Below are 115,343 nucleotides of genomic sequence, written 5' to 3' on the forward strand. Positions count from 1 at the left end.
GCAGTTACACAGGCTATCGCGGTTCGTTCTGCGTCTGTCGGGGACGCCCCGCCGAGGTCGTCGGCGGTCGGAACCGACGACTGCTCGTCGTTCGCCATACCGGATCCAGTCACCGAGTCGGTCATAATTGCACCGGCGTGGCTCCCGCTCTCTGTGAACCGCTCCACTCGCAGCCCGGATCCTGGCATCGGTGATCGGCCGACCGCCGAAGGCCTGACAACTCCGGTCGCTATCGACTACCGGCGGGCGGTTCGGTTCGCCACGCCCACAGTACCTCCGCCACGACCCAGACGCCCCCCCACAGCCAGATGAACAGGAACACCAACGCGGTCGAGGTCAACAGGTGTACCTGAAGCAGTTCGACCGCAGCCACCAGCTCGGCGTAAAACAGGACGGCGATCGCGACCGTTACGGTCAGACCGACCACCGAGCAGCCGGTATGGACGACTGCCGTCCGCACGTTCGCGCGCGGGAGCTCAGGTACCGGATCCCGCGGCGACCGACTCGACGCCCCGTCTGGTGTGTTCATACATGTCACGCTCCACACCTATTGTTCACGATCGTTCGACATATAGCTATCGACGACGTAGCGTCGAACGGTATAGTGACAACACATTAGCGATAGCGGTGAGTAACAGTGGTCATCGACCATGTACGATGACATCCTCCTCCCGTTCGACGGCAGCGACGGTGCAACTGCCGTCTTAGAACACGTCGCGGCGATCGCCGACCTCGCGGACGCCACCGTCCACGTGCTCTTTGTCGCCGACACGACACGCGATTCGGTGACGGTAATCGAGGGAGAGACCGTGGACACGCTCGTCCGACACGGGAAGCAGATCGTCGAAGACGCCGAAGCGATGCTCAGATCGCTCGGCATCGACTACGAAACGGACGTAGTACAGGGGGATCCGGCGCCGGAGATCGCCGAGTACGCCGAGCGGTACGGGTCAGACCTGATCGTCATGCCCACTCACGCCAGAGCCGGAATCGCTCGGTTTCTGCTCGGCAGCGTGAGCGAGAAGGTCGTTCGGCTCTCAGCGGTCCCCGTTTTGACGGCTCGAATGCAGGAAGACGAGCGCCTTTCATTTCCCTACGAGAACATCCTTCTCCCAACCGACGGCAGCGAGTGCGCGACTGTCGCCGCCGATCACGGGCTGGCGCTCGCCTCGACACTCGACGCGACCGTCCACGCGCTGTCGGTCGTCGACGATCAGTCACTCGGTCTCGACGTCAGATCGGCGGTCTCGGCCGATGCCGGAGAAGCGACCGCGACGAAGGCGCTCGACGACGTCGTCGCGAGGGCGGAGGACCACGGCGTCCCGGAGGTGGTCCGCCACCTTGTACACGGAAACCCGAAAGCCGAACTCCTCGAGTCCATCGACGAGCACGACATCGACGCCGTCGTCATGGGCACGGTCGGTCGCCGCGGGACTGACCGGATCCTGTTGGGAAGCGTCGCGGAGAAGACCGTTCGGTCGGCGCCGGTCCCGGTGATCACCGTCAGAGCTCCCGAGTGACCGCGAGAACGGGGAAGCACGACGGCAACGTTCATACCACTACGACCGAGTGCGTGCTACATGTCAACTGGTCCCATCGACTACGGGCGACTCTCTGCGGGCCGACACTGCAACTACTGGCGGATGGATCCGACGCTGCGCTCTGTCGTCGAACGGGCCTCCACCGACGACGAGTTTGAATGGGCTGAGCCGGTTCTGGAGCGGTTCGGGCACGCGTGCGGCCACGGCATCGCCGACCGTTCAGACCGGATCGATCGCCACCCGCCCAAACTCCACACGTACGACGCCGACGGCGAGGTCACCAACGAGGTGGAGTACCACCCCGACCAGCGTGAGAACGAGCGCGTCGTCTACGAGGAGTTCCGCCTCACGCACGACCCGTTTCACCCGCCGCCCGGGCGCGACGATCCGGCGAGCTTCACGCATGCGTTGGCGATGCAGGCGTTACTGTCGTACTGCGATGTCGGGTTCACCTGCCCGGCTTCGATGACGACCGGCGCCGCGATCGCCCTCGAGGCGGCCGATCACGACTGCGACGAGTTCTTCGATCGACTGACCAGCGCCGATCTGGACGAACACATCGAGGGTGCGATGTTCCTCACCGAAAAGCAGGGCGGCAGCGACGTGGGAGCGAACGAGGTTCGCGCCGACCCCGCAGACGACGGCACGTATCGGCTGTTCGGCGAGAAGTGGTTCTGTTCGAACATCGACGCGCAAGGGGCACTCGCGCTCGCACGGACGCCGGATGCGCCTGAAGGAACGGCCGGCCTGTCGTTGTTTCTCGTCCCGCGGGAGGTCGACGGCGAGCTCAACGACTCGCTGTTTCGCCGCTTGAAAGACAAGCTCGGGACGCTGTCGGTGCCGACCGGTGAGATCGAGTTCCGCGGCGCCACGGGGTATCTGATCGGCGAGGAGGGCGACGGCTTCAGACTGATGGCCGAGATGATGAACTACGAGCGGCTGACGAACGCGACCGGCGCGCTCGGCGTGATGGGGCGCGCGCTCTTGGAGGCGAAGGCCCACGCGGCCAACCGCGAGGCGTTCGGCAAGCGCTTGGACGATCACGCGTTGATGCGGCGAGACCTGGCCGAGTTGACCGTCGAGTACGAGGGTGCGGCGACGTTTTCGTTCGAAGCGGCTCGGTGGTACAACGAGTACAAACGGGCAGGGGACGAAGCGACTGAGAACCCCGCCGCGGACGGTGAGGACACAGACCGCGCGTTCAAACTCATGCGCGTGCTGGTCCCGGTAGCCAAGTACCGTACCGCCCGCGACTCCGTCGGCGTCGCCTCCTACTGCATGGAGGTGCTCGGCGGAAACGGCTACGTTCGCGAACACACCACGCCTCGCCTGCTCAGGGACACACAGGTGCTCCCCATCTGGGAGGGGTCCTCCAACGTCATCTCGCTGGACGTGCTGCGCGTGCTCGAACGGGAGCGCGCCCACGAGGCGTTGATCCCGTACGTCTCCGATCTGCTCGCCGTCGACGACGGTCTGCTCGCCGGACTGGCCGACGAGATCGGGGAGTCCTTCGAGACACTACAGGCGTCTCTCGGGACGCTCGCAGCCGAGGACACGGAGTATGCCCAGTATCACGCCAAGGAGCTTGCGAATCTGATCTACGACGTGACGACTGCGGCGCTGCTGCTGAACCGCGCTGACGACGCGCTCGCCGACGACGGGGCGGCTGGCGGGACCGACGGGGACGGCGTGACCGCCCCGGACGCGCGGCTCGCGCTCGTCACTGAAGCGTTCGTCGACGAGCACCTCCGCGAGGATCGGTCCCGGGGGATAACTTCGGGGTCGACGGGGCTCGACGACCGCTTCGATGCGATCGCTCGCTACGCGCGCGTCGATCCCGATTCGGTACCGGAGGCGGTCCTCGGGGCAGAGGAGTGACCGGCTGACTCCGCCGGCTATGTCGTCGCGTTCGGATCGATTTCCTCGACGACCAGGTCGAAGCCCCACCTCGCAGCGGGACCGGTATCGCTGGCGACGCCATCAGGATGGGTCGCGTAGCTCGCCTCGAACCGGAAGGACCCGGTCGGGAAGCAGCCGCTTCCGCCCCCGGCACTCGCCGCGTCGTGGGTGACGTATAGCCCGACGAACGCTGTGAGCATCCCGCCAGCGGGGATCTCGACGGTGCCGTACTCCATCGTCTGTGCGATTCCCGAGGCCAGTCGCCAGCATCCGTCATCCGCGAGTGTGAGGTCCGGGACCGATCGGTCGGGTTCACCGTCGATCGACCGCTCGGAGTGAGGGTACCAGACGAGCGTGCCGTCAGCGCTTCTCACGTACTGGAACACCACCGGCCGATACTCGCCGACCACGACGGCCTCGTCGGTTTCGTTTACGACGTCGAGGCGGGCAACGATCGGCGAGCCGTCAGTCACGTACGGGTTCGCGAGCCCGACCCGCGGGCGGACGGGAAGCTCCGGCGCGGGGTCCTGTGCCGCGATTCTCGATCGGTGCGTCGCGTCCGGTGGGTACTCGCGATCGGAGGGTCGAGTGTCGTTTCCGCCGTCGGGGAGCGGTCGGTCGGTCGTCCCGTTCGCGAGGCCGGCGCAGCCGGCGAGTCCCGCGAGACCGAGACCGCCAGCCGCACGGAGGAGTGCGCGTCTGTGTTGCATAGTCGGTGATCGGCGGGTGCGACGATAAGCCCGCCGTAGGGTCAACCGGGTCTTTGACTCATCGGCGCGTCGGGCGCGCCCGGGTAATTCTGCCTGTCGATGACCCACACCGACAGGGAAATGGGCCGTCCCCGGAACACACACGTGTGACGGAGACGATCACGATCGAGGTGCTCCACGTAGTTGCACCGGCGGACCTCGACGACGCCGACCTCCAGCCGACGCTTCGGGACCTCGCCGACTCGCGCCACGTCGTCGTCGGCCGACGCGGCGGTCGGCAGTCGTGGCTCGATCGGGTTCGCGCGTTCCTCGCGCGCGATCCGCTCGACGCGGTGACCGTCGTGATCGACGAGCCCGCGGGCGAGGGCGCAGAGCTGACGCTGCGTGTCGATGAGACCAAGATCGCCGGCGTGTACGTCGCGGCCGGGGTCGAAGCGAGCGACTGAACAGACGCGGACGACGAGGACCCGAACGGACGTGAGGGGGCGTCAGAGCCCGGTCAGTACGTCCTCACTCGAGGTCGAAGCGGTCGAGTCGCATGACCTTCTCCCAGGTGTCGACGAAGTCCTCGACGAACGCCTCCTCGCCGTCCTCGGCGGCGTACACTTCCGAGACGGTGCGCAGGCGGGCGTTCGAGCCGAAGATGAGATCGAAGCGGGTGGCTTCCCACTCGACCTCGCCCGTCTGGCGGTCGCGGCCTTCGAAGACCGCGCGCGACTCCGAGACCGGCTCCCACTCCGTGCCCATGTCCAGCAGGTTCACGAAGAAGTCGTTGGTCAGCGTCCCGGGCTCGTCCGTGAGGACGCCGCGGTCTGTGTCTTGATACGTGGCGTTCAACGCGCGCATGCCGCCCAGCAGGGCGGTCATCTCGTCGACCGTCAGGTTCAGCAGTTCCGACTTGTCGACCAACAGATCCTCGGCGCGGCGCTCGGCTTCGTCGCTGAGGTAGTTGCGGAAGCCGTCGGCCATCGGCTTGAGCGCCTCGAACGACTCGACGTCGGTCTGCTCCTGTGAGGCGTCCGTCCGTCCGGGGGTGAACGAGATGTCGACATCGTACCCGGCGTCAGCGGCCGCCTGCTCGACAGCGGCGTTGCCGCCGAGCACGATCAGGTCCGCGAGCGACACCTTCGTCCCGTCGGACTGGGATGCGTTGAACTCGTTTTGCACTCCTTCGAGGGTGTCGAGCACGGTCTCCAGCTCCCCCGGCTCGTTCACTTCCCAACTGCGCTGGGGCTCGAGACGGACGCGGGCGCCGTTGGCGCCGCCGCGCTTGTCGCTGTCGCGGTACGTCGAGGCCGACGCCCAGGCGGTCTTGACAAGCTGGGAGACCGACAGGTCGGTGTCGAGGATCTCCGACTTGAGCTCGGCGGCCTCCGTGTCGTCGATCAGGTCGTAGTCGGCGTCCGGGAGGGGATCCTGCCACAGCATCTCCTCGTCGGGGACCTCCGGGCCGAGGAACCGAGTCGGCGGGCCCATGTCGCGGTGGATGAGCTTGTACCACGCCTTCGCGAAGCTCATTCCGAACTCCATCGGGTTCTCTCGGAACCGTTCGAGAACCTCGCGGTACTCGGGGTCCTCCTTCAGGGCGATGTCCGTCGTCAGCATCATCACGTCTTCCTTGTCCGAGGGGTCCTGCACACCCGGTGCGGCGTCGTCGAGTTCGCCCTCCTTCGTTGTCCACTGCCACGCGCCGCCGGGGCCCTTCTCGGGCACCCACTCGTGGTCGAGCAGGTTGTCGACGTAGCTCGTGTCCCACTGGGTCGGCGTGGTGTTCCACGGCCCTTCGATACCGCTCGTGATGGTGTCGGGGCCCTTCCCCTCGCCGAAGTCGCTCTCCCAGCCGAAGCCCTGATCCTCCATGGGTGCGGCTGCGGGCTCCGGACCGACGTGTTCCTCGGCGTCGTCGGCGCCGTGTACTTTCCCGAACGTGTGCCCACCGGCGATGAGCGCGACCGTCTCCTCGTCGTTCATGGCCATCTGGCCGAACGAGCTGCGGATGTTCTGTGCCGAGCCTTCGAGGTCGGGCTCGCCGTTGGGTCCCTCGGGATTCACGTAAATGAGCCCCATCACGGTGTTTCCGAGCGGCCACTCGAGATTCCCGTCTTCGTCGAAGCGCTCCTCCGAGGAGGCTTCGAACTCGTCCTCGGGACCCCAGTCGACCGCCTCGTCGGGCTTGTACTCGTCTTCACGGCCGCCGGCGAAGCCGAACGTCTTGAACCCCATCGATTCGAGAGCGACGTTGCCGGCAAGGACGATCAGGTCGCCCCAGGACAGCTTGCGACCGTACTTCTGCTTGACGGGCCACAGCAGGCGGCGCGCCTTGTCGAGATTCGCGTTGTCCGGCCAGCTATCGAGCGGCGGGAGGCGCTGTCGTCCGCCGGAGGCGCCGCCGCGGCCGTCGGACGTCCGATACGTCCCGGCGCTGTGCCACGCCATTCGGATGAACAGGGGACCGTAGTGACCGTAGTCTGCCGGCCACCAATCCTGCGAGGTCGTCATCACGTCCTCGATGTCCGCTTTCACCTCGTCGAACTCGAGCGACTGGAACGCCTCCGCGTAGTCGAACTCCGCTTCCATCGGCCCGGCGCTCTGGGCGTTCTGGTCGAGGATCTCTAGATTCAGCTGGTCCGGCCACCAGTCCGTAGTGGATCTATTCATATTCGGAGTGAAGTCTCCCTCGCATGTTAATATTGTCTTCCGCGATAACGAAGTCTTCACTGTGCCCAAGCGTGGTACCGGATCCGCGAACTATTATTGGTGCTACGGGATTACGGAACGGGTAGGCTGCAGGGAACCGAGCAGTTCGGATCGGCCAATTGGAGGGGTCAGCCATCGGAAATCAGTCATGCCGCAGTCGCGAACAGCGGTCGAATAGTGAGTGTGTCGGCAAAAACGCGGCCGCTAGAACGGGGCGTTGGGCGACCCGCGGCTGGCACCGTCGTTCTGCGTGGCCCGCATCGAATCCGACCCACTGACTGTGTCCCCCTCGGGGACAGCGGTCACATCTCCTGTTTCGACGAACGCCGCTTCGAGTTCGGCGAGTCGTTCGTTGATCGCCTCGCTCTGATTGTGCATGGACGCCGCTCGGACTCGGACGAGATCGTACTCGTGGCGGTCGGACAGCCCGTTCCACGCCCTGAATGATCCGATCGTTAGCGTGTGCGTCTGCGGGCAAAACGGCGTCGTCGGCGTGAACTCCGCGCGGAGGACGGAGTCAAACCTGTCTCTCTCCGCGATCGCATCGGCGGCGTCAGCACGCTCCACGGCGTATCGATAGCCGGCGGTCGTATGCCTTGTGTCCAAGTTCAGTCGCGCCAAGTTGTAATCGAACGTCATATCGTAGACCGTCCGTTCCTCGAATAGCTCGCGCGTCAGCCGGTGAAACGCGATGTGGTCGTCGTCGGTGAGTACGTTGTGAGACGTGAGGAATTCGCCCGGGTGCGGGAGCGTTTCGACCGCGAACTCGTCGTAGCTGTCGAAGAGCCCATTGTCGTCCCTGCCGAACATGGTAGAGGGAATGAACGCCACCGACGTACGCGTATCTCCGGACATGTTCGCCTCCGACGAGCGAACGGTTCGGGTCGGGCAGCGAACTCCGCGACCGACTGTACGGACTGTCGTTCTGGAACATGTTCGGACACAGATGCAGGCGTGAGGCCGTCATACGGTTTCGTATGGGCGCCGTTCCCGGAACTATCACGACCGACCAACAGCCGCCGATGACGCTCCCCCTGCGACACTTCGTCGTGGGGATCGGATTCCTGTGTGGCGGCGTGCTCCTCGGAGTTGGCCTCGCCGTTGATGCCGTGCCGGGTCTGGGCTCGCTCGCCCACGTTCACCTGCTGTTGGCCGGCTGGGTCTGTATCACTATCATGGGCGCGATGACGCAGTTCGTTCCCGTCTGGTCGGGGACGACCTTGCACTCGCGTCGGCTCGCAAGCCTCCAACTCACCCTCGTCGGACTCGGACTGATCGGATTTGTCGCGGGGTTCCTACGCAACTCGCTGGCGTGGCTCGTTCCGTTCGGGGGAGTCATGCTCGTCGGATTCTGGACGTTCGTCTACAACATCGGGCGGACGATGGCGCCCCTCGAGTCGTACGACGTGACCGAACGGCACTTTCTGCTGGCGCTCGGGTTCTTCGTGGTACTCACGGCGCTGGGGGTTCTCCTCGCAGTCGACTTCACGAACCCGCTGTTCGATGGGGGCTCGTTCGCTCGCCCCGGCGTCGTCGCGGCTCACGCGACGCTCGCCGTGTTCGGCGCCGTTTTGACGACCGTCTACGGGGCGCTCTACCAGCTCGGGACGATGTTCACGCAGACCGAACTCCACGGGGCCGACGAGTATCTCCGTCCCGTCGAGGAGGTCGGTCACCCGATCGGCGTCGTGCTCCTCGCCGCCGGTCGGCTCGTGGAGAGCGGTCCCGTGGCCAGGGTCGGCGCGGTGCTCGTCGTCGGGGCGGCGGTAGCGTTCAGCGTCGTGCTCGCGAGGAAGCTCAGTGAGATGCAGGTCCCGCGGACGCCGATGCACACGCGATACGCCGTCGTCGCCGCGGCGCTTGCCGGGTGGTCGCTGTTGACGCTCCCGCCATGGGTCCGTGACCCGACGGCGCCGGCGCACCTGTTTGGTTCGCCCGACGCCGTTCACCTGTTGCTTTTGGGGACCATCGGGTTCGTCGTCTTCGGGACGCTGTATCATATCGTCCCGTTCACTATCTGGGTGCACCGCTACAGCGATCGTCTCGGGTTCGAGGACGTGCCGATGATCGACGACCTCTATGACGACAGGATCGCCGCGATCGATGCGACGCTCCTCTGCGGCGGGACGCTCCTGCTCGTAGTCGCGGAATCGATCCGACTCCCGCCGTTCGTGCGTCTCACGGGCGGTGTATTGGTGTCGCTCGGCGTCGTCGCCTTCGGCGTCAACATGGCGCTCGTCGTGCGCACGCACAGTCCGCACTCGCTGGGTCACATCCTCTTGGGAACGCTTCACCCGAACACGGAGCCCGCGTCGGTGGACAGCACCGCGATGAGGAAGTAACGGTCAGATCGCTCGGGCGACGGTTCCGGCTACGATTCGGCTGTGTGTTCGAGATAGTCGAACTGCGCTTCCAGTTCTCTTCGACGTTGTCGTGAAATAATGGTCGAGTCGAGAACCGATCCGACGACCGCGAGGTCCAACGCGAACTTGGTCGTCGCCGTCACCTCGGTCCCGGCGGCGGTCGGCCGGATCGAGTACGCGGTTCGCAGTTCGTCGAAGATCCCCTCCAGCTATTCGTACGCTATCACGGCATCGGGGTCGTCGACAACCTCCAAGACGAGATTGATCTCGGCGATTCCCACCGAGTTTGCGACGCGTATCGTCCGATCGTCAACGCTTACCTCGTCGAATCCGGCCGAGTTCGTGAACGGCTCGGTATCGAGCATCGCCGCCCGAACTGCCTCGGGAGACGCGAGGATCGTTCGCGTTCGCGTGACTGTCTTCATGATCTCTGTTACAGTGGATATCGGTCGGGTTCGTCTGTATACGGCGGCTCAATCGTCCGACTGCTTCGCCAGGACGATCAGCGCCGTGCTGTCCTCGACCGCGCGGGGCGAGATGTCCTGATCGCCGTCGAAACGGGCGACATCACCGGCGGACACCGCGTGCGTTTCCGATCCCACCTGTAACTCGATCGCTCCGTCCACCAGGTGGAAGATGACGTCGCGGTTGGGGTGTGAGTGGACCGGAACTACTGCTCCCTCTGAGAGCGCGAGTCGGACCGTTTTCGGCTCCGAGCCTGGGAAGACGTTCGCGTGTGGCTCTCCCTCCAATTCGTCGAGTCGCTCGATGACTGTCATGTGGTTGTCGTCCCCAGATCGAAGACGTTCTCCTCGAGCCCTGTTCGAACCGGTTCGTGCTCGGCCCCAGTCGGCGGCGGCGCCGTGACGAGCAGCGCTTCGAGCCGAGTTTCCGGATCCGCTTTGACTCCCCGATCTACGTCCGCCTCCACGGTGACGATGTCGCCGGCCTCAACGTGGTGAGTCTCCTCGCCATCGCGGATGACCCCCGTCCCCGTTCGAACGTGGATCGCGACATCGCTGGACGGTGCGTGGACGGGAATGAACTGTCCAGGCTCGAAGTAGCCGCAGACGACTTTCATCCGATCGCTGCGAAAGGCTTCGACGGCGGAGAACCGGTCGTCGTCGTACCGGCGCTCCGCATCGAAATCAGTCGCTGTCACGCGATGCTCCCCGACCCGGCTCTGTTCGGCGGCGATCGATCACCGGCCGCAAGCTCGGTTCTGGGCTTCCGTACAGTCATGCACGCAACTGTTTGCCGAGTACCAGCAAGAGCGTTGGTTCGAACACGTTCGGATAAACTGTCCTCACAGTAGCGAACCAAGAACCGGTATGGAGCACGACATCGAGTACCTCTCGGAGACCGAAGCGCCGGAGGACAGGCCGTATGAAACCCTCGACGTGCGGGAGCTTCCGCCGCCTAAGCCGTTGCAGAACACGCTCGAGCGACTGGCTGAACTGGATACGAATGTCGTATTGGTCCAGTTAAACGATCGTCGCCCGCAACACCTGTATCCAAAACTGATCGATAGGGGATACGAGTACGACACCGCTGCGGTCGGCGACACGGTCGTCACTGCTATCTTCTCGCGAGAGGAAGATTCCGCCACGTAGCGAGGGGTGGATCCGACGGGACAGACGCGAAGTGTCGTCGAAGGTCATTTGGATCGTCACCCGCGACCGGAACGGGGCCGAGTCTGACTCAGCGAAGGCCCGACCTGCAACCCCCGCTAGTCCGACCGATTGCGCTCAGAGGACCACCCCCAACCGCGACTCTCGGAAATCGACGTGGGCAGGACGGGAACTTACTGCTCGCTCGCTCGTTCCCGGCCGATCGCACTGGCGACCGCGAGCAGGTAGCCGAGGCCGTACTGGACCTCGGGGTCTCTGATCCCCCGTGCGAGCCCGAGTGCGCCGACGCGATCCGGCTCTGCGTCCTCGGCTGCACCGACGCCGTCGAGGAGCGTCTTGATCCCCTCGCGGGTGTCTTCATCAGCGGCGGTGTCGGCGACCTCACCGAGTCCCGTCCCCGTCGCAGCCAGCGAGCGCACCATCTCGTCACTGAGCGCCGCGGTCGCGAGCGACCCGACCTCGGCGATCTCAGCCAACTCGTCGAGCGTGCCCGACCGCTGGAGCGTTACCAGCGTGTCGAGCGCTTCGGTTAGCTCCTCGCCGTTGTCGCCGACGGCAGCCGCGAGCGCGACCGTCTCCTCGGTCGCGAGTCCATCAGCCGATTCGGCGAGCGTTCCGGCGGTACTTGACAGCTCCCGGACCATCTCGTCGCTGAGGGCGCTCTCGCCGAGCGAGAGTACGTCCAGCAGTTCGTTGACCGCGTCCAGCCGCTCGACGAACGAGGCGACTGCCTCGGGATTCTCCGCAATCGCTTCCTCGAGCGCGTCTCGGTCCGCCGGCTCTTCCTCGGGATGAGCCGCCTCTGAGTCGCTCATGTTACAGTAACCCCCTGGCTGTGAGCCAGTACGCCTCGTTGTACGCCAGCTTCGACCAGTGGAGCTTCTCCGAGGGCGGCGCGGGCGACGGTGGGTTCTCGTAGTCGAACTCAACGAACGACGCCTCGTCCATACCAGTCTCGATGAAGCACAGGGTCTTGCCGTCGTAGGTCTCGGTTGCGGGGTAGCCGCGGATGTGGCTCGCGAGTCGCTGGCCGACCACGCCGGCCTGGTAGTGTGCGACGCTGCCGGCGTTGGGCACGCCGGTCGAGGCGGTGTCGCCCAGCGCGTACACGTTCTCGGCGTGCTCGGCTTCGAGCGTGTGTTTGTCCACCTCGACCCAGCCCCGATCGCCGAGGCCCGCTTCTTCGATTAGGTCGACGCCGCGGTGCGGGGGAATGTCGACGAGAAGATCGTACTCGAGGTCGGTCCCTTCCATCGACGAAATGACCTGCGCTTCGGGGTCGACCTCCTCGGCGTTGAAGAACGTCTCGACCCCGATGTCGCGCTCGTCCATCTTCGGGCGCGCCCACTCGGCGATGTTCGGGTTGCCGTGGACGCGGTTCACCGGGTACGTGTAGGTAATCTCGACGTCGTCGCGTAGCCCGCGTTCTCGGAACCACGCGTCCGCCATGAAGACGAACTCCAGTGGCGCGGCGGGGCACATGTGAGGCGTCCCGACAACGCTGAGCACGAGATGGCCGTCGGTGAACGACAGTAACTGCTCTCGCAGGGCCTCTGCGCCGTCCTCGCTGTAGAAGTTGTAGCCAGCTTCGGCGAGGCCCGGAACCTCCTCGGGCGCGAGCGTCGACCCCGTCGCGAGCACGAGGTGATCGTACTCCGTCGGACCGGTTCCGTCTCGGTGCTCGATCCGCTTGGCGTCGGTGTCGATATCGGTCACCCGGTCGATCCGCAGGTCAACGCGATCGTCGACGAGTTCCGAGAGCGGACGGCGACCGTCCGCCGACTCGCGCTTGCCGAACGGGACGTACAGCCACACCGGTTTGTACACGTGATCGGGGCCGTCATTGACAAGCGTCACGTGAACGTCGCCGTCGTCGATCTCGGTGGCGAGTCGTTCGGCGAGATCGTTTGCGAGCACGCTCCCACCGGTGCCCGCACCGACGATGACGATCTCTTCGCTCATGCTTTCTCCACGTAGAACTCGTACCCGTCGTCGGTCTCCACGAGTTCGAGGAGATCGTTGCCCGACTCCTCGGCCCACTCGGGGACGTCGGTAGTCGACTGCTCGTTGTCGCTTAACAGCTGAACGATGTCACCTGAGTCCGCGCTTTTGATCGCTCCGATCAAGTCCATCAGCGGTCCGGGACACGCTGCACCTCTCGCGTCTACAGTTTTGTCGGCATCGTACGCTGGTTCACTCATGGCTCTACTTGTGGATAGGCCCGGCAGTATTTTAGTATTGCTGGTCAAGTCCAAGACTCTGGGATCGATCGAAAGGTGATCGCTGGGTCCACCGACCGCACGCAAATCAACCGTGAAAGAACAGCACAAGATCAGAAGACGACTAGTAGGACGCAGGCCACGACGACTCGTGGGCGTGCTTCGTGGGCGTGCTTACTGCTCGACGCTGACCGGCTCAGGCTGCTCGTACTTGGTTTCAAACTCGCCGATGAGCTGGCCCATTTTGGCGTACCAGTCGTTGAGCATTCGCTGCATGTCGTCGGCGATCTGCGACGGGTCCGTCGGACTGTACACGTGGTAGTAGCCGCCTTGGTCGTAGTTGATCTGTTCCTTCTGGATGAATCCCGCTTTCAGCAGCCGCTGAACCGCGCGGTAGGCAGTGGAGCGCTCGCGATCGACGGCCTCGGCGACCTCGTCGATCGTGAGCGAGGAATCGGCGGAGACCAGCGCCTGAAAGCAGTCCTTGTCGAGCTGTTTCAGACCGTGGAAACACTCAAGCAGCCCCTCACACTCCATGTCCCGCTGGAGTTGTTCAGACATCGAATCGGGCATTGGTGATACGATACTATTGGTCGCTGCAGATATAAGGATTCTGTGTACAGCGCACAACCTCGTCTCGACAGGCGACGGTTGACGCGGTGGCGGACGGGTCCCAGTACCGGAGTCGGCCGGCGTATCGGCTCGGCTGCAGGCGAACTCGCCTCCGAGCGCGGCGGGTATGGTCAATTTGTCCTCACCACCGGCACTATCGGACACAACACATAAATCACGCAGTCCAGTATTGGGCAATATGATACATACTGCTAGTGCGCGTCACTCAGATGTGACGGGCCGTTCTCACCGATGCTGCCGTTCGGAGTCGGCGCCGGTGTCACCGCCGCAGCGCGGTGAACGATGACGGCGGAGTCGGACTCTGATCGAGGGTCTGACGGCCCCCCGACGTCAGAGTCGACCGACGGGTCCGCGGCCGGTTCGGGTGCCGAATCGGCCACCGCCGAACCATCTGCGGGGCACCCACAGTCCGGGGAGCGAGCCGTCAAAGAGGCCCCTTCAAAGATCGGCGCGGGACTGCTTGACCAAGACATGGGTCCGAGCTCTGCGATGGCACACCTGTACCGCGGGGAACTCCACCGGATGAAGCTGTGGCGCGAGCGACTCGACCAGACCACTAACTGGGCGGTCGTCGTCATCGCGGCCCTGCTTACGTGGGCGTTCTCCAGCCCCGAAAACCCGCATTACATCATTCTCGTCGGTATCGCGACACTGACGGTGTTTCTGATCATCGAGTCGCGTCGCTACCGGGGGTACGATATCTGGCGGACCCGTGTTCGGACGATCCAAGAGAACGTGTGGGCCTACGGACTCGACCCAGAGGGCGGGCTCACCGACGAGCACTGGCGTGAGCACCTTGGCGACGACTACCGGACGCCGACGGTGAAGATTACCGCCGAAGAGGCGATCGCACACCGGCTCCGCCGGGTGTACCTCCCGCTGTTCGCCGTGCTCCTCGTCGCCTGGCTGATACGGGTCACCGCCTTCTCTGCGGAGCCGTGGCTGACGACAGCTATGATTGGGATGGTTCCTGGACCTGTCGTCGTCGCAGCGGTGGGTCTGTTCTACGCGGCCGCCCTCACCGTCGCGTTCCGACCGCGGACCTGGCACGCGAAAGGCGAGCTTCGGGCGGAAGATCTCCGAAAGAGACGCTGAAAAGCCGCCGGACAAGCGGTCTCACTATCGGACCTCACCCGAGTCGATCAGCGCTTCGTCCGCCGGCATAACGGGTACTACACTCCTGATCTCGACGGACGAGGGTACCCGATCGGGCGGCTCACGCTTCTGGAAGACCGACGTCGCTCGGTGGCCGGCAGTCCCCCGCGGCGATCGGTTACTCGTCGCGGATGCTTATGCGATTGGCACACATAGACACGATCGGATGTCCCAACAGATACAAGAAGCCCTTGACGTGGACACGTTCACGCTCGGACTCGTCGGTCCCGACCAGGAGTGGGCGGGAACCGTTGCGGACGGCGGAACGGTCCGAACGCACACGCCGGCGGCGTGCTGGGGACCGATGATTACCCCCGAATTCAAGGGCGGTCACGAGGTGACCCGACCGATCCGCGTCGAGAACGCAGAACCCGGCGATGCGCTCGTCGTCCGGATTAAGGATGTGGAAGTTACGAGCGCGGCTACCAGTACGGGAAGTATGGCTGAGCGCGAGGGCGCCTTCGGCGACGACCCGTTCGTCGATCACAAGTGCCCCGAGTGCGGCACACCTTGGCCCGAGAGTGTGGTTGAGGGGACCGGCGAGGACGCGATCCGGTGTGCCGAGTGCGGCGCGAACGCCTCCTCGTTCGGGTTCGAGTACGGCTACACCGTCGCCTTCGACGACTCGAAGACCGTCGGGGTCACCGTCGACGAAGACGGCGCTCAACGCCTCGCGGAGAACGCCGACGAGGCGATGGCGCTGCCCGAGAACTCCAGACAGCACCCGATCTTGCTGTACGGTCCCGACGAGATGCCCGGCGCGCTCGGGCGGCTTCGTCCCTTCATCGGCAACATCGGAACCACGCCCGTTCGAGAGTTCCCCGACTCCCACAACGCCGGCGACTTCGGGCAGTTCCTCATCGGCGCGAGCCACGACTGGGGGCTCGAAGACGAGTCAGAACTCGAGGCGCGCACCGACGGCCACATGGACTCCAACGACGTCCGGCCTGGCGCGACGCTGATCTGCCCCGTCCGTGTGGAGGGCGCCGGCCTCTACGTCGGCGATCTGCACGCCAACCAGGGCGACGGCGAGCTCTCCTTACACACGACCGACGTGAGCGGGCGCACAGAGTTGGAAGTCGAGGTGATCAAGGACCTGGACCTCGGCGGGCCGATTCTGCTACCCAACGAGGAGGACCTCCCGCACATCGCGAAACCGTACACGGACGCCGAACGGGAGGCAGGGCAGGCCGTCGCAGACGAGTACGAGGTGGACGAACTCCACGACGCCGCGCCGATACAGATCGTCGGCTCCGGCGCGACGATCAACGACGCGACCGAGAATGCGTTCGACCGCGCCGGCGACCTCCTCGACATGACCGAAGGGGAGGTTCGGGGACGCTGCACGTTCACCGGCGGCGTCGAGATCGCTCGCCTGCCGGGCGTCGTCCAGCTCTCCATGCTCGTCCCCATGGAGAAACTGGACGATGTCGGACTCTCGGAGACCGTGCGCACACAGTACGGCCTCTAGCGTCCGTCTCCGTGAGACAACGCGGTCATGACAGAGTGCCCTGGAGTTTGACTCCGAAGCGGGTCACGATCCCCCACGCATCGCAGGGAACACCCGTACTTCGCTGCCCGACGGGCACGTATCGTCGAGGGACGCCCGATCACCGTCCACGGTCACGCGAACGCTCGGACGCAACGAGCCCGAACCGTCGAGAAGCTGTGACTCCGCACGCGGGTACGCCGCACACAGCGCATCGAGGACTGCGCGGACCGTGTCTCCCGACGGCTCGATATCGATGCGTTTGGACCCCGTCGCAGCGCGCAGCGGTCCGTACACGTGAACCTCCATACGCGAAGTTGGGGCCGGCATGAGCAAAACCGCACGGGCCGGCGATAGGGATCGGCCTTGACGCTTTCGCGGGTGATACTCGGGCATCAACGGTTTTGTGTCGGTACCGCGACCGCCGCATATGGTGTCCCCGAATCGGGAACACGCGCCGATCGCCGCCCGGGAGCGATCGCCGCTTTCGGACGACGACAAGCGCGACATCGCCCGAACGGTCGGCCGTGCAGTCGCGCACGACGCCGACGGATCTGAGACGAGTGAGTGGCCCGTCTCCCCCGGATGTCATGTCGAGTTCTCCGTTCACGTCGATCGGATCGAAATCCGACTCCGCTATGACGCCGGTCAGCTTCCCGGGCCGGTTGTCGTTCCTGGAGCCGACGACTGCGCCCCACCGTTGGTCGAGAGTGGTGAGTCTCCGACCGCGTTCGTCGCGCTCTCTGCGGCACACGACGCCCTCTACGAGGACCTGACAGACGCCGCCGGCCACGCTGTCGATCCGTACGCCGTTGCGGTTCCCGACACGCCAGTGGCACAGTCGGCCACCGATGGGACGGTGACGTTCGCTACGACGCTGTCGGTGTTCACTGGGGAGGGGTCCGCTGACAAACGAACGCACCAGTGGGAACGGAATGGAGAGCCCTGACCGCTGCGTCCGACGGTTTACTGAGAGAATCAACATCCAGTATTGTTACCGAAACTATATATCGTCGTGATCGAATGAGTATCCAGTAGGATGGTCGGTCGGATGCGCGTACTCCATGTCGACGGCGATCCCGACGCCGCTCCGCTGACTACGACGGCTCTCGCGGACGCGAACGTGGCTACTGTCGAGACCGCCACTACCGCGGAGGAGGGTCTCGAACGGCTCGCAACGGAGCCGTTCGACTGTGTGGTCGCCGAGTACGCACTGCCGGACCAATCCGGGATCGAGGTGCTCAAACGGGTTCGCGACGACCACCCGCTGCTTCCGTTCGTCATCTACACCAACGAGGGGGACGACCACGTCGAGAGCGACGCGTACGCCGCGGGCGCGACAGAGTACCTCCCGAAGAGCGCAGGACCGGACCGACACGAGCGTGCCGCTGAGCGGCTCAGGTCCGCGGTCGGCCGCTACCGTGCCGCTGGTCAGTCGTCCACAACACCTCGTCGTCACGCGCTCACGAGCGAGGTGAGCGAGGCGATCGTCCGCGAGTCGACCGTTGACGAGGCGGCCGATCGCGTCTGTGAGACCCTCGTGGACACCGGCCCGTTCACGGCTGCGGGGATGGCGGTAGTGGACGCCGCCGGCGACGGGGGCGATATCGCGTTTCGATCGCTGGAACACAGTACTCACGATTCTTTGACTGCCCGCGAAGACGATCCACGGGACGACCGCGACGGCGACGGCCTCAGATCGATCGCCGCAAGCGTCGCGAGCGACGCACTAGAGGCGGGTCGAGCCGTTGTCGGTTCAACTGTGGATGTCGACGAAGAATCCGCGATTCGGGCGGACTCGTCTGCAGACGACGCCGCGTGGCCCGCTGACATCGCTGAACTTGCGGCGCTTCCGTTCGGCTCTGCGGACGCGAGCGACGACGTCCTCGTGGTGACCGCCGACCGCAGTGGGACGATCGATCGTTCCGAGCTCGATCGCCTCGACCGAGTCGCGGACACCGTCGACCACGCGCTGCGGTCGTTCGAAGCTCGCGATGGAGTGCGCGAGGAGCGGAACCGGCGCCGGGCAATGTTCGCCAACGCTCCGACCCCGGTCATCGAGGGGGAGATCCTGGACGGCGGCGAGACCCACCGGATCCGAGACGTCAACACGGCGTTCGAGGAGGCGTTCGGACACGAGGCAAGCGAAGTTATCGGCGCCGACATCGCCGACGTTGTCGTTCCCGCCGATCGGATGGCCGAACATCGGGCGCTCCGAACGCGGATCGCCGCCGGGGAACCGATCCTCGAGGAGGTCGTTCGAAAGACGGCCGACGGGGAACGGGAGTTCCTCTTGAGTGGAATCCCCTGGGGAACCGACGGTGACCGTGCGTCCGGGTGGTACGTATGGCACGTCGATATCTCCGATCGCAAGCGTCGAGCACGGGCCATCGAAGAACTGCACGCCGCGACCGGGACACTCGTCGAGGCGACGAGTCCAAGCGAAGTCGCAGCGATCACCGGCGACGCCCTCCGAGACGTCCTCGACCTCCCGTACAACGGCGTCCACCTCTACGACGATCGCGAGGGGGGACTCGTCCCGGTCGCGTGGACGGACGAAACCGAAGCGATGGTTGGTGCCCCGCCGACGTTCGACCCGGGCGAGGGAATCGCCGGACAGGCGTACGTGACGGGCGAGCCGAAGGTCTACGACGACATCGCCGACGCCCCCGACCGATACAACTCCGACACGCCGATCCGCAGCGAAATGGCACTCCCCCTGGCGGACCACGGTGTGCTCCTCGTCGGCGCTCCCGAGCGCGACGCGTTCGACGATCTCGACGTGTCCATGGCACGGACGCTCGCCGAGCACGCGACTGCGGTGTTGCACCGAATCGAGCGCGAGACCGTGCTCGAACAACTCCAAAAGCACACCCAGCGACTGATGCACGCGACCACGGCGGAGGAAATCGCCGACATCGCCGTCGGGACCGCAAGCGACGTTCTCGGCGCTCAGCTGAGCGGAGTTCACCTCGTCCGCGACGGCGGTCAGCGGCTCGAGATCGTCGCGTACGCCGACTCCGTGGAGTCGGCCTTCGACCAGCCTCCGATGTACGAACGGGGACTTGACGGCGACATCGCGGGAGAAGTCGTCTGGGCCGCGTTCGACAGCAGAACGCCGCAACACATTGACGACATTCGAACGCACGAACGCCTCGCCGAGGAGACGCCGAGTCGGAGCGTGGTCGTGTACCCGCTCGACGATCACGGCGTGTTCATCGTCTCGTCGACCGAGCCGAACGCATTCGATGAACCGGACAAGATGTTCATCGAGATCCTAGCGACAGCGGTAACGGCGGCGCTCGATCGGGTCGAGCGAGAGCAGGAACTGCGCCGTCGGAACGAGCATCTCGACGAGTTCGCCGGGCTGATCTCACACGACCTCCGCAACCCGCTCAACGTCGCACAAGGCCGACTCGAACTGGCTCGCAGTGAAACGGACTCAGACCACCTCGATCCCGCCGCGAGCGCGGTGGAGCGAGCCCTGTCGCTGCTCGAGGAGTCGCTCGCGGTCGCACGACAGGGACACGACGACGGCGACGTCGAACCCGTCGATCTCGCGGCGACTGTTTCGGCGTGTTGGACCCACACGGAGACCGCGCAGGCGGAACTGCGCATCGAGACCGACCAGACCCTCTGTGCCGACCCGAGCAGGCTCAAACAGCTCCTCGAGAACTTGTTCGGAAACGCGGTGAAACACGGTGGAGACGCCGTCCGTGTCACCGTCGGCGACATCCCTGGAGGGTTCTACGTTGCCGACGACGGCCCGGGGATTCCCGACGACGAGCGCGACACCGCCTTCGAAGTCGGATACACTACTGACGACGAAAGCACGGGATACGGGCTGTACATCGTCCGAGAGATCGCGAACGCACACGGCTGGGAGATCGACGTCGTCGAGAGCGAGGATGGCGGAGCGCGGTTCGAGGTGACCGGCGTCGAAACCGTCGAACGCTAGCGATTCGCGGCCTGAGCGACAAAACGGAATGAGACGGAGGCCGGTGAGACGGAGGTCGGTGAGACGGAGCCATGCGGGATCGACTCGCGCTTACGATCGGATATCGAGCCCGCGGAGCTCGAACCGGGCGCCCCCGGTCTCGTCGTCGGTGACCGAGACAGTCCAGTCGTGCCCCTCGGCGATCTGCCGGACGATCGAAAGACCGTATCCAGTTCCCCGGTCCCGCGTCGAAAATCCGCGATCGAAGATCGTTTCGCGGTCCTCCGCGGGCACCCCCGGGCCGTCGTCGGCGACGTAGATCCCGTCGCCGTCGGAGAGTTGGTCGACCCGAACAGTGACCGACTCGCCGCCGTGGTCGACCGCGTTGCGAAAGAGGTTCTCGAAGAGCCCGCGGAGTCGACTCTCGTCGGCCACGACAGTTTCGTTGCCGATTCCGACGACGAGCGACGCGCCGTCCGCGTGAACGCTTCCCCACGCGTCTCGGGCGCACGACCCGATCTCGACGGGCTCGGTCTCACCGATGTAGCGTCCCTCCTTCGACAGCGCGAGGACGTCCTCGACGAGTTTCTCGATCCGCTCCAGCGAGCCGGCGACGGTTTCGAGTTCGGGCGCGTCGTGTTCCTGTCGTGCCAGATCGGTGTACCCCCGCGCCACCGACAGCGGGTTGCGGATGTCGTGTGCGAGGATGTCGGCGAAGTCGTCGAGCCGGTCCTTCTGGTCCTTGAGTTGCGCCTCCCGTTCGCGCTGCTCGGAGATGTCCCTGATGATACCGGTGAAGTATCGCTCCCCGTCGTGCGTGTGCTCGCGGAGGCTGATCAGCGTCGGCACTTCCGTCCCGTCCTTGTGAAGCGCGGGGAGTTCCATGCCGTCCCAGTCGATGTTCCGCTCGCCAGACTCGACGTACTGAGCGAGCGCCTCCGCGTGGACGGGACGGAGGCGCTCGGGGATGATCGTCATCTTCGAACTGCCGACGAGTTCCTCGGGCGAGTAGCCGAGGAGGTCCTCGATCGCGGGATTCGCGTACCTGATCGTGCTCTCCTCGTCGATCGTCAACATTCCCTCCGCCGTGTTCTCGACGAGGGCGCGGTAGAAGTCGTCCGATGCGACCGGAGGCTCAGGTTCCATTGAAGCGAGTACTCAACGTTGCGTTCGTGGATACAAAAAGCACGCGTCGCGTTCCCGCAGGAGTTCTCAAACCGTCTACAGGCCCGCCGGCGGGGGCGTAGCGGAGGACGGATAGTCGACAACGCACGAATCATTTCGTGAAGGTAATTCATGTATAATCAGACAACTATATATGTCGAATATGTATCTAAATCGGTATGAATCGACAGTTCGGCAGGCGGGCCTTCCTGGGGCTCGGAGCCGCCGCGTCGGTCGCCGTCGGCGGGACGACCGTCGGACGCGCGTCGTTTTCGGGGCTCGACCAAGACTTCGAGTCCGTCTCCGTCGGCGGCTACCCAGGAGGATGGCGGAAGGACGGAGCCACGGAACAGGCGGTTGTCAGCGAGCGGTCACACAGCGGTGGCCGATCGTTACGGCTCAAGGGAGGACACGGCGGCTGCTGGGAGGCGATCGCGAACGCGCCGATCGGCGGCCATCCGGGCGAGACGGCGGTGCGGTTCTCGGGGGCCGTCCTCCCGGGTGCAGCCGGGTCGTTCGGCTGCCACGACAAGCGCTACGCACGGGTCCAGTTGCGGACTGACGCCGGCGGCGGATGGTCTGATGGGTCGAATCGGACCCTCCTCACGATGCACCGCGACGGAACGCTCCGGGCGGCCGGTGGCGGCGAGGTCGGGACGTTCTCACCGGGCGAGTGGATCAGCTACGACATTACCTACCAGTACGACGCCACCGCGGGTGAGGTGACCTTGGAGTATGAGTTCGATGGCGGGTCGAGCGGGGGGACGACGACGGTCGACGCGGCCAGTTGGGAGACTGACCTCTCGTATCTCACGGTTCGCAGTGGCGACTTCACGACGTACTGGGACTCGGTCGTCGCGAAGGCGGTCGGCGGCGGAAATCAGGTGCCGGAGGCGGCGTTCCAGTTTGCACCCTCGTCGCCGACCGTCGCCGACGACGTCGTGTTCGACGCCAGCGACGCGAGTGACGCCGACGGCTCCGTCGTCGGCTATGCGTGGGACCTCGACGGCGACGGCGACTACGATGCGACCGGCGAGACGGTCGTGCGCTCGTACGACAGCGGCGGCGAGTATCCGGTGTCGCTCCGGGTGACGGACGACGACGGCGCCACGGCGGTGACGACGAGGACCGTCGCGGTCGGAAGCGGAAACACCGCGCCGTCGGCCTCGTTTCAGATCGCGCCGCAGTCCCCGACCGTCGGCGACACGCTCACCTTCGACGCCTCGGGCGCTGAGGACCCGGACGGCTCGATCCGACGCTACGAGTGGGACCTCGACGGCGACGGCGACTACGACGAGACCGGACGGATCGTCGAGCGCACGGTCGAGAACTCGGGAACGTTCGACGTCGCCCTCAGAGTCACCGACGACGACGGCGCGACCGACCGGACCAGACGGTCGGTCTCCGTCGGTGAAGCCGAGAACCGGGCGCCGACCGCGGCGTTCGAGGCTACCCCGTCGCCGCCGGTCGCGGGTTCCGCGACCACGTTCGACGCCTCGGCCGCCGAGGACCCGGACGGGTCGATCGCACGCTACGAGTGGGACCTCGACGGAGACGGAAGCGTCGACACCACGGGACAGTCGGTCGAATACACCTTCGAGGAGGCCGGCGACGTGACAGTCACCCTTTGGGTCACAGACGGCGAGGGCACTGTCGGTTCGACTGAACGGACGCTGTCGGTCGCCGAGCCGGAGAACGAGCCTCCCTCGGCGGTGTTCGACAGTTCGACCGCGGAGCCGCAGGCCGGCGAGACGGTCCGCTTCGACGCCTCGGCGAGCAACGACCCGGACGGGGAGATCCAACAGTACCGATGGGACCTGACTGGGGACGGGACCCGCGACGCGACCGGCCAGGCCGTCGAGTACACCTACGAGTCGCCGGGGGAGTACACAGTCCGGCTCACCGTCGTCGACGCGGCCGGCGCGAAGGCCACGAGCAGCGGAACGATCACTGTCACCGAGAACCCGTTGAGCTCGCTCAAGTCGGCACACCTGAAGACTGCCGAGCGTGTCGACGAGATCTCCGTCGCGAACCTCGGCGCCACCGCCAAGGCCCAACAGGCGAACAGGGCGTTCACCGACGCCGTCGAACGCGGCGAAATCGAGCAGGGAACCGCGATAGACGCGATCCGCCGGCTGGACTCGGGGCTGAGCGTCACTGAAGACACCCTCGAACACATCGGCCCTGCCGAGGAGTTGAGCGGGAACCGGGTCGATCTCACGCAGGAGATGGCGCTCCCGACGATCAACACGTCGATGGAACTGCTGTTGACCGTCGTCTCGATCGCGAAGAAGGTATCCAAGGGCGTTGGGCTCGGGACGAAGGCGGTGCTCTCGACAGCGAAGTCGAAGGCCAAGGACGCCGTGAAGACGATCTTGACCGGCATGCTCGGTCGGAAGATCGACGCGATGTCGAAGATCAACTACGAGGCGAACACGATCGTCGGGGAGATCGTCAACGGGGGGCTGGACACGGTCGCGGCCGTCAACGAAGCCGTCGAGGAGGCCGCCCAACGGGTCATCGACTCGGTGGCGACGTCGATCCAGTACTACGCGGAGACGCGGATGGCGACCGGAGTGACCCCGCTGGCCGGGTCGTTCGTCGGTTCGACGCCCGCGTCGCTGGAGGCGGGGTTGAACTTCTTCTACGCGTACCTCACGCCCGAGCGCGTGGCCGAGAACGGCCTCCGGGGCGACACGAACGCGGCCATGTCCGCGGCGACCGACGCCTCACACTCGATCGCGAGCGAGGCCGAGGACACCCAAGGGATCATCGAGGATGCCAAGGAGTTCGGCGACTCGTTCTCGTTGACGGAATCGGTGTATCGGCTCTGGAACGATCCCAGCCTCTGGGAGGTCGCGAAGACGATCGGCTCGGTCGTCCTGTTCGTCGCCGGCGGCGTCGTCGACGCCTTCGCGACCGGCGGGGGGATCGGCGCGCTCGTGAAGATCAACGTGACACACCATCTCGGCTTGTTCAACGCCATCAGGGGGTAACCGATGCAGGACACATCTACAGCCATCCCAGATCTGTTCGAGCGGTACAGGAGCGCGCTTGAGGGCGGCGACCTTCCCGAGGCTATTGAGTACGCCGTTCGAATCGACGACACCGAATCGAGCGTCGACTCCCTACTGACGGACTTCCGGACGGCGGTCGAGAACGACGAGCGAGTCCTCGCCCGAACCATTCTCGGACAGATCGCCGACGCCTACGAGCGCGACGGGCAGGAGTTCCAAGCTCGCACCCAGCGCGCGATGACGGCCATCGAGGAAGGGACGCTTACCGAGTCCGAGCGGGAGGAACTGCTCGCGTTCACCCGGGCCGCCGCCCAGACTGATCTGACGCGGACGGGCTTTCTCGTCGACGCGGTGAACTTCTTCGAGGGAACCCAGGAGGGATCGGCGCTGGTCGAGACGACCGACCAAGTCCGTCGGACCGAGAGTGACATCGACGAAGCCTCGGACACGGTCTCGTCGGTCACCTCGGAGGCGTCGCTCACCGCGTCCCCCAGCATTCTCGGGAGCACGGCGCCCGAGGAGCTGACGCAGGGGACGAGCGTCGAGATGGTCGCGACCGTCGGCAACGTCGGCGACGCCGAGTCAGCCGCCCTCTCGGTGAGCGTCGACGCCGACGATGGAATCAAGCCGAACCGTTCCTCGGTTGACGTGGGACGGCTCGCCGGCGGCGACCGAACGGAGGTGACCGTCGAGTTCACCGGTCAGCGGGCCGGCTCGCACTCCGTGACGGTCGCGCTGGAGGCCGATGGCTCGGTCGTCGAGTCGGTGAGCGAGACATTCGACGTTCGAGAGACGGCCCAATCCGTCCGCGAGGCGATCTCGGGCGGCGGCTCGGGGGAACTCGACGCGACCGACATCAGGACCGCGATCACCCACTGGTCGAACGACACGCAGGTGCCCGGAACGGGCGGGAAAACTGTCGACACCGAGACGATTCAACGGCTCGTCACCGAATGGGTCGCGGCGAACGGAGGCGGCTCGAATGTGTGATCGCTCGGCCGAGAGCGGATACGGTACGCGGTGGCTGTACACGGCGATCGTCGCGCTGACGGTCGTTGCCGCGGCGACGACTGCACCGGTCGCGGCCCAGTCCAACGGGGGGCTCGGGCTCTCGATCGATCCGGTTCGCGATACCGTCGAACCCGGCGAGACGGTGCAGATCGGCGTGACCGTCGAGAACGCCGGCGGTGAAGTCGCGCCCGGAACGGTGTTGGCGTTGGACCCGCTGCCCGACGGGTGGACGGTCGACTCGTGGTCGGGCACCGACGCGGCGTACCGAAACTCGACGAACGAGTGGCTATGGACGGCGGTCGATCCCGGCGAGACGCTGAAGTTCACTGTGGTCGTGGCTGTGTCGGCCGACGCCGCGGGCGAGGGATCGGTGGCGGGCACGCTGAGCGACGGACGGGATCGAGAGGCCTCGGCGAGTGCGACGATCCGCGTGCGCGGGACGGACACGACGGCGGCGTCGAGCGACTCCGGCGCTGCGAACGACGCCGCCGACGCGCAGTCCCGGGTTGGGGAACTTCGCACCGCTGTTGAGACGCCCGGATTCGGCCCGGCCCCGGCGCTGATCGGGATCCTGCTGGCGGCCGCGGGGCTGGCGGTTCGACGACGGGGACGGTAAGATCGCGCTCGACACCGGTCGCCCGAAACACCGGATGGGCGATGGCCGATCGCCCGTCCAGTGGTGGTGTCAACCGGGCCAATCCCGATCGGATCGCGGACGGAACCGGCCCAATTGCGATTGCTCGACATAGTCGGTAAATATTGTCGATTTCGTTCGGGCACTCCCCCTGTCGGCTCGCTCGGAGGCTCCGCCGAGGGCACCGTGGCCCGCGCCGGTCGAGTCCTGATCGCTGGCCGATCCGGTGGCCAGCGCGTTCCGCGGCCGCGGCGTTGAAGCGGTGCGGGTACCGACAGTCGGTATGTCCAGTCAGGACGCGAACTGGGACGAGGCGGCCGTCCGCGATCTCCACGGGGATCTGGTCGAGGTACACGGCGCAGTCGGCGGCAGCGACGCCCACGGCGCAGACAGCGACGCCGAACCGGGCGAAGGCGTCCGGCAACTGCTGACGACGATCCTCTCGCAGAACGTCGCAGACACGAACACCGAGCGGGCCGCCGAGAGCCTCTTCTCGGCGTACGCGGACTTCGACGCCATCGAGTCTGCTCCCACGGACGAACTCGCGGAGACGATCCGCGTCGCCGGTCTCGCACAAACGAAGGCGACGCGTATCCAGCGGGCGCTCGCGGCGATCCGCGGGGAGACCGGCGGCGCGTACTCGCTGGCGTTTCTCGACGCGATGGGCACCGAGGAGGCGAAGGCGTGGCTCACCGAGATCAAAGGCGTCGGACCGAAGACCGCGAGCGTCGTTCTCAACTTCCACTTCGGGAAGCCGACGATGGCCGTCGACACGCACGTCGAGCGCGTGTCCAAGCGGTTCGGGCTCGTCCCGGAGTCGGCGTCGAACGCCCGCGCCCACGACGTGCTCGACAGCGTGATCCCGGACGAACTCACCTACCCGATGCACGTGTTGCTTATCGAGCACGGGCGAGAGTACTGTGCGGCGCGGAACGCGGACTGTACTAACCCGGTGTGTGAACGCCACTGCGAATGCGAGTGGTGTTGAGCGGTCTCGTCGGTCAGACTACTCCTCGGGTCAGGAGCGGTCGGGGTCGCCGGGACCCTCCCGTCGTGAGACCGTGAGCACCGGGACGTGTGAGGAGCGGACGACCTTCTCGGTTACACTCCCCACCAGATACCGGTCGAGTCCGCTGCGACCGTGGGTCGCCATGACGATGGCGTCTACGTCGGCCTCCTCGGCGTAGGCGGTGATCTCCGAGACCGGCGTTCCCTCGCGGATCGTGCGGTCGGCGTCGATGTCGTCGGGGATCGCGGCCGAGACGCGTTTGACCGCCTCCTCGGCGCGCTCGCGCTCGGCGTCGACCCACGCTTCCGCGGCGACACCCGCCGACGGGCTCTCGAATCGGTTTCGGGTATCGACCACCGAAAGCACGTGCACGGTCGCGTCGAACGCCCGCGCGAGGGCGTTGGCGTGCTCGATGGCGGCGTCGGTGCCGTCGCTGCCGTCGGTCGGCACGAGCAGGTCGTCGTACATGGTTACATGTTTCTCCGGCGGACGGAAAAGCGGCGGTGACTCGGGATTCCGACCGGGGGACCGCCCCGGTCGCGGGTGGACCCCCGCCGATCAGGCGACCCCGGTCGCCATGCCGAACAGCGCCACCGAGATCACCGCAAAGAGGATCCCGACGCCCGTCTTGATCGTTTTGGTGTCGACCGCAGTGGAGACGTACGGAGCGATCTGGCCGCCGATCACCGTCGCGGGGACGGTGAACACGACCATGTTCCACGGCACGTTCTGCAGGTCGAGCGCGTGGCCCACGTCGACGAACGCGCCGCCGAAGACGTGAACGAGCGACGCGATGACTGCGGTCACGGCCACGACGATGTGGTTCGTCCCGATGGCGACCCGGACCGGAACGTTCGTGCGCAGCATCGAGATGATCCCCAACTCGCCGATCCCGAAGCCTGCCAGTCCTTGGAATGCGCCGCCGACGCTGTAGTTACCGAACCGTTCGAGGTAGCCGGCGCGGTCGTAGGTGTACTCGTTGCCGTCGTTGTCGACGCGTGTGACGGTCCCGTCGGCGTCCGTCTCGACGCCGGCCGGGCCGGGTTTGTCGTCGTCGTCGGGGAGATCGTGACCGCCGCCGTCGGCGACCGCCTCGGCGTCGGCTCCGGCCTCCATCTCCTCTTGAGCGTCGTCGGCGTGGTCGCCATGTCCGAGGTCGGCCCGGAACAGCAGATACGACGCCGCCGCCAGCGCGATCCCCAGCAGTCCGTAGAAGACCGTCTCGGGGATGACGAACGACGCCAGCGCACCTCCGACGACGAACGGGAGCCCGCCGACCACGAGCGAGACCGCGAGCCGACGGTCCACGAGCCCGTAGCGGACGAACGCCAGCGCCGAACTGGAGAGGCCGAACGACTCGCTGACGAGCCCCACGAGCACGATCTCGGAGGGAGAAAGCGGCTGTGCGACCAGTGGGAACAGGAAGATGAGGAACGGCACAAACAGCGCGGAGCCGCTGATCCCGACCGTGTTCACGATCGTCGCCCCGAGCATGAACACCGGGAGGAGCCACCAGTACTCAAACCAGTAGTTCGCGCCGGCGTCCGCGGGCGTCGGCGCCCCGGTGTACACTCCGAGGACGAACAGCACGGGCGCGGTCAGTACGAACAGGTGTTGGTACCTGAGAAACGTCTCGACGAGTTCGTCGGTCGTGGACGAAGTCATTGTGAGAGGTGAGGAAAGCGACGGCGTCACCTGCGCTGGTGGGCCGCGTGAATGGTGTTCGTCGTACCAACGCTCGGGGGGCAGCCACTAATAAACGCTAAGATTTCGACCCGCTCCGAACCATGTGACCACTGCACGCGGTCGGCCGTAGTCCCACGATTTCGCGCCGGTCACAAACGATCGAGCGTGACGATCGTGTCGCCGCGGGGCAGTACGCACCGGTCGGTGCCTCCGCTCGCTGTGAACGGCCGAGGGGTTCCGGTTCGGCGGGGGGCGGCGAGGACCCGTCTGAGGCGCGGTCGTGCACACTCTGCCGCGAGCGTGTGACAGACTCCGTTGACTCGCCACCGTCCACTCGTCGGCGCTGTCGCCCCGCTCGTGTCTCTCCTCAACAACCCTTGACCGGTCATGCGATTGATCGGACCCGAGACCCGAGCCGTCTCAGCCGCCAGCACCGAGAGTTGCCCCGGACGGCTGCTCCATTTGGGCGGCGTACAGGTCCGCGTACGCGCCCTCGTCGGTGACGAGTTCTGCGTGAGTGCCGGACTCGACGATTGCGCCGTCTTCCATCACGTGGATCGCGTCCGCATCGGTGACCGTCGAGAGGCGGTGAGCGATCCCGACGACTGCGTAGTCGCGGTCGAGCCGTTCGATCCCCGCGTGCACCTCCGCTTCGAGGTGGCTGTCGAGCTCGCTCGTCGCCTCGTCGAGAACCACCACGTCGGCGTCGGTCACCAGGGCGCGGGCGATGGCGACGCGCTGGCGCTGCCCGCCCGAGAGCCTGACGCCGTCGTCGCCGAGCACCGTGTCGTACCCGTCGGGCAAGTCGTCGAGGAACTCGGTGACGCGCGCGATCCGGCACGCCTCCGCGACCGTCGCGTCGGAGGCATCCCGGTTTCCGACGGTCAGATTGTACCGCAGCGTCTCGTTGAACAGGTGCGGTGTCTGGCCCACAACCGCGACGCGGTCGCGCCATTCGTCGACGGAGAACCGCTCGATCGGGACGCCGTCGGCGCTGATATCACCCTCGTTCGGCCGGTAGAGCCCGGCCAGGAGCGACGCGATCGTCGACTTCCCGGCGCCGGAGGGGCCGACGAAGGCGACGAACTCGCCGCGCTCGACGGCGAAAGAGACGTCCCGGAGCACTGTCCCGTCTCCCGTCGAGTAGCCGAAGCCGACCCCGCGGAACTCGACGCGCTCGACCGGCGAGTCGACGGATTCGTCGCCCCAATCCTCACGGTCTCCCCGGAGTCGGGCGAGAAACGCACGCGTCCGGACGAGGTGCGGCAGGTCGTTGTCGATGTCGTACGCGAGCCCGTTGAGCGAACTGAGCCGGGGCGCCAGCCGGAACATCGCGAACAGAAAGACCCCGAGGCCTGCCAACGAGAGCGATGCGACCCGCGCGCCGAGGTATATCAGCCCGAACACCGTCGCGGCGGCGAAGAACTGGTTCAGGTTCGCGAGCGCTGTCTGGTCGCGCTGCTTCCGGATGGACGCCCGCGTGTGGCGGTCAACCGCCTCCCGGAACTCCGCGCGGAGTTCGCTCTCCAAGCCAAACAACTTCACCTCTCGGATCCCTTGGATCCCCGCCTGGAGAACCGACTGGACGCGCTCGTTGGCCCGGGCGATGCGGTCGCCGACGCCGTAGCCGGACTCGAAGGCGTACCGGCTGACGAACATGAACGAGATCAGGACGACGCCGGTCGCGGCCATCAGTCGCGGTGCTAAGAGGAACGCGATGAACCCGTAAGCCGCACACACGAGCGTCGTCTTGACCGCGCGAACGATCCGCGTGATCGCGCGGCTGGCATAGCTCGTTTGAGTTAGCACGGCGTTCAGCAGTTCGTCCGAGCCGTGCTCGTCGAAGTATGCCGTCCGTGCGTCGAGCGCCGCGTCGTAGCTCTCGACCCGGAGGTGCCGCCTGTACCCCGCGTTGAGTATCGCCGCCAGCCAGGCGACGCACACACCGAGGGCGTACCGAACCGCGAGGACGCCACCGACGCCGGCGACGATGTACTCGAGGGTGAACGGAATCCCGAGGAGTGCGTACGCATCGAGGAACAGCCGCGTCGCCCCCGACGGGTCGCCGCCTCCATCCTGGAGGACGGTGACGATCGGGAGGATGAAGCCGAGGCCGATCCCCTCCATCGCCCCCACGAGGACGCTCAGTGCGACGATCCCGACGGCGAGGGACGGTCGGTATTCGATTACCTCGCGGATCGCTGCGAGCTTCTCGCGATTCGATACGGCGTCGTGGTCCTCGGGCGGAGTCGAGTCGGTCATGAGGGGATCTGGTCCGTCGCCGGTGTGGTTCTCATCGGTGTCTCCGGATGGCTGACGGGCGGGGGTCGATCGCCCGCGTCATCTATCCGCGATGGGTACCCTCTGTCGGTTAATTAGTCGGCGACTGACGCGGAGCGAGTGACCAGCACGCTCGGTCATCGTCCGCGCGGAGCGGGCCCTGATCGGGTTACCAGACGCGTACTTATGTGACGACTCCGACACCGCGCAGCCGATGGTCGGAGCATGCGGCGTCATCGGCGGCGAGCACCCGATCGACGGGCTGTCGGACACGCTCGTTCGAACGGGCGACGAGCGGATAGACCGATACGAGGACGACAAGATCCGTCTCCGTAGCGTCAGACACCGAAGTCGTTCGGGCGAGAATCCCGGCCGACCGGCCGGGGATGACGCCCTCATTTGGGTGTGGGGAAACGTCCTCGGCGAGGAAGTCGACGGGACTCACCGTCCGCGGCCGCTCGACGAGCCGGCGCCGGCGTACTGCGCGCGGTTGTTCGAGGAACATGGACTCGGGTTCGTCGAGCGCCTGAACGGTGACTTCTTCGGGGTCGTGTACGACCGCGAGCGGGCGACCGTCTCGCTGTTCACCGACCGCCTGGGAACGAGGCCGCTGTACGTCACGGAGGCGGACGACGGGGGGATCGTGTTCTCCTCGCACGTCCAGTCGCTGGACCGCTACCCCGCGGTCTCGTTGGCGTTTGACGACGAGTACGTCGCAGAGCATCTCTCCTGGCGGGGCGGGCCGCTGGGGGTGAAGACGCCGTTCGAGGGCGTCGAAGCGCTCCAGCCGGGCACGGTCACGACGTACGACCTCGGAGACGACTCCGTCGAGCGGGACACCTACTGGCGCCCGCGGCCCTCCACAGCCGGGGAGTTTGACGGCTTCGACGAGTTCATCGGAGAGTTCGTCGAGCGGTTCCGCGCGGCGACGGCCGCGCTGACGCGTGACCGCTCGAAGGAGTACGGGATTCTCCTGAGCGGGGGAAGCGACGCCCGCCTGGTGCTCGCGGCGCTTCCGGACGACCTCGACGTCACGGCCTTCCACATGGCCGACTGGATGAGCAAGGAGGCTCGGGTCGCCGAACGAATCGCGCTGGAGAAGGGGATCGAGTTCCGGTTCCTCCGACGGGGGCCGGACTACAACGCCCGGGTGCTCGACCGCTCGCCGGAGTACTGGAACTTCCAGCAGCTGTTCAACCAGGCCTGGGCCGAGGGCTTCATCGAGGAGATCCGTTCGGAAGTCGACGTACTCCTGACCGGTCACTTCATGGACACGATGTACAAGGGGCTGTTCGTCCCCGTCAGGCACGTCGACCTCGGACCGCTCGGTGTCAGAGAACTGCCCTTCGAGCTGCCGATCACGTCCGTCGAGGCGTACCACGAGGAGCTGGGGCCACGCGTTCCGGGGTACCTCGACACGGACGTGGACCTCGCGGCCGTCGCCCGCCGCAACGTCCGGCGCACTGCGGACGACGTCGAGGCGTACGGCGTCCGGTACGACTCCTTCCGTGATTTCGTGCACGGACGACTCCACTACCCTGCGACGACCGACCCGCTGTTCAGGCAGTGTCTCCGCGAGGGGCTGGAGCTACGGATCCCCACGCTGGACCGGAGGATGATCGACCTCTGGGACGCGATGCCGACGCGGTACAAGACGCGCCGAACCGTCGTCAACGCGGCCGTCGGGGAACTCGATGCCGACCTCGCGGCGATCCCGCACGCGGACAGCGGCGTGGCGGTCGATCGTTCGCGGTTCACCCACCTCCTCGGACACGTCCCGATGAACAAGCTGGCGGAGCTCTCGCCGTTCGATGCGGTCCCGGCGACGCACCTGAACCACCACCCGTGGGGGAACCAGTCGGAACTGGTCCGCGAACGGGACTACGTCGAGAACGCCCTCGACGATTCGGAGGAGTTGATTCGGGCGCTCCCCTTCCTCGACCACGACGAGGTGCGCGAGTGTTACGAGATGCACCTCGACGGAACGAACATGACGAGGTACCTCTACCGGCTCGTCACGTTCCTGAAGGCGCCGGTGACCGCCAGGATCGCGGGGCTAGATGACGGCGAAGACGACGAGCCAGTCAAGGATGAGGTCGCCGTGGACACCGTCGCTCGCGACGGGCGGTCGAGCGGTCGTGTGCCGGGCGACGCGGACGACGACTGAGTCGGACAGTCTACGGCTATTTTACGCCAGTCAGTCGCCTGTCGAGGAGACTTCAGACCTAGTGACGTCCGAGCTGTCCGTTCAGTCGGCGACGCTCAGAGTGTCTGTTCGGTCGGCGAGTCGGATCGGATCGGCGCGGACGAGTCGTCGCTCGAAAAACCGGATATCTGAGTGACGGACACGCGCGAACGCGTTTGGGGCCAGGTCGTCGGGGGACCAGTTCGCAGGTGCGTCATCGAACCATGGTTGCCTGCGAAACGTGGAGCGGGATGGATGAGGAGCGGTCCCGTCCCGAAGGGGTGTCTGGTAGTCAGGTGTCGATGCTAGTCCTGGGGCGACCTCAGGTCGCTTTTCCGCCGTCGCCGTTCGAGTCGTCGTTGTGGTTGTCGGACATTGATCTCACCTCCACTGACACCTCCGGCAGGAGACGCTATTGGAATTCGTCTGCTAACCCGGTTTGCGGACTCCCATCCCCTCCCGTTGGACGGTAACTAACCGGCTAACCTGCGAGACGGACCTGATGGAGTCGACAGCACCGGGCGGCGGTGGTTGCTGCGCACGTCCGACGTGCATCGGTCGGTCCCGACGGGTCGGAACCGCGGTCAGATTCTTGTGCGGTGACCGCGAACCGCCAGACGGTGACGATGTGTCCAAGACGAGTTCCGACGCGCTCGGCCGATCGAGGCCGTCGACTCGGGAGCAGGACCGGCAGACGCTCCGGTCGACGACAATTCGAGGGTGGCAATGAGCGGTGATCGAGAGCCGGCCGCGTCCCTCGCCGGCGACGGTGGTGAGGCGTTGACGGGGCTGTTCGCCCCGGGTCGCGTCGCCGTCGTCGGCGCCACTGACCGCGAGGGGTCGGTCGGCCGGGCGGTGACAGAGAACCTCTTGGCTGAGTTCGATGGTGAGGTCGTGCCGGTGAACCCGAGCCGCGACGAAGTACTGGGGCTGTCGTGCGTCGGAGCAGTCGCGGACGCCGACGCGGACATGGCGGTCGTCGCAGTCCCGCCGGGAGCCGTCATCGACGTCGTCCGCGAGTGCGGCGAATCGGGCGTCCGGAACGTCGTCGTGCTCACTGCGGGCTTCGGCGAAACGGGAGCCGAAGGCGCCGACCGCGAGCAGGAGCTCCGGTCGGTCGCCACCGAGTACGGGATCAACCTCGTCGGGCCGAACAGCCTCGGCGTGATGTCGAGCCCACGTGGGCTCAACGCCACGTTCGGGCCCGACGCCCCGCCCGCGGGCGGCGTTTCGTTCATGAGTCAGTCGGGGGCGTTCGTCACGGCGGTCGTCGACTGGGCGAAAGACGAGGGCATCGGGTTCAAAGACATCGTCTCGCTCGGTAATAAGGCAGTCCTCGACGAGACTGACTTCGTTCGCGCGTGGGGGGACGACCCCGACACGGACGTCGTCGTCGGCTACTTGGAGAGCATCGACGACGGTCGCGCGTTCGTCGACGCCGCCCGCGAGGCGACCGACGACACGCCCGTCACGGTCGTCAAGTCGGGCCGCACCGACGCCGGCGCACAAGCCGCCTCCAGCCACACCGGCGCCATCGCCGGCTCCGACCGTGCGTACGAGGCGGGGCTCGATGCCGCGGGTGTGCTTCGTGCGGAGTCGGTCCAGGAACTGTTCGATTCCGCCCGCGCACTCGCCGGCGGCAACGTTCCCGACTCCGACGGCGTCGCCGTCGTGACGAACGCCGGCGGGCCGGGCGTGATGGCGACCGACGCCGTCGGCGACGCCGAGCGGCTCCGGCTCGCGAGCTTCGGCGACAAGACGATCGACCGCCTCGGTGAGGCGCTGCCCGACGAGGCGAACGTGTACAATCCCGTCGACGTGATCGGTGACGCGAGCGTCGACCGCTTCCGAGAGGCGCTCGACATCGCGCTGCAGGACCCGGACGTCGGCTCCGTCGTCGTGATCACCGCGCCGACCGCGACGCTGGACTTCGGCGAACTGGGCGAGATGATCGCCGACGCCGCCGACGAGCACGGCGTCCCGATGGCCGCCTGCCTGATGGGGGGACAGCGACTCGCCGACGCCGGCGACGTGCTGCGCGAGCGCGGCGTTCCGTCGTACTTCGACCCGGCGCGCGCGGTCGGCGGCCTCGAGTCGCTCGCGGAGTACCGCGAGGTCCGGGGTCGCTCCTACCCCGAACCCGAGCCGATCGACGCCGATCGCGAGCGGGTCCGCGAGATCCTCTCGTCGGTGACCGAGCGGTCGGACAACCGCCTCGGCGTCGAGGCGATGGAGATCTTCGACGCCTACGGCATCCCGACCCCCGAGGGCGCCGTCGTCGACGACCCCGCAGAGGCTGCGCGGATCGCCGAGGGGATCGGCGAGGAGGTGGTTATGAAGATCGTCTCGCCGGACATCCTCCACAAGTCCGACATCGGCGGCGTCAAGGTCGGCGTCCCGGTCGAGGAGGTCGCCGACGCCTACGAGGACCTGGTGTCGCGGGCACGAAACTACCAGCCCGACGCGACGATCCTGGGCGTGCAGGTGCAGGAGATGATCGACCTGGACGGCGCCGTCGAGACGATCGTCGGCAGCCACACCGACCCGCAGTTCGGCCCGTTGGTCATGTTCGGGCTCGGCGGCGTGTTCGTCGAGATCATGGAGGACACGACCTTCCGGCTCGCGCCCGTCGGGCGCGACGAGGCCGCAGAGATGACCGAGGAGATCGATGCCGCGCCCCTGTTGCGGGGCGCCCGCGGTCGAGAAGCGGTCGACGTCGATTCGATCGTCGACGCCGTCAGGCGCGTCTCGCAGCTGGTCGCCGACTTCCCGAGCATCGTGGAACTGGACGTGAACCCACTGGTCGCGACGCCCGACGGGGTCCGGGCCGTCGACCTGCGACTCACTGTCGACCCCGAGGAGCTGGAGTCCCAGTCATGAACCCGTTACTCGTCACATCGACCGCTGAGAGCACCGGCAAGACGGCAGTCACCCTCGCGCTTGCGCGAATCTCCGCCGACCGCGGACGCGAGGTCGGCTACATGAAACCGAAGGGAACGCGCCTCCAGAGCGTCGTCGGCAAGACGCTCGACGAGGACCCCATGCTCGCGCGCGAACTGCTCGGCACCGACGCCGAGATGCACGAGATGGAGCCGATCGTCTACTCGCCCACGTTCATCGAAGGGGCCATCCGCGGCCGCGAGAACGCCGACGAACTCCGCGAGCGCATCGCGGAAGCGTACGACGACCTCGCCGAGGACGCCGACGCAATGTTCGTCGAGGGCGGCGGCAACGTCCGCACCGGCGGCGTCGTCGACCTCACCGACCCCGAGGTGGCCGAGGTCCTCGACGCCGACGTGCTGCTGGTCAGCGACTACGAGGAGCCCGGCGACGTGGATGACTTACTGGCGGCCGTCAACGACGTGGGCGACCGCCTCGCAGGCGTCCTGTTCAACCGCGTCGACGACGCCGTGTACGACGACGTCGACCAGGACGTGATCCCGTTTCTCAGGAACCGCGGTGTCGACACGATCGGCGCGCTTCCGCGGAGCCCGGAACTCGCCGGCGTGACGGTGTCCGCGCTCGCGGACGAACTCGGCGCGGAAGTGCTCGTCGAGGGCGACTCCGATGCGCTCGTCCAGCGGTTCACCGTCGGCGCGATGGGCGCCGAAGAGGCGCTGCGTCACTTCCGGCGCGCCCGCGACGCCGCGGTTATCACCGGCGGCGACCGGAGCGACATCGCCACGGCCGCCGTCGAGGCCAACAGCGTCCGGTGTCTCGTCCTCACCGGCGGGCATCGGCCCTCTGGATCCGTGCTCGGGAAGGCGAAGGAGGCCGGTTTGCCGGTCTTGTCAGTGGCTGGTGATACACTCACCACCGTCGACCGCGCGGAAGACGTGGTTCGGAGCGGTCGGACCCGCGACGGGCGGACGGTCGAAGTGATGCGCGAATTGCTGGAGACGCATGCGGATGTCGATGCGGTCCTCGGGACGGACGACTGAGCCGGGCGGAACCTGCGGTTCGCGCGCGCGGACATCTGACCGGGGGACTCACCCGGCACCGAAGGAACGCGTTCGACCGCTTCCGTCGACCCCGTCCGTGAGTCCGACCCTACTCGACGACCAGTTGCGGCTCGCCGCGCTCGGTAATCGACCCTGCGCCGGTCCGCGTGACCACCACCCGTCCGTTGCTCCCGACGAAGACCTCACAGCCCGCCCAGGTGAACTCCACCTCGATGGCCGTCGGGTGCGCCCCCGCCTCGGCGCTCTCACAGAGCCGTTCGAGCGCGTCTGCGTCGACAGCGTCGTACAGCGGCGGCTCAAGTTCTGTCGGGGCGACGCCTCGGGCGTCGGCCACGGCGAAGATGACGGTTTCACTGACGGACTGTTCCTCGGTCGTACGGACGACAGTGCCTGCCTCGTATTCCATGACTACCCCGACGGAGTGGACGGTAAAAGAGCGTCTAGCTAGGTGTATAGCCCCGTGCGGTCGTGGCGGGTACGTGTATTCACGTAGGGGAGACGTGCTCGCGTATTGTCACTCGACCGAGGCGGAGCCACCGTCGAGGAGCATGGTGAGGAGTTTGCGCTGAGACGCGCGGAGATGGCGATTGACCGTCGGCTGTGAGACGTCCAGCGAGTCGGCGACTTCCTGTCCAGTGCTCTCGCGGGGCCACTCGAAGAACCCCCGGAGAAATGCGACGCGCAGCACCTCGAGTTGTCGCTCCGTCAGGCGCTTCTCGAACGCACCGCGCAGTTCGGTCGGGGTCCGCGCGGGTCGGTCCCGGTCCGTCTTCGACACCAGTTCGGCGTCGTCGAAGCGCGACCGGACGAATTCCACGAATCCTCCGGGGTCTGCCTCGTCAGGAATCTCCACCTCGACGCGGATCTCCTCGGCAGTGACCCGGACCGAGCGGACCTTCGCGCCGCGCTCGACGATAGGGGACAGGGCGGTTGGCCCTTGCACGACCGCTTCGAAGAGCGTGCTGTCCTCGCGATGGGCGACGAGTTCCACTTGATCGACGGCAACGGACCCCTCGAACGCCGCTTGGAACTCGTCGGGGTCTACCGACCGAGCGAGGACGTACAGCCGCGTCGTGCCGCCCGTCTCCGGCACGACTCCCTCGACCTCGATCGGCCCGCCCGCTTCCCGGGAGAATCGCTGGAGGACGTCGTTTTCACCGTCGAGGCGAAAGCCAAGTTCGGTCCTGGTGTCCGCCAGGAGCGCGCGCTTCGTCGTCACCGCCTCGATCGCGTTCGCGATCGTTTCGCCGAGCTCTGAGAACACGGACTCCATCCCCTCGAACGCACCAGCATCGGTCCCGTAGACGGTAAGGACGCCGTGGGTGATATCATCGTGCTCGAGCGGGACGGCGAGGACGGACCGGTACTCACGCGAGAGAGCCGCCTTGCGCCACCGCTCGCCTCCGAGGTCGCTCCCTACGTCCGACACGGTCGTTAACTCTCCGTCCATCGCCGCGCGAGCGGACGGCTCTACGGGCCCGTCGAGCGACAGGTCGAGATCGTCGAGGTACTGGGCTCCATCTCCGGACCATCCTCGCGGACGCACCACGTCGTCGTTCGGGTCGGACTCGCCGACCCAGGCGAACGCGATCCGGTCGGCGTCGACGAGGCGGTCGCAGACCGCACTGTCGATCTCGTCGGTCGACTCGGCCTCGACGAGGGCTTGGTCGATCTCTCTGATGATCGCGTTCACTCTGTCGAGGCGGCGCAGCTGCCTGTTCTGTCGTTCGAGCCGCCTATCCCGGTCGCGAATGGTCTCCTCTCGGTCGAGCCGAGACAGCGCTTCCTCCGCGCTGGCGGCCAGGAGGCCAACGAGCGTCTCTCGTTCCTCGTCGATGGCGCGAGGGTCTGCGGTGGCAACCACGAACACGCCGTGGTCGCCCAGCGGAACGCACAGTCCGCTGTCGATCGGCAGGTCGGCCCCCGATCCCACGCCGTGGCCCCCATCTCCGCCGCCGTCGCAGTCGATCAGCGCCTCTTGGTCGTCGATGAACACGCGCCACGGGACGCCACCGGCGTCCGGCTCAACCGTGGGCCAGTCGTGCGTGACAGCGAGATCCCCTGCCGAGGAGGCGCTGGGCCGGAGGACGTTCTCTGCCGGGTCGAACAGGTAGATTGCGGCGCCGTCCAGTTCGATGACGTCAGTCGCGGTCTCTGCGATGAGTTCGGCGACCTTCGACTCCGTGTCCGCTGTCAGCAGCTCCCGCGTCGAGTTGTGCAACGCGGTGAGCGTTTCCTCGTAGCGCTTCCGGTCTGAGATGTCGCGAACGACGCCCAGCTGTCCGTACCGGCCGTCAGCGAAGGGGTACAACGAGAACTTCGTCTCGATGGGAATGGTACCGCCGTCCTTCGTCGCGATCGACGAGACGATCGTCCGCGTCTCGTCACCGGTCTCCAGCAGTTCCGCGCTCAACTCAGCCGCCTTCTGCAACAGGTCCTCAGTGGCAAGCAGCGATGCGTGCGATCCGATCAGCTCCTCTCGCGAGAACCCCGTCATCGAGACGACGGCCTCGTTGACGTTCACGACGGTGAAGTTTTCGTCGAGAACGTAGATCCCGTCGTCGGTCGTCTCGACGATCCGCTCGTACTTTTCCAGTTCACGTTTGCGTTCGCGGCGTCGGGAGACATCGCGCACGGTCCCGACGAGGAACTCGTCGCCCCGGCGTTCGAGTGCGGTCAGCGAGACCGAGAGCCACCGGCGTTCGGCGTCGCCGTCGATCACCGGCACGTCGAACGTATTTCCGTCGAGCGCCTCGGCGGTGCCCCAACTGAAGAAGTCGACGAGCCGTCGGTACTTCGGGAACGCCTCCGGAACGTACGTCGACAGCGATTCCCCGACGACGTCGGCCGCCGAATCACCCACGAGGCGCTCCACGTCCGGGCTGGCGTAAGCGACGGTCCCCTCCTCGTCGACCAGGACGACGGTGTCGTCGATAGCCTCCACGATCGTTCGGAAGAACGGTTCGTCGGCGTTTCGGACGCGACTCCAGTCAGGGGAATCCCCGTTTTCGCTTCGGCCGGCGAAATCGCCGTCAGTCATTACGTGAACCGATTCGGGTCGGTTCAAAAACGTATTCTCGCGTTGGTGCCCGCTTGGTTACCGAGATGCGTCCGTCACTTGTACCCCTCGCTGGCCATGTGGTGGTTCATCACCGTCTCCATCCCGTTGACGAGCGCGCCGAGGTCGACGCTCTCGGCTTCAAGATCGCGATTCTCGACGTGTCGGCGGAGCCGCTCCCACTCGGAGAGGAACCGCTCTTCGATCCGGTAGGCTCTGATCCGGTCGGTGACCGACGCGTCGTCGCCTCCGGCCGCTTCTAATTCCTCCAGCGTGATGAGGTCGTTCTGGAGCGCATACACCACGATCCCGGCCGTGTAGTCTCCCTCGTTGATCTCGCGCTCCCACGTGGTGAGCCAATTACCGATGCGGGCCATCTTCTGGAGGTCCCACAGCTGTTCGCGAACCACACCTAAGTCCGCCGACTCGAACGACGGCGAGTACATGAGGTCGAGGTCCGCGTACGGGAACATCACCATGTTGTGCGAGTCGTAGTGCTGGGCCCCGTTGAGATTCGCCATCGAAACGTTGTCGTTGAGGATCCGGGAGTAGTCCATCGCGTTGAGCGACTGGCGGAGGTCGTACCGGAACACGTCTTCGAACTCTTCGAATCGAGGCGCCTCGGCGATCATCCCTTCGAACTCGTTCCAGAGTTGGCGGGCGAACGCGACGGCCTCCGCGTCCGCGTCACGACACGGCTCAGCCGTCGACTCGTCGGCCCAGACGATAGAGCGGTAAATCTGTTCAAAAGCGCGCGAGTCCTCGTTACACTCGGCGAGGTCGTCAAGGAAGGTGATAAACACGGTAAATATCGTCTTACGTGTGCGCACCTCGCTCGCGTGGCGCTGCGGAACCGACGACAGCGTGAAGGACGGAAGCAGGCGGTAAATCCACTTCCAGACGAACCGGTCGCGCTCGCCCCCGGCCGCCTCGTACGCCTCCACGACGTCGAGGACGCGTTCCGGGAGCGTGACCGCTGCGATAGACTCAGCATACTGCCGGCCTGATGAGGGCGCGGACAACATCGGTCGCGAGGACATTATCGCACCCCACTCGGTCGCAAGACGCGTTCGACGCTCGCCGTTCGGCCGGTTCGTCTGTCGTCAGTCCTCGATGTGACTCGCTGGAGTGTGGCCGCGAATCCGAAGCCGTGCTGGCTCACTCTCCTCGAACTAGCTCCCCCTTCTCCAACCGTTATTAGCCCCATACCTCCGAAAGGAGACCTTACCAGAATGAATGTTTCTCCGGATTTACGACGAGTAGTTACCAGCTGGACACAGAATATCACTCGACGGTTCAGGAGGAATATGGGCGATCGATCCCGATATACAGTACCCCTACCCGGGTATAATCAAGTCTTACTTGGGTACTGTGGGGGGTGTCATCGGGTCGGCCCACGTCACTCGCGTCCTCACCACCTCCAGCCGCTGAGATTCGCGACCCTCCGGACGACCGGTCGCGTCGGAACGCGCGCTCCTCTGGACCGACCGTACGGCGCTCGGACATCCCCGACTCGGTGGAAAGTCAGGGTCGGCTATCACGGTGTGCCAATCGAACGGTCAAAAACTGTGAAAGGGGACGTCGTCAGCCGAGCAGGTACCGCATCCACGGGTACCGCTCGATGAGTGTCTCTCCGCCGAGGTCGTACCCCTCGATGTACTGGTCGATGCCGATGATCCGTCCGGCGCCGAACGCGGCGACCGAGAGGAACACGAGCATGTACGCGAAGTCGCCGTTGATGTACCCGTGGGAGATGTCCCAGTTGCCGAGGTAGAACAACAGCATCATGAACGCGCCAAAGAACGCCGCCAGCCGGGTGAATCCGCCGACGATCACGCCGAGCCCGATGAGCACCTCTCCCCACGGCACGGCCACGTTGACGAAGTCGACGAACCAGCCCGTACTCCCCATCGTAACGAATAGATCGGCGACGGGGCTCCCGTTCGCAGGCGGCGCGTTCTGGAGGTAGCCAGCGGCGCTGAAGCTGCCCGATAGCACCTTGTCGAGGCCGCTCTGGAAGAACGCCAGCCCGATCATCAGTCTGAGCGCGAGGATGAACCAAACGCTCAGCGTATGCAGTTTGCCTTCGGCGGTGAAGCCGCCGATCGTACTTCGGAGTGTGATCTCTTGCGTTGACATCGCATTTCCGGTATCGACAACATTATTTAAACCTTTTTGCCGGGTCCGTTTCGATCCCGACGAGGACACGTGTCCGATGCCGAGTCACTGACCGAGAGAACGGCTTTGAAGCCGCCGATTCTGTACGGTCTCCCGCACGCGAGGGCCACTGGACGACCGGCGGGCGGTGGCCGGAGACGGATACGGTTCCCAACCCGCTGGACCCGGGGGTGAAGTTCTTCGCGTCCCGCTGCGATCGGGGTGTATGGACCACGACATTACGTCCCGTCCGTCGTTCGCCCTGCTGACCGTCTCGCTTGACAGCGGGGAGGCGGTCCGCGCGGAGTCGGGCGCGATGGTGAGCCACGACCGCGGTGTCGACATTGAGACCAACGCGACCGGCGGCTTCCTGAAATCGGTTCGGCGCGCGTTTGGCGGCGAGAGCTTCTTCCAGAACACCTTCACCGCGACGGAAGCCGGCGACGTGCAGTTCGCGCCGCCGCTTCCGGGCGACATCGACCACTTCGAACTGCGCGGGGAGACGGTGTATGTGCAGTCCGGGTCGTACCTCGCGGGCGGCGCAGCGCTCGACGTCGACACGGATTTCGGCGGCGCTCGGACGTTCTTCGGCGGCGAGGGGTTGTTTCTCCTGCGCGTCTCTGGCGACGGTCCGCTGTTCGTGTCGAGCTACGGCGCCATCGAAGCGGTCGATCTCGACGACCGGGACTCCTTCATCGTCGACACGGGCCACGTCGTCGCCTTCGAGGAGACGGCCGAGTTCACGGTTCGCCGCGTCGGCGGGTTACGGTCGACGCTCGCGAGCGGCGAAGGGCTCGTGTGCGAGTTCACCGGATCGGGGACCGTCTGGCTCCAGTCCCGCAGCCAGGACGCGTTCCTCTCGTGGCTCCTGCCGAAGCTCCCGACGCGGTCGTCTTCGGCCTGACGGGCGGTGACTCGCGTTTGGGAGGACACTTGACGCGTCACAGGACCGTGGGAACCCCCGCCCGAGCTAACCACTGCGGGACGCGAAGCCGTCGACATGCGACTGATTCGGACGCTCGTGTCCGTTGACGCCGTCAGCGACGTGGAAGCGGTTCTCGACGGGTATGACATCGACCACGTCGTCGTCAGCGAAGCGAGCGACCGCAAGGCGAGCGTGCTCGTGGAGTTCCCCGTCCCCCCGCAAGCCGTCGAGACCGTGCTCGACGAACTCCGTGAGATCGAGGCCAGCGAGGACGCGTACACGGTCGTCACCAGCGCGGAATCGGTGTTCGCACCCCACGTTGACGAGCTGGAGGCGCGGTTCGTCACGGGCACGGAGGAAGACGACGCGATCGCCACCGAAGAAGTACGCGCGACCGCGCTGGACTTGACACCGAGTCCGGCGACGTACTACTCGATGACGGCCCTGAGCGCGCTCGTCGCGACGGCGGGACTGCTGCTCGACTCTCCGGCGGTCGTCGTCGGGTCGATGGTCATCGCGCCGTTTGTGGGCTCTGCACTCACCGCCAGCGTAGGAACCGTCCTCGACGAGCGCGACATGCTGTGGGAAGGGCTGAAAACGCAACTGCTCGGACTCGTGCTCGCGATCGCAGCGGCGACCGCCTTCAGCGCCGGGCTGCGATACGCGACGGTGATTCCGCCGGCGTTGGACGTGACGACAACCCAGCAGATCGCCAGCCGGATCTCTCCCGGCCTGCTCTCGCTCGTTGTCGGGGCCTGCGCGGGCGCCGCCGGCGCGTTCGGTCTCGCCACGGGGGTGTCGGTCGCGCTCGTCGGGGTGATGGTTGCCGCCGCGTTGGTGCCCGCGGCCGCCGCCGTCGGCATCGGCATCGCGTGGAACGTCCCCGGCGTCGCGCTGGGCGCGTTTCTGCTGCTCGTGTTGAACGTCGTCGCGATCCACCTGTCGGCGGCGGCGGTGCTGTGGTACCTCGGCTACCGCCCCGACCGGTCGACCGCAGGCGGCGACACCGCCGTCGGTAGCACTCCTCGATACGCCTCGGCGGCGATACTCGGCGTCGTTCTCGCCGCGACGCTCTTGGCCAGCGGCGGGCTCGTGGGCGCGCAGATCGGCTTCGAGCGCCAGGCCAACGACGCCGCCGGCGACGCGCTCGACGCCGAGGCGTACGCCGACCTGGAACTCGTCTCAGTCTCGTCGGCGTTCCGGCTTCGCGGCCCGATAGCGAGCGGCGACGTACAGCGGGTGACGGTCGTCGTCGCGCGGCCCGCAGACCAACCGTATCCGGCGTTGAGTCGGACGATCGCCGACCGACTCGAACGCGATACCGACAGAGAGGTGGCGGTCACCGTCGAGTTTGTCGAACGCCAGACGACCACGCCCGAACCGTCGACGGCGGTCGACTCGGCGGGGTCGGGGTGACGCCCAGTATTAACACGATCGCCGCAGAACGGTCACCGATGAGCGACGATCCGGAGGCCGGCGACCACTTCGCCGCCCTCTACCGGCTCGCGAGCGCCGACGGGATTCGCCTCGGCGAGAAGATCAATCGAGCGATCGCCGTGGGATGTGAGCGCCTCAGCGTCCCCAACGGCGTGCTCTCGTACACCGCCGACGGCGAGTACGAGGTGATCGAGTCGACGATCGAGGACGGCGTGTACGCGCCCGGCGGTCGAAGCGACCTCTCAAAGACGTGGTGTCGCCACGTGATCGCGACCCAAGAACTGCACTCGTTCGCCGACGTCGAAGAGACGGAGTACGCCGACGACGTGGCGCGCGACGCGACCGGGCTCTCCTGTTACATCGGCGCGCCCGTCGTCGTCGACAACGAGCCGTACGGGACACTGTGTTTCTCGGGTGCGTCCCCGCGGGAGGCCGAGTTCACTGAGACCGAGCGGGGCTTCGTTCGGCTTCTCGCGCAGTGGGTGTCGTACGAACTCGAACGCGACCGCCACCACCGCGAACTGCGCGAGCAGAACGAACGCCTCGACGAGTTCGTCGGCATCGTCGCACACGACCTTCGCAACCCTCTCGGGACGGTGCAGGGATACACCGATCTGGCGCTGTCGGGGGCGGAGGGACCCCAGGCCGACCACCTGCGACGGATCGAGCGGGCGGCCGACCGGATGGAACGGCTCGTCGACGACCTCCTGCGGCTCGCCCGGGACGGCGGCGACGTCGGCGAACGGACCGCCGTCGAGGTGGCCGCGGTCGCCCGCGACGCGTGGTCGTTCTTCGAGGACGGCGAGGCGACCTTGGCGATCGACAGCGACGCGACCGTGTACGCGAACCGCTCGCGCCTCCAACAGCTGTTCGAGAACCTCTTCAGAAACGCCGTCGAACACTGTGGCCCGACGGTGACGGTCACCGTCCGGGACACGGACGACGGGTTCGCCGTGGAAGATGACGGCCCCGGCCTGCCCAAAGAAATCGAGGCGACGCTGTTCACTTCGTCGTTCGATCGAGACGCCGGACTAGGTCTCGGTCTCCTGATCGTCGAGCGCGTCGTCAGCGGTCACGAGTGGGACGCGTCAGTCCACAGCGACGACGAGGGAACGACGTTCGTGTTCGAGGGGGTCGAGCGCGCCAGGCACGCCCGCGCGGCCGCCGGCGGGGGCGACGAACGAATCACCGGGCGGCCGGACAGCGGCGGCGGTCCGAGTTAGAACGGATCGGAGAGGTACTCGTCCGGGATCGCGTTGCGTGCAGTGACCAGCGGATCGACGACCTGGCTGATCTCCAGACCACCGACGAGACTGCTGAACAGATACGCGTCAGTGGCGGAGTAGCCGTGTTCGTGACGCAGGAGGTCGATGATGTCCTCGTTCGCCATCGCGACCGCCGATTCGAGCGTCTCGGCGCTGGCGATCGTCTTCCACGCCGAGCCCGTGTGAACGAGCGGTCGCTCCAGCGACACCGGTGGATCCGACACCACCGAGACAGTCACGTCGACATCGGTGCCAATCTCGGCGCCGGTACCGCACATTTCGCCGTCGGCCATCGCCGCCTTCGAGTCGCCCATCGCCAGCAGTCCGCCCTCTTGGAACACCGGGAAGTACGCGGTCGTGCCGGTCGTCATGTCGGTGGTGTCGAGGTTCCCGCCGTGATCGTGCGGCGTCAGCGTCGAGACCGGTTCATCGGCCGTCGCGACGCCGATCGTTCCGATGACGGGGTCGATCGGAACCGTCTGCTCGCCGAACGACAGCGACTCCCCGTCGTCGCTCACCTCGGTGATTCGGGTCGCGGGGTGGTCGATGTCCTCGCGGTCCTGCAGGAGGCCGAACCCCGGCGCGGTGACGACGCGGCCGCGGTCCTCGTTCACTCGGACGTCTTCGATCTCGACCCGGAGGACGTCGCCCGGTTCGGCGCCCTCGACGGCCACCGGCCCGGTTGCAGCGTTGACCTCTTCCGGGATCGCCTCCAGCAGGTCGTCGTCGGTCTGTATGGCGCCGTTCAGGCTGTCGATCGTCTCGAACGTCAACCGCTCGCCGTCGTCGGCGGTGTAGACCGGCTCCATCTCGGGAGCGAACTCGTACACGTGTCCGTCGGTGTGTGACACCACAGTTCGTGTCATTTGTGAGCATACTGCGTCGGGTTTCGCAATAAACGGTCGGCCTCCGGCGGATCCCGCTGGATCGGCTCCTGACGACAACGGCACGGTCCGCGACCGCGGACGGGCAGCTTCGCCGACACACCGACGGTTAATACGTCGCGTCGGAGAGGGACCAGCATGAGCCACATACCCGAGCGGCGACTCGCGGCGTTCGTCGCCGAAACGGCATACGACGACCTCTCCGAGGAGGTCCCGGAGACGGTCACTCGCGCGGTCGTCGACACCGTCGGCGTCACCCTCGCGGGCGCCGTCGAGGGCGCGGGCGAGACGACCGGGAGGTCCGCGGGTATCGATCCAGACGACGCTGACGCGGCGACGCTGCTGGGAACCGCCGGCGCCGGCGACGCCGCGGCCACGGCGCTGCGCGTGGGCACCGCCGCTCACGCGCTCGATTACGACGACCTGTCGTGGGCACTCGACGGCCACCCCAGCGTGACGCTCGTCCCGCCGCTGTTCGCGCTCGCCGGTGAAACTGGCGCGTCGGGCCACGACCTGATCACCGCATTCGCCGTCGGCTTCGAGGTCGAGTGCGCGATCGCGGGGCCGATCAGTCCGGCCCACTACGAGGCCGGCTGGCACGCCACCGCGACGTTCGGCGCGTTCGGTGCCAGCGCCGCCGCGGCATCGCTGCTCGGGTTAGACGCAGAGGCGACAGAGCGGGCGCTGTCGATCGCCGCCTCGACGCCGGCGGGGACGAAGCGAAACTTCGGCTCGATGACGAAGCCGCTGCACGCGGGGTTGTGCTGTCGATCGGGCGTCACCGCGGCGACGCTGGCGCGCGATGGCCTCACTGCGACCCGGACCGCGGTCTCCGGCGAGCAGGGATTCTGGGACCTGTACGACCCTCGAACTGACGACAAATCCGACGGCAGTACGCACCGCGAGCGCTTCGCGTTCGATCCCGACGGCGACTGGGCCATCGAAACCGAGGGGATCCACGCGAAAGCGTACCCGTGCTGCTACTTCACCCACACCAGCATCGCGGCGACGGCGGATATCGTCGAGGACGGCGTTTCACCCGACGACATCGAGCGGATCGAGGTTCGCGCGGCCGGCGGCGCCGGCGACGCGCTCGCGTACTCCGACCCGGAGACCGGGCTGCAGGCGAAGTTCTCGATGGAGCACGCCGTCGCCTGCGCGGCCGTCCGCGACCGCGTCGATCTGTCGGCGTTCGAGACCGAGGCGCTCGCCGACCCCGCAGTCGACGCCGTCCGCGAGCGCGTCGACTTCTCCGTCGACGACTCGCTCCCGTACGACTCTCACGAGGCGACCGTGCGTATCGAGACCGTCGACGGGACAGTCGAGGAGCGACAGCGGACGGACCCGCCTGGCGTTCACACCGACCCGCTGTCTCCTGAGCGGCGTCGCGAGAAGTTCACAGAGTGCGCCGAGCGGGCGGTGTCCGCGGCGGAAGCCGAACGCCTGTATGAGCGGCTGTCGAACCTGCCGAAACTGGACGACGTGGCGGCGACAGTCGCTGGTGCGGAGTCGGTGAGGGACCTGCCGTAACCGGACGGTTTATCGCCTCGCTATCGGGACTCTTGATCACCAGAATGGTAGCTACCGACACGGTCCAGTTGACCGACCGGCAACGCGAAGTCCGCGACGCCGTCGGTGACATCTGCGACGAGTTCGACGCAGCGTACTGGCGTGAACACGACGCCGAGGGCCAGTACCCACACGAGTTCGTGAACGCCCTCGCCGAGGAGGGGTGGCTCGGCGTGCTCCTGCCCGAAGAGTACGGCGGGAAGGGGTACGGCACCGAGGAAGCGGTTGCGATGATGTACACGATCGCCCGCAGCGGCGCCGGCTTCAGCGGCGCCCAGACCGTCCACGCAGCGATCTACAACTCCGCGCCGCTCGTGAATTACGGCGGTGAAGAACTGAAGGCAGATCTACTCCCGCGCGTCGCCAGCGGCGATGCGTGGATCCAGTGTTTCAGCCTCACGGAGCCGAAGGCCGGTTCCGAGTCGACCGCCATCGAGACCGAGGCCGTTCGCGACGGCGACGAGTACGTGATCAACGGCGAGAAGCTGTGGACCTCCCGTATCGACGTGAGCGACTACCTCGTGCTCGCTGCGCGGACGACCCCGCGAGAGGCGGTCGACAAAAAGACCGAGGGCGTCTCGCTGTTCCTCGTCGACATCGAACGCGGACACGACGACGACAGCATCCACCTGGAGGAGATCGACAAGACCGCGAGCGGCGTCGTCAGCTCTTTCCGGGTCACCTACGACGATCTCCGCGTCCCTGCCGACCGACTGATCGGCGTTGAGGACGAGGGGTTCTATCAGGTGCTCGACGGGCTCAACGAGGAGCGCCTCGTCATCGCGGCCGAGACCGTCGGCCTCGGTGAACTCGCCGTCAAGAAGGGCGTCGACTACGCGAACGATCGCGAGGTGTTCGGCCGGGCGATCGGGCAGAACCAAGCGATTCAACACCCGCTCGCGGCCGGGCACGCCCGCCTCCAAGCGGCCAAGCAGTTCACGTTCGCAGCCGCCAAGCGGACCGGCGACGAGGACCGCAAGGCTATCGGCGCGTGGGCGAACACCGCGAAGTACCTCGCGGCGGAGGCCGCGTTCGAGGCAGCCGACGCCGCCGTACAGGCCCACGGCGGTCGTGGCGTCGACCGAGCGTACGACGTGGAGCGATACCTCCGGGAGGCGCGGCTCACCCGCCTCGTCCCCGTCACGCAGGAACTGGCGCTGAACTACCTCGGGGAGAACGTGCTGGAGCTCCCGCGGTCGTACTGACTGACCAACACGCTACCGCGCACACACAGACACCACAACAACTCACACTCACCATTCCACACCATGACTGACAACGACACCGACGACGGAACGGACGACATCGAGCGGCGACTGGTCGAGGGCTGGCAGGGCCGCTACTACGAGGACTTCGAGGTCGGCGACGTGTACAAACACCCGTACGGCCGGACGGTGACCGAGACGGACAACGTCTGGTTCACCAACCTCACGATGAACCTGAACCCGATGCACTTCAACGAGGCGTACGCCGCCGAGACGGAGTTCGGCGAGCGCCTCGTCGACGGCACCTTCGTCATCGCGTTGGCCGTCGGGCTGAGCGTCATCGACGTGAGCGCGAACGCGACCGCCAACCTCGGCTACGACGACATCCGCCATCACGCGCCGGTCTATCACGGCGACACGATCTTCGCGGAGAGCGAGGTGCTCCACAAGCGCGAGAGCGAGTCGCGCGACCACGTCGGCATGGTCACCACCGAGCTTCGCGCGTACAACCAAGACGACGAGCTGGTCCTCTCGCTTGAGCGCACGCCGATGGTGCTCAAGCGAGAGTTCGCCGAGCCGTCCGCCGCGGCGCCGACCGGATGGCCCGAGGGGATCGGCACGCAGCCGGAGGACCTCGAGGAGTGACCCGCGAGACGGATCCCGCGGCACGCGTTCCCGACAGCCGGATCCACGGCGACCTCGCAGTCGTCGGCGCCGCCGAGGCCGCAACGCGAATCCCCGACGACGCAACGATGCTCGTCAGCGGCTTCGGCAGCGTCGGCTACCCCAAGGCCGTCCCGAAGGCGCTGGCCGACGCGGCCGCCGTGGGCGGAGACGACGAGGGCGAGGACGCTGGGCGCGATCTGTCGCTGTCGGTCGTCAGCGGCGGCAGCGTCGGCGAGGAGATCGACGAGGCGCTCGTCGAGGCCGACGCGATCGATCGCCGATATCCGTTCCAGGCGCGCGAGGCGATCAACGCCGCGATCAACGACGGCCGCGTCGCGTTCGCCGACCGCCACATCTCCTCGCTGGGCGACGACGTGCGCTTCGGCGGCATGGTCGAGACCGACGGCAGTGTCGCCGTCGTCGAGGCGGTCGCCGTCGGCCCAGACTGGCTGATCCCGTCCACGTCCGTGGGGCTAACAGACGCCTTCGTCGAGGCGGCCGATTCACTGATCGTGGAGGTCAACCACGACCAGCCTCTGTCGCTCGCGGCGTTCCACGACGTGTACCGAACGGGGACACCGCCCGAACGGGAGCCGATCCCACTGACATCCCCCGACGAGCGCATCGGCGGCCCGCGGATCGAGTTCGAACCTGAGAAACTCGCCGCAGTCGTCGAGACGACCGGCCGCGACGCCCCCTACGAGTTCCGCGACCCGACCGATGTTGACCTGGAGATCGCCGACCGCCTCGGCGACTTCTTGGAACGGGAGGTCGAACGCTCGTCGCTGTACGACGACTCGATGCGGATCCAATTTGGCGTGGGGAGCCTCGGCAACGCGCTGATGGGCGCGCTCGGCGACGCCGATCTGGGCGACCGTGACCTGATCTACTACGGCGAGGTGTTACAGGACGGCCTGCTCGACCTGCTGGATACGGGGGAACTCCGCTCCGCGAGCGCCACGTCGCTGGCGCTGTCGACTGAGGGGCAAGAACGGCTGTTCGAGGACGCCGAGCGCTACGCTGAGGACGTGGTTATCCGGACCGGCAACGTGTCGAACGGCCCTGCGCTGATCGATCGCTTCGGCGTCGTCGCGGTTAACAGCGCCGTCGAGGTCGACCTGTACGGCCACGTCAATTCCACCAATCTCGGCGGGTCGCGGATGATCAGCGGCGTCGGCGGCAGCGGCGACTTCACGCGCAACGCCCCGCTGTCGGTCGTCGCGCTCGGGTCGACAGCCGCCGGCGGCGACATCTCGAAGATCGTTCCGAAGGCGTCGCACGTCGATCACACCGAACACGACGTGGACGTGGTGATCACCGAACACGGCGTCGCCGACCTCCGCGGTACCTCCCCGCGCGAACGCGCCGAGGCGCTCGTCGAGTGTGCTCACCCCGACTACCGCGAGGACCTGCGCGCGTACCTCGACCGCGCTGGCGAGGGCGGCGGCCACGAACCCGTCGACCTCGACACCGCCTTCGACTGGACCGACCGGGCCTGAGACGGGTCGCTCGCCCGTCTTGGGTGGAGCCTCTGCGTCTCTCCGCGTCTCGTTCGATCGGGTGGTTTCTCCGCGTCTCCCGCCCGTCAGTGGCAACTGCGCGGTGACGGATGTGGACGAACATCGAGAGAACGAGACGCCGAAAGAAACGAAGCCGCGAAAGGAACGGTTCGACCGCGCCGCCGAGACGACTCGACTATTCGCGGTCCGGCTGCTCGGTCCCGGGCATGCCGCCGGTCGACAGGCCGAGGTTCTTCTTGATGACGCCGACGGGGTTCGGGCGCCCGGCGAACGACTGTAGCACGTACATCGCGATCGCGACCAGCACCGCGGCGGTCTGGACGATCCGCGAGGGGTACACCATCGCGAGCACGCCGGTGACGAAGAACGAGATACGCGAGGTAATCGTCACAACGTCGCCGAAGACGAACCGATAGTTGATCCCGTGGATCATCGCGATCGCGCCGAAGAGCGCGAATCCGCCCGAAATGAACGTCACCTGGTCGAACTGCGCCGAGACGATCTCGGGGTGGTAGACGAACGTGAACGGAAGGATGAACAGCGGAGCGGAGATCTTGATCGCCTCGAGACAGCTCCGCCAGAAGTTCGCGCCCGCGATCCCGCAGGCGACCGCCACGCACGTCGCGATGGGCGGCGTCAGTCCCGCCAGAATTGCGGCGTAGAACACGAAGAAGTGCCCGGCGAACTCCGGCAGGAAGAACTGGCTGATGAGCGTCGGCGCGACCAGCAGCGCGACGATGGTGTACGACGCCGTCGTCGGCATCCCCAGCCCGAGGATGATGCAGATGATCATCGAGAGGATGGCCGCGACCAGTAGGACACCGCCCGACAGGTCGAGCAGCGTCAGCGAGATGGCCGTCGGCACGCCCGTCGCGGTCAGAATGTCCACGACGCCGTTAATGGCCGCGAGGATGATCGTCACCGGCGCGAGCACGACCACGCCTTCGCGGGCGCCGTCGAGCGTCTCCCAGCTCGTCCGCTTGAGGGACTCGACGACCGTCTCGTCGGCGTCACCGAGGGCGGAGTGGATCACCGGGAACAGCATGCCGGTGAGCAACATCGCGCCGGTCGTCCACAGCGCCGCGGTGCCGACGGTCACCTGCTCGACGCCGAGCTTGTAGATGAGCACCGCCAGCGGGATGCCGTACTTCAGGCTCTCGGAGGCGAACTCCGAGCGCGGCATCTTGTCGCCTAACAGCTTCGAGGCGTCGGTGTCGTCGAGCTGCGGAGCGGCCACGTAGTGGACCGCGACGAAGATCGTGATCGAGAGGATGGCCGCGGGGATGATCCCCGCGATGATCACGTCGACGTAGGTGACGCCGGTGATCAGCGATGCCATGATGAACGCGCCCGCGCCCATGACCGGCGGGAGCACCTGTCCCGCCGTGGAGGCGACCGCCTCGATAGCGCCCGCCGTCTCCGGCTTGACGCCGTTGCGCTTCATCAACGGAATCGTGAACGAACCGGTCATCCCGGCGTTAGCCGTCTGACTCCCGTTGACCGAGCCGATGACCGCGCTCGAAAGCACTGCCGTCTGAGCGATGCCGGAGTCGATGTACTTCGCCGAACGGAACGCCAGCCGCATGATCAGGTCGAAGGCGCCGTACGCCTTCAAGAATCCCGCATACAGCAGGAACAGCGCGATCCACGCGGCGACGAGCTGAGTCAGGAATCCGAAGAAGCCGTCGACGCTGATGACGACTGTCCGGAGGATGCGCTCGACGCCGAGCCCGCCGTGTTGGAGCGGCCCGGGGGCGTACATCCCGAAGTAGCCGTAGCCGAACCCGAGCAGCACCACCGCGACGAACGTGCCACCGAACGACCGCCACGTCAGGTACACCATCAGGACCGAGAACACGGCCGCCATGACGTACTCGTGTGGGAGCGCACGGCCCGCGCGTTCGACGTACAGCGCCTGGAAGTTGACGGACATGTAGACCGTGGTAATGACGACGTCGATCGCCGACAGGGACAAAAGCGCCGCGTCGACGCGGTTACCCGGCCCGTATGCGCTCTTGAGGTCTTCGAGCAGGTGTCCGTTGCCGCCACCGTCGGAGAGCGCCATCAGCTCCGTGACGATGTACAGGATCAGAATTCCACCGAGGAAGGCGACCCCGAACTGCGCGCGCGGCATCGGGTAAAACCGGGTGTACAGCATCACGCCGGCCCAGAATATCACCGAGAGCCCGATCAGGATGTTCCGAAGCGACACGAGCTCTGCGTCCCACGGCTGCTCGCGATCGAAGCTCACGTCGCCGGTCGCCGCGCCAGCCTCCGCCTCCGCGTCACTCATATATTATCACTCCCGATACCTGTAGCCCCGTTGCCAGCTGCTGTTGGATACTTGTACACATTTAATCGTGTGTTAGTGGTTGTCGTACGTATAAATTATCGCCCCGTTCGGGGCGGTAGGTAGTTACTCCGCGTTCTCGCCGTCCGTCCAGCTGTCGTCCCAGACGTCGTTCGCCTGGAAGAAGTCAGCCACGCCGGCGTGAACCGGGAGGTCCTCGAGGACGGCCGTCGTCATGGTCTCGGGGTCGGAGTGGTCGAGCGTGGTCGGGTCGGCCTCACGGATGGCCTCCCAGTGCTCGTTGGCGAGACGCGCGACTTCCTCGGTCGCGCCCGCGGGCACGTCGGGACCGAACGCCCACTGACCGGCGAGGACCCACGCCGTGGTGGTGTCGGTGATGCCGGTCACGTCCTGCTCCCAGCCGTACGGTTCGAGGCCTTCCTTCTTGATCGCGCCGCCGACGTTGTCGATCGCCGACGTAAAGTTGTCGTCGACTTCGATGATGTTCAGCCCGCCGCCGGAGCGCACGTCGACCTCCTGCACCCAGCTGGAGAGGGCGACGCCGTTGGCGCCGTAGATACACATCGCGTCCACGCGACCCTCCTCGACGGCGCCAGCGATGTCGCTGGTGCCGACGTTGAGAATGTCGTTGTCCTCCCACAGGCCAGCCTCCCGGATGACCTCCTCAGTCAGCAGCCGCGTCCCGAAGCCGGGCTGGATCGGGTAGATCGTGTACCCGCCGTCCTGGAGGTCGGCCGTCGAGGTGATCCCCGACTCCTCGGTCGCGACCCAGTAGATCTCCAGGTTCGTGAACACGTAGCCCTGGTGAGGGAGGCTGTCGACGGGCTCGTCCGCGAACGGCCCCTCCTCGTTCAGCGCCTTCGAGAGGGAGTTGTTGTCGACACCCATCGACGAGATGTTGTCGCTGTCGTACTCGTAGAGGTTCGCCGTCCAGCCGTCCGTGACCTGCACCGAGATGTCCAAGATGTCGCTGTGCTGGCTCGCCGCGCGTGCCAGCGCCTGTCCGGCCTGCTGGGTGGAGCTCCCCGAGGACGTTCCCGCGATCGTGAGCTGATAGCTCTCGGACTCGCCGTCTCCGCCGGAATCGCCACCGGAATCGCCACCGGAGTCACCGCCGGAGTCGCCGCCGGAGTCGTCGCCGCCGCCGCCGGTACAGCCGGCGAGCGTGATTACGCCCATTGTTCCTGCGCCTGCCAGCACGTCACGTCTGTTTATGTCGTCACCAGACATGGGAATTGCTTAACGTACAGTATTGATAACGATGGTGGTTAGGGCATACCCGTCAATTTTTGCGAGGCGATCATGACATTTCGCGCCACATACGATCGAGAGTATATATGATAATCGATCATGTGGGTACCAGGTGATCCCACCAGCGACCCGCAAAACCGGGGTACTAATTCGTGACAGTCACTGGTCGCCAGCGACGATCACGGGTCGGTCACCGTCGATAATGACCCGCTGGGTGACGCTGCCGAACAGCGCCTTCCCGGCGGGTGAGCGCTTGCGCGCGGCCAACAAGATCGCGTCAACGTCGCGCTCGTCGGCTTCGGCGAGGACCTCTTGGGCGGCATCGCCCGTTCGTTCGGTTACCTCGACGGAGACGCCGAGATCGTCGATAGCGTCCCGGACCGTCGTGGCTGTGTCAGGGAGACCCTGTAAGTCGCCGATATCGTCGTTGATCGACTCGATCACCGACCGGCCCGCCTCGTCGGCAGGCGCGTCGACGGTCTCGTGAACGTGGAGGACCGTAACCTGAAGCTCGTCGCGCCCCGGCAGCGAACGGACCGTCTCGATCTGGTCGGCCGTTCGGTCCTCGTCGTCGTCGACAGCGAGCAGAACGTGGTACATGCGACCGACAGTTGAGCGGGGGTCGGTATATAATTTCGTCGCCCGCCACGAGCCCTCGGTGACGATGGACACCCGTTCCCGACCCCGATTAGGCGTCAGTCAGCCGCCGCGGCGACGGTGTCCGCTGGCGCGTCAGCCGTGATCACCCTGACGACGAATACCGCGCCCACCGTGACAACGGCCGCGAGCATGAGCCAGCCCGCCTGATAGCCGTACGTGTCCGCGAGGTAGCCGAACGCCGGCGGGGCGAACAGCGCGCCGCTAGTGAGCGCGAGCTGGCCGCCGCCGGTGGCGCCGCCCATCTCGTCGGCGGAGACGACGGTCGCCATACAGGAGTAGTACACCCCGGTGAAGCCCAACAGGAAGAACCCGAGCGCGACGAACGCGACGGTGGTGAGCGTCCGTCCGCCGACGACGCCGACCGCAACGAGCGAGAGCGCGCTCGCGATCGCCTGCGCGAGCAATATCCCGCCGATCCGACGAGTCGGATCGCCGGGCAGCGCGTCGCTGAGCCAGCCGGTGAGGACGCGGCCGACGCTCCCCGAAACCTGTACTGCAGCCAGCACGACGCCGCCGAACGCGACGGAAGCCCCGACGGAGTCGGTGACGTGGATCACGGTGTACCCAGTCGTCGTGAACAGGGCCGCACCGAGACAGAACCCGGCGGCGGTCAACGCGCGATACGGGGGGTTCGAACCGAGCTTTCGGAAGTCGGGGTAGCTCGCCTCCCCACCGGGTTCGGTGCCGCGGTAGGCGAACCAGAACAGGACCGCGACGACGGCCCCGGTTCCGGCGGCGACGTAGAACCCGGCTTCCCAGTAGAGAACGCCGGCGATGCCGGTAACGAGCAGGGCGCTGGCGCCGCTGCCGGCGGTGACGCCGACCTGTTTCACGCCCATGACGACGTTCTGCCGTCCGGGCGGCGTATTGTCGAACACGGCCTTGTTGGTCCCCGGCATCGCCGTTCCGTACAGCGACCCAAGGAGGAAGGCGCTCGCGAGCAACGCTGGAAACGACCACGCCTGCGTGACGAGGAACGCCCCCGTCGAGACGCCGATCAGGCCGACGGTGAGCATCCGTCGCTCGCCGTAGCGGTCGGTGAGCGCCCCGAGCGGGAGCAGGAACACCGCATACCCGAGCGTCACCGACGTGACGACGAGCCCGACGGCGGCGCCAGAGAGGTCGAACTCCGCGCGGAAGAAGGGCGTCGCGGCGAAGATCGCATAATAACAGACGCTCGCGGCGACCTGCCACGAGAGCACCAGCGAGACGATCCGATAGAGTCCCATCTGCTCGGTCGGTGCTCAGTCACCGGAGTAAAGCGCTCTGGTACCGGTCGGTTCGACGACCGCCCGATCAGCCGAGGGCGCGCCGGAGCGAAAGAGACTCGGGCCCTCCATCGAGTCGTGACTCATGGGACTGGACGACGACGCGCGCGAGTACCACCGTCGCGACCCGCCGGGGAAACTCGAGGTATCGACGACGAAGCCGACGAACACCCAACGCGACCTCTCGCTGGCGTACTCGCCGGGCGTGGCCGCGCCGTGTCGCGACATCGCCGACGCCGAGGACCGGGGCTACGAATACACAGCGAAGGGGAATCTGGTCGGCGTCGTCTCCGACGGCTCGGCCGTGCTCGGGCTCGGTGACATCGGTCCGCTCGCCTCCAAACCGGTCATGGAGGGAAAAGGCGTGCTGTTCAAGCGGTTCGCCGACATCGACGTGTTCGATCTCGAACTCGACGCATCGTCGCTGGACTCGTTTGTCGACCGGGTCGCCGCGATGGAGCCGACGTTCGGCGGTGTTAACTTGGAGGACATCGCTGCGCCTGCGTGCTTCGCGGCCGAAGACCGCCTCCGCGAGCGGATGGACGTGCCGGTCTTTCACGACGACCAACACGGCACTGCGATCATCACCGGCGCAGCGCTGCTCAACGCGGCCGACATCGTCGGCAAGGATATCTCTGATCTCGAAGTCGTCTTCTCCGGCGCGGGCGCGGCCGCCACCGCGACCGCGAAGTTCTACACCTCGCTGGGCGTTCCGGCCGGCCAGATCACGATGTGCGACATCGACGGCGTGATCACGCCCGAACGGGCCGCCGAGGCCGACCCCCACGCCCACGTCACGCAGTTCGCGACGCCAGCCGACGCCGCCGGCGGCACCGAACTCTCGGACGCGATCGAGGGGGCCGACGTGTTCGTCGGCCTGTCGGTCGGCGGGATCGTCAGCCGGGAGATGGTCCGTTCGATGGCAGACGACCCGGTCATCTTCGCGATGGCGAACCCCGACCCCGAGATCGCCTACGACGATGCGAAAGCGGCCCGTGAGGACACCGTCGTCGTCGCGACCGGTCGCTCGGACTATCCGAACCAGGTGAACAATGTGCTGTGTTTCCCGTTCGTGTTCCGCGGGGCTCTCGACGCTCGCGCGCGCAACATCACAGAAGGGATGAAAGTCGCCGCCGCGGAGGCGCTCGCCGAACTCGCGCGCGAGGACGTCCCCGACGCCGTCCGGCGTGCCTACGGCGACCAACCGCTGGAATTCGGCGCCGAGTATGTCATCCCAAAGCCGCTCGACGAGCGCGTGCTCTTTCGGGTCGCGCCCGCGGTCGCGGAGGCGGCCGTCGACGACGGCGTCGCCCGGCGCGACCTCGACGCCGAGGCGTACGTCCAAGAACTGGAGGACCGTCTCGGCGGCAGTCGAGAAGCGATGCGCGCCGTGTTGACCGAGGCGAAGCGGGATCCCAAGCGATTGGTGCTGGCGGAAGGTGACGACGAGACGGTCGTTCGCGCCGCGTACCAGCTCGTCGATCGCGGTATCGCCGAACCGCTCCTCGTCGGCGATCGCGGCGCCGTCGAGGCGACGCTCAACGAGCTCGGACTGGGGTTCTCGCCGGAGATCGTCGACCCCGCCGAGATGGATCTCGATCCGTACGCCGAGTTGGTGTACGAGCGACGCAAGCGGAAGGGGCTCACCCGCCGCGAAGCACAAGCCCTGCTGTACGAGAACGACGCGCTCGCGAGCGCGCTCGTCGCCGCCGGCGACGCCGACGCGATGCTCACCGGCCGCACGCACCACTATCCGAGTGCGCTGCGACGCCCGCTGCAGATCGTCGGCACCGCCGAGGACGCCGAGTACGCCGCCGGGGTGTATATGCTCGCGTTCGACGACCGCGTCGTGTTCTGCGCGGACGCGACGGTGAATCAAGACCCGGACGCCGACGTGCTCACTGAGGTGACGCGACACACCGCGCAACTGGCGCGCCGGTTCAACGTCGAGCCGCGCGCGGCGCTGTTGTCGTACTCGGACTTCGGGAGCGTCGACAATGAGGGCACCCGGAAGCCCCGAGAAGCAGCCCGCCGGCTGCGCGAGGACCCCGCGGTCGACTTCCAGGTCGACGGGGAGCTACAGGCCGACACCGCCGTCGTCGACGATCTCCTCTCGGAGGACTACGAGTTCGCCGACCTCGACGCGCCCGCGAACGTGCTGGTGTTCCCGAATCTGGAGGCCGGCAACGTCGCCTACAAGCTGTTGCACCGTCTCGGCGGCGCGGCGGTCGTTGGACCGATGCTCGTCGGGATGGCCGAACCGGTGCACGTCCTCCAGCGCGGCGACGACGCCGCAGACATCGTCAACCTCGCGGGCGTCGCTGTCGCGACCGCCGGCGACGACTGACGAACCGCACCGGGGGACCCCGAGCGATCCTCACGGAATCGGCCACGGGGCCCACTCCCGCCTGCCCTCCCACGAAGTCCGGTCCCGTCTGGCCGCCACCGCCAGAGGTTCTGTCCCAATATCGACGTTCATACACTCTAAGACCGAGTATAAACGCATTCGTCCCAGAATCGGGTCAGTGTGCGGATGAACGCTCGGGGTCAAAGCTGCAAATGAGACGAACCAAACGTATTTGAACGACCGAAGCGAGGTTCTGGTAGACGCAGATGGACCTGACCAGCAGTCAGCGGGAGATCCTGAACACCCTCGTCAACGGATACGAGGAGACGGAATCCCCGATGCCGGCCACGAGGATCGCCGAGGTTTGCGACCGGCACGTGGGAACCATCCGGAACCTGATGCAGATGATGAAGTCGCTCGGGTTGGTCGAGGGCGTTCCGGGATCCGAGGGCGGGTACGTGCCGACCGAGGCCGCCTTCGAGGCACTGGGCCGTGACCCCGACGACGACGACAGCGGCGAGACGCTCGGGCTCGCCCACGACTACGACCGGGTCGACGTGGCCGTCGAGTCGATCGACTTCACGAACGTCCACCACCCGAAGAAGTGCCGCGCAACGGTGACGTTTCGGGAGTCAGTCACTCGGTTCAGCGTGGGCGATCCGGTGATCGTCGGGCCGACTCCGAAGTCGGGGCTCGTGATCACCGGGCAGGTCGAAGCGACCGACGAGGGCCGCAACATCCTCCACCTCGATGTTGCACGGATGGAAGCGCCGTTAGAACAGTAGTACCGGGACGACACTCCGTCGGCGCTACGACTGCGGGGCTGAAGTCGACGAGTCGAACTTCAGTTCGAGTTCGTGAAAGTGGCTTCGAGCGTCGCTGCCGGCAGTCGTCGGCGGCCTCAAACGGTCCCGTTTCGACGCGACGTGACGAACAGCACACCACCGGATAATCTCCCGGTCTGCGTCGACTGCGTCGCCGGTTCGCTCGATACCAAGGTCCTGATCGACGAGACGAACCAGGATTTCATCGAGTAGTTCGGTTCCCGGCTCCCCCGGTACCGCTCCGCTGTCACTGGGGTCGAGGCCCCCCGAACGATCGCGGTCACGCCGACCGGATCGATCCGAGGGGGAACCGACTGAACACCCGAGCTCGCGGCCGACCGCCGACAGTTCGCTCGCGTATGTGGCACCCAGCGGCCGGACATCGGCCGCCGCATCACCGTACCGGGTCACACGCCCGAGAAGAGCGTCCGTCCGGTTCGTCGTCCCGACGACGAGCCTGTCGTCGGCATTGGCGACGTAATATCGGCACGCGGTCCGAATGCGCGAGACGAACTCGCCCAGTTCAGTCGCGCCCGCTCGCTCCGTGGTCCGCGTCGGAAGCGCCGCTTCGAGTTCGGTGACGAGTGGTCGGATCGTCACGCGATCCATAGAGATCCCGAGGTCGTCTGCAATCGACTCGGGAGCCGGAGCGGTGAGCCCGGCCGCCTTGTGACACGGGAGGTGGAGTCCGCGGACCCGTGATGCCCCGAGCGCCTCGACCGCGATCGCAGCGGCGATACCTGACTCTCGTCCTGCTCCGAGGTCGACGATCACGCCATCGCCGTCGGCCGCGTCGACTTGGGACCGAATGAGATCGCTGGCACGCGCGGCAGTTTTCGACGCTCGACGGTCGCCACCGACAAGCGGACAAGCGGTGTCACCTGAGGTTCCGGTAGGCGAGTCAGCGACCTCTCGAGACGGTTCTGGCGGCAGCTGTCGCTTGTGAGCGGTCTGTTGGACTCGATCGAGCAGTCGGGCGACAGTTTCGCTGTCGACGCCTGTCGCCTCGTCGATCGGCAACGGCCGAGCGTCTGGATCCGGCCCGACGAGTGCCCCCAGAACACGGTCGAGCGTCGCGTAGGAGGCACCGAGCTCGGACTCGTCGGTTTGCCCCGCCCAAAATCCAGCGGTCGGTGGCCGTGAGATGATCTCCGTCGGCACGTCGAGGGCGGTCGCGAGCGCCCGTACTGCCGTCTTGTCGTACTCGCCGAGCGGGTGTAAATCAGCGGCATCGTCTCCGTACTTCGTAAAGTAGCCGAGCAGCCGCTCAGTGCGGTTGCTCGTTCCGACGACCATGCCGTCGGACGCGTCAGCGACAAGATGCGCACACGCCATCCGCAGGCGCGCCGCCAGATTCCCGGCCGCGACGGCGTCGCCGTCCGCGGCGATCCGCGGGGCGACGTACCGTTTGAACACGTCTACGGCGGGCTTCAGCGAGACGGTTGCGTAGTCTACGCCAAGCGATTCAGCGAACGAACGGGCGTCGTTCGTGTGCCGCTCGTCTGTCGTGTCGGTTGGCATGATCAGCGCCGTCACCGAGGAAGCACCGAGCGCCTTGACTGCGAGTGCGGCCGTTGTTGCCGAGTCGACCCCACCAGAGAGACAGACGACGGCGGTTTCCGCGTCAAGTGCGTCGGCTCGTTCCCGGATCAACCTCGTCGACTCAGAGCGCAGCAGGTCGGGCTGCCCGAAATCGTGGTTATCATCGTTCAAGGCTCCCGTCTCGGGACGTCCAGTCGCCATCGTCAGTCACCTCCCGTTTCGTCGCCGCGGTTCCCGGAGTCGACGTGATACGGCTCCGGAGTCGGCTCTTGGGGCGGGACTTCGTGCGCGACGGTCGACTGGATCCAGGCGTCCACCCGGTCGCGATCGTAGATGATCACGCTGTCGTCTGCGATCGAGAGATGGCCGTACCTGTTTTCACCGGACGAGTCCATCGGGGGATCTCCGTCGGGCGAGTCTGCACTCACAGCGACACCCCCTTGGCCGGGCACTCCACTGCACCCATGCGGCAACGGACATCAATAAATCCCACATCTATTTCTATATCTGTACTATAAAACCAAATGATTAGGTTTCTACCGGGTACTCCAATATTATTATGCGATAGATCGACCATATCTCCCCACGATTGTCTAACGCTCATACCCCGAACAGGGACATCGCCCCACAAAGTACTTTCGAGTGATCAGATTGAATATCTCGATAGTAGTTAGTGTCCTAGAACACGATCAGGACGACATGCAGTCAATCGTGGCTTTTTGAGTCAGAATCTGGCCGATTGTAGAATTAATTTTAATTGCGCATCGGGTCGTCGGACGCAAGTGTCGTGTCGAGTGACGACGTTCGCTCGCTCGGGCGGAGCCGACTCACGATTCCTGTTCAGTAAGCGAAACGTACCCGACCCTGGCTGCCATCTCCAACGGAGAAATCGGCGCCGTTTCGGCGTATGATACTAGCAGGATAACACTTAGTACGCATGAGTTTTGATAATCTATCAATGCCGCTTCGCCCCGTCGATCGCGACGTTCTGGAAGATATCTCGCAGGACATCTCACAGTCCAACTACGGGTTCCTGTACGTCGACCGCGTCCGCGACGACCTGAAAGACCAGTATCAGAGCCGTGAAAAAGACCGACTGAAGGCCCCGAAGTTGTCGACCTCGGACGTGAAAGAGTCGCTCCGCGACCTCGCCGAGGACGAGAACTACAGCCTGGAGCGGATCCGATCGGGAGTGTTCTACTGGGACCCGTTCGGTAGCGGCACGCGAACGGGGATCACAGAGCGCCTCAAGGGCGTGTTCCGTGATCAGATGGTCGTCACGACAGAAGACCTCCGGAAGGCGTTCGATCTGGCACACGAGGACGCCGACTTCTTCGCCACGCAGCTGCGACGGCAGAACCTCGTGATGCGAATCGCCGCCGGAAGTCGCGACTACTACTCCGTCGGGTCGCGCCTGAAAGAGGAGACCGGCGAGGACGATCTCAAGGGGAAGCTCAAGCGACGCTCGACGCACGGAAAGCTCTCGCACGGTCAGTTGGAGGAGGCGATCTCGGTCGCCGCGACGTCGGACGTGATCGGCTACCTCCAAGGCGAGGGACTCATCATCGACATGGACGGCGAGTACCTGGTACGGAGCGCGCTCGACGAGTTCGCCGAGAAGCTCGGCGACGACTTGGGCGACGACGTGGCCCGATCGTTCGACGACGCGGGCAACGTGATGCCGACCGGCGAGTACAGCTCGCTGATCGAATCGGAGATCGAGGTCCGCTCGAACGTCCTCGCGCACGTCAGATCCAGCGGAGCGGACATCGGCAAGCGCGACGTCATCGAGGCCGTCCAAAGCGAGTACAACGACGACGCTGCCGATCCGCACATCGACGTGCTCGATGCCCGCAGCTTGGCGGTCGCCGTCGAGCCGTTCGAGCAGATGGTCGAGGCGCGAGCTGAGGACCTCACCCGTCCGCTGCTCCAAGACCTGACGGCCGCGACGGCGGACTCGCTGAAACAGGAGCTCCGCGAGTCCATCGACGACCTGCACCTCACGACGAGCGACGCCGGAAACGCCTACGCCCGCACGCAGGTTCGCGAGCGCGGCGAGGAACTGATCGACGAGCGATTCTAACCACCCGCAGCCACTAGCCCCTACCACATCCAATGCGATACACCACCTTCGACGAAGACGAGGAGTCCGGAACAGTCGTCGCGCGACCCAAGAGCCAGACCGACTCGGCGGTTCGATTCGAGTTCGGTTTCGCCGAGTGGGCTGACGAAGACAGCGGCAACTGGGAGGAGTTGCTCGCCCATCTCATGGAAGAGGTGCTCGGCGGCGAAGAGCTCTCCATCGACCAAGACGGCAACGCGGTCATCGACGTCAACGAAGCCGCACAGACCCTCGCAGAAAGCGACCACGCCCGCAGCGAGGACTCGGCTCGCGCCATCATCGACTACCTCGGGCACAACGACATCGTCTCGATCGAGAGCTCCACCGTGACGGTCCTCCGTCCGCCACACACCTACGACGAGGACGAGATGGACCGGGCGGTGAAGATGTACAGTAACTGGGCGGCGGCCTTCGACACGCTCACAGAGCGGATCGAAACGGCGGTCGGCCGGGTCGAGGAGGCACAAGAGCGACTCACCTCACGGGCCGAGGAGACGACCGACGTGACCGAACACCTCCAGAACCTTCGAGAAAAGCGCGAGGAGTACAAACAGGAGATGCTGTCGGTCGCCGGCGATCGCGATATCTCAGACCTCGAAGAGGAAGAGCGCCGGAAGTTCGATCACGCCCGCGAACAGTATTACCACTACGACAACCTCGTCGAGCAGGAGGAGAAACAGGGCGACACGATCCCGAATCCGAACCCCGACCAGATGGACCTCGGGGAGATCATCGATCAGCTCGAGTCGACGAAAGACCAGTTCTCGATCGAACAGGAGCGCCTTCGCGATCGGATCCGTACGCAGCAACTGTGGCCGACCGAGGCCGTCGCGGCATCTGAGCAGTTCACAAACGTGCTCTCGGCGATGGGCAACGTCGTCCCGAAGCAAGAGCGGATGGAAGAGGAGGACCCGCAGAACTTCCTCGACGACCTCCGCGGCAACTCCGACGAGATGGAAAAGTTGAACGAGTCGTCTCAGGCGATCACCCAAGAGGACGCCGGGACGGAGACGATCACGGAGTCGTGACGATGTCGGCCGGGATCCGATCGAGCGGCGACGCGGCCGCGGTGGTGTGCTCGATCCGCCGACCCGCGGCGCGGCGAGGCGGGAGGTAGCCGCGTGACACGTCCCGTTCGCGCAGAACCGTGGGTCGAGCACGTGGCAGCCATCGAGGAGACCAGCGAACGGATCCTTTCGTGGACGTCGCCGCCCGAACCACGGGAAGTCTGGGCAGCGATCGCTTCGTTCGACGGGTCGCTGCGCGGACTGGGGACGCTGCTTGCGGACGCGTTACCCCTCCCGGTACCCGCCACAGTCGACGACGGACGCGTCGCCGCGGCAGTCGAGCAGGTGATCGGAGCGGCAATCGACGGGGAAGAGCCGCCAGCGGAGGCCGTCGAGACCGCGCGAGCAGCGAATCGGATCTCCGTCGGCGACATGGACACACCGACTGTGCCCCTGGCGACCGTCGGCGAACCGGTCGCGAACTGGTTCGTGCTCGTCCCCGTTCTCACCGATCGGCTCGAACGAGCCGCGGCGATGGTCGAGCGCGGCGCCGGACGAATGGAGCTGTACAGCCGCGACGACTCCGCGGCCGCGTTGTACGACGTGGCGGGCGCGCTCCAGGACACCGTCACGACGGTCAGGAACGTCGCCACGCGGACGCTGTGGGTCAACCCGCCCGACGGGTTGATCGACGCCGAGGACAGGCGGGTTCGCGAGTACGTGACCCGAACGATGAACGCTTACAACCCAGTCGCATGACGAGTGTCAATCTCACGCCGATCACGAAAGAAGAGCAGCCGACCTCCCACGTCACCGTGGGAAAGAGTAAAGTCGGGTCGCGGGCGGAGATCGCCCGCGTCCGCCACGCCGGCCGCGAGGCGTTCTTTCGAGTCGACACCGAGGAGGACGGCTTCGCGTCCACGATCAAGAACAAGGTCTATCTGAACAGTAACGTCGCGACGCTGTTCGGGGGGATCAACCGAACCAACGACTTCTACGTGGACACCGACGTGTCGCTCGGGAGCGTCAGAGCCTGCAAGCGCGCGACCATCTACGCCGAGGGAGTAAACGAGGAGGCGTTGACGTCGGCGCTCGCCGAGCGACAGTTCCTCTTGCACCCCATCCACGAGGTCGTCGATATCGGCGGCGAGCGCGTCGAGTTCGTCGTCGACGAACTGGAGCCGCGCGGGACGACCCTCCGCGTGGACGAGGACACCGAGTTTGTGTTCCTCGATGAGCCGCCGGCGAGCACGGGCCCGCCGGCGGGCGCCGGGGACGGGACCGACGCCGATGGAGCGCCCGGCGGCGACGGGTCCGGCGGGGCGGCGCCGCGGGCGACGAGGAGGAGGCCAACATCGACATCACCCCGCAGAACCCGACGACGAGCTTCGAGGAGGACGTCGCGGGACTCGAGGAGGTGAAGAACACCGCAGAGATGATGCTGTCGCTGTTCGAGCCCGACGTCCGCGACGAGGTCGTCGAGCGCTACGGGGAGGAGTTCGCCGACCGCGGCGGCGGCATGATGCTGTACGGCCCCCCCGGTTGCGGGAAGACGCTCGTCTCTGAGGCGATCGCCTACGAGGCGAAGCACAACACCGACATCGAGGACAGCTACGGCGAGGTTGTCTTCCTCGAGGTCCGCGGCAGCGACGTGGTCTCAAAGTACTCCGGCGAGTCCGAGAAGAACGTCCGCGCAGCCTTCGAACAGGCACACGAGGCGGCCGGCGACGGGTTCGCCGTCCTCTTTTTCGACGAGGTGGAGACGCTCATCCCGGACCGCTCGGACGACATCCAACGCCACGAGCGCGCGCTGACGAACGCGTTCCTGCAGGAGATGAACGACGTGGAGGACAACCTCCTCGTCATCGGCGCGACGAACATGCCGTTCAGCATCGACCCGGCGGCGACCCGTCGATTCCCGATCCAGCAGTTTATCCCCCAACCCGACGCGGCCGTGATGTCTGAGGTGTGGCGCACGTCGCTCGGGCGTATCAGCGAGGAACTTGGCGAGGAGGCCATCGCAGAACTTGGCGAGGCGTCGGTCGGATACACCCCCGCGGAGATCGCTGACCGCATACTCGGCTCGGAACTGCAGCGCGAACTCATCGAGAGCGTCATCGACGGCGACGCGATCACGCCAGACAAGGAGTACCTCATGGAGAAGCTCGAGGAGTCCGAGCCCAAGACCGTCCGGCAGTACGTCTCCTCGACGATGAAACAAGCCTCGGAGCTGGAAGGATACCCGGAGATGAAGCGCTACCTCGAGGAACAGGCTCAGCAGATCCGCGAGGAGAACGCCACGAGTGCGAACGCGGCCGCGACATCCGACGGCGCCGCAGGCGAAGAGGGATCGGCCGCGTCTGGGAGCGACACGGAGGCCGAGTAGCCGTGGGTGACGCGGGCTCGGACCCGGATGATTGGGGCAGTGCGTCCGCCGATCCGGAGTCGGACGAGTGGGGAGATCAATCAGACGGCGACTCGAGCGGGCCCGCAGACGCCGGGGCCGAGGGCGAGTCGAACGCGACTGCGCCGACAGACACAGCGGAGACAGCGGACGAACCGGCCGAGACAGAAGCAACGGAGTCGACGAGGGGATCGGGCGACGACGACACCACGCGCGACGTCAGCAATGAAGTCGGAGCGGACGCCGACGACCCTGAGGTTCCCGAGCGCTACGTTCAGGTGGACGCCTTCGACGTGGCGGAGGTCGCGGCCGCCGATGCCGGCGCCGGCGCCATCGCGGTCGCGACCGCAGACGGCAGGGTGTCGCTCATCACGTCAGGCGACCGTCGCCGCGTCGCGCGCAAGGACGGCGTGATCGACGTCGCCGTCGCCGACAGGGTGTACGTGCTCAGCGGTGCAGAACTGGAGGCGTTCTCGCACGCGGGGAGCCGAGTGTGGGGCGTCGACGTTCCGGACGGCCAGTCGGTCGACGCCGACCCCGACGACGACCGGGTGTACGTCCGGACCGGCGACGGAGAGTTCGTCGTCGTCGAAGGACGAACCGGCATCGAGGCCGGCCGGTTCGAGCAGCCCCACGCGGATGTCGCCGAATCTCCGGCTGTCGCGGCAGCCGACGGTCGCCTTGCGGTCGCCTCGTGGTCCTTCCTGACGGTGCTCGATTCGACGGGCGAACAACTCGACGAACAGACGCTATCGGGCGCGGTCACCGACGTCGGGTTGCTTCCCGGACGGGCGGTTGTCTCCTTGAAAGACGGCCAACTCGTCGGCTACGAGGGTGACGACTGCCTGTGGGAGATCGACGGGGACGTCTCCTGGCTGGCTGACGCCGGCGTCGCAGCGCTTGCGGCCCGTGTCGCCGGCAGCGACTTCGCGGTCGACGCCGACGGCAACCGCCACCCACTCGACGGAGTGAGCGGTACGCCGATCGCGGCGACGCCGTCGCTGGATCTGGTGTGTACGGTCGGCAGCGGGACGGCGACAGTGTACGCCGCCGTCGGCCGAGCCGACGAGTCGGTCACCGTGACCGTCGAATCGGAATCGCTTCGCCCCGCTGACCCGACGGTGGTGCTCGCGTTCACGAACGAGGGCGACCGCGCAGTCGAGGTCGATGCGACCGTCGACGCCGATGGCGCCAGCGTCGCTTCCTCGACCGTCTCAGCTACCATCGACGCCGGATCGACCCAGCGGCGGCGCGTCTCGTTGGGACCCTTGTCGGCCGACGAGGTGACCGTCACCGCCGCGGTCGGCGACGCGTCGACCGAGAAGGTCCTGGAGGTCCAAGAGGAAACGACTGCGCTGCACGTCGAATCGGTCCTCCACGGCGTCGAAGACGGCGTGCTGTCGGCGGCCATCGACGTGGAAAACGACGGGGATACGAGCGTAACTGGGGTGACCGTCGGCGAGACGACGGTCGGGACACTCGATCCGGGCGAGTCGGAACGGGTCCCGCTCGAACAGGACCTGCCGAGCGGCGCAGTGACGGTCCGGGCGGACGGCGTTGACCCGCTGGAGACCGAGACGACCGTTCCCGCGACCCCCACGGGGATCGACATCGAATCGGCGTCCAAGGGTTTCCTCTCGGTGACGTTGCACAACGACACGCCCGTCGCCGTCGACGATCAAGTCACTGTCGAGGGCGTCCCCGACGACGACGGGTCCTTCTCGATGCCGGTGTCGATCCAGGCGAACGGCGCCTACCGCCTCGCGCTCCCAGTCGCGTCCGCCGGCGAGCGCTCCGTTACCGTCGAAACGAGTGGTGGGCGCGTCTCAGAACGGCTCTCGCTGACTCGGTGTTCGCTGCTTCAGGACGACGCAGACCGAGGCGCCGCGAGTCGAGGGAGTTCCGGCGGCAGCGCCCACCGCGGAGCTGCCACGTCGCGGTCTCGATCGACTGCCGACCCGCAGTCCCACCGCGGCGACAGCGGGTCCGTCCCGGTGTCCATGGACCGGCAGTATCCGTCAGCCGACCCCGGCGAGGCGTCGTGTTCGAAGAGCGGTTGGTGGTGGCGAACGAATCGGCCGAGCCCGTCGAGTTCGAGCTCCGGACGGACGACGGCGCGTACGCACAGCGGCTGAAGGTCCGCGCGAACGGGCAGGCAGTCGGCACCAGATACCACGTGCCACTGGAGTCGACGCTGTCGCTCCCCCGGGTGGAACTCGATCACGGGGGACGAACCGTCTCAGTCCCCGCGACCGATCTTGCGGTCGAGGACGGCGAGTTGGTCGCGATGGTCACCTGGCAGCGGGCCGACGACGGCGACGGGGGTGAGCTCTCGGTGAACGTCGAGAGCGACGAGGGAACGTGGGAGGTAGAAGAGGCTGTCGTGGGCGGCGAGCCGTCTGCGCCCATCGATGCGAGGGTGTCTCCCGACTCGCCGGCACACGTCACGGTCGCGACCCCATACACGCTCGATGGTGACGTGGCGAAGGCGTTCGTTCGTGCCCACCGGGTCGACGGTGGATCGACAGAGGGTGAGGTCCGCCAGATTAACACCCTCGTCGTGCACGAGTCGACCGTAGACGGGGACAGTGACCGCGTGGACGATCTGACGGTCGCGGTCGAGCCCGAATCGCGCGTCGAACGCGGGTTCGGTTCGGTGTTTCTCTCGGTCTCGAACGACGGATCGCGGGCAGTGCGCGGCGTCACGATCAACGCGGACGGCCCACACGTCGAGAAGGCGATGTACGCCGACGGGGACGACGGCGAGACGGTTGCCCCGGAGTCCTCGATCCGGTACCTCGTCGACCTCGAGGGCGTCGATCCGGGCGAGGAGGTCGTCGTCAACGCGGAGATCGCGGCCGGCGAGGCCACCACACGGGCGACCGTCACGGCGAACGCCGACGACGAGGCGGCCGTCGCCTCGGACGACTGGACCCTTGACGTCGAGACGGACGAGTCACGGCTACCGTCTCGGCTCTCGACGCAGTACGAGTAGTTCCGAGCTCCGAGAACGGGTAAGCCACGGTAACGGGGACGGATCACTCTCCAACGCATCCGATCGGCGGACGGTTCGACAGTTCTCAGCCGGTATCGTCGAGTGTCTTGAACCAGTTCAGACGGCGTACACTCACACCGTCGAACGATCCTGGGTCGAGTGAAGGCTGCGATTGCGGGTCAGATGTGACGATGCACCCGTGAGTTCCTCACGTAGACATCTGTGTGAGGAACTCTCCCGTCGTGGCCGCTTCGGCGTCCTGCACGTACGCGTACGTGCGGAAGGCGACGCGCACGAGCACCAACACAACGACGAGTCCATAGGCTCCGATCGCTCCGAAGAGCCCGTATCGACTGATCGTCAGGCGTTCTTCGACTGTCGCCGCACGGTCGGCGGCTGTGCTCGCCTCGTCGGTCGCCCCGGCCCGCTCGAACCCCTCGACCGAGTCGTCGTACCGACTGTTGATCTGGTCGACCTCTTGGAGCACCGTGTCCGTGCGCGCGGGATTGAACACGAGCGGATAACCGGCGAGCACGAGGGTCGCGTTCGAACGGTATCCCGCGTACGCGGAGTCAGCCGTCGCACGGTCACTTGCAGCGTCGTCGACGAGCGACCGGTAACGCGCCGACGCGTCTTCGTAGCTGGACTGATGTCGCCGTTCGGCCTCCTCGTCGCCGGTGTAATCGGCGAGTTGCATTAGCGCCCGGTGTGCCTCCGCCGACTCGATCGCCGATTCGTTCGCCTCGGCGACACCGGTGTAGTGCTCACGTTGGGTAGATGCGGTGGCCTCGAACGCTGAATCGGCCGCCGCGACGCCGCCCTGTGCGGTCGACCGAAGCTCGGGCTGCTCCAGCGACCCGGCGTACTGTCGCATCAGGTCCCGGGCGACTGCCGCCCTCGCGAGCGATCGCTGTGCCTGTGCGTAGCTTCCGTTTTCCTGTGCCGCCCGAGCGGTGTCGATCGAGTCGACGAACAGCAACGTCGCCCGTCCCGCGGCGAGTCCTCGCGAGAGGTCAGAGCCGGGAACGTCGGCGTCACCGCGGAGGCGCTCCTCCATCGACAGGAGCATGTCGTTCATCGGTCCGGCCGTGTCGGCTTTCCACTGCTCCTCTGAGTCGTACGCGCCGAGTGGTTCCGTGATACGATCGAAGCTGTACGGCTTCGCCGCCGCGGTCACGGTGACCGTCTGCGTCTCGACGCCGTCACCGGAAATTCGGAAGCGCCAGCGATACTGCTGGTACAGTTCCGCCTGCGTATCGAACTGCAACGCGACGACCATCGGCTTGACCTCTCCAGCCTCGACGGTGCCGCTGGGTCGGCTGACCACCGTGAGCCAGCGGTCCGGTCCGTCCACCTTCTCCACCTGCAGGTTCTCGATCGACTCGAAGCCGAGCCGCTCGGCCACGTCGATCGTCTGTGTGCGGTTCTCGGTGATCGTCACGTCGCCGTACGTGACGGAGTCGGCCACCGCTAGGTCGGGTTCCTGTGCGATCGTCACCGTCCGCGTGATCGTCTGTGTGCCGGCGTCTTCCGTCCGAACGGTTATCTCGACGTCGTACTCGCCCTCCGGCGTGTCGTCGTCGGCCGAGAGCGACAGGGTCGCCGACCCGGTCGAGAGGCCGTCGACGGTGTTCGGAAGGTCCGAAACGTCGGCTGTGATGTACTGACTTCCGGACGCCATCGTCGCATCGGCGCTCAAGACGTTCATCTCCAGGTCGCCGGAGTTGACGATGCCGACCTCCTCACTCGCTTGGAACGTCGAGGTCGAAGCTTTGGGTTCGTCGAACGGAATATCCGGGTCGGACGCCTCGACGCGTTCGAGGTTCGCGGGGTAGATCACCCGCCCGGTGACGGTGAACGTGTAGCTGGGCGCGTCCTGCGCCTCGGGCGTCACCCGCACGTCCCACTCCAGGTCCTCGTGTTGGTCCGCGCTGTCGCGGGCGGACATCGTCGCCGAGACGGTGTCGCTGCCGCCCGGGCTCGTGGTGGCGTACTGGAGGTCATCGAAAGAGACGCTGCCGTCCGTCTCCGCGCCGATGACCTCGACGTCGAGCCCGTCGAGGCCCTCGTTCCCGGCGACCTCCTGGATCTGGAAGTCGACAGTGCTGGAGGAGCCAACGAGCACGTCGCCGACGTTCACCTCGTCGTCGGGAACCGAGACGATCGGCGGCTTCACCACATCGACGGAGACGGTCACGTCTCGGGTGTTGCCGAGGTTGTCCTCCAATCTCATCGTGAAGCTGTACGATCCCGCGGACACGTCGTCGTCTGCGGTGACTTGGATCTCCACGTCGCCCTCGTCGTTCGCGTCGATCGTGCCGGGGATCGACTCGGTGTCGACGGAGAAGCCCGAGGGAACGTTCGAGAACGTCGCATCGGAGATCACCATCGCCCCCTCGCCCGTGTTCGGGACGCTCACGTCGAAGGTACTCGACTGCGACTGGCTGTTGGAATCGTCGAAGACCAACGTCGGGTTCCCGGCGTCAGGGAAGCCGAACTCGGGGTACAGTACGTCGACGTACACGTCGAGTCCCTCGGAGTGGGACGCGGCACCCGAGATTTGGGCCGTTCCGGAGTACGTCTGCTCGCTGACTTCTCCGGTCACGATCACATCGTACGTGACCTCGTACTCCGCTCCGGCGACGGCGGTCCAGGAGCTGGAACTCCCGCCGCCACCGCCGCCGGCGTCGATCCGATCCCACGAGTCGAACTCGAAGACGACGTTCCCGTTCGCTCGGCTGATCTCGTCGGTCGCCTGGACCGTTCCGTTCGAGTCAGCCGTGAACGTGAACGAGAGCTCGTCGGTCACCGTCTGATCGGTGAGCGCCGCGTCCGTCTCGACGGTCGTAGAGACGCCGAGGGCCGGCGTCGCCGCGCCGAGCGCGACGACGACCGTCAGCAGGACCGCGAGGAACGGGACTGACCGCGTCCGGCGGCTCATTGGCCCGGCACCTCCACTGGGTCGCGCGGAACGATCTGTCCTACCTTCGAGCCGTCGACATCCTCGGCCCACGTCGCGATCCGCCAACCGAACGCGGCCGCGACGAGTCCGACAATGAGGGCGTACACGAGCGACAGTATCGTCGCGGCCACCGACAGCGAGAACAGCGCGTCGCTGGTCGCGGTCTCGAGCGTGTTCGCACGCTCGCTCTCGGCGTCGAGGCCGTGCTTCTCGGCCAGTTGGACTGCGACGCCAGCGTCGGCTGTCGCAGAGCGCGCGTCGGTGTAGGTGCCGAATACGCCTGGACCGAGCGTCGTCATGGCAGCGACGGGCGACCCGCACGCGTCGCCGCAGTCGTCGACGAACGCGCCGGCGGCGGTTATCGACGACTCCATTCGCTCGCGGTCGGACTCGTAGATCGCTCGAATGCGACTCGCCTCGGCGCTGACGGCCGAATATCGGCTGCTCGCCCCGGCGGCTTCAAACGCCGACGCGGCGCTCTCGAGGTCTTCGAGTTCGTCCGACGTGTCAGTCGCCTCGCGTGATCGCTCATACAACACCTCGCCGCGTTGGCGGTAGAACCGCTCGAGGCCGAGGCGTGCCAACGTCGCGTAGTTGTCGCCGTCCGCCGCTTCGAGCTGATCGATCGCTTGTGCGGTGGCATCGGCTCGCTCGAGGCTCTCATCAGTGCTGTCGTTCTGCGCGGCGCGATAGGCCGCGGAGAACTCCTCGAGCACGGTCACGACCGCGGCCATTCGCTCGCGGTCGGCTTCTGTGAATTCGCCCGTCTGTACGTCTGTGACCGCCTGTCCGCGCATCACCTCGAATTCGCTGTACGTCGACAGCGCCGGCGAGTCCTCGTATTGCCGCAGCTCCGCGAGGAACTCGTCGGCCGTCTCGGCGTCCGTCTGGGTCGCCCCGACGGGTACCGTGCCGACGACGAGCAGGAGACACACGGCGATCGTTGCGATCGGTGGGGTAAGTTGGTCGGATAACATGGTCAGTACATCGTCCTGTTGAGTCGGTCGAGCAGCCGCGGGTGTTCGAACAGTTCCGTCACCGCCTCGACGAATCCAGCGACTGCGAAGACGAACGCGGCGTTGCGCACCTCATCGGACTCTCTCGTCTCGCGTTCGTACTCCCGGAGTTCTTCGAGGACGTCGCCGGCGGGCGAAATGACGTTCACCTCGCTCCGTTGGTCCTCGACGGTCGATTCAGCTTCTGAGAGCCGCGATTTTAATTCCGCTCGCTGGCCCACGCGGTCGGACGCCACAAGATCGAAGAGGTCGTCGAGGTCGTAGTCCGCCCGCCATTCCTCGGAGACCCCTCGCATGTCGGCGCACGCGCTGAAGAGGTCGACGTTGTGTTTCGTGTTCATCGCGTTGTCGACCCCCTCGACGCAGCCGCGCCCAGCCGATACCATCGCGTCGACGACCGGGTCGGGATCGATGCTCGTCTCCGCGAACCGGATGCCCGACTCAGGGACCCGTTCGGCGGCGTCGGCCAACGAGCGTGCGACGCTGGCGTAGTACCCGTGAACGGCTGAGTCGAGTCGCCCGCTCGGGACGAGTTCGTCCGCCTCGCTGCGCAACGCCTCGATTGCTTCCCGCTGTGTCGCCGACAACTGGTACTCGAAGGGCACGTCCAGTGTGACGGCCACCGTGTCGTCCTCTGGGACCGTGACACGCTGTCGTACCTCCTCGAACGGTGCGGCATCGACCGAGCCGACGAGCGTGTACTCGCCCGCCGGAAGGCCGACCGCGTCGCCGCCCTCGTCCGTCGGGTTCGACTGCTGGAGCCGCTCGCGCAGCCACTCGTCGTCGGTGTCCAGACTAACTTCGACCGCGTCGGTCGGATCGCCGCCGATGGCGGTTTCGACTCGGAGCGTCCCGGTCTTCCCGACGACGCGCAGTTCAGACGGGAGGTCGTTCGGGTCGGTCACCCGGCGCGTGTCCGGTTCGTATCGGTCGTGTTCGGCGGTCACTTCTACGGTGGAGGCGGTTACCGGGAGCGTCAGCGACGCCCGCCCGTTCGCGTCGGTCGGCTCGGAGATCCGCTGACCGTCGAACTCGGCGGTCACGGTCGCACCCTCCACCGGCTCTCCCGTCTCGTCGATGACGCTGACGTGTTTCGTCACGGGTTGGAAGCTGAGCGTCAGTCGTTCGTCGAGCAGCTCCGCCGTCTCGGTGACGGTGGCCCCGTTGTAGGAGGCGGTGAACTCGTACGGTTCGGCCTTGAGCGTCCACGTGACGATCCCGCCGTCGACGGCCTCTTCGCGGCCGCCGCCGTTTCGATTCACGCCGCTGGTCGATGCCGACGACTGTCCCGTCGGGCGCGCGGTCAGGTACACCTCCTCGGAGAGCTGCTCGTTCGCGAACCCGTCGGTGATCCGAACTCGCACGTCTCGCGTCTGCTGTGTGGCCGCGGCCGACCCGCCGGCGCCCGAACCGCCGCCCATCGACTGTCCGACGGCGTATCCGACTCCCAACACGAGAAGCACGATCAGCCCAGCACCCAGCCCGAGCGTGAACTGTCCGAAGGGGATGCCTCCCGAGGAGAATGGCAACAGGGACGACTCGTTTCCGGTAGATCCGTTCGCCGTTCCGTTCGTGTCGGGCGATGGATCGGTAGCCGGCTGGAGCGATGACAGCTCACCGCCGTCGCCGACGCTGACGGTCGTCGCCGGCGCGTCGGCAAACGCGACGACCATCCGGTAGGAGCCGGCCGGGTTCAGTTCGGATTCGTTCGGGAGCCCGGACAGTGAGAGCGTCGCGCCGTCGACCGACGCGTCACTCATGACGCTGACCTCACTCGATGTAGCCAGGAGGACGAACGAGACAGCACCACCGCTGAACGGGCCGTCTTCGAGCGACACGCTACGGTTCCCTTCGTTGACGGTCGCGGTGTTCGGATCAGTGTCGTTGTAGGTCGGAGACACCACAGACGACCCCGCAGTTGTGACGTCGACAGCGACGCTGTCGGCGCCAGCGAGGTACTCGTTCTCGACGGTCACCGACGTGACGCCGTCTGTCTCGCGTGCGGACGTGGTGGCTGCGTACTCGCCGTCCGGTCCGGTCGTGGTGAGGTGAACGCCGTATTCAGTGCCGCCGACCAACAGCGGCGACTGGACCGTCACGCGCCCAGGGGACACGAGGACTGTCGCGGGGCGTGCCGCGTCCGCGAGCGACACGTCCGTATTGCCCGAGAGCGACGGGCCGCCGTCGGTAGCCGCGAGCGTCAGGGTCGCCGGCGGGGTCAGTAGCCCGGTAAACGCGTCGTTGCGGTCTATCGTGACAGTACCGTTGTCGAGCGTCGCCGAGAGCGTCGCAGAGCGACCGTCGCCGGCGGCGGTCGCCGCCAGTTGGAACGACGACCCGTCGAGCCCGGCGGTGTCGTTCGTCGCCGTCAGGGTGAGCCGTCCGCTGTCGTCGAAGGACGCGCTCGCTGCGGTGTCGAGGTGCCGGAGGTCGACGCCCTGTTCGGTGAGATAGTCGGTTCCGTTGCCGCCCTCGGCCGAGACCGTGATCGTAGTGTTCGCGAGCGGGAAGTCGGGGAGGTCACCTGACGCGATCCGGTAGCGGTACACGTCGTTCGAGTTCGGATTTTCGGCCGTCGTGGTAACGGTGTCTTCCCCGCCGGACGACTCGAACAGGACGTTCACCGCCGACTCGTTCCCGACGCGCTCGGCATCGAGTTCGAATCGGAGCGCTCCCGAGTCCGCCTGGCTGAGATCACCGGCCGCCGTCACCGTCCCCGACTCAGTCAGCCCGTCGGCCGTACTAGCGCCAGGCGCTGCGACCGTTGCCGCGGCCGTCGCCGGCCCGGCGACGAGTCCGATCGCGAGGAGTGCCACGAGCACCGACTGAAGCGTCTTCGTTCCCATTTCGATCACCTCGCGTTTATCGACACGTAGCGTTCGAGGTTCTCTGACAGGTCGGCGACGTGGGCCTCGGAGATGGCGTCTTCGGGCGTGTTGCCGAGTTGGCGAGCCGCCTCGACGTTCTGCTTGTGGGTTTCGAAGGCGTCCCGCGAGTGATCGAGCAGCGGGTTCAGATCGAACCCGCCGAGCAACACAAGCACGTCGACGTCGTTGCCGCGGGTCTGCTTCGGCGTGAGCGTCGTCATCCCGACGGCGCCGCCGATGTCGTTGTCCCGCTTCCACTCGCCGAACGCCGACTGGATCCCCGTCTCCGTGATGTCGCCCGACTCGATGAGCTGTTCGGGCGCACGAACGACTGCGTACGCCGCCCGCGAGGTCGTCACGTCCATCGGGACGAACGTCTGCTCGGCCGCGCGGTCGAACATCAGTTCGTACTCGAGCATCCGTCCGTTGAGTCCGGTCGCGACGGCGGGCGTGAAGTGGTACGCCCCGATGTTCGACGGCTGGGCGACGTAGTCCTCAACGTCGATGACGCCGCGGGCCTCGCGCCCGGCGCTGATGAACAGGTCGATCGCGGTGACGATCCGGTCGTTGACCGCGTCATAGCTTCCTTGGGTCCCGTCACCGTCGAGGTGTGAGTTACTCGCCAGCAACACCATATCGGCGTTCTGCTGACCGTCGCGTCGCATCAGGAGCCTGGACAGCCCCATCACGGCGTTAAACTGGCGCTGTGCGGGTTCGTCGTAGTACGGCCACGCCGCAAGCGCGACGTGAACGACGCTGTCCATCCACGGCCGGAGGTTCGACGCCTCAGATCCGCCCGACAGTTGCTCGATCAGGTACGGGATCGAGCCGTTGCCGGTGCCGCCGCCGAGCGTCGTCATGTGCATGAACGCGTCGGCACCCGTCATCCGCTCTTGAATGTCGCCAGTGATGAGGTCGATGTCCTCGCGGGCGCACTCTTCGCCCGCGATGAAGTTGTTGCCAACGCCGCGCTTCGAGCCAAACACCGTCGTGTACTCGGAGGTATCGTCGAGTGACGCCCGCTCGATGGTGTTCAGGATGTCCGCGCGGTTCGTGTTCAACAGTGCGATCCTGTCGTCGATTCCGGGATTTTCCTCGCGTGCGAGCAACTCGGCCGCGATCCGGCCGCCGCCCTCCCCCGACGAGATAACCCCCAGCGAGTGAACGTGTCCGCCCGGGACATCAGGCGCTCACCCCGGTCTCGTCGGCGTCGACATCCACGTCGAGTTCGCGCAACGTCGTGCGGATGAGGTCATCTGAAGCCGGTACCGAGAGGAACTTCCGCCGCATTTCGTCGTATGTCATCGTATCGCCGTCACTCAGGTTGTGGGTCGTGATCGTGTCTAGGCGGGACCGGAACTGGTCGTGGTCGTACACGAGGACGCGCCCGTCGTCAAGCGCCGCCTCGTGGCCCTCCTCCTCGGCCCATAGCACGAGCAGACAGGGGACGTACTCGTCGGCAACCGGGATGTCCGACTCCGGCGTGAGGTACTCGTCGGCGGCGAATCCGGTCTCCAACTTCGGCGCCACCGTCGGGAGTTGGCTCCGCACGTCCTCGGCGTTCCCGCCGCAGACGCGTTCACGGAGCCCGACTTCTTCGAGCACGAGTTCGACGGACTCGTCGTCGGCCACTTGGATCGTTTCCGCTTGGTCGGCGAACTCCTCGGTCGGGGTACTCCCCGACACCGTGTACTCTCCGTAGGGGACATCCTCGAACGTCGATTCCGTGGCCACGTACGTGCTCGCCGTCTCGCGTTCATCGACGCCGTCGCCCGATAGCTCGATCACCAGTTCGTGTTCGTCCCCGGTCGAGGTCGCCAACTGCGCAGTGACAGTTACGTCGAACGACTCACCGCCGCCGTCGACGACGACGGCTGGCACCGACGGATCGAACTCGACCTCCGACTCCCCTTCGGCGTATAGTTCGAGGAACGGGGTCGGATCGCGGACCGGGAGGTCGTCGCCGGTCACGCGGCCGTCCGTTCGGATCCCCTCGTCGATCCGGTCTTCGACCATATCGTACGAGTCGGCCACCGACGCTTTCGTCTCTGCAGCCTCGACCGCTTCCGTCAGCTCACCCGCGGCCGCGAGCCACTCCTCGCGGAACGCGTCGAGGTCCTCCGTCTCCCGTAGTCGCGCCTCGAAGTCGGTTGCGACTGCCGGCGGCGCCGTGTAGAAGCCGACCGGCACGTTCGCCTCGCGGATCACCTCGACGTCGGTTTCGAGCTCCGTTTCCAGCGTCGCGACGACGCTCGTGGCCGCGCGACGGACATCCTCACCGACCGCGTCCAGTTCGTCGCTGGCGAGCGCCGAGTCGATGCCCGCGAGCGTCTCGCGCGCCTCTTCAACCGTCCGGAGGTCCTCGTCGGCCGCGTAGCGGTCGACGTCGACGGAGTCGATCGTCGACAGGAGCTTGTCGATGCTCTCGCGATCGGCGGTGAATGCCGCACTCACCTCAGATTCGGCGTCACCCTGGGCGTCTGCGATCGCGGCGCTCGCCCCGTCCCAGTCGGCGTCCTCGATACACTCGCGTGCGGTGTCGAGGTGCGACTCGATCCGCGCGGCGTCGCCGTCGTACTCGTCGACGGTCGCTTCGATGCGGTCGACTGCGTCCTCGAACACTCCCGCGGCTTCCTCGCGTGCCGTCGAGACGGCCCGCTCCGTCTCCTCGGGAGTCGCGCCGGCGGGCACGTTGTCCGACGTCATCGAGATCGGCACCCCGGTACCGTCGAGGACGGACTCGTTCACCGAGCGCGCCCCCTGCCGGGCGTGTTCGATCTGCGACCGTCCGAACTCCGCGAACGATTCGTCGCGGTCGTCGGCAAACGCGCTCACGTCCGCTTGGAGCTTGTCGAACTCCTGGACCCGGCCGGGCGAATCGACCGAGATCGTCGCCGCCGAGACGTCGACCGCGACGCCGGCGTCCGCGAAATCGTCGGCGATCTGGCGTGCCCGCGTTTCGAGTTCCCCGGGTTCCCATCGGTCATGGGTAGCCGTGAGCCCGTTGTACGTCGTCAACTCGGTTCGAAACGCCTCGGCGGCCGCGCGGGCGGCTTCCTGTACGAAATCGCCTTGGCTCGTGTTGTCGCGCGTGAGCACCCCGCGGACGTACAGTCCGATAGACGCGACGACCGCCAGAGGCGCGCCGACGCCGATGACGTACACCCCGATCTGTGAGCCGAAATAGAGGAACGAAACCAGACCCACGAGTGCGGTCGCGAGAACGATACCACCGATTCCGAGTGCTGCCTTGTACTGTCGCTTCATAGAATCACCGCCAGGAGGTCACCGCCGCCGAGGACCGCGCCGGCCGCCGCCGTGAGCAGCGCCACCGCGCCGACGGCCAGCGGAACCGCGATCTGCTTCGGGCTGTACTGGGTTGCCGTCGAGACACCGCGGTCGATCTCGATTTTCTCTAACGTCCGTCGGGCGAGGAAGTATCCCAGGCCCCCGCCGACGACAAGTCCGCCGACCAGCGAGCCGACGAGGACAAGCCGGACGGTGTTTGCCGCGCGTTCCCCGCGCTGTTCGAGCGCGACGAGATACGCCTGCAGGTTCTCGCGAGTCGTCTCGCGGGTGGCCGAGCGCGATGTTCTGACGCCGTCGATCACCGTCCGCGCGTCCTCGGCATCGCCCGACTCGGCGGCAGCGAACGTCGCCCGTTCGAGCTGCTGGCCGGCGGTCGTTAGGTTGGCTTCCTCGATGGTCGCCAGTCGGTCGGCCGGGTCGGTCTCGAGCGCGTTGTCGTCTTCGGCCGCCGCTGCGAGCGCTGCCGAGGCGTTTCTCATGGCCGAGCGCCGAGTCTCGAAGGTCTCGTTCGCATTCCGGTACGCCTCCAAATCCGACTGAGAGCCGAACTGGAGGGTAACTGGCTCGCCGTCAACAGTTGTAGTGGTCGCGTACCCCTGCTGGATACCGATCGTCGGTCCGCCAAGGTCTGCCTTCTGCGTGACCGCATCCGCGAGTGCGACCGAGTCTGCGTCGGCAGTGGCGCGGACGACGACGCTCTCCTCACGCTCCGTCTGAACGTCGATACCCTGTACTGCGCCCGCGTCGAAGCCCCAGGCCACGTCGTACGGCTCGGGCTCGCCGCTGGAACAGACGTACAGCGTCAGCGTCGTCTCCGGGTACACCGTCGCGTCTCCGACGCGGTCGTCAGTGTCGTAGTAGGCTACGAGCCGGTTGTCATCAACGCCCGCACACGGTGCGTTCGGGCTCGCGGCCGCCGCGGCGCCGGCAGGTCCGACTGCGAGCGCGACCGCGAGGAGCGCTACCGTGAGCGCGACGCCAGTTCGCGTGCGGGTCATCTCAGCGCATCCCCCGGTTCCGGTACGCGAACACCGCACCGCCGATGGCGCCGACCCCGACGCCGAGGCCGCCGCCGAGAAGCGCCGGCGAGAGGGGAAGCGACGCCATGGATACCGCGGCGTTCGTCTCCTCGTGCTGACTTGTGATCTCGTCGGTGAGCGTTGCGATCGTCGGAGTGTCATCGGCGGACTCTTGGGCGAGGCCAGGCGCCGCGAACACGCCGCCAAGCAGGATCAGTCCGACCGCGAGAAGCAGTGCGACGCCGCGCGTACTGTCGACTCCCTTCACGGCGTCACCCCCGCCGCGTGCTCGGCTGCGAGGTCTTCGATCTCCGACAGCCGAGAGATGTCCTCACGAGCGAACGTCAACAGCGTCGTGAACGACGCGAGGTTCCGCTTCGTTAGCGTCATCCCGATGTTGACCTCTGGGCAGTACGAATCGAGCAGTCCCCGGATCACCGACACCTGGATCCGGTAGTCATCGTCGACCAGGTACGGCGCCGGCGCTCGAACCTGCCCGATCGCTTTGACCGCGTCCGCTGGACTCACGTCCTCGACGCTACGCTTCGAGACGGCCAGTCGAGAGAGCGTCGCCCCGTCGACCGATTTGCGCCCGATGAACGGAAGGAGATAGCCGGGGAGCGAGCGCGTCATCGTGACCGATCGGCCGAGCGTCGCGTAGCCGACATCACCGTCGTCGAGCGTGAGTGACGTGACCACGTCCTGCAGGTCGATGACAGGTGCGTCGAGATCGTCGTACTCGCCGGGGTTGATCCGCTCGAGGATCGGCCCGGAGATGAGGTCGACGATGGCCGAGGCCGCGTAGTCGTTGTACTCGTTGAACCGCCCCTCTGCGGCGTCCTCGTACGCGAGCCGCTGGTTATCGATGAGGATCACGCCGTCGACGTGCTCCTCGAGACGGTCGAGCCCGTAGATCGCGTTGGTCGCCTGTCGCGTGGCACTGGGCCCGTCATCGCCCGTCACTTGGCCCGCGGTGTTCGGCAGCACCGCGACGGCGATGATGTCAGTCGAGGACCCGCCGTACTCGCGGATCGCCTCCGCGAGATGCGGTGCGATCCCGCAGCCGGTGCCCCCACCCAACCCGAGGAACAGGAACGCGAACGGCGGTGAGCCGTCGCCGAACCGCTCTTCGTAGGCGTCGACCAGCTGCGGCTGCTGGCCGGCGAGTGCGGCGTCAGCCTTCTCCGGGTCCCGGCCGAATCCGCCGGTCACCTCTTCTTCGAACCCAGCCGTCGTGCCGGGCACGAGTCCGCTCCCCTCTGAGACACCATACCACGCCTCCCGTTCGATATTCGAGAGGTTTTGGAGGTCCCGTATCGTCGAATTGAACGCGATTGGCGTGGCCAGCTGGGCGACCCGCTGATGACTGAACACCGAATCCACCAGCGAACACCCGGCCTGACCAGCGCCGACAAAGAGATATGGCATTGTCTACCTGTGTCTGACTTTTGGTAACGTCGACATAACTCTACCGTCACCTGTACACATTGCGATAACTGGAGTCGTGATCACCCGCGGAGTTGTCTGAGCATCACGCTGTACTCGTTCCGTTCGTACAGCGCCTCGACATGGTCGAGCAGGTCGTCGGTCGCCGTGGCGATCCCCTCAGCACGTGCCCGCTCGCCAGCCATGAGTGACTCGCGTGCGCGCTCTTCTAACGACTCCGTCAGCGACACGAAAAACATCGGGATGCTGTGGTTGTGGTCGGTCCGCGAGTCGACGTACCGCGTTCTGATCTCTTGTCTGCGTTCTTCCAACGCGTCGACAGCTGCACTAGCGTCGTCGGCCACCGTCCCCTCGGGTGCACTATCAGCGGTCGGTCCGTCCGTCTCTGCGGTGCTATCGGCCGTTCCCGATTCGAGCACCGGGACCAGATCGCGTTCGTAGAAGGCGACCTCCTCACGGATCGCGTACGGGACCACCGTGTTGCTTTCGTCCGCGCGCTCCAGCATGGCGTCGAGCCGGTCGGCGCGGTTGTCGAGCGCGTCTGCGACGGGGCCGTCGATTCCGGACACTGTCTCCCCGAGTGACTGGACCCGGGCCGACACGTCGGCGGGGTCGACGTCGACGGTGAGGTTACGCACCGTTGCGGCCTCGTTGAGCGCATCGACGCCCGCACGGAGCGCGTCGGCGACCTGCTCGGTGTCGTCGCTGGCGACGCCGTCGAGCAGATCCCGCGCCGGCTCGCACTCGGCACGATTGGTACCGCGGACGCGACGCGCCGCCTCCGCACCCGGCGCGTCAGCGGCGGAATCGGAGTCGGAGTCCGCGGCGGCCTCCGCGAGGTGCTCGATCCGATCGACCAGCGTCGCATCCCGTTCAGGGGTGGGGGAATCGGTGCGCTCGAGCGCGCGGTCGACGGCGACACGCGCATCCTCGATCTCCGTCGCCGCCGTCTCGTCGCCCCGGTCGCCCGCGGCTTCCGCCAGACGGGCCACGTCGGCGGCGAGGTCGTCGTCGACGCCAGTCAGTCGACCGGCAGTCCGATCCGGGTCACCGGGTTCGAGCGCGCGGTCGATATCGTCGGTCGCCTCAAGGCGCTCAACGGCGGCCGCTATCGCCTCTCGGAGCGCCCCTTCTCCCGTGGCCGACGGCGTCGCGAGCGCATCGAGCAGCGCCGCGGATCGATGCCCCGTCGGTCGCTTCGATCGCGACACGTCCTCTGCGACGGAGGCGACGACGCCGTCGTCCTCGGATCCGCCCGCGGCGTGACTCTCCGAGGCGGTGCGATCGATGCTGAGCTGCCCTCGATCGACCAGCGTCGCAAGCTCCCGCGCCTTTGCGGCGGGCGGGGCGTCGTTCTCGACGCGGCCGTCAGGGCCGGCGATATCGGCGGCCGCCGCCAAGCGGTCCATCGACTCCGCGAGTTCGTCGAGCGTCCGTTTTACGTCGCCCTCGGTCGGGCGGGAGCCGAGACGATCGGCGATCGCCTCGATATCCGGGTCGTCGGAGCCGCCGAACAGGCCCATGAACACGGCCGCAATAGGTGGTCCCGACATGGGTCACAGCATGTTGGACCGGCCGAGGCAGTCGAACAGCGGCTGCACCTCGTTCCACACGTCGCGGATGTCCTCCGCCTGCACGCTCTGGCCCTCGTCCTTCAGGCGCTTGGCGTGCTCGTACATTGACTCCAGCGACGGCATTCGGGGGTTCCACAGCGTCCCCCACATGAACACGTCGTCGAGGTACGGGATGACGAGCTGGTTCACCTGCACGTCCACGGTTTCGACGCCCGAACGAGTGCCGGCGTCGAGGAACTCCTCGCCGTTGAGGATTTCCTGGAGCGTCCCGTCGGTGACGTACTCGGAGATGTCCGACATCTGCTCCTCCGGCCCGTAGATCATGAAGTTGCCGCCCCACGCCGTCGAGGGATCGAAGTCCGCGAGCCGGTTTTGCAACAGCGTGTTACGCGCGAGCAGTTCGAGGCTGGACTCCGAGATGTCGTCCGAACGGAGGCGTCCCAGCGCGGGCGCGAGCACGACCGCCGGGCGTTCCTCGGGCGCCATGTCGTGCGGGTACTTGTCTTCGACCAACCGGAAGCTGTCGGCCACGTCGAAGACGCTCCCGCGGATGCTCATCGTCGCATCGCGGTCAGTGAGCTGCGGCGTCGAGGACATGGTAAACGCTTCGAGAAACGCCACGAGCGGCTTATTGAGGTCCGAGAACTCGGGCGGGTTGTACCGGTCGATTCCCTCGATCCGCGGGTGGATGTCGGTGCTCGCTTGGCGGAGGTGGTCGTTGTTGAACGGGATGATCGCGTCGGCCGACCGCGAGATGCGCGACAGGCCGATCACGCCGTTCGTCTTCGCGCGGCCGCCGACGGCGGACTGTTGACCCCCTTCCGACGGGATGACGACCGAGCTGAGAATCGCCTGGTCGATGACGAGGCCCGACTCTTGGACCTCCTCTCGGAGCTTCTCGGCGATGACCGGCGTCGCGCCGCACCCGGTTCCTTTCGTGACGCTGTGGACGAGCATCACCGCTTGCGCGTCGCGGATGTCCTGACTCGTCATGTCCCAGCGGTCGCGGAAGGGGTTGCTTCCGTCGGCGAAATCGGCCTCGGCAACCTTCGCGCCGTTGCTCCATCGGTATCCCATCCCGCTGTACCCGTGTTTGCCGAACCCGATGATCGAGTTCGACAGCAGGTCGTTTCGGGAGTACTCTTTCAGCTCCTTCGTGTAGTAAGTCTGTTCCAACTCTGCGATGTTGGTGTTGAGCAGGCCGTAGCCCGCGAGCCCGCCCTGCCAGATTCGGGCGCGGTCCTCGTGGTTGCGCGCGAGCGTGTCGCGGCGCATCAACACGGCGTCGACGATGTTGTTCCCCGCGCCGCCGATCCCGATCAGGAACCACTTGCGACCGTACATCTCGCCGTCGTCGTCCATCGATACCGGGCCGAGGTCATCGGCGCCGCCCGGGTCACCCGGAGCGTCACCGCCCGAGGGATCGGGGCCGTCGGCGTCGGCGACCGCGTCCGCGCCGTCCTCGAACAGGCCCGCGAACCGGTCACCGTAGATGGCTCGGACCGATGGCTGCGCGTCACCGTGAGCGTGCAGCAGGTGTTCTTCGATGGTATCTGTCTCCCAGTCCGCCGGTTCGGTGTAACATATCTCGCAAGATTCGGTCATTTTGTATACTCAGTGGATACGGTTACGTGTACTTTTCGCGGAAGCGCCGGTGCGCCGTCGACATGGATCGCTCGATCGACGCCCCGTCCGCGGGCGTGAACTCGATGAACCCGGGCGGTTCGGGGCTCTGTAAGTCGACGGCCTCGAACAGATCGGACTGCCGCCCGGCGAATCGCTCGACGTTGACGAGCACGTCCGGCGTCGCGACCGCCTCCGGGAGGTCTTCGAGCCGGAACTGGACGATCCGGTCGTCGCCGTCGGCGGCACGCTCGAACTCGCGGAACGCGTACAACACGCCGTCGACGACCTCCTCCGGCGAGGCGACGCGAACCGACTCTCGCCCCGAACCGGTCCCGACAGTGTCGGGCTCGTTCGATGGACCGTCGCGATCGCCGGTGTCGCCCGAATCGAGGTCGTTCACAGCGTCTACTTCGGTTGATGATTCCGACTCGCCTGCGACCGCGTCGTACGTGAACGTGATTCGACCGCCGGCAGCGTCGATAGTCGCGTCGACGCCGTCGTACCCGGCCCTGATGGCGGGAAGGATCGCCTCGAGGTATCCGTCGGGTATCTCCGTTGGGATCGAAACGGTGGCGTGACGAGCGTCGATCGTCGCCTCCAGTGTCGACACCAACTCGGCCGTCGTGACGAGCGTCGCCGCCTGCGTGGCGGCGTCCTCGGCGGTCGACAGCGCGTCTTCGAACTGGCAGTCGTGCAGGGATTCGCGCGCGCTATCGAGTTTCGATCGGACGTCGCGTGCGCCGACGAGATCGGGGTCGCGTCCGGCGAGCAACACCTCGTCGATCCGATCTCGGAAGGGAACATCCATCGCTCCGATCTGTTCGTCGAGCGTGTCGAGGCGGGCCTCGGTCGTCGAAATCGCTTCGACGACTGGCGCCTCCCGCTCGCGGACGTGCGCTCGGACACGCTGCCGGTGCGCGTCGACCGCCTCGACCGCCGCGGCGACGGCGCCAAACGAGTTGGCTGTCCGCGTCAGCGACTCGAGTTCCTCGTCGACGTGATCGAGGTGGACTGCGTCCGCACCGCCTGGGATCGACACCTCGCGGTGCTTCGTCGGGAGGTTGACTGTTCGGTAGCGGTCGCCGTATTCGGAGCTGACGATGAACTCACCGTATTCAGTTCGGATACCGCTGGCGAGCGCCTGCCGGAGGCGCTCGGTGAGCTCTTCGATTCGGGCGTCCGGATCGACGCCGTCGATCTCCGACTCGACGCCGGCACGGGCTGCCTGGGCCGCCTCGCCGTCGGACATCGACCGGATCTCGGCGATGTCTTCGTCAATCCCGTCCAGGCGAGCGCGGAACTCATCGGCTCCCTCTCGAACGTCGCGAACGCCGCCGGGAGCGACGTTCGAGAGCGTTTCGAGCCCCTCGAATCGCGTGTCGAAATCGGTGTTGAACGCGGACCGGCGATTCGCGAGGTCAGCCTCCAGCCGTCCGAGGTCGTCGCCGGTCTCCTCGAGTACTACCTCATTCCACGGGTACGTCCCGACAGCGACCAACTGTAGCGCGGCCGCGCACACCGGAACAGCGTAGAACGCACCGAGCTGGACGAGCGGGATATCAGCCGAAGTCAGCGGTGCGTACACGCCGAAAAACAGCGCGAAGAACAACACCGACGAGAGCGTGGCTGCCCCGTAGGCAGCCTCTCTGTGTTCGACGACCAGCATCGCTGCTCCCTGCGCGGCCCACGCAAGCGCGATAAGCAGGAACAACCCCATTACGACCGCCGAACTGTTCTTGAAAACCACCGCCGCCTCGAACAGCACCGGGATAGACAACACCGGCTCGGCGATGGGCGTGAGTCCCGCAGAGCTCGACGTGTAGCCGAACAGCGCCAACAGTGTTTGCACGAGCGCGATCACGAGGGGAACGCCCGCCGCTCCCCAGGCGATCGTTTGTCCGTGCGCGGTTCTAGGCATATACTACCAGCCACACACGGGCACACGTATAAAACAGTTGACCGTATTTTTCGGATCTGAGAGTTGAGAGAAAACTGAGTCTCTGCGGAGTGCTCATCGGGAGCGGCCGTTATTGGTCGAAATAGGCGTCTCCTACCAGTCAGACACGGACCGTTGGTTACCGAGACCGAGCCAATCATGATCACTGGCCCAGTTTTTCTCGTGACACCTTCTCCGTTCAAAATGGAGCCTGTCCGTGCCGAGTTAGAAGTGCGAGATGCACACTGCTCAGCGGGAAAGTTGTCGTACGCCAACCGTCGCGCTTTCATTGACCGGTACCAAGGTGCAGGTATGGTCTCACGCAACTCGGCGGGCGACGGAGATAACTTGGGTGAGGAACGAACCCACGAATCTCTTTCCGACGGGAGCGTCTCCCGCCGAACCGTCCTCTCGGGCGCGGTTGCAGCCGGAGTCGTCTCGATTGCTGGCTGTGCGGGGACAGGGGGCGGTGGCGCCGATTCCGCTCCCGACGCAGTGACACTCTCGGAGGACGCGACGTGCGACGTGTGTGGAATGGTCATATCGAAGCATCCGGGTCCGAGTAGCGAGGCGTTCTACGAGGACCAGGAACCGAACGGACATGCGAACCCGGCACGCTTCGACAGTACGTGGGAGGCGTTCCAGTTCGACTACGAGCGCGAAGGCTGGACTCGTACGTCATTTTACGTCACCGACTACTCGGCGGTCGACTATGAAATCCGAACTGACGGTGACCAGCAGCTCATCTCCCGGCACGTCGAGGCGTCGACGTTCGTATCCGCCGACTCGGTCACGTTCGTGGCCGATTCGGCTGTCGTCGGGACTATGGGAGCCGATCTCATCGGATTCTCCGAGCAAGCAGACGCGGAGGCGTTCCGATCGGAATACGGTGGCGAGTTGGTTACTGCTGACGAGGTGACGAAAACTCTGATCGGTCAACTTGGGAAGTAGAGACCCGTCGATGTACGCACGAGCAGCTGTGATCGCCGTCGCGCTGTCGGCACTGGTGTTGGGCAGTTCTTTCGCCGTCCCTGTCGGCGTCGGCGATTCGGTTGGTCCGGTGCCGTTCGAGGACACCGTATCTCTCGGAATGACCAGCACCACGCTCAGGGCCGCCGACGCGGAGGGAGTAGCGTTACCGAAGGTAGAAGTGTTCTACGCGGAGTACGAGTACGTGATCGGGTACTACGGGGTCGAATCGTATCTCGCTGAGCACCGCCGAACCGGCCACGACCGGCAGTTCGGGCAGCCGCTGGCGGTGTTCGTAACCGATTACGCGGGAACGAACGTCTCGCTCACCGAACGCGGCTATCCCGTCGTAGACACGAACACGGACCCGTCGTTCGTGCGCGCCAGTGATGCGTACGTCGTAATCGGGAGCGAGGCACGAACCGCGACGGGGTCTCTTGCCATGCCGTTCTCCGATCGTGAGGCCGCCAGCGAGTTCACCGAACGCTACGGCGGCGAGGTGATCCCCTGGGATGGCGTCGACGAAGCGGTTGAGGCCTCCAACCCGATCACCCGCGAGCGCTACGAAGCGACTGTCGACGAGCGCATGCAGTGGGCGGATCGTGCGGTCGAGGCGACACGGCCGCTCCGTGAGCGCCCAGTTACCGTGACGGTGGGCGAGGACGTGCCGACGCTACAGGCGGCGGTGGAGGCTGCGCCGCCGAACACCACAGTGTTGCTGCCGCCGGGTGAGTACGCAGTCGATGAGGTCATCGTGAACAAGTCGGTCACGATCAGAGGTGCCGGCGTCGCAACACACATCCGCGGCGACGGTAACGGATCGGTCCTCCACATGAACGCGAGTCACGCGGCCGTGACCGATCTCCGGATCTCGGGCGTCGGCTCGGTCGGCAGTCCAGAACGGTCCGCCAACACTTCCAGCGATTGGTCGGAATCCGTCGAACTCGCGTACGGCCGCGGAGACGCCGCAATTCGGCTGGACGGTGCCGACGGCGCGCTCGTGGAGAATATCGTGATCGACACGCCAGCGAGTGGAATTATCTCCAGAGCCGCGGATGGAGCTGTCGTACAGAACATCACGCTCCGTGGCGCAGCCGCCCCCGAAAACGGGTTTATGGGCGTCGTTGCGATGTACGCGCCGGTTGTCGTTGAGAACAGCAGCTTCCACGGCGGTCGGGACGCCGTCTACACCCACCGTGCACACGAGACTGTAATACGGAACAACGAGATGGCCGATGCCCGGTTCGGCGTCCATTTGATGTACACATCGCGGACGCTCGTTGCGAACAATGAGATTCACAACGAATCCGTGGGCGTGATCGTCATGACGCGTCCCACCGGAAATCTCGTCGTCGGAAACCGCGTGTCTGCCACGCGCACCGGCATCAGCACTGTCGGGGCAGACTCATACTACGCGGAGAACGTCCTGACCGACAACAAGTGGGGGATGACTGTATCGGGAACCGGCTCGCTGTACACTCGAAACACGATCGTGAACAACACATACGGCCTACGTGGGTCGTCACTGCTACCGACGAATCTCGTGACGCACAATGACGTGGTCGACAATGAATATCCCGTCGACTCGTATCTGGGCGCGTTGCGCGTGTGGACCGTCGACGGTGAGGGCAACTACTGGGGTCGGCTCCCCGGCGCGGACCGCGACGGCGACGGGACCGTAGAACGGCCGTACCGCCCGTCGGGGGCGATTGACAGTCGCCTCCACTCAACGCCCGGCGCGTGGACGCTCGCCCGGTCACCCGCGGTCGCGCTAACGCGGGGGCTTGCGAGTTCTGTTCCCGGGCTCCGGGCAACGGGTGTCGTTGACACGGCGCCGCTGACCGCGCCGGTTCGACCGGACGTGCTCACGACAGTACGCACAAACGAGAGTGACGCTCCCAACGAGACCAGCGCCAACGCGTCCGGTAGTGCCACGGAGGTGCCGACGTGACCGACTCAGTCGTCTCGCTGTCCGACGTGCACATGAGCTTTGGTGACGTGACCATCGTTGACGACTGCTCGGTGTCGATCGAGTCTGGCGAACTTGTCGCGCTTGTCGGTCCAAACGGCTCCGGTAAAACGACGTTTCTCGAACTGCTTACTAGCATTCGACAACCAAATTCGGGGACCGTCTCTCGACCGACTCCGCAATCTCGTCGGCTGTCCGAGGGGACCGAGGACCGTCGCGACGTTGCGTACCTCCCGCAGTCGCCGTCGTTCCGACCGGGATTCACTGCGGCGGAAACACTCCAATTCTACGCGTCGCTGGCCGGGACCTCGGTCGACCCCGAAGCCGCGTTGGGTCGGGTCGGGCTCGCATCGGCGACTGACCGCCGCGTCGGGGCGCTCTCCGGCGGGATGACGCGTCTGCTCGGGATCGCCCAAGCGCTCGTAGGGGATCCGCCGCTTGTCGTACTGGACGAACCCACAAGCGGACTCGACCCCGAGATGGCCGATCACATCTTCGCGACAGCCCGCGACGTCGTAGACGAGGACCGAGCACTCGTCGTCGCGAGTCACGATCTTGCAGGCGTCGAGCGGGTCGCCGATCGCGTCATGGTACTCGCCGACGGCGAGATAACGCTCGACGGATCGCCGGCGGAGCTCCGATCGGAGATGGGCGCGGAAACGCTGCGCGACGTATTCTCCGGATTGGCGACGAGTCGTGATCACGATCGGGTCGTCCCACCGGCGAAGGCGGCGACAACTGACGGTTCGCCACCGACTGACACGGCGGAGTCAGAGGTGTCGAAGCGATGAGTCGCCGCTCGCGGACGGCAGCGGTTTTCGACCGCGAGCTTCGAACGCTCGTCCGAACGCGGTCGTTACTCGCGGTCGCAGCCGCGTTCGCGTTGATCGTGATCGCCGTCGCTGGTGGGGCAGTCGGCGCGCCTGGCGGGTACGTTTCGCTCACGTTGGACTTGCTGACTGTGGTCGAAGTCCTTGTGCCGGTGTTGTCGTTCGGAATCGTGTACCGCTCGATCCGAGGGGACGCAGAGCGGTCAGAGCTCGACGTGATACGGACGTATCCCATTTCGCGGGTGGAGTACGTCGTCGGCGTCTATCTTGGCCGGACGTTCGGGGTGCTTGCAGTTGTTTCGGCGTCACTGGCGGTTGCTGGCGCGCTCGCATCGTTCGCCTCGCCCAGCGCTGCCTCGTTCCTCGCAACCCACTCAGCGGGCGACTCACCGATTGTATTCGTTCGCTTCGTCGCCCTCGCGATGTTGTACGCGCTGACCGTCTCGGCGGTGATCACTGCCGCCTCCGCGGCCGCGCGGACCACCAGAGAGGCGCTCGCGGTCGGTGTCGCCCTCGTCGTAGCTGTCGCCGTCGGCCTCGATCTCGCGATCGTCGGGCTCCTCTCCGGCGGCGTCGTCGGTGGCGGTCTCGAGGCGTTACTCGGAGTGAGCCCGGCTAGCGCGTTCCGCGGGCTCGTGATCGAACTCGCGGTCGCGCCGGCCTTGGCGTCGCCGCCACCGATTCCGGCGGCGTCACCGGCTGTGAGTCTTTTCGGACTTGCCGGCTGGACAGCAATATCGCTGGGTATCGCTTGCCTCGCTGTCTGGCGATAACACCGCTTCGACGATTTGGGTCGACGGTGTTCAAAACGGTGGACACAGCACCATCCGGTTTCGGACCGTAGCGAACCGTGGCTGATCGACACCGACGAACCACCGCCGGGCGCCGGGGTCCCGGAAGTGCTCCGTGACGAGACGAACTCCGCGGGCAGATCCCGTCCCGAGCGCCGAGCGGTTGTCCGAGGAGGATTGGGAACCGACTAACGGTGTACGTGTAGTGTTGGGGCCCACCGTATGAACATAGAACACCAGTGGCTCACCCAGATCACTAACTACTCAGTGCTGCTCATCGACGGCCTGTTGATGTGAGCATTTCACACCTGAACATATCGCCACTGCGTGGTTCTCGGCGGTGGTGTGAGTCTGCTTCGATTCGTAGTCGTCAGATCCAGGCGGTACCTCACGTCAGTTCACTCTCCGACTTCGATCGGAACCCCGATCAAATTACCCCATTCAGTCCAGGACCCGTCGTAGTTGCGTACGTGTTCGTACCCGAGCAACTCTTCGAGCACGAACCAGGTGACCGACGAGCGCTCACCGATCCGGCAGTAGACGATCACGGTGTCGTCGGGATCGATCCCGCGTGACTCGTACACCGCTCGGAGATCGTCCGGCGATTTGAACCTGCCGTCCGGGCGGACGTTCTCCGCCCAGAAGACGTTCGTCGCCCCCGGGATGTGGCCGCCGCGCAGTGCACCCTCATCAATCCCCGGCGGCTTCGTGATGTCGCCGCGGAACTCCTCCGGGAGGCGGACGTCGATAAACACCGTCTCTGGATGAGTGTTGAGCGCCTCGCGTACGTCCTCGCGATATGCTCGCACCGCAGGCCTGGCTGGGGGATCGAGCGTGCCTCCGTACTCCACAGTCGGAGGGGAAACCTGTTCGGTCGTGATTGGGTAGTCGTAGTCAGTCCAGTACTCACGGCCGCCATCCATAATCCGGACGTCGGGGTGACCGTAGTAGGTGAGCTGCCAGTAGAAGTGCGTCGCAAACCAGTTCGAATTGTCGCCGTAGACCACGACGGTCGTGTCCGCGGTGATCCCACACGATCCGAGGAACGACTCCATTTCACGAGGTCCAAGGATATCGTGGGAATCGGCCGATCGAAGGTCGGTCCGCCAATCGACGTCCACGGCGCCCGGCGCGTGCCCGGTCTCGTAAAACGCCGTGTTAACGTCGACTTCAAGCAGCCGCATGTCGGAGTCGGCGGCGGCGAACTGGCCCAGTCGGGCGTCAACCCAATCAGGGCTGACCAGTACGTCTACTGGATACTGTGTCTCTGCCGATGCGTCGGTTCGCGTTCGATTGGCGTCGTCTGGTGGGTTCTCGGCGGTCATAGTTGCTGGTTTGCGAATCGTTTCGCCAGCTCCGCGGTCGCTCGTCGGAGCCGATACGACACGGTCGAACGGGGTAGTTCAAGTTCCTCGGCGAGTTCGTCGAGCGTCACCTCACGGGGCGTTTCGAAGTAGCCGCGGTCGACAGATACCTTCAGGATCTCGCGCTGCTCCGCGCGGATGTCCGCTCGGGAGAGCAGCCCGCTTTCCCAGTTAGTGACCTCGATCAGATGCTTAAACGAGAACGACAGCCCTTCCCCGAGTTTTGCGGACAGCGTGTCATACAGGAGACCGATCTTCGAGTCGTCTTGCACAAGCACGCGCCACCGCACCGTATCGCCGGTCCGGGTCTGCTCGAAGAGGACACCACCGTCGATGTATTTCGCGGCTATCAACGGGACAGCTTCGCAGTAGTCTACCTCAGAAACGTAGGTGTACGTGACCCGCCGCCGCTGTTCCTCAGTGAGGAGGCTCGTCGTTCGGGTCGAATTACACTCCCGACCGCTGATCGACTCGCGCTCGACGGACTCGTCCAACAGCAGGTCGTCGACGGCCGCGAGGTCAGCAGGGTCTCCCGTTACCGATTCCAGCGTCCATAGTTCCGAAGGGTCGAGACACGAGTATATCGCCTCAGACCGCAGCGAATCGCGATCCATGAACAGGTCGACGTACTCATCGGCTCCGGCGTCATACGTTATTTCGAACGTGAAGTCGTACATCAGCAGGTGAGTTTGTGGGTGCCGACCAGCGTCGTCTGCCACGGCTGTGACAGCGGCGATCTGGTGGAGTTCATTGATCGTGTCTCGGTGCGTGAGCCGGTTGGCTCTCGACAACACTCCCGATATGGGTTCCAGAGACGTACCGTGTCTCGTATGGAAGTTCCAAACCCAACCACCGGGGTAGTTGGTGCGCTCCGGAGCCACCTACTGGTCCCCGCATTCGTCGCGCTCGTCGCCGGCGTCGGCGGCGTCGTCTTCGGGTTCTCCCACGACGACGTCGTCACCGCGCTGGGTGCGTTATTGTTCATCCCGAGCGCGTTGCTATTGTTCGGCATCGTTGCCAAGCGCCATGAGATCGGCCCGTTCGGCTCCACCTCACGTCGGACGGACTGACGGCTATCTGCGCTCCGTTCGATGGACTTCAGTTCGGTTCCGCTTCGAACCCCGCGCCTGTACTGGTTCATCAACTGTGTTTCAGAGGCTGAGCAACCACTGCGAGCTGCCTCGGTCACGTTCCACCTCGGATCCGTGCGGCCACGAGTCGGTCGACGTTGTACATGACCACCGCAACTGACCCCAGTATCGTCGCGAGGTAGACGATCAACTGGGGCGGTCCGGAGGCGGCGCCGCCCAGCGCGGCGCCCACGAACCCGACAACGAGCAGCTCTGCCCACGTGATTAGCACGCGCGACAGCAGCAGCGTCCCAACTGGCGAGACACGCTCAACTGTCCCAGTCCTGGATTTATCACTCATATTAGTACGCCTCCTCTGCCGATATCGGCCCGCTGAACGCCGAGTACAGCACGACAAAGTACGTCGCCACGAGCGGCAACAAAAGCGCCGCGCCGATCGACATGAGATTCAGCGGCAGCGTCGAGACGATCGCGTCGGCGACGGTGAGGTTCGCGGCGGGGTCGACGCTCGGGTACATGACCACCGCGACGACCGCAATGAGCCCGTACGTTAGACCCGCAGCTGCAGCGAGCGCAGCGAGGTTCGACCCGCGTCGGAGCGTGACCACGTAGCCGCCCGCGAGCACGATCGAAGCGACGACGAGTCCGATCACCGGTGCCGTCAACAGCGCGTCGACGCCGGCGGGGAGCCGAACTGCGAGGACCCCGAGCGTCAGTATTACCGAGAGCAGATACGCCGCGACTGCGCCGGTACCGATCCGCCGCACGGATTCCGGAAGCGCGCTTTGAGCCTTCAACCGTAGGAACGCGGCTCCGGAGACGACTGTCAGTGCCGTCACGGTAACCCCGACGACGACGCCAACGAGCGTGAATGACCGAGGGCTTCCGGCGAGCCAGTTGCCCGCGAATGCGCCGAGGAGAAATGGCGCGAGGACGCTCCCGGCAACGAACGATCGGCCCCACCAGCGCTGCCACCGTTCGTCGTGGCGCTGTTCGTACATCTCCGGAGCGAGCCCACGGAGGATGAGCGCGCCGAGGATCCCAAACATGAGGAGGTAGTGGCGGCTGAACAGGTTGGCATACACCGACGGAAATGCGGCGAACAACGCACCCCCGAAGACCACGAGCCACACCTCGTTTCCGTCCCAGAACGGGCCGATAGCAGAGAGGACCGTTTCGCGCGCTTCGTCGTCGTCGAGCGTCGCGAATATCGCGCCCGCGCCGAAGTCGAACCCATCGAGAAACAGAAACGTCCCCAGCATAGCGAACACCAGCGCGAACCACAGCTCCGGCAGCGGCAAACCGAACAGCGGCCCCGCCGCGAGCGTCTCGACGCTAGTCATCGCTGGATACCCCCGCAGGAGTCTCCTGGTCGGGCGTCGGATCCGGCATCGACTCGATTTCATCGCTGCCGGGCGGGCCATTCCGGATGATCCGGGCAACAACGTACGTGTACAACGCGAGTAGCGTGGTGTAGACGCCGACGAAGCCGGCGAGCGTGATCGCCGCCTCGGTCCCAGTTAGTCCAGGCGAAACGCCCTCACTCGTCTTGAGTACCCCCTGGATCACCCACGGCTGGCGGCCAACTTCGGTGACGATCCAGCCGAGTTCGACCGCGACGATCCCGAGCAGACTCGAGCCCATCAACGCCTTGTGCAGGAGCCCGTCTTCGAATAACCCACCCGTGAACCACCGGTAGCCGCCCCAGAACGCCAGCAGGATGAACCAAAAGCCCATCCCGACCATGGCTCGGAAGGACCAGAACACGATAGCGACGGGCGGCGCTTCCGAGTCGAAGGAGTTCAGCCCCCGTATCTCCGCGGTCGGGTCTCCCCCGCTAGCGAGCCAGGACGCGCCGCCGGGAATCCCGATACCGAACAGTTCCTTCGCTCGCGGGTCGGTTAGCTGACTCAGGTCCGTCGGTATCGCGAAGATGTACTCGGGGACGTACGCCTCGGTATCCCAGACGGCCTCCATCGCAGCGAACTTCTGCGGCTGCGTCTCGTACACGTGACGGGCGTACAGATCGCCTTGTAACACCTGCAGCGGCGCGGTGATCAACAGTGCGACGAGCGCGATCTTGAGCGTCTTCTGCCAGAACGCGATATGTTCGACGGGGTAGCCCCACACGTGGTGGCGGTAAACGTAGTAGGCTGCGACGCCCGCCATGAACAGCGCGACCGACTCGACTGCCGCGTTCTGCATGTGGACGAACATGAACCCAAATCGCGGGTTTAGATACGCCGCTATCGGGTCGACCAAGTGGACGATCGTCTGGCCGTTCTCGGTGGCGACTTCGTAGCCCCGTGGGGTTTGCATCCACGAGTTCGCGATGAGGATCCAAACGGCCGACAACCACGTCCCGAGACCGACCGCCACGCTGGAGATCATGTACAGCCGGTCCGACACCCGCTCGCGCCCGAACACGAAGATCCCGAGGAACGTCGCCTCAAGCATGAACGCCATCATGCCCTCGACGGCGAGCGGACCACCGAACAACTCGCCCGCGGCCGTCGAGAACGCCGCGAAATTCGTCCCGAACTCAAACTCCAGCACGATCCCCGTAACCGTTCCGACGACAAACGAGACCGCGAATATCTTTGTCCAGAAGCGACGCAACTGTTCGTACACGGGATCGCCGCCTCGAACGTCTTTCCACGTGAAGTAGATGAGGAAGGGCGCAAGGCCCATACTCATCACCGGAAAGATGATGTGGACGATCGTTGTCAGGGCGAATTGGAGCCTGCTTGCGATTATGGGGTCGATCATTATTGATATGTCTGGGAGTTGCCGTTACGGTGCTTTCTGCACGAACGTCATAGTTCGGGTCGCTCAATACGAACAACACACTACGGATCGTTAACCACCCGTTTGGCGTAGGACAACTACCGTACCGACGTGATTGTCAGTTGATAGGGCTGCGGTCAGTTCCTTGGTCAATCCCCCCACGCTGAAGCCACACCTCACATTGTCGCAGGACAAACGATCATCCATACTGGGTCCTCCATTGAGCGAACCTATGGACGTTGGGCCACAACTGCGTTGACTATCCTCATGGGGGCGCTTCTGTTTGGAGTCGCCTTCTGGGTCTCTCGGCTGGAGAACTGGCGGGTTGCATCGACGGCGGCCGACGGCGCCGCTACCGGCGATCGATACGGTCGCGAGAAACCGTCCGGTGTGATCCGGTGGCTTACCACGGTCGACCACAAGGACATCGGGCTCATGTACGGCGTCTACGCCGTCAGCATGTTCGCATGGGCCGGCGGAGCCGCGGTCTTGATGCGTGCTGAGTTGATTACGCCGGAGTCAGATCTCTTCGCGGCCACGTTCTACAACTCGCTGCTGACGACCCACGGTATTGCGATGTTACTGCTGTTCGGGACGCCGATCCTTGCTGCGTTCGGAAACTACCTCATCCCACTGATCATCGGCGCCGACGACATGGCGTTCCCACGCATCAACGCCATCGCATTCTGGCTCCTTCCGTTCGGAACGGTGTTCGTGTTTGCCGGCTTCCTCCCGATCGAGGGACTGATCCCTGCCCAGACGGCATGGACGATGTACCCGCCGCTGTCCGCCGGGATTGGTGCCGGTAATCAGGGGAATGTCGGGGTCGACCTGATGCTGCTGGGGCTGCATCTGACCGGAATCGGCGCGACGATGGGCGCGATCAATTTCATCGTCACCATCTTTACCGAACGCGCCGAGGAGGTAACTTGGGCAAATCTCGATATCTTCTCGTGGACCATTCTAGTGCAGTCTGGACAGATCCTGTTCGCGTTCCCACTGCTGGGCTCTGCGATGATCCTCCTCCTACTCGATCGGAACTTCGGGACGACGTTCTACGCCGTTGACGGAGGCGGCCCGATCCTCTGGCAACACCTGTTCTGGTTCTGGGGCCACCCCGAAGTATACATCCTGATCCTCCCGGCGATGGGGATCATCAGTCTGCTCATTCCCAGGTTCTCTGGGCGCAAGCTGTTCGGATTCAAGTTCGTCGTCTACTCCACGCTAGCGATCGGCGTGCTCTCGTTCGGCGTGTGGGCTCACCACATGTTCACGACGGGCATCGACCCGCGCCTGCGCGGGTCATTCATGGCAGTCACGCTCGCGATCGCGATCCCGTCCGCCGTGAAGACGTTCAACTGGATTACGACGATGTGGGGCGGAACGCTCCGTCTCACGGTGCCGATGCTGTTCAGTATCGGCTTCCTCTCGAACTTCATCATCGGCGGTGTGACGGGCGTGTTCCTCGCTTCGATCCCCGTCGACCTCGTACTCCACGATACCTACTACGTCGTCGGCCACTTCCACTACTTCCTGATGGGCGGGATGGTGTTCGCCGTGTTTGCGGGTATCTACTACTGGTTCCCGCTGTTCACGGGTCGGTGGTACCAGCGCCGTCTCGGGAGAGCGCATTTCTGGCTGACACTCATCGGGACAAACATCACGTTCTTCGCGATGATCCTCCTCGGGTACGGCGGCATGCCCCGCCGGTACGCGAGCTATCTCACACAGTTCACCGACCTCCACCAGATCGCATCGGTCGGCGCACTGTTCATCACTGTCGGGCAGTTGATCTTCCTCTGGAACGTCGTGCAGTCGTGGTTCGAGGGGAAACGCGTCGAGAGCGGCGACCCCTGGGATCTCAAGGCCGACGACGTGTTCACGGAGGAATGGGCGTGGTTCGAACGGCAACGTGAGACAGCACTCACCGACGGCGGCGACGCGGACGGTGAGGCCGTCTCCAACGACGGCCAGCCAACGGCCGAGACCGAGGGCCCGACGCGCGACCGATCAACGGGTGACGACGACTGATGTCAGGTGCGACACCCGAGACGGCCGACGATCGATTCTCCGACGACCATCCGGCCACGTCGGGGCTGTATCACGTGTTCGTCGCGTTCGGCTTCGCCGGCGCCGAGGTCGGCATTGCGCTCGGACTCCCGCTCCTGGCCGCCATCGGACTCACGATGTTCGGGTGGAGTGTGGCCGGGATGCTGGGTGAGACCGGCCTCCTTGAGGCGACCAATCGCGCTCAACATGTCGGGGCCGCCGGGGGCGTGTACGGCCTCGCGGCAGCCGGCCTGGTTGCGCTCGCCAGGCCGGCCGGGATCACGCTCCCGCAGCGTGAGCTCGCCTTCGCCGCCGCTGCCGGTGCACTGATCGCGTTCGCCGGGTACGACGCGGTCCGGCCAGACGGACGCTGACGACTGATTGGTCGCACGGACGCTGATCGTCGATTGGCGTGCGCCAACAGATCCTTTTGGGCATCGGGACCAATAGTGGACGTATGGAAACGCGCCACGCTGTGCTGGCGCTCGTCGCGCTCGTCACGCTGGTGATGGCCGTCCGAGGAGTTGTCGCCGGCCTCAACGGGGACTTCGGGACGGTCGGCCGACAGGTCGGCGTCGGCGGCTTCATCCTCGCGTTCGGCGTAGTATTATACCGAAACTGGGAGGCTGTCGGGTGACTGATCTACGCAGCGTCCGCCCGCGCAACGAGCACGACGCACACGCGAACGCGCGACCACTACTACGACATCGATGAGTGAGACACGACCCTCGACCAGATCTGATGGAACCGCCGAGGAGTTGCCCGACCGACAGGAGTCGATCGCGAGGCGACTCGTTCGCATCATCGGCGTGCAGTTCGGACTCGTGGCCGTCGGACTCCACTTCACGTGGGGACTGCCACGCGCGCTCGTGTACTTCGAAACGGGAACCCTCGCCGACCCGCGGCCGTATCTCTTCGTCGCCTCCGGCATCGCGGTGACGCTCGCACTGCTTGGACTGTACATGGTCCCGGAGTACTTCCCGGAACGTGGGGTGTTCGCGTTCGCCGCGGTCATGATGACGGTGTGGATCGGCGGATACATCTGGTGGCACCTCGGCGGCCACGGCGGTGCGATCCCCGGCGTCGACGGGTACGGGCACCCCGAGTTGGGGAACGTGGCGATCCTATTCTCCGACCAGCACCTGTTCCAGCCGCTGGACTTCGCGACGGTGTCCTCGGAGGTGATAGCGATCACCGCCTATCTGTGGCTGCTGGCGACTGGTGGGTCCTCATAGCTGGGCTCGCTTCTCGAAGGGAACCCGACGGGTGGTCCGAGCCACCGAGACCAACCGGTACTGTCGCTACCGAATCTTGGAGGCTCGACTGGGCTTCGACCGCCGTTCAACTTGCGCGTTTTCGACGACAGACGGCCGATTCGCCTGACTACAGTCCCTCTTCGATTGCCGACGATATCGTCGAGTAGTCGGGTCTGTCGAGGAGAGTTCCGTCGACGAACACGCTGGGGGTAGCCTCTACTCCCCGGTCGAGGCCCGATTCGCGGTCGGCCTCCAACACCGGGCGGTATCGATTGCCGCTCGCGTCGGCCACTACGGTGTCGGGGTCCGCGTCGACGGCACTCGCGAGATCGCGCAGGAGCGACTCGGAGTACGTCGGCGACCCGTCCGACCATCCTTCCTCGAACAGTCGCCCGGTGAACGTGAAGAACGCCTCGTCCCCGACCGTGTTCTGTACCGCTCGCGCGGCGCCGGGAGCCTCCCACGACCAGCGGTCGTCCACCGGGATCGGGAAGTCGTGATGCTCGAATCGTACGTCGCCGGAACCGACGTACTCGTCGACGATTCTCGGCTGGACGTCGACGGCGAACGTCCGACAGTGCGGGCACGCGAAATCCTCGAACACCGCGACCGTCACCGGCGCGTCCTCGTCGCCGTGAACTGGCGTGGGCAGCGATTCGACAGCGTCGGCGGGTACCTCATCGCTCCCGCCGCTACTGCCGCCACCGCCGCCGAGACAGCCGGCGGTGGCGGTTGCCGCAGCCGCAGAGAGCCCGGTGAGGACGGCGCGTCTCGATGGAGAGGTCCGATCGGGCCCGGATATCTGTCGGGTCACACTCGAGAGCCGGACTCCGCGAGCAACACAGTTGTGGTCCGATCCCGGTATTCGAGAGTCGTACCAAACCGTCCGACGGCCCCGGGCGTTCGTCGACGCCAACATCTCGATATCAGGCCGGTAACGACGTTGCACTGCCAAAAGGTATTGTGCACTATTTACAAGACAGATTCTATCGGTTGCAGTGTTTTACTTACTATTCAATAGTACTTAGCCTGCGGTCAGCAGTCCCCAGGCCGATAACACCCTCTAAAGCGCCCTCAAAGAGAATTTTCGACGTGAGCACGGCTATCTCACACGGCACCCTCGGCAAATGGTCTTGGTTGTATTGCGCAATATTTATTATTCCGACTCCCATTGAGTCTCGTGATGGCAGACGAATTTCCCGAGCCGGAGGTCGAGGTCGAATCGATCGCACCAGAGGATCTCAAGAGCCGCATCGATGCCGGCGAAGAGGTCACGCTGCTTGATTCGCGGATGACCTCCGACTACGAGGAGTGGAAGATCGACGGCGAGAACGTCGACTCGATTAACATCCCGTACTTCGAGTTCTTGGAAGACGACATCGACGACGACGTTCTCGATCGGATCCCCGACGATCGGGAGGTAACCGTCCTGTGTGCGAAGGGCGGGGCCAGCGAATACGTCGCCGGCGCCCTGAAGCAGCGCGGCTACGACGTGAACCACCTCGAGGAGGGGATGAACGGCTGGGCGCGTATCTACGAACGCGAGGAGGTCACGGAGTACGACGGACCCGGCTCCGTCTACCAGTACCAGCGGCCCTCGTCGGGCTGTCTGGGCTACCTCCTCGTCGACGGCGACGAGGCGGCCATCGTCGACCCGCTGCGCGCGTTCACCGACCGGTACCTCGAGGACGCCGAGGAACTGGGCGCAGATCTGACGTACGCGTTCGACACGCACATCCACGCCGACCACATCAGCGGCCTCCGCGAACTCGCCGCGGAGGGCGTCGAGGGCGTCATCCCCGAGAACGCCGTCCCGCGCGGCGTCACGTACGCCGACGAGATGACCACGGCGGCCGACGGCGACGAGTTCGACGTCGGCGACGCGACCGTCGAGACGATCTACACCCCCGGTCACACCAGCGGGATGACCTCCTACCTGCTCGGCGGCAGCCTGCTCACCACCGGCGACGGGCTGTTCATCGAGAGCGTTGCTCGTCCCGATCTCGAGGAGGGCGACGACGGAGCCCCAGCCGCCGCAGAACAGCTGTACGACACGCTCCAGGAGCGCGTGCTGACGCTGCCTGAGGAGACGCTCATCGGCGGCGCCCACTTCAGCGACGCCGCCGTCCCGGCCGACGACGGGACCTACACCGCGCCAATCAGTGATCTAAAAGCGCGGATGGACGCGCTCAGTTACGACAAGGAGGAGTTCGTCGAAACCGTCCTCGCCGACATGCCGCCGCGTCCCGCGAACTACGTGGATATCATCGCGACCAACCTCGGCCAGCAGGACGCCGACGACGAGGAGGCGTTCACCCTCGAACTCGGCCCCAACAACTGCGCCGCGAGCACGGACGCAATGACGAGCGACTGATCGCCGGCGGTACCCTGTGACCGCCCAAGTGTTCCCACCCTCTTGACCGACCGCTTCAGCGGGTCACCCCGAATTCCGCTGGTGTGGTCGATTTCCCCCTTTGGGAATCTGACAGTGTGAGTATCGAGGCCAGCTTCCACTCCGTATTCGACCGAGAGTATTGCACAGATTACGAAAGATAGATACCACCCTGAAGTTTTCTTGCACATATGGGATTGGTAGTTCCTTACGACGGATCGACGCTCTCGGACGCAGCGCTCGTCCGCGCGAACCAATTCGACTGCATCCTCGAAGAAGGTGTGACCGCAGTGACGGTGATTCCCAAAGGGAACAGGACATACGCCCGGGATCACGGGTGGATCGGGTCTAATGAGACGTACGACACCGATGTGATCGTTGAGACACTCCGGCAGTCGGTGCATGCCATCGTACCCGATGCTCGCTTCGAACCGATCTTCGTGGGTAGTCACGCGCCGTTCGGAACGATCGCAGGCCGAATCCGACGGTTCGCACGCGACAACGACACGAGCATCGTCTTTCTTGGGAGTGACAACGCCGGGCGGATGGTCGGATCGCTGAGCGTCGGAGGGGCAGTCACAGCGGACAAGACCTACGACACGATGATCATCTCCCAATCAATCCCAGCGGAGATCGAGAAACTCGAGGAGGAACTCCCCTGTGACGAACTGTTGGCTCGCGCCACCGTCGACAACTAACGCCGACGACGCCGACTAACACCGGCAGTCCCGTTCGCTCCGTCCGTCCGTCCCGACTGTTGTCATCCGCCCCTCCGATACGTTCACCGATCGATCGTACAGTCGTGTGTGAGTTATACACGCTGGCTGCCCGCCGAGAGCGCGAAGTTGTCGTGTGCCAACTCAAAACCGATGTGACGCGGTCGCTTGCATCCGCCACGGAGCGATACTGAATGAGCGACGCACAACTCGAGGCCGACGTGACGGTGAACGCGGTCGGATCGTCGTGTCCCGGCCCGATGATGGAACTGATCGGGAAGGTCAAAGACGTCGATCCGGGGACGCTGATCCGACTCCAGAGCTCGAACGAGGGCACCGAACCGGACGTGTCGGAGTGGGCCGAGACGTCCGGGAATGAGCTGGTCGAGGTGGTCGACCACGGCGACCACTGGGACCTGTACGTACGGGTCGATGACTGAGCGCGTCGTCATCGTCGGTGGCGGGACCGCCGGGTCGGTGCTCGCGAACAACCTCGCTGACGAGGTCGCCGCGGAGATCGACGCGGGCGACGTCGAGGTTGTCCTCGTCAACGATCGCGAGGAGCACGTGTACAAGCCGACCTGGCTGTACGTCCCCTTCGGAGAGAAGACGCCCGAGGACGCGAAACGACCACTCGACGACCTGATCGACCGGCGGGTGGATCTGCTGATCGACCGGGTCAGCGCCGTCGACACCGACGCCGAGACGGTGTCGTTCGAAGGGAGCCGCAGCGATCTGGCGTACGATCACCTCGTGCTCGCGATGGGCGCGCAGGTAACGCCCGAGGAAACGCCAGGGCTGGCGGAGGGCGGCCACCACTTCTACGGGCCCGAGGCGACCGAGGAGCTCCGCCAAGAACTCGCGGAGTTCACCGAGGGGCATCTCGTGATGTCGGTCGTCGGCGTGCCGCACATGTGTCCGGTTGCGCCGCTGGAGTTCCCGCTCATCGCGGATACCTGGCTCCGCGAGCGGGACCTGCGCGAGGACGTCGACATCACGTACACCTATCCGATCAATCGCGCTCACGGGATCCAGTCGGTCGCCGACTGGGTCGGGCCGCTGATGGAAGAACGCGATATCAACGTGGAGACGTTCTTCAACCCCGAGCGGGTCGATCCCGACGAGCAGGTCGTCCACACCGTCGAGGGGCGAGAGCTGTCGTACGACCTGCTGGTGACGATCCCGCCACACGACGGCAGCGACATCGTCCGGGACGCCGGGCTCGGCGACGACGGCTGGGTCGACGTCGACCCGGCGACGCTGGAGGCGACACACGCCGAGAACGTGTACGCGCTCGGCGACATCGCGGACCTGCCGACGAGCAAGGCCGGCAGCGCGGCCCACTACGCGGCCACGTCGCTGGCCGACCGGCTGGCCAGCGTCGTCCGCGGTCACCGCCCGACCGCCGAGTACGACGGGAAGACCGTCTGCTTCATCGAGAGCGGCGAGGACGAGGCGACGTACATCTCCTTCGACTACGACGAGGAGCCGACGCCGAAGCAGCCCTCGAAACTGATCCACTGGTCGAAACTCGGGTACAACCAGTCGTACTGGCTGACCGCTCGAGGGGTGTTGTGATGAGCGCGCTCGACGGCGGCGACGGCGGCACGGACGCCGACGCGGAGTCGCTCCCGCCGGAGGTCCGTGAGGCGATCGCGGACAATCCCGAGACCGTCGCTGCCCTGCTGGAGCAGTCGGGGCAGCTGTCAACGCTGCTCGACGCGCTCGCGCTCATCGAGGACAGCCTCGACGATGAGATGGTCGAATCGCTCGCCGGCGACGCGACGACGCTCGGACTGGCGGCGACCGAACTCGCCGACAACGGGACGGTCGAACTCGGCGCGGCCGTCGGAGAAAACGGCGACGAACTCGCCGCGGCCGTCCGCCGCGTCGCGGTGCTCCAGCGGACCGGGACGCTCGACCGACTCACGGAAGTCGCCGACGCGGTCGCGCTGTTGACGGACGCGATGGACGACGAGATGATCGAGACGGTCGCGGCGACCGGCACCTCGCTGGGCGAACTCGCCGACACGGCGACCGACGACGAGGTCAACCGGGGCATCGTTCGGATGCTGGAGGGCGTCGGCGCGGCCGGATCGGCGGAGGCCGAGCCGGTCGGCCCCATCAGCTTGCTCGGCGCCTTGCGCGACCCGGAGGTGAAAGCCGGGATGGGGTATCTCGTCGCGGTCGCCCGCGGCATCGGCGCTGCAGGTCCCGAACCCGACGGATCGAACGACGACTGACTACCGAAGCCACATTCACCATGACAGCAACACGACCGAACGTCCTCATCCTCGGCGGCGGCGCCGGGGGGACGATGACAGCGAACGCGCTCCGTCGGCGCATCGACGCCGACGTGACCGTGATCGACAAGAGCCGGACGCACAGCTACCAGCCCGCGTACTACCTGATCCCGTTCGACTACATGGACCTCGACGAGCAGCAGCGAAACACGCGTGACCTCCTCCACAAGGAGGTCGAGTTCGTCCATGACGAGGTTGTCGGGATCGACCCGGACGAACAGACCGTCGCAGGAGAAGCGGACTCTTACGAGTACGACATCCTCATTTCCGCGGTCGGGAACAACCGCCGACCGGACGCGATCCCGGGGATGCTCGAAGGCTGGAACCGGACGGACTCGGTGTACCCGTTCTATCACGCCTCTGCCGCACGAGCGTTGGGCGACGCTGTCGACGAGTTCGACGGCGGGCGCTTCCTCGTGACGGTTCCGGACACGCCGATCAAGTGCGGCGGCGCACCGCTGAAGCTCACGATGCTGATGGAGGAGTACCTCCGGAAGCGCGGCGTTCGCGAGGACGCCGAGATCGTGATGACCAAACCGGGATCCGAGGTGTTCGGAACCGGACCGAAGGCACCGTACCAGGAACGGATCGAAGAGATCTGGGAGGACCGCGACATCACGTTCGTGCCCGACTTCACCGTCTCCGAGGTCGACTACGAGAACCAGACGGTCCACTCGGAGGAGGGCGACTCACTCGAGTACGACCTGTACGCGCCGGTTCCACCCCAGTACGGCCACGAGTTCGTCGTCGAAAACTCGCCGCTGACCGACGGTGGCGAGTACGTCTCCGTCGACGACAACACGCTCCAACACGAGACGTATTCGAACGTCTTCGCGCTTGGCGACAACGCCGACGTGCCCACCTCCCGGACCGCCTCGGCGGCGCGCAAGCAGTCGCACGTCGTCGTCGACAACGTCGAGCGGTTCCTCGAGGACCGGCCGCTGGCGCCGGAGTACGACGGGTACACCGCCTGCCCGATCCTCACTGAGAAGGGGAAGGCGATGATCGCGGAATTCGACTACGAGGACTCCATCTCCGCACCGGTCGTGAGCCGGCTCAACTGGATCCTCGACATCAACGTGATCCCGTCGCTGGACTGGAACGTCTGGATGCGCGGATACGACCCGGTTCCCTGACATGAGTGAATCACCACCCGACGCGGACGCGTTCGCGACCGCCGCCGGCGGCGATGCCAACTTGGAGGCGTTGGCCGCCCGCGTCGACGCGCAGGCGGATGATCTGATCGCGCTGTTAGACCTACTCACGGTCGTCCGCGGGCTGAGCGACGAACTCGTGCCGGAACTGCGCACGGCCGTCTCGGAGAATCGCGAGCCGCTGGCGGACCTGCGGACCTCCCTGGAGAACGAGGAGACGATGCACCTAGTCGAGCAGGTGGGCGACAACGCCGACGCGCTCGCGGACCTGCTCGATCTGGTCGTCGTCGCCCAGGACCTCTCGGCGGAACTCGTCCCCGAGTTGCGCACCGTCGCCGCCGAGAACCGCGGCGAGATCGCCAAGCTTCGCGTCGCGTTCGAGCGCGAGGAGACGCTGGTGCTGTTGCGACAGATCGGCGACAACACCGACACGTTCCTTGACCTGCTGTCGACGCTTGAGGTCGCGAGCGGCGCCCTCGCGGATGTCGCCCCGGAGGACGAAGCGGCCGCCGAGGCCGCCCGTGAGGACGTGCGCCGCCTCGCGACGGCGTTCGACCGCGCGGAGTCCGTCGACACGCTCGTCGCGCTCGGGGAGAACATGGACACCGTCCGCGGGCTGCTCGCGCTCGTGGAGGGCTTCGGCGACGCCGCCGACCGAAGCACCGAGGAGTACTACCGGCTCGGCACGCAACTGGGCCAGGCCGCCGACGTGGCCGAGCGCGCGAGCGATCCCCGGGTTATCGAGACGCTCGACGCCGGCGCGAGCGCCTTCGCCGACGAGACGGCCGACCGCCGGGTCGGTCTGTTCGGGCTGTTCTCCGCCCTCCGCAACGACGACGTGCAGCGGACGCTCGGAACCCTCGTCGATGCAGCCGAGCGGGTCGGGCGAACGCGCAACTCCGGTTCAGAGTGACGACGCGTTCCCCGCGGCCGTCCGTCCAGCCGTCGCGGTGTCGCTCGACGTCTCGGTTGGCACGCACTCGACCGCGAGAGCAACACCGAAGTACGACACCAGCCAACGCCAGTTCGTGACAGTCGACGAGCGCCAGACGAGGCCCGGGAGGCACCGCGATGGCTGAGAAGGGCCCGATCGATGTAGGAACGTTCACACCGGTGTGGACCGCCGGCTGGCAGTGGCCGTGGGCGGTGGTACTGGCACTACTGCTGGGCGGCAACTTCGTCCTCGCCGCCGATCGGATCTATCTGGGGGCCGCGATCCTGATCGGCGGGCCGGCGCTCGCGGTCGCGGGGGTCCGAGCGGTGAAGCGCGGCGCCGCCGAGGCGCTCGCCGACGCGGAGGCGGACATCAAACGCGCGGCGGTCGCGGCCCTCGACACCGACCCGGACCGGACTCCGACGTACACGATGACCGCCGCCGGCGATTCCGTCATCGGGATCGACGAGTCCAAACAGTACCGGGTCACGGTCGTGGCCGTCGGCGAGTCGGCGTTGACGATCCGCCCGGACGCCGAGGCGAATCTGCTCAACACGAGTTGGACGCTCGGCGCCGACACCGAGGAGCTACCGTACGACCGGATCGTCGGCGTCGACTACACCGACGGGGCGGTGCACGTCCGGTTGACCGACGGCGACAACCTGTCGTACCCAGCCGACCGACGCCCAGACGACTTGCTGTCGGTGATCGAGCGACGGCGATCGGCTGCCGGTGTGTGATCCATTCGTCAGCGGCACAGGGCGTCAGTCCGATAAACAAGCACCTGGACGACTGCGAACCGGCCGGCCTGTCCGCACACGATTTCGACGCGGTCGATCCTCTCAAGAGCACTTCAACGAGACTCTACCCCCACTCGGAGTTCGTGTTCGTCTTCATTGGGTTTGCTGATGACGCGCAGGATTCCGGCTGACCCCTCGAAACACGCTCCCTCGTATGGCAAGACACTGATGTGGTCCTCACAGAGAACTGATTCCTCATCCTTTAGCTGAATCTCGATTTCGAACTGCACACTATCGGGCCCGTCCGATGAGAGAATACGACCAAGATGTGCTTCTGCTCGTGTACCTGTCGGCCGCGTACCCGCTCCCCGGACTCTTTCAGTTCGGTGGTATCGCCACGGTCGAACTCTCGTGGCTGCCGTACACGCTCGGCGCCGAACACGCCGTACTCGTCTCGATGGGTGCGTACGTTCTCGCCCTCGAGGCGTTAGTCACGTCTACGGCATCGGGTTGTGTCAGCCATCGTCCCTCCTCACGACCGGCCTTATAGAGATAGGCCGGGGCGACCCCGGCAGGATGGACGACCGTCGTCACGCCGCGCTTCTCGGCCTGCTCGGAGAGCGTTCGGACCGCTGTCGGATCCCATCCGGCGACTCTCGTCAAGTCATCGCGTCGGACCGCGCATCGTTCGTTCGTGCGTACTCGACGAGCACGTCCACGTACGATGCGAAAGGTGGACACCGGATGCCACTCCCCGCGAGTGCGCGGCGAGTCGCAGGGTTGGCGTACCGTGTCGGGAGCGTGAAGTAGTCGAGCGTCTCCGGCGGAATGCCCGTCACTGAGCGGACCGCCCGCGACCCGAGCAGGCGCTTCCCAACGCCTAGGGTGGTCGGGACGCGAAAAACCTGGGTGTTCGTAGCGTCGGCGAACAGTCGCGTGAGTTCGGGGATGGTCGGCGGATTGGGGTCACAGAGCTGGTAGACTGCACCGGGTTCACCATGCTGGCTCAGGTGGTCGATCGCATCGACCACGAAGTCCCGTGGGACGACGTTCAACTCCGTCGAGTCCGCCCCCGGGAACCACGGGAGCGGAGCGACGCCCGGACAGCGCTGCAACCAGCGCAACACGTAGTACGGACCGTCGTATTTCTCGGTTTCCCCGTTTCGCTGTGCCCGACGACGATGGCGGGCCGGTACACGGTCGCCGGGAATCCCTCATCCATGCGCTCTTGTACCAGGCGCTCGGCTTCGAACTTCGTCGCCTCGTAGTGGTTGTTGAACGACTGCCCCACGTCGAGGTCCGATTCGGTAAACACGCCGTCGTAGCGGCCGCTCACGTAGCAGGTGCTCACGTATTGGAACTCCTCGACATCACAAGCGGTGGCGAAATCGAGGACGTGCTGAGTCCCGTCGACGTTGACTGCTTCGCCGACCGCTCGACTCACGCCCAAGTCGTACACAGCAGCGAGATGGAATACCTCCCCGACAGCGGCGTGAAGTGCGCTTTTGTCCTCGGCGGTGAGTCCGAGCCCCTGCTCGGTGATGTCCCCTTCGTAGAGGCTGACGTCCGCCCGCCAGTCATCGCCGGCAATCTCGGCCGCGCGGACCTCGGCGGCCGCCCGGTATTTCGGCTGGACGAGACAGTGGACCGTCTCAGTTCGAGTCACGAGCCGCTCAACTGGGACGCCCCGAGGAAGCCAGGGAACCCCGTTACGAACACCTCCGGGGTGGTCACCGCAGCCACCCCGGAAGTCGCTTGAGAAGCTTCGAGAAACTGCTCATCAACCGTGCCCAGACCCAGTCGGGAAGTGGTCCCGGCCCGATTTGGATCCCCCGTTGGACCGCCACCGTCTGGGCCTCTGTGTACTTCAACAACCCTTCGTCACCGTGTCGCCGACCGATACCCGAATCACCCATCCCGCCCATCGGCGCATCCACCGACGCCCATGCAGCCGCGTAGGCTTCGTTGACATTCACCGTGCCGCAGTCGATGCGTTCAGCAACGCGCTCACCGCGGTTGCGATCGCCCGTCCAGACAGATGCATTCAGCCCGTATCGAGAATCGTTCGCCCGTTCGACGGCTTCTTCGACGTTCCCGACCGGGTAGAGGCTCACCACTGGCCCGAACGTTTCCTCATCGTAGAGGGTCATCTCGGGGGAGACAGCCGACAACACCGTCGGTTCGTAGAAGTATGGGCCCACGTCCGGCCGAGGCCGCCCCCCGACGAGTACCTCGGCACCCTTCTCGATGGCGTCGGTCACGTGGCGTTCAGTCTTGTGCAGTTGTGCGGCGGACTGCAGCGATCCCATATCTGGCCCGTACGCGAACCCAGTTCCAAGGTTGAGATCCCGGGTCTCAGCGACGAAGGCGTCGCGAAAGTCTTCATAGACAGACTCGTCGATATAGAGCCGCTCGGTGCTGATACAGAGTTGGCCCGCGTTCGGGAAGCAGGCACGGATTGCCCCACGAGCTGCCTTCCGTGGGTCAGCGTCGTCGAGGACCAGCAGCGGGTTCTTCCCACCAAGTTCGAGCGAGCAGTCGATGAGCGCACGCCCCGCGCGTTCGGCGACACTCCGCCCCGCCTCGGTCGATCCGGTGAAACAGACGTAATCGACGCGGTCGACGAGTTCGGCCCCCACCCGTTCACCTGTCCCGGAAACGACCTGAAACAACTTCGGCGGGAGGCCAGCGTCGACGAGCAGCCGGCGAGCCAGTAACGCCGTATGGGTGGTCTCTTCTGCGGGTTTCAACACCACGGCGTTGCCCGCGAGCAGCGCCGGCAGTGCGTCAGAAACCGACAGCGTGACGGGATAGTTCCACGGCGAGATGAACCCGGCTACTCCCTTCGGCCGACGGTGAACCGTGGTCTTCGTCAGCCCCGGGATGGCCCCACTTCGACGCTCGCTCTCGAGTAGTTCCGGGCCAGCATCGGCGTAATGGTTGGCTGTCTGGACGACGTCAAGCACTTCCTCGAAGGCGTCCCGCCGAGTCTTTCCCGTTTCCAACTGCGCGATATCGAGTAGCTCGTCCTGTGCATCGAGCACCCGGTCGGCATATCGCTCCAGAATGGCCGCCCGCTCGGTCACCGGACGGTCGGCCCACGACGTTTGTGCCGCCTCAGCCCGCCCGACGGCGGCCTCGACATCCGCCTCAGTCCCTGCGGGAATCGATGTGAAAGGGTCGCCGCTAAACGGCGCGATAACGTCCAACCGCTCACGCTCACCGGTTACAACAAGGGCTTCACGGAGCGATTCGAGTCGGTCCCTTCCGACTCGGCTTTTGTGCATACAGGACCTACATAGAGACGGAGTATAAACCGCGGTGAAGCGGTTCATCGATCGTCTTCTTCATCGAACGCGATACAGCCGTCGGTTGACCGCTCGGGTACGTTTGATGTGGGAGTGGTGCTCTTGGACGACGGACCGGAGTGCCTAGAGGATCATCTCAGCAGCCAGCGGCGAAATATCGATGAACCCGCTGCTCGAGAGACAGTCAAGCGACTGTAGAGCACCGGTGAGGTACCGCTCGTACTCACGGACGTCGAAACGGTACGTATGCAGCTTTGCTTCGAAACAGATCTACCAGACGTTGCGGCGACAGAGGCGTTCACCTGTCTCGAAGCGCTCTTCGAGAACTCTCCTGATATGATCGACCGACAAGCGACAGACTGTCGCGTCAGTTACAACTTGACCGTGGCCAGATCCGCTTCCAACTCCGCCACAGCTTCGCTGTACGCTTCGACGAATCCACGAAGCTGGGGCACGTACTGGCGAACGTCGGCCGCCGATGGAGCGTCGTACTGCGAGAAGAGTAGGCGCCGCCACTGGCGCCCGCCCGAAGGTAGAGACGCCGTCGCGGTCCCATTTCAGATCCCAATGGACACCGTCGACGCGGGCGGCGTAGGTGCCGTAGTCGTCCCCCCTCGTAGCGGTGGAGTTTCCCGGCGATCCGATCGCAGGCATCGTAGACGGCGTCAAGCGCGCGGTCGCGCTCGGCGACGACTAGTCTCGGTGGTCATCGCCTCCGCGTAATCAGGCGAGACGTTGTCGAGAACGCCCCCTAGCGAGTCCACGGGGCGTTAAACCCGCGGACAAAGGCGTCGTCGTCGGCCAGCGCATCTCCTCATCGACAGCGGGGCCCGTTTTACAGGCGTTCGTCAATGAGAACCCACTCCGAAGGATATCTCGTCGCTGCCGAAGAGTCGCCGGTACCCGAGAGTACCGGAGGCGTCTGTCACAAAGACGTGTCAGCTCAGGTGTCGTTCAGAGACTTCCGAGTTCAGTTTTGTTGGTATGCTGACGACGTGGACTCCATCTATTGAGCAATCAGCCAACCGGATATCTCTGCGCTGTTGGTGCGTCTTCCTCATGAGAATGGACAAAAGACCTAAGAAATCCCACTCAAAGGTTTTCGTATGGCGACTTGTGGAAACTGTGAGGGCTTCGTTACGCAGCGGTATGTCGATGTGTTTGCGCCGACTGGCTCAGATTCTGTTCGGGTTTTGTCCAAACTGCGAGGACATCATCCGCGACGGCAATGGGGTCAGAGAAGCACGCAGTTCGAGGCAGTGACCGTTGTTGCTGACAATACCGATTAAAAAATAGGGAAGATAGGTAGCTATCGTACGACGATCAGTCCCCCTCGGTGCTGGGAAACCGATCAAGATGTAGCGCAATTGCTCCACCACCTCAAAGAGTGATATCCTCATTGGGTTGCCATCGGAGTCCTCTCCTTGACGAAACCTAGCGGCCTTCCGAACAATCTCTTCGTAGAACGGCACGGAGGCGCGATATTCCGGTGCTTTTGATTTTTGGTTACTAACAGGACAAGCTCAGCGGATCGTTAGATACTGATCAATGGCCCATCAGTTCAATCGTTCCTGTATTCGTCTACCGGCGAATCGATAATAACAGGACATACTTGTCGGCTCGCCATGGCCCGAGGTGGAGATGGCTGGGCGTGTACGAGACGGGAGTAGTCGAGTGTTCTCCGGTGCCATCCTGAAGTACTATCTCTACAAGTCGACGAAAGCTGTCGAGTTTTATCGGCCAATTATGTATCTGTTCTTCCTGGCTCAAGGGCTTTCGTTTACCCAGATAGCGATTTTGGAGGCGATCTACAACCTGACAACGCTGCTCGGGGAAATCCCGACCGGCTACATCGGCGACCGTGTCGGGCGACGCAACAGCTTACTCCTCGGAACAGCTTTGATCGCAGTGACGCTGTTCGGTATCGGGCTTTCCAACTCGTTTCTTCCGTTGGCGGGGCTCTACGTCTGCTGGTCGATGGGGTACAATTTCCGCTCCGGCAGCGAGGACGCATGGCTCTACGATACTCTCACAGATGACCTCTCGGAGGACGAATTTGCCCACGTCAGGGGGCGTGGCGAATCGGCAGCGTTGGCGGTCGGCGCGGTAGCAGCGATACTCGGCGGCTATCTCGGGAGTATCGACCTCTCGTACCCGTGGTTCGTCGCGGCGGCAGTCACCAGCATCGGTGTCGGGGTACTGCTGACGATCGATGAACCAGAGGCGTACAGGCAGACTGAGACCGACACACTGAGTCTTCGCCGAACGGTTCGTATCGTGCGGGATGTCCTCGCTC

Annotated in this window: 95 protein-coding genes and 5 pseudogenes (2 of these 100 running past the window's edge); 52 read left to right on the forward strand and 48 right to left on the reverse strand. The window is 65.6% G+C overall.

Annotated features, from left to right (window positions below):
• Together P0Y41_RS16565 and P0Y41_RS16570 are read right to left on the reverse strand one after the other, a co-directional pair.
• Positions 1 to 98: the 5' end (the start) of a glycerate kinase type-2 family protein gene (locus P0Y41_RS16565; protein ID WP_284063539.1), read on the reverse strand. Its footprint begins 1,354 nt before the window's first position; 98 of the gene's 1,452 nt are visible here — the first part of the coding sequence; the start codon lies at positions 96 to 98; its stop codon lies off the left edge, out of view.
• Positions 99 to 229: 131 nt separating this feature from the next.
• A complete protein-coding gene (locus P0Y41_RS16570) occupies positions 230 to 529 on the reverse strand; it encodes a hypothetical protein (protein WP_284063540.1) in 300 nt (99 codons plus the stop codon).
• A gap of 121 nt (positions 530 to 650) precedes the next feature.
• Between P0Y41_RS16570 and P0Y41_RS16575 the strand changes: the two genes are divergently transcribed.
• Together P0Y41_RS16575 and P0Y41_RS16580 are read left to right on the forward strand one after the other, a co-directional pair.
• Complete coding sequence (locus tag P0Y41_RS16575) at positions 651 to 1,520, forward strand: universal stress protein (RefSeq protein WP_284063541.1); 870 nt, start codon at positions 651 to 653, stop codon at positions 1,518 to 1,520.
• A gap of 60 nt (positions 1,521 to 1,580) precedes the next feature.
• Positions 1,581 to 3,419 (forward strand): acyl-CoA dehydrogenase family protein, encoded by a 1,839-nt coding sequence (locus P0Y41_RS16580; protein WP_284063542.1) that lies wholly within the window; start codon positions 1,581 to 1,583, stop codon positions 3,417 to 3,419.
• A gap of 17 nt (positions 3,420 to 3,436) precedes the next feature.
• Here the strand turns inward: P0Y41_RS16580 and P0Y41_RS16585 are convergent, their stop codons facing one another.
• Positions 3,437 to 4,150: a hypothetical protein gene (locus tag P0Y41_RS16585; RefSeq protein ID WP_284063543.1), complete on the reverse strand. Its 714-nt coding sequence runs from the start codon at positions 4,148 to 4,150 to the stop codon at positions 3,437 to 3,439.
• Between the two features lie 146 nt (positions 4,151 to 4,296).
• Here P0Y41_RS16585 and P0Y41_RS16590 point away from each other — a divergent pair, with 146 nt between their 5' ends.
• A complete protein-coding gene (locus P0Y41_RS16590) occupies positions 4,297 to 4,596 on the forward strand; it encodes a DUF7526 family protein (RefSeq protein WP_284063544.1) in 300 nt (99 codons plus the stop codon).
• Positions 4,597 to 4,660: 64 nt separating this feature from the next.
• Here P0Y41_RS16590 and katG read toward each other — a convergent pair whose 3' ends face one another.
• The gene (katG, locus tag P0Y41_RS16595; RefSeq protein WP_284063545.1) at positions 4,661 to 6,808 is read right to left on the reverse strand and encodes a catalase/peroxidase HPI; all 2,148 of its coding nucleotides are present in this window, start codon (positions 6,806 to 6,808) and stop codon (positions 4,661 to 4,663) included.
• Between the two features lie 243 nt (positions 6,809 to 7,051).
• Positions 7,052 to 7,657: a DUF7998 family protein gene (locus tag P0Y41_RS16600; protein ID WP_284063546.1), complete on the reverse strand. Its 606-nt coding sequence runs from the start codon at positions 7,655 to 7,657 to the stop codon at positions 7,052 to 7,054.
• A gap of 167 nt (positions 7,658 to 7,824) precedes the next feature.
• Here P0Y41_RS16600 and P0Y41_RS16605 point away from each other — a divergent pair, with 167 nt between their 5' ends.
• Positions 7,825 to 9,189, forward strand: a complete 1,365-nt coding sequence (locus tag P0Y41_RS16605) for a heme-copper oxidase family protein (protein WP_284063547.1) — start codon at positions 7,825 to 7,827, stop codon at positions 9,187 to 9,189.
• A gap of 230 nt (positions 9,190 to 9,419) precedes the next feature.
• Here the strand turns inward: P0Y41_RS16605 and P0Y41_RS17875 are convergent, their stop codons facing one another.
• The 3 genes from P0Y41_RS17875 to P0Y41_RS16620 form a co-directional block, all read right to left on the reverse strand.
• Entirely contained in the window at positions 9,420 to 9,575 is a 156-nt protein-coding gene (locus P0Y41_RS17875; protein WP_321170869.1) for a hypothetical protein, read from the reverse strand.
• A 108-nt stretch (positions 9,576 to 9,683) separates the two neighbouring features.
• Positions 9,684 to 9,989, reverse strand: a complete 306-nt coding sequence (locus tag P0Y41_RS16615) for a cupin domain-containing protein (RefSeq protein WP_284063548.1) — start codon at positions 9,987 to 9,989, stop codon at positions 9,684 to 9,686.
• The gene (locus tag P0Y41_RS16620; RefSeq protein ID WP_284063549.1) at positions 9,986 to 10,372 is read right to left on the reverse strand and encodes a cupin domain-containing protein; all 387 of its coding nucleotides are present in this window, start codon (positions 10,370 to 10,372) and stop codon (positions 9,986 to 9,988) included. Before P0Y41_RS16620 ends, P0Y41_RS16615 begins: the two co-directional genes overlap by 4 nt.
• Before the next feature lie 169 nt (positions 10,373 to 10,541).
• Here P0Y41_RS16620 and P0Y41_RS16625 point away from each other — a divergent pair, with 169 nt between their 5' ends.
• Entirely contained in the window at positions 10,542 to 10,823 is a 282-nt protein-coding gene (locus tag P0Y41_RS16625; RefSeq protein ID WP_284063550.1) for a DUF2249 domain-containing protein, read from the forward strand.
• A gap of 191 nt (positions 10,824 to 11,014) precedes the next feature.
• On the opposite strand, the gene P0Y41_RS16630 is transcribed toward P0Y41_RS16625, so the two are convergent.
• From P0Y41_RS16630 to P0Y41_RS16645, 4 genes are all read right to left on the reverse strand, one after another.
• Positions 11,015 to 11,656 (reverse strand): helical membrane plugin domain-containing protein, encoded by a 642-nt coding sequence (locus P0Y41_RS16630; protein ID WP_284063551.1) that lies wholly within the window; start codon positions 11,654 to 11,656, stop codon positions 11,015 to 11,017.
• Between the two features lies 1 nt (position 11,657).
• Positions 11,658 to 12,803 (reverse strand): NAD(P)/FAD-dependent oxidoreductase, encoded by a 1,146-nt coding sequence (locus tag P0Y41_RS16635; RefSeq protein WP_284063552.1) that lies wholly within the window; start codon positions 12,801 to 12,803, stop codon positions 11,658 to 11,660.
• Positions 12,800 to 13,042, reverse strand: coding sequence for a sulfurtransferase TusA family protein (locus P0Y41_RS16640; RefSeq protein WP_284063553.1), 243 nt, complete (start codon positions 13,040 to 13,042; stop codon positions 12,800 to 12,802). Before P0Y41_RS16640 ends, P0Y41_RS16635 begins: the two co-directional genes overlap by 4 nt.
• Positions 13,043 to 13,234: 192 nt before the next feature.
• The gene (locus P0Y41_RS16645; RefSeq protein WP_284063554.1) at positions 13,235 to 13,633 is read right to left on the reverse strand and encodes a helix-turn-helix domain-containing protein; all 399 of its coding nucleotides are present in this window, start codon (positions 13,631 to 13,633) and stop codon (positions 13,235 to 13,237) included.
• A gap of 549 nt (positions 13,634 to 14,182) precedes the next feature.
• Here P0Y41_RS16645 and P0Y41_RS16650 point away from each other — a divergent pair.
• Positions 14,183 to 14,788 (forward strand): DUF2270 domain-containing protein, encoded by a 606-nt coding sequence (locus P0Y41_RS16650; RefSeq protein ID WP_284063555.1) that lies wholly within the window; start codon positions 14,183 to 14,185, stop codon positions 14,786 to 14,788.
• A gap of 226 nt (positions 14,789 to 15,014) precedes the next feature.
• Positions 15,015 to 16,319, forward strand: a complete 1,305-nt coding sequence (locus P0Y41_RS16655; RefSeq protein WP_284063556.1) for an acetamidase/formamidase family protein — start codon at positions 15,015 to 15,017, stop codon at positions 16,317 to 16,319.
• A gap of 63 nt (positions 16,320 to 16,382) precedes the next feature.
• On the opposite strand, the gene P0Y41_RS16660 is transcribed toward P0Y41_RS16655, so the two are convergent.
• Positions 16,383 to 16,646: a ubiquitin-like small modifier protein 1 gene (locus tag P0Y41_RS16660; RefSeq protein WP_284063557.1), complete on the reverse strand. Its 264-nt coding sequence runs from the start codon at positions 16,644 to 16,646 to the stop codon at positions 16,383 to 16,385.
• 121 nt (positions 16,647 to 16,767) lie between these two features.
• On the opposite strand from P0Y41_RS16660, the gene P0Y41_RS16665 reads away from it, so the two are divergent.
• Positions 16,768 to 17,286 carry a hypothetical protein gene (locus tag P0Y41_RS16665; RefSeq protein ID WP_284063558.1) on the forward strand — a complete coding sequence of 173 codons (519 nt, stop codon included), beginning with the start codon at positions 16,768 to 16,770 and terminating at the stop codon, positions 17,284 to 17,286.
• 102 nt (positions 17,287 to 17,388) lie between these two features.
• Positions 17,389 to 20,295: a hybrid sensor histidine kinase/response regulator gene (locus tag P0Y41_RS16670; protein ID WP_284063559.1), complete on the forward strand. Its 2,907-nt coding sequence runs from the start codon at positions 17,389 to 17,391 to the stop codon at positions 20,293 to 20,295.
• Positions 20,296 to 20,385: 90 nt separating this feature from the next.
• Here the strand turns inward: P0Y41_RS16670 and P0Y41_RS16675 are convergent, their stop codons facing one another.
• The gene (locus tag P0Y41_RS16675; RefSeq protein WP_284063560.1) at positions 20,386 to 21,420 is read right to left on the reverse strand and encodes a two-component system sensor histidine kinase NtrB; all 1,035 of its coding nucleotides are present in this window, start codon (positions 21,418 to 21,420) and stop codon (positions 20,386 to 20,388) included.
• Positions 21,421 to 21,617: 197 nt separating this feature from the next.
• Here P0Y41_RS16675 and P0Y41_RS16680 point away from each other — a divergent pair, with 197 nt between their 5' ends.
• The 4 genes from P0Y41_RS16680 (at position 21,618) to P0Y41_RS16695 (ending at position 27,088) form a co-directional block, all read left to right on the forward strand.
• Positions 21,618 to 24,434: a PKD domain-containing protein gene (locus P0Y41_RS16680; RefSeq protein WP_284063561.1), complete on the forward strand. Its 2,817-nt coding sequence runs from the start codon at positions 21,618 to 21,620 to the stop codon at positions 24,432 to 24,434.
• 3 nt (positions 24,435 to 24,437) lie between these two features.
• Positions 24,438 to 25,445, forward strand: a complete 1,008-nt coding sequence (locus P0Y41_RS16685) for a CARDB domain-containing protein (protein ID WP_284063562.1) — start codon at positions 24,438 to 24,440, stop codon at positions 25,443 to 25,445.
• The gene (locus tag P0Y41_RS16690) at positions 25,438 to 26,082 is read left to right on the forward strand and encodes an NEW3 domain-containing protein (protein WP_284063563.1); all 645 of its coding nucleotides are present in this window, start codon (positions 25,438 to 25,440) and stop codon (positions 26,080 to 26,082) included. Before P0Y41_RS16685 ends, P0Y41_RS16690 begins: the two co-directional genes overlap by 8 nt.
• A gap of 301 nt (positions 26,083 to 26,383) precedes the next feature.
• Positions 26,384 to 27,088 (forward strand): endonuclease III domain-containing protein, encoded by a 705-nt coding sequence (locus tag P0Y41_RS16695; protein WP_284063564.1) that lies wholly within the window; start codon positions 26,384 to 26,386, stop codon positions 27,086 to 27,088.
• A gap of 30 nt (positions 27,089 to 27,118) precedes the next feature.
• Here P0Y41_RS16695 and P0Y41_RS16700 read toward each other — a convergent pair whose 3' ends face one another.
• The 3 genes from P0Y41_RS16700 to P0Y41_RS16710 all read right to left on the reverse strand — a co-directional run bounded on the left by P0Y41_RS16700 (position 27,119) and on the right by P0Y41_RS16710 (position 31,057).
• Positions 27,119 to 27,577: a universal stress protein gene (locus P0Y41_RS16700; protein ID WP_284063565.1), complete on the reverse strand. Its 459-nt coding sequence runs from the start codon at positions 27,575 to 27,577 to the stop codon at positions 27,119 to 27,121.
• A 90-nt stretch (positions 27,578 to 27,667) separates the two neighbouring features.
• Positions 27,668 to 28,774, reverse strand: a complete 1,107-nt coding sequence (locus P0Y41_RS16705; RefSeq protein ID WP_284063566.1) for a sulfite exporter TauE/SafE family protein — start codon at positions 28,772 to 28,774, stop codon at positions 27,668 to 27,670.
• A 441-nt stretch (positions 28,775 to 29,215) separates the two neighbouring features.
• Positions 29,216 to 31,057, reverse strand: a complete 1,842-nt coding sequence (locus tag P0Y41_RS16710; RefSeq protein WP_284063567.1) for an ABC transporter ATP-binding protein — start codon at positions 31,055 to 31,057, stop codon at positions 29,216 to 29,218.
• 232 nt (positions 31,058 to 31,289) lie between these two features.
• Between P0Y41_RS16710 and P0Y41_RS16715 the strand changes: the two genes are divergently transcribed.
• The 3 genes from P0Y41_RS16715 to P0Y41_RS16725 all read left to right on the forward strand — a co-directional run bounded on the left by P0Y41_RS16715 (position 31,290) and on the right by P0Y41_RS16725 (position 37,201).
• On the forward strand, positions 31,290 to 33,242 hold the full coding sequence (locus P0Y41_RS16715; protein WP_284063568.1) for an asparagine synthase-related protein: 1,953 nt from the start codon (positions 31,290 to 31,292) through the stop codon (positions 33,240 to 33,242).
• Positions 33,243 to 33,986: 744 nt separating this feature from the next.
• Positions 33,987 to 36,140, forward strand: a complete 2,154-nt coding sequence (locus tag P0Y41_RS16720; RefSeq protein WP_284063569.1) for an acetate--CoA ligase family protein — start codon at positions 33,987 to 33,989, stop codon at positions 36,138 to 36,140.
• Positions 36,137 to 37,201: a phosphotransacetylase family protein gene (locus tag P0Y41_RS16725; protein ID WP_284063570.1), complete on the forward strand. Its 1,065-nt coding sequence runs from the start codon at positions 36,137 to 36,139 to the stop codon at positions 37,199 to 37,201. The genes P0Y41_RS16720 and P0Y41_RS16725 overlap by 4 nt, the downstream gene beginning before the upstream one ends.
• Before the next feature lie 109 nt (positions 37,202 to 37,310).
• Here the strand turns inward: P0Y41_RS16725 and P0Y41_RS16730 are convergent, their stop codons facing one another.
• From P0Y41_RS16730 to P0Y41_RS16745, 4 genes are all read right to left on the reverse strand, one after another.
• The gene (locus P0Y41_RS16730; protein ID WP_284063571.1) at positions 37,311 to 37,628 is read right to left on the reverse strand and encodes a HalOD1 output domain-containing protein; all 318 of its coding nucleotides are present in this window, start codon (positions 37,626 to 37,628) and stop codon (positions 37,311 to 37,313) included.
• 108 nt (positions 37,629 to 37,736) lie between these two features.
• The gene (locus P0Y41_RS16735; RefSeq protein WP_284063572.1) at positions 37,737 to 40,262 is read right to left on the reverse strand and encodes a PAS domain S-box protein; all 2,526 of its coding nucleotides are present in this window, start codon (positions 40,260 to 40,262) and stop codon (positions 37,737 to 37,739) included.
• A 74-nt stretch (positions 40,263 to 40,336) separates the two neighbouring features.
• Positions 40,337 to 41,320: a hypothetical protein gene (locus P0Y41_RS16740; protein ID WP_284063573.1), complete on the reverse strand. Its 984-nt coding sequence runs from the start codon at positions 41,318 to 41,320 to the stop codon at positions 40,337 to 40,339.
• Between the two features lie 544 nt (positions 41,321 to 41,864).
• Positions 41,865 to 42,419, reverse strand: a complete 555-nt coding sequence (locus tag P0Y41_RS16745) for a DoxX family protein (protein ID WP_284063574.1) — start codon at positions 42,417 to 42,419, stop codon at positions 41,865 to 41,867.
• A 244-nt stretch (positions 42,420 to 42,663) separates the two neighbouring features.
• Between P0Y41_RS16745 and P0Y41_RS16750 the strand changes: the two genes are divergently transcribed.
• The 4 genes and pseudogenes from P0Y41_RS16750 to P0Y41_RS18095 all read left to right on the forward strand — a co-directional run.
• Positions 42,664 to 43,341, forward strand: coding sequence for a TIGR00266 family protein (locus P0Y41_RS16750; protein ID WP_284063575.1), 678 nt, complete (start codon positions 42,664 to 42,666; stop codon positions 43,339 to 43,341).
• 96 nt (positions 43,342 to 43,437) lie between these two features.
• On the forward strand, positions 43,438 to 44,778 hold the full coding sequence (locus P0Y41_RS16755; protein ID WP_284063576.1) for a TIGR00341 family protein: 1,341 nt from the start codon (positions 43,438 to 43,440) through the stop codon (positions 44,776 to 44,778).
• A 38-nt stretch (positions 44,779 to 44,816) separates the two neighbouring features.
• Positions 44,817 to 45,461, forward strand: a pseudogene (locus tag P0Y41_RS18090) (sensor histidine kinase); the annotation flags it as partial.
• Between the two features lie 195 nt (positions 45,462 to 45,656).
• Positions 45,657 to 46,022: pseudogene (locus P0Y41_RS18095) on the forward strand (sensor histidine kinase); the annotation flags it as partial.
• On the opposite strand, the gene P0Y41_RS16765 reads toward P0Y41_RS18095, so the two are convergent.
• Entirely contained in the window at positions 46,019 to 46,930 is a 912-nt protein-coding gene (locus P0Y41_RS16765) for an acetamidase/formamidase family protein (protein WP_284063578.1), read from the reverse strand. The pseudogene P0Y41_RS18095 and the gene P0Y41_RS16765 overlap by 4 nt on opposite strands.
• 156 nt (positions 46,931 to 47,086) lie before the next feature.
• Here P0Y41_RS16765 and P0Y41_RS16770 point away from each other — a divergent pair, with 156 nt between their 5' ends.
• The 4 genes from P0Y41_RS16770 (at position 47,087) to scpC (ending at position 51,887) form a co-directional block, all read left to right on the forward strand.
• Entirely contained in the window at positions 47,087 to 48,478 is a 1,392-nt protein-coding gene (locus P0Y41_RS16770) for an MmgE/PrpD family protein (protein ID WP_284063579.1), read from the forward strand.
• A 44-nt stretch (positions 48,479 to 48,522) separates the two neighbouring features.
• Positions 48,523 to 49,722, forward strand: a complete 1,200-nt coding sequence (locus P0Y41_RS16775) for an acyl-CoA dehydrogenase family protein (RefSeq protein ID WP_284063580.1) — start codon at positions 48,523 to 48,525, stop codon at positions 49,720 to 49,722.
• A gap of 63 nt (positions 49,723 to 49,785) precedes the next feature.
• Positions 49,786 to 50,367 carry a MaoC family dehydratase gene (locus P0Y41_RS16780; RefSeq protein ID WP_284063581.1) on the forward strand — a complete coding sequence of 194 codons (582 nt, stop codon included), beginning with the start codon at positions 49,786 to 49,788 and terminating at the stop codon, positions 50,365 to 50,367.
• On the forward strand, positions 50,322 to 51,887 hold the full coding sequence (gene scpC / locus P0Y41_RS16785; protein ID WP_390214358.1) for a succinyl-CoA:acetate CoA-transferase ScpC: 1,566 nt from the start codon (positions 50,322 to 50,324) through the stop codon (positions 51,885 to 51,887). The genes P0Y41_RS16780 and scpC overlap by 46 nt, the downstream gene beginning before the upstream one ends.
• A gap of 196 nt (positions 51,888 to 52,083) precedes the next feature.
• Here scpC and P0Y41_RS16790 read toward each other — a convergent pair whose 3' ends face one another.
• The 4 genes from P0Y41_RS16790 to P0Y41_RS16805 all read right to left on the reverse strand — a co-directional run bounded on the left by P0Y41_RS16790 (position 52,084) and on the right by P0Y41_RS16805 (position 57,359).
• The gene (locus tag P0Y41_RS16790) at positions 52,084 to 54,201 is read right to left on the reverse strand and encodes a TRAP transporter permease (protein WP_284063583.1); all 2,118 of its coding nucleotides are present in this window, start codon (positions 54,199 to 54,201) and stop codon (positions 52,084 to 52,086) included.
• A gap of 123 nt (positions 54,202 to 54,324) precedes the next feature.
• Entirely contained in the window at positions 54,325 to 55,416 is a 1,092-nt protein-coding gene (locus P0Y41_RS16795) for a TAXI family TRAP transporter solute-binding subunit (protein WP_284063808.1), read from the reverse strand.
• A gap of 213 nt (positions 55,417 to 55,629) precedes the next feature.
• Positions 55,630 to 56,070, reverse strand: a complete 441-nt coding sequence (locus tag P0Y41_RS16800) for a universal stress protein (RefSeq protein ID WP_284063584.1) — start codon at positions 56,068 to 56,070, stop codon at positions 55,630 to 55,632.
• 95 nt (positions 56,071 to 56,165) lie between these two features.
• The gene (locus P0Y41_RS16805) at positions 56,166 to 57,359 is read right to left on the reverse strand and encodes an MFS transporter (protein WP_284063585.1); all 1,194 of its coding nucleotides are present in this window, start codon (positions 57,357 to 57,359) and stop codon (positions 56,166 to 56,168) included.
• A gap of 124 nt (positions 57,360 to 57,483) precedes the next feature.
• Here P0Y41_RS16805 and P0Y41_RS16810 point away from each other — a divergent pair, with 124 nt between their 5' ends.
• Together P0Y41_RS16810 and P0Y41_RS16815 are read left to right on the forward strand one after the other, a co-directional pair.
• Complete coding sequence (locus tag P0Y41_RS16810) at positions 57,484 to 59,745, forward strand: NADP-dependent malic enzyme (protein ID WP_284063586.1); 2,262 nt, start codon at positions 57,484 to 57,486, stop codon at positions 59,743 to 59,745.
• Between the two features lie 266 nt (positions 59,746 to 60,011).
• Positions 60,012 to 60,530 (forward strand): TrmB family transcriptional regulator, encoded by a 519-nt coding sequence (locus P0Y41_RS16815; RefSeq protein WP_284063587.1) that lies wholly within the window; start codon positions 60,012 to 60,014, stop codon positions 60,528 to 60,530.
• Between the two features lie 24 nt (positions 60,531 to 60,554).
• Here the strand turns inward: P0Y41_RS16815 and P0Y41_RS16820 are convergent, their stop codons facing one another.
• Both P0Y41_RS16820 and P0Y41_RS16825 read right to left on the reverse strand, forming a co-directional pair.
• Complete coding sequence (locus P0Y41_RS16820; protein ID WP_284063588.1) at positions 60,555 to 62,312, reverse strand: NAD+ synthase; 1,758 nt, start codon at positions 62,310 to 62,312, stop codon at positions 60,555 to 60,557.
• Positions 62,313 to 62,314: 2 nt separating this feature from the next.
• On the reverse strand, positions 62,315 to 62,539 hold the full coding sequence (locus P0Y41_RS16825) for a hypothetical protein (protein WP_284063589.1): 225 nt from the start codon (positions 62,537 to 62,539) through the stop codon (positions 62,315 to 62,317).
• Positions 62,540 to 63,069: 530 nt separating this feature from the next.
• Between P0Y41_RS16825 and P0Y41_RS16830 the strand changes: the two genes are divergently transcribed.
• The 7 genes from P0Y41_RS16830 to P0Y41_RS16860 all read left to right on the forward strand — a co-directional run bounded on the left by P0Y41_RS16830 (position 63,070) and on the right by P0Y41_RS16860 (position 70,639).
• Entirely contained in the window at positions 63,070 to 64,194 is a 1,125-nt protein-coding gene (locus P0Y41_RS16830) for a hypothetical protein (RefSeq protein ID WP_284063590.1), read from the forward strand.
• Positions 64,195 to 64,226: 32 nt separating this feature from the next.
• Positions 64,227 to 65,261, forward strand: coding sequence for a hypothetical protein (locus P0Y41_RS16835; RefSeq protein ID WP_284063591.1), 1,035 nt, complete (start codon positions 64,227 to 64,229; stop codon positions 65,259 to 65,261).
• 93 nt (positions 65,262 to 65,354) lie between these two features.
• Positions 65,355 to 65,999, forward strand: coding sequence for a hypothetical protein (locus tag P0Y41_RS16840; RefSeq protein WP_284063592.1), 645 nt, complete (start codon positions 65,355 to 65,357; stop codon positions 65,997 to 65,999).
• On the forward strand, positions 65,996 to 66,661 hold the full coding sequence (locus tag P0Y41_RS16845) for a hypothetical protein (RefSeq protein WP_284063593.1): 666 nt from the start codon (positions 65,996 to 65,998) through the stop codon (positions 66,659 to 66,661). Before P0Y41_RS16840 ends, P0Y41_RS16845 begins: the two co-directional genes overlap by 4 nt.
• Positions 66,658 to 67,626: an ATP-binding protein gene (locus tag P0Y41_RS16850; protein WP_284063594.1), complete on the forward strand. Its 969-nt coding sequence runs from the start codon at positions 66,658 to 66,660 to the stop codon at positions 67,624 to 67,626. Before P0Y41_RS16845 ends, P0Y41_RS16850 begins: the two co-directional genes overlap by 4 nt.
• 2 nt (positions 67,627 to 67,628) lie before the next feature.
• Positions 67,629 to 69,779: a hypothetical protein gene (locus tag P0Y41_RS16855; protein ID WP_284063595.1), complete on the forward strand. Its 2,151-nt coding sequence runs from the start codon at positions 67,629 to 67,631 to the stop codon at positions 69,777 to 69,779.
• The gene (locus P0Y41_RS16860) at positions 69,707 to 70,639 is read left to right on the forward strand and encodes a hypothetical protein (RefSeq protein ID WP_284063596.1); all 933 of its coding nucleotides are present in this window, start codon (positions 69,707 to 69,709) and stop codon (positions 70,637 to 70,639) included. The genes P0Y41_RS16855 and P0Y41_RS16860 overlap by 73 nt, the downstream gene beginning before the upstream one ends.
• Before the next feature lie 208 nt (positions 70,640 to 70,847).
• Here the strand turns inward: P0Y41_RS16860 and P0Y41_RS16865 are convergent, their stop codons facing one another.
• The 11 genes from P0Y41_RS16865 to P0Y41_RS16915 all read right to left on the reverse strand — a co-directional run bounded on the left by P0Y41_RS16865 (position 70,848) and on the right by P0Y41_RS16915 (position 88,376).
• Positions 70,848 to 73,580, reverse strand: coding sequence for a COG1361 family protein (locus tag P0Y41_RS16865; protein WP_284063597.1), 2,733 nt, complete (start codon positions 73,578 to 73,580; stop codon positions 70,848 to 70,850).
• A complete protein-coding gene (locus P0Y41_RS16870; protein WP_284063598.1) occupies positions 73,577 to 74,578 on the reverse strand; it encodes a hypothetical protein in 1,002 nt (333 codons plus the stop codon). Before P0Y41_RS16870 ends, P0Y41_RS16865 begins: the two co-directional genes overlap by 4 nt.
• A gap of 2 nt (positions 74,579 to 74,580) precedes the next feature.
• Positions 74,581 to 77,463: a carboxypeptidase regulatory-like domain-containing protein gene (locus P0Y41_RS16875; protein ID WP_284063599.1), complete on the reverse strand. Its 2,883-nt coding sequence runs from the start codon at positions 77,461 to 77,463 to the stop codon at positions 74,581 to 74,583.
• A gap of 5 nt (positions 77,464 to 77,468) precedes the next feature.
• On the reverse strand, positions 77,469 to 78,593 hold the full coding sequence (locus P0Y41_RS16880; protein WP_345783221.1) for an FtsZ/tubulin family protein: 1,125 nt from the start codon (positions 78,591 to 78,593) through the stop codon (positions 77,469 to 77,471).
• Positions 78,594 to 78,666: 73 nt separating this feature from the next.
• Positions 78,667 to 80,751 (reverse strand): hypothetical protein, encoded by a 2,085-nt coding sequence (locus P0Y41_RS16885; protein ID WP_284063601.1) that lies wholly within the window; start codon positions 80,749 to 80,751, stop codon positions 78,667 to 78,669.
• Entirely contained in the window at positions 80,748 to 81,791 is a 1,044-nt protein-coding gene (locus P0Y41_RS16890) for a hypothetical protein (protein ID WP_284063602.1), read from the reverse strand. The genes P0Y41_RS16885 and P0Y41_RS16890 overlap by 4 nt, the downstream gene beginning before the upstream one ends.
• A 1-nt stretch (position 81,792) precedes the next feature.
• Complete coding sequence (locus P0Y41_RS16895; RefSeq protein WP_284063603.1) at positions 81,793 to 82,080, reverse strand: hypothetical protein; 288 nt, start codon at positions 82,078 to 82,080, stop codon at positions 81,793 to 81,795.
• Positions 82,077 to 83,240, reverse strand: coding sequence for an FtsZ/tubulin family protein (locus tag P0Y41_RS16900; RefSeq protein WP_345783222.1), 1,164 nt, complete (start codon positions 83,238 to 83,240; stop codon positions 82,077 to 82,079). The genes P0Y41_RS16895 and P0Y41_RS16900 overlap by 4 nt, the downstream gene beginning before the upstream one ends.
• An 80-nt stretch (positions 83,241 to 83,320) precedes the next feature.
• Positions 83,321 to 84,811: a hypothetical protein gene (locus P0Y41_RS16905; protein ID WP_284063605.1), complete on the reverse strand. Its 1,491-nt coding sequence runs from the start codon at positions 84,809 to 84,811 to the stop codon at positions 83,321 to 83,323.
• 3 nt (positions 84,812 to 84,814) lie between these two features.
• Positions 84,815 to 86,437, reverse strand: coding sequence for an FtsZ/tubulin family protein (locus P0Y41_RS16910; RefSeq protein WP_284063606.1), 1,623 nt, complete (start codon positions 86,435 to 86,437; stop codon positions 84,815 to 84,817).
• Positions 86,438 to 86,459: 22 nt separating this feature from the next.
• Positions 86,460 to 88,376, reverse strand: a complete 1,917-nt coding sequence (locus P0Y41_RS16915) for a hypothetical protein (RefSeq protein WP_284063607.1) — start codon at positions 88,374 to 88,376, stop codon at positions 86,460 to 86,462.
• Between the two features lie 330 nt (positions 88,377 to 88,706).
• On the opposite strand from P0Y41_RS16915, the gene P0Y41_RS16920 reads away from it, so the two are divergent.
• From P0Y41_RS16920 to P0Y41_RS16935, 4 genes are read left to right on the forward strand one after another with little or no spacing between them, the layout of a single operon-like run.
• The gene (locus P0Y41_RS16920) at positions 88,707 to 89,345 is read left to right on the forward strand and encodes a nitrous oxide reductase accessory protein NosL (protein ID WP_284063608.1); all 639 of its coding nucleotides are present in this window, start codon (positions 88,707 to 88,709) and stop codon (positions 89,343 to 89,345) included.
• A 10-nt stretch (positions 89,346 to 89,355) separates the two neighbouring features.
• Complete coding sequence (locus tag P0Y41_RS16925; protein WP_284063609.1) at positions 89,356 to 91,314, forward strand: right-handed parallel beta-helix repeat-containing protein; 1,959 nt, start codon at positions 89,356 to 89,358, stop codon at positions 91,312 to 91,314.
• The gene (locus tag P0Y41_RS16930; RefSeq protein ID WP_284063610.1) at positions 91,311 to 92,123 is read left to right on the forward strand and encodes an ABC transporter ATP-binding protein; all 813 of its coding nucleotides are present in this window, start codon (positions 91,311 to 91,313) and stop codon (positions 92,121 to 92,123) included. The genes P0Y41_RS16925 and P0Y41_RS16930 overlap by 4 nt, the downstream gene beginning before the upstream one ends.
• Positions 92,120 to 92,935: an ABC transporter permease subunit gene (locus tag P0Y41_RS16935; protein WP_284063611.1), complete on the forward strand. Its 816-nt coding sequence runs from the start codon at positions 92,120 to 92,122 to the stop codon at positions 92,933 to 92,935. Before P0Y41_RS16930 ends, P0Y41_RS16935 begins: the two co-directional genes overlap by 4 nt.
• A 416-nt stretch (positions 92,936 to 93,351) precedes the next feature.
• Here P0Y41_RS16935 and P0Y41_RS16940 read toward each other — a convergent pair whose 3' ends face one another.
• Entirely contained in the window at positions 93,352 to 94,278 is a 927-nt protein-coding gene (locus tag P0Y41_RS16940; protein WP_284063612.1) for a sulfurtransferase, read from the reverse strand.
• Positions 94,275 to 94,994, reverse strand: coding sequence for a helix-turn-helix domain-containing protein (locus P0Y41_RS16945; RefSeq protein WP_321170870.1), 720 nt, complete (start codon positions 94,992 to 94,994; stop codon positions 94,275 to 94,277). Before P0Y41_RS16945 ends, P0Y41_RS16940 begins: the two co-directional genes overlap by 4 nt.
• A gap of 153 nt (positions 94,995 to 95,147) precedes the next feature.
• On the opposite strand from P0Y41_RS16945, the gene P0Y41_RS16950 reads away from it, so the two are divergent.
• The gene (locus P0Y41_RS16950) at positions 95,148 to 95,387 is read left to right on the forward strand and encodes a hypothetical protein (protein ID WP_284063614.1); all 240 of its coding nucleotides are present in this window, start codon (positions 95,148 to 95,150) and stop codon (positions 95,385 to 95,387) included.
• Positions 95,388 to 95,502: 115 nt separating this feature from the next.
• Here the strand turns inward: P0Y41_RS16950 and P0Y41_RS16955 are convergent, their stop codons facing one another.
• The 3 genes from P0Y41_RS16955 to P0Y41_RS16965 are packed head-to-tail and all read right to left on the reverse strand — an operon-like array spanning position 95,503 to position 98,177.
• Positions 95,503 to 95,748, reverse strand: coding sequence for a hypothetical protein (locus P0Y41_RS16955; RefSeq protein ID WP_284063615.1), 246 nt, complete (start codon positions 95,746 to 95,748; stop codon positions 95,503 to 95,505).
• 1 nt (position 95,749) lies between these two features.
• A complete protein-coding gene (gene cydB, locus P0Y41_RS16960) occupies positions 95,750 to 96,751 on the reverse strand; it encodes a cytochrome d ubiquinol oxidase subunit II (RefSeq protein WP_284063616.1) in 1,002 nt (333 codons plus the stop codon).
• Entirely contained in the window at positions 96,744 to 98,177 is a 1,434-nt protein-coding gene (locus P0Y41_RS16965; protein WP_284063617.1) for a cytochrome ubiquinol oxidase subunit I, read from the reverse strand. The genes cydB and P0Y41_RS16965 overlap by 8 nt, the downstream gene beginning before the upstream one ends.
• Before the next feature lie 285 nt (positions 98,178 to 98,462).
• On the opposite strand from P0Y41_RS16965, the gene P0Y41_RS16970 reads away from it, so the two are divergent.
• The 4 genes from P0Y41_RS16970 to P0Y41_RS16985 all read left to right on the forward strand — a co-directional run bounded on the left by P0Y41_RS16970 (position 98,463) and on the right by P0Y41_RS16985 (position 101,479).
• Positions 98,463 to 100,226, forward strand: a complete 1,764-nt coding sequence (locus tag P0Y41_RS16970; protein WP_284063618.1) for a cbb3-type cytochrome c oxidase subunit I — start codon at positions 98,463 to 98,465, stop codon at positions 100,224 to 100,226.
• On the forward strand, positions 100,226 to 100,618 hold the full coding sequence (locus tag P0Y41_RS16975; RefSeq protein WP_284063619.1) for a DUF7541 family protein: 393 nt from the start codon (positions 100,226 to 100,228) through the stop codon (positions 100,616 to 100,618). Before P0Y41_RS16970 ends, P0Y41_RS16975 begins: the two co-directional genes overlap by 1 nt.
• 83 nt (positions 100,619 to 100,701) lie before the next feature.
• Positions 100,702 to 100,881, forward strand: a complete 180-nt coding sequence (locus P0Y41_RS16980; RefSeq protein WP_284063620.1) for a DUF8073 family membrane protein — start codon at positions 100,702 to 100,704, stop codon at positions 100,879 to 100,881.
• A gap of 73 nt (positions 100,882 to 100,954) precedes the next feature.
• Positions 100,955 to 101,479: a hypothetical protein gene (locus P0Y41_RS16985; RefSeq protein WP_284063621.1), complete on the forward strand. Its 525-nt coding sequence runs from the start codon at positions 100,955 to 100,957 to the stop codon at positions 101,477 to 101,479.
• A 148-nt stretch (positions 101,480 to 101,627) separates the two neighbouring features.
• Here P0Y41_RS16985 and P0Y41_RS16990 read toward each other — a convergent pair whose 3' ends face one another.
• Positions 101,628 to 102,314 (reverse strand): DsbA family protein, encoded by a 687-nt coding sequence (locus P0Y41_RS16990; RefSeq protein WP_284063622.1) that lies wholly within the window; start codon positions 102,312 to 102,314, stop codon positions 101,628 to 101,630.
• A gap of 366 nt (positions 102,315 to 102,680) precedes the next feature.
• On the opposite strand from P0Y41_RS16990, the gene P0Y41_RS16995 reads away from it, so the two are divergent.
• From P0Y41_RS16995 to P0Y41_RS17030, 8 genes are all read left to right on the forward strand, one after another.
• Complete coding sequence (locus P0Y41_RS16995; RefSeq protein ID WP_284063623.1) at positions 102,681 to 103,874, forward strand: MBL fold metallo-hydrolase; 1,194 nt, start codon at positions 102,681 to 102,683, stop codon at positions 103,872 to 103,874.
• A gap of 209 nt (positions 103,875 to 104,083) precedes the next feature.
• A complete protein-coding gene (locus tag P0Y41_RS17000; protein ID WP_284063624.1) occupies positions 104,084 to 104,590 on the forward strand; it encodes a universal stress protein in 507 nt (168 codons plus the stop codon).
• Between the two features lie 212 nt (positions 104,591 to 104,802).
• Complete coding sequence (locus P0Y41_RS17005; RefSeq protein WP_284063625.1) at positions 104,803 to 105,048, forward strand: sulfurtransferase TusA family protein; 246 nt, start codon at positions 104,803 to 104,805, stop codon at positions 105,046 to 105,048.
• Positions 105,041 to 106,186 (forward strand): NAD(P)/FAD-dependent oxidoreductase, encoded by a 1,146-nt coding sequence (locus tag P0Y41_RS17010; protein WP_284063626.1) that lies wholly within the window; start codon positions 105,041 to 105,043, stop codon positions 106,184 to 106,186. The genes P0Y41_RS17005 and P0Y41_RS17010 overlap by 8 nt, the downstream gene beginning before the upstream one ends.
• A complete protein-coding gene (locus P0Y41_RS17015) occupies positions 106,186 to 106,851 on the forward strand; it encodes a helical membrane plugin domain-containing protein (protein WP_284063627.1) in 666 nt (221 codons plus the stop codon). The genes P0Y41_RS17010 and P0Y41_RS17015 overlap by 1 nt, the downstream gene beginning before the upstream one ends.
• Positions 106,852 to 106,871: 20 nt before the next feature.
• Complete coding sequence (locus P0Y41_RS17020; protein WP_284063628.1) at positions 106,872 to 108,047, forward strand: NAD(P)/FAD-dependent oxidoreductase; 1,176 nt, start codon at positions 106,872 to 106,874, stop codon at positions 108,045 to 108,047.
• A gap of 1 nt (position 108,048) precedes the next feature.
• Positions 108,049 to 108,978 (forward strand): DUF1641 domain-containing protein, encoded by a 930-nt coding sequence (locus P0Y41_RS17025; protein ID WP_284063629.1) that lies wholly within the window; start codon positions 108,049 to 108,051, stop codon positions 108,976 to 108,978.
• Between the two features lie 158 nt (positions 108,979 to 109,136).
• A complete protein-coding gene (locus tag P0Y41_RS17030) occupies positions 109,137 to 109,739 on the forward strand; it encodes a hypothetical protein (protein ID WP_284063630.1) in 603 nt (200 codons plus the stop codon).
• Between the two features lie 451 nt (positions 109,740 to 110,190).
• Here the strand turns inward: P0Y41_RS17030 and P0Y41_RS17035 are convergent.
• The 3 genes and pseudogenes from P0Y41_RS17035 to P0Y41_RS17045 all read right to left on the reverse strand — a co-directional run.
• Positions 110,191 to 110,395, reverse strand: a pseudogene (locus tag P0Y41_RS17035) (transcription initiation factor IIB family protein); the annotation flags it as partial.
• 3 nt (positions 110,396 to 110,398) lie between these two features.
• Positions 110,399 to 111,482: pseudogene (locus tag P0Y41_RS17040) on the reverse strand (SDR family oxidoreductase).
• Complete coding sequence (locus P0Y41_RS17045; protein ID WP_284063631.1) at positions 111,470 to 113,026, reverse strand: succinic semialdehyde dehydrogenase; 1,557 nt, start codon at positions 113,024 to 113,026, stop codon at positions 111,470 to 111,472. The pseudogene P0Y41_RS17040 and the gene P0Y41_RS17045 overlap by 13 nt, the downstream one beginning before the upstream one ends.
• A 1,127-nt stretch (positions 113,027 to 114,153) precedes the next feature.
• Between P0Y41_RS17045 and P0Y41_RS18100 the strand changes: the two are divergent.
• A pseudogene (locus P0Y41_RS18100) lies at positions 114,154 to 114,310 on the forward strand (DUF7563 family protein).
• A 378-nt stretch (positions 114,311 to 114,688) separates the two neighbouring features.
• A protein-coding gene (locus P0Y41_RS17050; RefSeq protein WP_390214266.1) for an MFS transporter crosses the window boundary here: on the forward strand, positions 114,689 to 115,343 show its 5' portion. The gene runs 578 nt beyond the window's last position; the window shows 655 of its 1,233 coding nt (coding positions 1-655); it begins with the start codon at positions 114,689 to 114,691; its stop codon lies off the right edge, out of view.

The organism is Halobaculum halobium (assembly GCF_030127145.1).
GTDB lineage: Archaea > Halobacteriota > Halobacteria > Halobacteriales > Haloferacaceae > Halobaculum > Halobaculum halobium.

What these genes read in the sequence shown, in the direction of transcription:
- P0Y41_RS16570 (WP_284063540.1), bottom strand. Translation starts at nt 529, where the DNA reads ATGAACACACCAGACGGGGCGTCGAGTCGGTCGCCGCGGGATCCGGTA.
- P0Y41_RS16575 (WP_284063541.1), top strand. Translation starts at nt 651, where the DNA reads ATGTACGATGACATCCTCCTCCCGTTCGACGGCAGCGACGGTGCAACT.
- P0Y41_RS16580 (WP_284063542.1), top strand. Translation starts at nt 1,581, where the DNA reads ATGTCAACTGGTCCCATCGACTACGGGCGACTCTCTGCGGGCCGACAC.
- P0Y41_RS16585 (WP_284063543.1), bottom strand. Translation starts at nt 4,150, where the DNA reads ATGCAACACAGACGCGCACTCCTCCGTGCGGCTGGCGGTCTCGGTCTC.
- katG (WP_284063545.1), bottom strand. Translation starts at nt 6,808, where the DNA reads ATGAATAGATCCACTACGGACTGGTGGCCGGACCAGCTGAATCTAGAG.
- P0Y41_RS16600 (WP_284063546.1), bottom strand. Translation starts at nt 7,657, where the DNA reads ATGTTCGGCAGGGACGACAATGGGCTCTTCGACAGCTACGACGAGTTC.
- P0Y41_RS16605 (WP_284063547.1), top strand. Translation starts at nt 7,825, where the DNA reads ATGGGCGCCGTTCCCGGAACTATCACGACCGACCAACAGCCGCCGATG.
- P0Y41_RS17875 (WP_321170869.1), bottom strand. Translation starts at nt 9,575, where the DNA reads ATGCTCGATACCGAGCCGTTCACGAACTCGGCCGGATTCGACGAGGTA.
- P0Y41_RS16615 (WP_284063548.1), bottom strand. Translation starts at nt 9,989, where the DNA reads ATGACAGTCATCGAGCGACTCGACGAATTGGAGGGAGAGCCACACGCG.
- P0Y41_RS16625 (WP_284063550.1), top strand. Translation starts at nt 10,542, where the DNA reads ATGGAGCACGACATCGAGTACCTCTCGGAGACCGAAGCGCCGGAGGAC.
- P0Y41_RS16630 (WP_284063551.1), bottom strand. Translation starts at nt 11,656, where the DNA reads ATGAGCGACTCAGAGGCGGCTCATCCCGAGGAAGAGCCGGCGGACCGA.
- P0Y41_RS16635 (WP_284063552.1), bottom strand. Translation starts at nt 12,803, where the DNA reads ATGAGCGAAGAGATCGTCATCGTCGGTGCGGGCACCGGTGGGAGCGTG.
- P0Y41_RS16640 (WP_284063553.1), bottom strand. Translation starts at nt 13,042, where the DNA reads ATGAGTGAACCAGCGTACGATGCCGACAAAACTGTAGACGCGAGAGGT.
- P0Y41_RS16645 (WP_284063554.1), bottom strand. Translation starts at nt 13,633, where the DNA reads ATGCCCGATTCGATGTCTGAACAACTCCAGCGGGACATGGAGTGTGAG.
- P0Y41_RS16650 (WP_284063555.1), top strand. Translation starts at nt 14,183, where the DNA reads ATGGCACACCTGTACCGCGGGGAACTCCACCGGATGAAGCTGTGGCGC.
- P0Y41_RS16655 (WP_284063556.1), top strand. Translation starts at nt 15,015, where the DNA reads ATGTCCCAACAGATACAAGAAGCCCTTGACGTGGACACGTTCACGCTC.
- P0Y41_RS16660 (WP_284063557.1), bottom strand. Translation starts at nt 16,646, where the DNA reads ATGGAGGTTCACGTGTACGGACCGCTGCGCGCTGCGACGGGGTCCAAA.
- P0Y41_RS16665 (WP_284063558.1), top strand. Translation starts at nt 16,768, where the DNA reads ATGGTGTCCCCGAATCGGGAACACGCGCCGATCGCCGCCCGGGAGCGA.
- P0Y41_RS16670 (WP_284063559.1), top strand. Translation starts at nt 17,389, where the DNA reads ATGCGCGTACTCCATGTCGACGGCGATCCCGACGCCGCTCCGCTGACT.
- P0Y41_RS16675 (WP_284063560.1), bottom strand. Translation starts at nt 21,420, where the DNA reads ATGGAACCTGAGCCTCCGGTCGCATCGGACGACTTCTACCGCGCCCTC.
- P0Y41_RS16680 (WP_284063561.1), top strand. Translation starts at nt 21,618, where the DNA reads ATGAATCGACAGTTCGGCAGGCGGGCCTTCCTGGGGCTCGGAGCCGCC.
- P0Y41_RS16685 (WP_284063562.1), top strand. Translation starts at nt 24,438, where the DNA reads ATGCAGGACACATCTACAGCCATCCCAGATCTGTTCGAGCGGTACAGG.
- P0Y41_RS16690 (WP_284063563.1), top strand. Translation starts at nt 25,438, where the DNA reads ATGTGTGATCGCTCGGCCGAGAGCGGATACGGTACGCGGTGGCTGTAC.
- P0Y41_RS16695 (WP_284063564.1), top strand. Translation starts at nt 26,384, where the DNA reads ATGTCCAGTCAGGACGCGAACTGGGACGAGGCGGCCGTCCGCGATCTC.
- P0Y41_RS16700 (WP_284063565.1), bottom strand. Translation starts at nt 27,577, where the DNA reads ATGTACGACGACCTGCTCGTGCCGACCGACGGCAGCGACGGCACCGAC.
- P0Y41_RS16705 (WP_284063566.1), bottom strand. Translation starts at nt 28,774, where the DNA reads ATGACTTCGTCCACGACCGACGAACTCGTCGAGACGTTTCTCAGGTAC.
- P0Y41_RS16710 (WP_284063567.1), bottom strand. Translation starts at nt 31,057, where the DNA reads ATGACCGACTCGACTCCGCCCGAGGACCACGACGCCGTATCGAATCGC.
- P0Y41_RS16715 (WP_284063568.1), top strand. Translation starts at nt 31,290, where the DNA reads ATGGTCGGAGCATGCGGCGTCATCGGCGGCGAGCACCCGATCGACGGG.
- P0Y41_RS16720 (WP_284063569.1), top strand. Translation starts at nt 33,987, where the DNA reads ATGAGCGGTGATCGAGAGCCGGCCGCGTCCCTCGCCGGCGACGGTGGT.
- P0Y41_RS16725 (WP_284063570.1), top strand. Translation starts at nt 36,137, where the DNA reads ATGAACCCGTTACTCGTCACATCGACCGCTGAGAGCACCGGCAAGACG.
- P0Y41_RS16730 (WP_284063571.1), bottom strand. Translation starts at nt 37,628, where the DNA reads ATGGAATACGAGGCAGGCACTGTCGTCCGTACGACCGAGGAACAGTCC.
- P0Y41_RS16735 (WP_284063572.1), bottom strand. Translation starts at nt 40,262, where the DNA reads ATGACTGACGGCGATTTCGCCGGCCGAAGCGAAAACGGGGATTCCCCT.
- P0Y41_RS16740 (WP_284063573.1), bottom strand. Translation starts at nt 41,320, where the DNA reads ATGTCCTCGCGACCGATGTTGTCCGCGCCCTCATCAGGCCGGCAGTAT.
- P0Y41_RS16745 (WP_284063574.1), bottom strand. Translation starts at nt 42,419, where the DNA reads ATGTCAACGCAAGAGATCACACTCCGAAGTACGATCGGCGGCTTCACC.
- P0Y41_RS16750 (WP_284063575.1), top strand. Translation starts at nt 42,664, where the DNA reads ATGGACCACGACATTACGTCCCGTCCGTCGTTCGCCCTGCTGACCGTC.
- P0Y41_RS16755 (WP_284063576.1), top strand. Translation starts at nt 43,438, where the DNA reads ATGCGACTGATTCGGACGCTCGTGTCCGTTGACGCCGTCAGCGACGTG.
- P0Y41_RS16765 (WP_284063578.1), bottom strand. Translation starts at nt 46,930, where the DNA reads ATGACACGAACTGTGGTGTCACACACCGACGGACACGTGTACGAGTTC.
- P0Y41_RS16770 (WP_284063579.1), top strand. Translation starts at nt 47,087, where the DNA reads ATGAGCCACATACCCGAGCGGCGACTCGCGGCGTTCGTCGCCGAAACG.
- P0Y41_RS16775 (WP_284063580.1), top strand. Translation starts at nt 48,523, where the DNA reads ATGGTAGCTACCGACACGGTCCAGTTGACCGACCGGCAACGCGAAGTC.
- P0Y41_RS16780 (WP_284063581.1), top strand. Translation starts at nt 49,786, where the DNA reads ATGACTGACAACGACACCGACGACGGAACGGACGACATCGAGCGGCGA.
- scpC (WP_390214358.1), top strand. Translation starts at nt 50,322, where the DNA reads ATGGCCCGAGGGGATCGGCACGCAGCCGGAGGACCTCGAGGAGTGACC.
- P0Y41_RS16790 (WP_284063583.1), bottom strand. Translation starts at nt 54,201, where the DNA reads ATGAGTGACGCGGAGGCGGAGGCTGGCGCGGCGACCGGCGACGTGAGC.
- P0Y41_RS16800 (WP_284063584.1), bottom strand. Translation starts at nt 56,070, where the DNA reads ATGTACCACGTTCTGCTCGCTGTCGACGACGACGAGGACCGAACGGCC.
- P0Y41_RS16805 (WP_284063585.1), bottom strand. Translation starts at nt 57,359, where the DNA reads ATGGGACTCTATCGGATCGTCTCGCTGGTGCTCTCGTGGCAGGTCGCC.
- P0Y41_RS16810 (WP_284063586.1), top strand. Translation starts at nt 57,484, where the DNA reads ATGGGACTGGACGACGACGCGCGCGAGTACCACCGTCGCGACCCGCCG.
- P0Y41_RS16815 (WP_284063587.1), top strand. Translation starts at nt 60,012, where the DNA reads ATGGACCTGACCAGCAGTCAGCGGGAGATCCTGAACACCCTCGTCAAC.
- P0Y41_RS16820 (WP_284063588.1), bottom strand. Translation starts at nt 62,312, where the DNA reads ATGGCGACTGGACGTCCCGAGACGGGAGCCTTGAACGATGATAACCAC.
- P0Y41_RS16830 (WP_284063590.1), top strand. Translation starts at nt 63,070, where the DNA reads ATGCCGCTTCGCCCCGTCGATCGCGACGTTCTGGAAGATATCTCGCAG.
- P0Y41_RS16835 (WP_284063591.1), top strand. Translation starts at nt 64,227, where the DNA reads ATGCGATACACCACCTTCGACGAAGACGAGGAGTCCGGAACAGTCGTC.
- P0Y41_RS16845 (WP_284063593.1), top strand. Translation starts at nt 65,996, where the DNA reads ATGACGAGTGTCAATCTCACGCCGATCACGAAAGAAGAGCAGCCGACC.
- P0Y41_RS16865 (WP_284063597.1), bottom strand. Translation starts at nt 73,580, where the DNA reads ATGAGCCGCCGGACGCGGTCAGTCCCGTTCCTCGCGGTCCTGCTGACG.
- P0Y41_RS16870 (WP_284063598.1), bottom strand. Translation starts at nt 74,578, where the DNA reads ATGTTATCCGACCAACTTACCCCACCGATCGCAACGATCGCCGTGTGT.
- P0Y41_RS16875 (WP_284063599.1), bottom strand. Translation starts at nt 77,463, where the DNA reads ATGGGAACGAAGACGCTTCAGTCGGTGCTCGTGGCACTCCTCGCGATC.
- P0Y41_RS16885 (WP_284063601.1), bottom strand. Translation starts at nt 80,751, where the DNA reads ATGAAGCGACAGTACAAGGCAGCACTCGGAATCGGTGGTATCGTTCTC.
- P0Y41_RS16890 (WP_284063602.1), bottom strand. Translation starts at nt 81,791, where the DNA reads ATGACCCGCACGCGAACTGGCGTCGCGCTCACGGTAGCGCTCCTCGCG.
- P0Y41_RS16900 (WP_345783222.1), bottom strand. Translation starts at nt 83,240, where the DNA reads ATGCCATATCTCTTTGTCGGCGCTGGTCAGGCCGGGTGTTCGCTGGTG.
- P0Y41_RS16905 (WP_284063605.1), bottom strand. Translation starts at nt 84,811, where the DNA reads ATGTCGGGACCACCTATTGCGGCCGTGTTCATGGGCCTGTTCGGCGGC.
- P0Y41_RS16910 (WP_284063606.1), bottom strand. Translation starts at nt 86,437, where the DNA reads ATGACCGAATCTTGCGAGATATGTTACACCGAACCGGCGGACTGGGAG.
- P0Y41_RS16915 (WP_284063607.1), bottom strand. Translation starts at nt 88,376, where the DNA reads ATGCCTAGAACCGCGCACGGACAAACGATCGCCTGGGGAGCGGCGGGC.
- P0Y41_RS16920 (WP_284063608.1), top strand. Translation starts at nt 88,707, where the DNA reads ATGGTCTCACGCAACTCGGCGGGCGACGGAGATAACTTGGGTGAGGAA.
- P0Y41_RS16925 (WP_284063609.1), top strand. Translation starts at nt 89,356, where the DNA reads ATGTACGCACGAGCAGCTGTGATCGCCGTCGCGCTGTCGGCACTGGTG.
- P0Y41_RS16935 (WP_284063611.1), top strand. Translation starts at nt 92,120, where the DNA reads ATGAGTCGCCGCTCGCGGACGGCAGCGGTTTTCGACCGCGAGCTTCGA.
- P0Y41_RS16940 (WP_284063612.1), bottom strand. Translation starts at nt 94,278, where the DNA reads ATGACCGCCGAGAACCCACCAGACGACGCCAATCGAACGCGAACCGAC.
- P0Y41_RS16945 (WP_321170870.1), bottom strand. Translation starts at nt 94,994, where the DNA reads ATGTACGACTTCACGTTCGAAATAACGTATGACGCCGGAGCCGATGAG.
- P0Y41_RS16950 (WP_284063614.1), top strand. Translation starts at nt 95,148, where the DNA reads ATGGAAGTTCCAAACCCAACCACCGGGGTAGTTGGTGCGCTCCGGAGC.
- P0Y41_RS16955 (WP_284063615.1), bottom strand. Translation starts at nt 95,748, where the DNA reads ATGAGTGATAAATCCAGGACTGGGACAGTTGAGCGTGTCTCGCCAGTT.
- cydB (WP_284063616.1), bottom strand. Translation starts at nt 96,751, where the DNA reads ATGACTAGCGTCGAGACGCTCGCGGCGGGGCCGCTGTTCGGTTTGCCG.
- P0Y41_RS16965 (WP_284063617.1), bottom strand. Translation starts at nt 98,177, where the DNA reads ATGATCGACCCCATAATCGCAAGCAGGCTCCAATTCGCCCTGACAACG.
- P0Y41_RS16970 (WP_284063618.1), top strand. Translation starts at nt 98,463, where the DNA reads ATGGGGGCGCTTCTGTTTGGAGTCGCCTTCTGGGTCTCTCGGCTGGAG.
- P0Y41_RS16975 (WP_284063619.1), top strand. Translation starts at nt 100,226, where the DNA reads ATGTCAGGTGCGACACCCGAGACGGCCGACGATCGATTCTCCGACGAC.
- P0Y41_RS16980 (WP_284063620.1), top strand. Translation starts at nt 100,702, where the DNA reads ATGGAAACGCGCCACGCTGTGCTGGCGCTCGTCGCGCTCGTCACGCTG.
- P0Y41_RS16985 (WP_284063621.1), top strand. Translation starts at nt 100,955, where the DNA reads ATGAGTGAGACACGACCCTCGACCAGATCTGATGGAACCGCCGAGGAG.
- P0Y41_RS17000 (WP_284063624.1), top strand. Translation starts at nt 104,084, where the DNA reads ATGGGATTGGTAGTTCCTTACGACGGATCGACGCTCTCGGACGCAGCG.
- P0Y41_RS17005 (WP_284063625.1), top strand. Translation starts at nt 104,803, where the DNA reads ATGAGCGACGCACAACTCGAGGCCGACGTGACGGTGAACGCGGTCGGA.
- P0Y41_RS17010 (WP_284063626.1), top strand. Translation starts at nt 105,041, where the DNA reads ATGACTGAGCGCGTCGTCATCGTCGGTGGCGGGACCGCCGGGTCGGTG.
- P0Y41_RS17015 (WP_284063627.1), top strand. Translation starts at nt 106,186, where the DNA reads ATGAGCGCGCTCGACGGCGGCGACGGCGGCACGGACGCCGACGCGGAG.
- P0Y41_RS17020 (WP_284063628.1), top strand. Translation starts at nt 106,872, where the DNA reads ATGACAGCAACACGACCGAACGTCCTCATCCTCGGCGGCGGCGCCGGG.
- P0Y41_RS17025 (WP_284063629.1), top strand. Translation starts at nt 108,049, where the DNA reads ATGAGTGAATCACCACCCGACGCGGACGCGTTCGCGACCGCCGCCGGC.
- P0Y41_RS17030 (WP_284063630.1), top strand. Translation starts at nt 109,137, where the DNA reads ATGGCTGAGAAGGGCCCGATCGATGTAGGAACGTTCACACCGGTGTGG.
- P0Y41_RS17045 (WP_284063631.1), bottom strand. Translation starts at nt 113,026, where the DNA reads ATGCACAAAAGCCGAGTCGGAAGGGACCGACTCGAATCGCTCCGTGAA.